This window comes from Lysinibacillus sp. EB271-A1-10B, assembly GCF_058791335.1.
In genome coordinates this window covers 1-98989 of sequence record NZ_JBYTDL010000018.1, presented here as the reverse complement: position 1 = coordinate 98989, position 98989 = coordinate 1, and the positions used below count along the sequence as shown (strand labels likewise).

At 34.4% G+C, this 98989-nt stretch carries 83 protein-coding genes, 2 tRNA genes, 5 pseudogenes and 1 riboswitch; of the genes and pseudogenes, 55 read left to right on the top strand and 35 right to left on the bottom strand.

Going from position 1 to position 98989, the window contains the following annotated elements; genetic code table 11:
* Positions 1-47: 47 nt before the first annotated feature.
* The 29 genes from AC3WSK_RS19620 to AC3WSK_RS19480 all read right to left on the bottom strand — a co-directional run bounded on the left by AC3WSK_RS19620 (position 48) and on the right by AC3WSK_RS19480 (position 29774).
* Positions 48-1226, bottom strand: coding sequence for a discoidin domain-containing protein (locus tag AC3WSK_RS19620; RefSeq protein WP_492535114.1), 1179 nt, complete (start codon positions 1224-1226; stop codon positions 48-50).
* On the bottom strand, positions 1226-2446 hold the full coding sequence (locus AC3WSK_RS19615; RefSeq protein ID WP_492535113.1) for a discoidin domain-containing protein: 1221 nt from the start codon (positions 2444-2446) through the stop codon (positions 1226-1228). The genes AC3WSK_RS19620 and AC3WSK_RS19615 overlap by 1 nt, the downstream gene beginning before the upstream one ends.
* A 467-nt stretch (positions 2447-2913) precedes the next feature.
* A complete protein-coding gene (locus AC3WSK_RS19610) occupies positions 2914-3132 on the bottom strand; it encodes a hypothetical protein (RefSeq protein WP_492535112.1) in 219 nt (72 codons plus the stop codon).
* 102 nt (positions 3133-3234) lie between these two features.
* Positions 3235-3834, bottom strand: a complete 600-nt coding sequence (locus tag AC3WSK_RS19605; protein ID WP_492535111.1) for a hypothetical protein — start codon at positions 3832-3834, stop codon at positions 3235-3237.
* Between the two features lie 124 nt (positions 3835-3958).
* Entirely contained in the window at positions 3959-4711 is a 753-nt protein-coding gene (locus AC3WSK_RS19600; RefSeq protein WP_492535109.1) for a hypothetical protein, read from the bottom strand.
* Between the two features lie 17 nt (positions 4712-4728).
* Positions 4729-5883 (bottom strand): hypothetical protein, encoded by a 1155-nt coding sequence (locus AC3WSK_RS19595; protein WP_492535108.1) that lies wholly within the window; start codon positions 5881-5883, stop codon positions 4729-4731.
* A gap of 13 nt (positions 5884-5896) precedes the next feature.
* A complete protein-coding gene (locus tag AC3WSK_RS19590) occupies positions 5897-6376 on the bottom strand; it encodes a hypothetical protein (RefSeq protein WP_492535107.1) in 480 nt (159 codons plus the stop codon).
* An 11-nt stretch (positions 6377-6387) separates the two neighbouring features.
* Positions 6388-10395 carry a phage tail protein gene (locus AC3WSK_RS19585; RefSeq protein ID WP_492535106.1) on the bottom strand — a complete coding sequence of 1336 codons (4008 nt, stop codon included), beginning with the start codon at positions 10393-10395 and terminating at the stop codon, positions 6388-6390.
* A gap of 16 nt (positions 10396-10411) precedes the next feature.
* On the bottom strand, positions 10412-11053 hold the full coding sequence (locus tag AC3WSK_RS19580; RefSeq protein ID WP_427482181.1) for a hypothetical protein: 642 nt from the start codon (positions 11051-11053) through the stop codon (positions 10412-10414).
* A gap of 4 nt (positions 11054-11057) precedes the next feature.
* The gene (locus AC3WSK_RS19575; protein ID WP_492535104.1) at positions 11058-11717 is read right to left on the bottom strand and encodes a hypothetical protein; all 660 of its coding nucleotides are present in this window, start codon (positions 11715-11717) and stop codon (positions 11058-11060) included.
* Positions 11717-12316 (bottom strand): distal tail protein Dit, encoded by a 600-nt coding sequence (locus AC3WSK_RS19570; RefSeq protein WP_427482185.1) that lies wholly within the window; start codon positions 12314-12316, stop codon positions 11717-11719. The genes AC3WSK_RS19575 and AC3WSK_RS19570 overlap by 1 nt, the downstream gene beginning before the upstream one ends.
* Positions 12317-19375 carry a phage tail tip lysozyme gene (locus AC3WSK_RS19565; protein WP_492535102.1) on the bottom strand — a complete coding sequence of 2353 codons (7059 nt, stop codon included), beginning with the start codon at positions 19373-19375 and terminating at the stop codon, positions 12317-12319.
* Between the two features lie 106 nt (positions 19376-19481).
* Positions 19482-20441 carry a tyrosine-type recombinase/integrase gene (locus tag AC3WSK_RS19560; protein ID WP_079561199.1) on the bottom strand — a complete coding sequence of 320 codons (960 nt, stop codon included), beginning with the start codon at positions 20439-20441 and terminating at the stop codon, positions 19482-19484.
* A 13-nt stretch (positions 20442-20454) separates the two neighbouring features.
* The gene (locus AC3WSK_RS19555; protein ID WP_492535101.1) at positions 20455-20913 is read right to left on the bottom strand and encodes a YomN family phage-derived protein; all 459 of its coding nucleotides are present in this window, start codon (positions 20911-20913) and stop codon (positions 20455-20457) included.
* A gap of 15 nt (positions 20914-20928) precedes the next feature.
* Positions 20929-21411: a YomO family phage-derived protein gene (locus AC3WSK_RS19550; protein ID WP_079561201.1), complete on the bottom strand. Its 483-nt coding sequence runs from the start codon at positions 21409-21411 to the stop codon at positions 20929-20931.
* A 94-nt stretch (positions 21412-21505) separates the two neighbouring features.
* Positions 21506-22273 carry a YomU family phage tail tube protein gene (locus AC3WSK_RS19545; protein WP_427482195.1) on the bottom strand — a complete coding sequence of 256 codons (768 nt, stop codon included), beginning with the start codon at positions 22271-22273 and terminating at the stop codon, positions 21506-21508.
* Positions 22274-22310: 37 nt separating this feature from the next.
* A complete protein-coding gene (locus AC3WSK_RS19540; RefSeq protein WP_492535099.1) occupies positions 22311-23066 on the bottom strand; it encodes a hypothetical protein in 756 nt (251 codons plus the stop codon).
* On the bottom strand, positions 23066-23587 hold the full coding sequence (locus AC3WSK_RS19535; RefSeq protein ID WP_492535098.1) for a hypothetical protein: 522 nt from the start codon (positions 23585-23587) through the stop codon (positions 23066-23068). Before AC3WSK_RS19535 ends, AC3WSK_RS19540 begins: the two co-directional genes overlap by 1 nt.
* Positions 23588-24225: 638 nt before the next feature.
* Positions 24226-24534 carry a hypothetical protein gene (locus AC3WSK_RS19530; protein WP_079561206.1) on the bottom strand — a complete coding sequence of 103 codons (309 nt, stop codon included), beginning with the start codon at positions 24532-24534 and terminating at the stop codon, positions 24226-24228.
* A gap of 262 nt (positions 24535-24796) precedes the next feature.
* Positions 24797-25033: a hypothetical protein gene (locus AC3WSK_RS19525; RefSeq protein ID WP_079561207.1), complete on the bottom strand. Its 237-nt coding sequence runs from the start codon at positions 25031-25033 to the stop codon at positions 24797-24799.
* A gap of 14 nt (positions 25034-25047) precedes the next feature.
* On the bottom strand, positions 25048-26232 hold the full coding sequence (locus AC3WSK_RS19520) for a metallophosphoesterase (protein ID WP_492535097.1): 1185 nt from the start codon (positions 26230-26232) through the stop codon (positions 25048-25050).
* Positions 26229-26477 carry a YonK family protein gene (locus tag AC3WSK_RS19515; protein WP_492535095.1) on the bottom strand — a complete coding sequence of 83 codons (249 nt, stop codon included), beginning with the start codon at positions 26475-26477 and terminating at the stop codon, positions 26229-26231. The genes AC3WSK_RS19520 and AC3WSK_RS19515 overlap by 4 nt, the downstream gene beginning before the upstream one ends.
* Positions 26477-26731, bottom strand: coding sequence for a hypothetical protein (locus tag AC3WSK_RS19510; RefSeq protein WP_492535094.1), 255 nt, complete (start codon positions 26729-26731; stop codon positions 26477-26479). Before AC3WSK_RS19510 ends, AC3WSK_RS19515 begins: the two co-directional genes overlap by 1 nt.
* 42 nt (positions 26732-26773) lie before the next feature.
* Positions 26774-26843: transfer RNA gene (locus tag AC3WSK_RS19505), tRNA-Arg, on the bottom strand.
* 567 nt (positions 26844-27410) lie between these two features.
* On the bottom strand, positions 27411-27665 hold the full coding sequence (locus tag AC3WSK_RS19500; protein ID WP_079561211.1) for a hypothetical protein: 255 nt from the start codon (positions 27663-27665) through the stop codon (positions 27411-27413).
* 99 nt (positions 27666-27764) lie between these two features.
* A tRNA-Arg gene (locus AC3WSK_RS19495) sits at positions 27765-27841 on the bottom strand.
* A 516-nt stretch (positions 27842-28357) separates the two neighbouring features.
* Positions 28358-28741 (bottom strand): HU family DNA-binding protein, encoded by a 384-nt coding sequence (locus AC3WSK_RS19490; protein ID WP_079561212.1) that lies wholly within the window; start codon positions 28739-28741, stop codon positions 28358-28360.
* 102 nt (positions 28742-28843) lie between these two features.
* A complete protein-coding gene (locus tag AC3WSK_RS19485; protein ID WP_492535093.1) occupies positions 28844-29188 on the bottom strand; it encodes a hypothetical protein in 345 nt (114 codons plus the stop codon).
* A gap of 73 nt (positions 29189-29261) precedes the next feature.
* Positions 29262-29774 (bottom strand): hypothetical protein, encoded by a 513-nt coding sequence (locus AC3WSK_RS19480; protein ID WP_427482201.1) that lies wholly within the window; start codon positions 29772-29774, stop codon positions 29262-29264.
* A gap of 235 nt (positions 29775-30009) precedes the next feature.
* On the opposite strand from AC3WSK_RS19480, the gene AC3WSK_RS19475 reads away from it, so the two are divergent.
* The 37 genes and pseudogenes from AC3WSK_RS19475 to AC3WSK_RS19295 all read left to right on the top strand — a co-directional run bounded on the left by AC3WSK_RS19475 (position 30010) and on the right by AC3WSK_RS19295 (position 70520).
* On the top strand, positions 30010-32454 hold the full coding sequence (locus AC3WSK_RS19475; protein WP_139376962.1) for an AAA family ATPase: 2445 nt from the start codon (positions 30010-30012) through the stop codon (positions 32452-32454).
* A 132-nt stretch (positions 32455-32586) separates the two neighbouring features.
* The gene (locus AC3WSK_RS19470) at positions 32587-32826 is read left to right on the top strand and encodes a hypothetical protein (protein ID WP_079561216.1); all 240 of its coding nucleotides are present in this window, start codon (positions 32587-32589) and stop codon (positions 32824-32826) included.
* Between the two features lie 900 nt (positions 32827-33726).
* Positions 33727-35040 (top strand): ParB N-terminal domain-containing protein, encoded by a 1314-nt coding sequence (locus AC3WSK_RS19465; protein WP_079561217.1) that lies wholly within the window; start codon positions 33727-33729, stop codon positions 35038-35040.
* Between the two features lie 3 nt (positions 35041-35043).
* Positions 35044-36066 (top strand): phage lytic cycle repressor MrpR family protein, encoded by a 1023-nt coding sequence (locus AC3WSK_RS19460; protein WP_079561218.1) that lies wholly within the window; start codon positions 35044-35046, stop codon positions 36064-36066.
* Positions 36067-36418: 352 nt separating this feature from the next.
* On the top strand, positions 36419-36796 hold the full coding sequence (locus AC3WSK_RS19455) for a hypothetical protein (RefSeq protein WP_492535092.1): 378 nt from the start codon (positions 36419-36421) through the stop codon (positions 36794-36796).
* A gap of 1046 nt (positions 36797-37842) precedes the next feature.
* Complete coding sequence (locus AC3WSK_RS19450; protein WP_492535090.1) at positions 37843-38193, top strand: hypothetical protein; 351 nt, start codon at positions 37843-37845, stop codon at positions 38191-38193.
* A 1102-nt stretch (positions 38194-39295) separates the two neighbouring features.
* On the top strand, positions 39296-39628 hold the full coding sequence (locus tag AC3WSK_RS19445) for a hypothetical protein (RefSeq protein ID WP_079561221.1): 333 nt from the start codon (positions 39296-39298) through the stop codon (positions 39626-39628).
* Between the two features lie 454 nt (positions 39629-40082).
* A pseudogene (locus AC3WSK_RS19440) lies at positions 40083-40196 on the top strand (DUF2179 domain-containing protein); the annotation flags it as partial.
* Between the two features lie 111 nt (positions 40197-40307).
* Entirely contained in the window at positions 40308-41093 is a 786-nt protein-coding gene (locus AC3WSK_RS19435) for a helix-turn-helix domain-containing protein (RefSeq protein WP_079561223.1), read from the top strand.
* A 517-nt stretch (positions 41094-41610) separates the two neighbouring features.
* Positions 41611-42126, top strand: coding sequence for a crossover junction endodeoxyribonuclease RuvC (locus AC3WSK_RS19430; protein WP_240518255.1), 516 nt, complete (start codon positions 41611-41613; stop codon positions 42124-42126).
* Between the two features lie 150 nt (positions 42127-42276).
* Complete coding sequence (locus AC3WSK_RS19425; RefSeq protein WP_079561224.1) at positions 42277-43257, top strand: hypothetical protein; 981 nt, start codon at positions 42277-42279, stop codon at positions 43255-43257.
* A gap of 138 nt (positions 43258-43395) precedes the next feature.
* A complete protein-coding gene (locus AC3WSK_RS19420; protein ID WP_079561225.1) occupies positions 43396-44376 on the top strand; it encodes an ATP-binding protein in 981 nt (326 codons plus the stop codon).
* A gap of 76 nt (positions 44377-44452) precedes the next feature.
* A complete protein-coding gene (locus AC3WSK_RS19415) occupies positions 44453-45184 on the top strand; it encodes an RING finger protein (RefSeq protein WP_079561226.1) in 732 nt (243 codons plus the stop codon).
* A 12-nt stretch (positions 45185-45196) separates the two neighbouring features.
* A complete protein-coding gene (locus tag AC3WSK_RS19410; protein WP_427482217.1) occupies positions 45197-46861 on the top strand; it encodes a DnaB-like helicase C-terminal domain-containing protein in 1665 nt (554 codons plus the stop codon).
* Positions 46862-47983 carry a hypothetical protein gene (locus tag AC3WSK_RS19405; protein WP_079561228.1) on the top strand — a complete coding sequence of 374 codons (1122 nt, stop codon included), beginning with the start codon at positions 46862-46864 and terminating at the stop codon, positions 47981-47983.
* Positions 47984-48232: 249 nt separating this feature from the next.
* Positions 48233-50011, top strand: a complete 1779-nt coding sequence (locus AC3WSK_RS19400; protein WP_492414651.1) for a DHH family phosphoesterase — start codon at positions 48233-48235, stop codon at positions 50009-50011.
* Positions 50012-50726: 715 nt separating this feature from the next.
* On the top strand, positions 50727-50882 hold the full coding sequence (locus AC3WSK_RS19395) for a hypothetical protein (protein WP_427482223.1): 156 nt from the start codon (positions 50727-50729) through the stop codon (positions 50880-50882).
* A 33-nt stretch (positions 50883-50915) separates the two neighbouring features.
* Positions 50916-51191, top strand: coding sequence for a hypothetical protein (locus tag AC3WSK_RS19390; RefSeq protein ID WP_427482225.1), 276 nt, complete (start codon positions 50916-50918; stop codon positions 51189-51191).
* Between the two features lie 191 nt (positions 51192-51382).
* Positions 51383-55420 carry a PHP domain-containing protein gene (locus AC3WSK_RS19385; protein WP_492414650.1) on the top strand — a complete coding sequence of 1346 codons (4038 nt, stop codon included), beginning with the start codon at positions 51383-51385 and terminating at the stop codon, positions 55418-55420.
* 117 nt (positions 55421-55537) lie between these two features.
* The gene (locus AC3WSK_RS19380) at positions 55538-56317 is read left to right on the top strand and encodes a 3D domain-containing protein (protein WP_492414649.1); all 780 of its coding nucleotides are present in this window, start codon (positions 55538-55540) and stop codon (positions 56315-56317) included.
* Between the two features lie 506 nt (positions 56318-56823).
* A complete protein-coding gene (locus tag AC3WSK_RS19375; RefSeq protein ID WP_427482231.1) occupies positions 56824-57009 on the top strand; it encodes a hypothetical protein in 186 nt (61 codons plus the stop codon).
* A 925-nt stretch (positions 57010-57934) separates the two neighbouring features.
* Positions 57935-58264 carry a hypothetical protein gene (locus AC3WSK_RS19370; RefSeq protein WP_079561235.1) on the top strand — a complete coding sequence of 110 codons (330 nt, stop codon included), beginning with the start codon at positions 57935-57937 and terminating at the stop codon, positions 58262-58264.
* 153 nt (positions 58265-58417) lie between these two features.
* Positions 58418-58483, top strand: a pseudogene (locus tag AC3WSK_RS19365) (hypothetical protein); the annotation flags it as partial.
* A gap of 182 nt (positions 58484-58665) precedes the next feature.
* Complete coding sequence (locus tag AC3WSK_RS19360; RefSeq protein WP_492535089.1) at positions 58666-58845, top strand: hypothetical protein; 180 nt, start codon at positions 58666-58668, stop codon at positions 58843-58845.
* Positions 58838-58984: a hypothetical protein gene (locus AC3WSK_RS19355; protein ID WP_170938950.1), complete on the top strand. Its 147-nt coding sequence runs from the start codon at positions 58838-58840 to the stop codon at positions 58982-58984. The genes AC3WSK_RS19360 and AC3WSK_RS19355 overlap by 8 nt, the downstream gene beginning before the upstream one ends.
* Positions 58985-59050: 66 nt before the next feature.
* On the top strand, positions 59051-59461 hold the full coding sequence (locus AC3WSK_RS19350; RefSeq protein WP_079561236.1) for a nucleotide modification associated domain-containing protein: 411 nt from the start codon (positions 59051-59053) through the stop codon (positions 59459-59461).
* 41 nt (positions 59462-59502) lie between these two features.
* Complete coding sequence (locus tag AC3WSK_RS19345; protein WP_079561237.1) at positions 59503-59727, top strand: glutaredoxin family protein; 225 nt, start codon at positions 59503-59505, stop codon at positions 59725-59727.
* Positions 59724-60107 carry a class Ib ribonucleoside-diphosphate reductase assembly flavoprotein NrdI gene (gene nrdI / locus AC3WSK_RS19340; protein WP_079561238.1) on the top strand — a complete coding sequence of 128 codons (384 nt, stop codon included), beginning with the start codon at positions 59724-59726 and terminating at the stop codon, positions 60105-60107. The genes AC3WSK_RS19345 and nrdI overlap by 4 nt, the downstream gene beginning before the upstream one ends.
* Positions 60104-62197, top strand: a complete 2094-nt coding sequence (gene nrdE / locus AC3WSK_RS19335) for a class 1b ribonucleoside-diphosphate reductase subunit alpha (RefSeq protein WP_492414648.1) — start codon at positions 60104-60106, stop codon at positions 62195-62197. Before nrdI ends, nrdE begins: the two co-directional genes overlap by 4 nt.
* 19 nt (positions 62198-62216) lie before the next feature.
* Positions 62217-63227, top strand: coding sequence for a class 1b ribonucleoside-diphosphate reductase subunit beta (gene nrdF / locus AC3WSK_RS19330; RefSeq protein WP_079561240.1), 1011 nt, complete (start codon positions 62217-62219; stop codon positions 63225-63227).
* A gap of 152 nt (positions 63228-63379) precedes the next feature.
* Positions 63380-64108: a pyrophosphohydrolase domain-containing protein gene (locus AC3WSK_RS19325; protein WP_079561241.1), complete on the top strand. Its 729-nt coding sequence runs from the start codon at positions 63380-63382 to the stop codon at positions 64106-64108.
* Positions 64109-64155: 47 nt separating this feature from the next.
* Positions 64156-64803 (top strand): sigma-70 family RNA polymerase sigma factor, encoded by a 648-nt coding sequence (locus tag AC3WSK_RS19320; RefSeq protein ID WP_079561242.1) that lies wholly within the window; start codon positions 64156-64158, stop codon positions 64801-64803.
* Positions 64803-65762, top strand: coding sequence for a thymidylate synthase (gene thyA, locus AC3WSK_RS19315; RefSeq protein WP_492414647.1), 960 nt, complete (start codon positions 64803-64805; stop codon positions 65760-65762). The genes AC3WSK_RS19320 and thyA overlap by 1 nt, the downstream gene beginning before the upstream one ends.
* A gap of 476 nt (positions 65763-66238) precedes the next feature.
* Complete coding sequence (locus tag AC3WSK_RS19310) at positions 66239-66940, top strand: YjjG family noncanonical pyrimidine nucleotidase (protein WP_492414646.1); 702 nt, start codon at positions 66239-66241, stop codon at positions 66938-66940.
* Between the two features lie 596 nt (positions 66941-67536).
* On the top strand, positions 67537-68328 hold the full coding sequence (locus AC3WSK_RS19305; RefSeq protein ID WP_240518257.1) for a nicotianamine synthase family protein: 792 nt from the start codon (positions 67537-67539) through the stop codon (positions 68326-68328).
* 24 nt (positions 68329-68352) lie between these two features.
* Complete coding sequence (locus AC3WSK_RS19300) at positions 68353-69645, top strand: opine metallophore biosynthesis dehydrogenase (RefSeq protein ID WP_492414645.1); 1293 nt, start codon at positions 68353-68355, stop codon at positions 69643-69645.
* Between the two features lie 239 nt (positions 69646-69884).
* Entirely contained in the window at positions 69885-70520 is a 636-nt protein-coding gene (locus tag AC3WSK_RS19295; protein WP_492414644.1) for a 50S ribosomal protein L25/general stress protein Ctc, read from the top strand.
* Positions 70521-70674: 154 nt separating this feature from the next.
* Here the strand turns inward: AC3WSK_RS19295 and AC3WSK_RS19290 are convergent, their stop codons facing one another.
* The gene (locus AC3WSK_RS19290; RefSeq protein ID WP_079561367.1) at positions 70675-71301 is read right to left on the bottom strand and encodes a YczE/YyaS/YitT family protein; all 627 of its coding nucleotides are present in this window, start codon (positions 71299-71301) and stop codon (positions 70675-70677) included.
* Between the two features lie 160 nt (positions 71302-71461).
* On the opposite strand from AC3WSK_RS19290, the gene AC3WSK_RS19285 reads away from it, so the two are divergent.
* Positions 71462-71884 carry a pyridoxamine 5'-phosphate oxidase family protein gene (locus AC3WSK_RS19285; protein WP_079561247.1) on the top strand — a complete coding sequence of 141 codons (423 nt, stop codon included), beginning with the start codon at positions 71462-71464 and terminating at the stop codon, positions 71882-71884.
* A gap of 251 nt (positions 71885-72135) precedes the next feature.
* Here the strand turns inward: AC3WSK_RS19285 and AC3WSK_RS19280 are convergent, their stop codons facing one another.
* Complete coding sequence (locus AC3WSK_RS19280) at positions 72136-72693, bottom strand: flavodoxin family protein (protein ID WP_492414643.1); 558 nt, start codon at positions 72691-72693, stop codon at positions 72136-72138.
* Between the two features lie 113 nt (positions 72694-72806).
* Between AC3WSK_RS19280 and AC3WSK_RS19275 the strand changes: the two genes are divergently transcribed.
* The gene (locus AC3WSK_RS19275; RefSeq protein ID WP_492414642.1) at positions 72807-73697 is read left to right on the top strand and encodes a LysR family transcriptional regulator; all 891 of its coding nucleotides are present in this window, start codon (positions 72807-72809) and stop codon (positions 73695-73697) included.
* A 200-nt stretch (positions 73698-73897) separates the two neighbouring features.
* Here the strand turns inward: AC3WSK_RS19275 and AC3WSK_RS19270 are convergent, their stop codons facing one another.
* Positions 73898-74923, bottom strand: coding sequence for an S-layer homology domain-containing protein (locus AC3WSK_RS19270; protein ID WP_492414641.1), 1026 nt, complete (start codon positions 74921-74923; stop codon positions 73898-73900).
* A gap of 147 nt (positions 74924-75070) precedes the next feature.
* Here AC3WSK_RS19270 and AC3WSK_RS19265 point away from each other — a divergent pair, with 147 nt between their 5' ends.
* The 4 genes and pseudogenes from AC3WSK_RS19265 to AC3WSK_RS19250 all read left to right on the top strand — a co-directional run.
* Positions 75071-76018, top strand: coding sequence for a bile acid:sodium symporter family protein (locus tag AC3WSK_RS19265; RefSeq protein ID WP_492414640.1), 948 nt, complete (start codon positions 75071-75073; stop codon positions 76016-76018).
* A 678-nt stretch (positions 76019-76696) separates the two neighbouring features.
* Positions 76697-77884 (top strand): MFS transporter, encoded by a 1188-nt coding sequence (locus tag AC3WSK_RS19260; RefSeq protein WP_492414639.1) that lies wholly within the window; start codon positions 76697-76699, stop codon positions 77882-77884.
* A gap of 325 nt (positions 77885-78209) precedes the next feature.
* Complete coding sequence (locus AC3WSK_RS19255) at positions 78210-79478, top strand: MFS transporter (RefSeq protein ID WP_492414638.1); 1269 nt, start codon at positions 78210-78212, stop codon at positions 79476-79478.
* A gap of 524 nt (positions 79479-80002) precedes the next feature.
* Positions 80003-80952 (top strand): annotated as a pseudogene (locus AC3WSK_RS19250) (M60 family metallopeptidase); the annotation flags it as partial.
* A 310-nt stretch (positions 80953-81262) separates the two neighbouring features.
* On the opposite strand, the gene AC3WSK_RS19245 reads toward AC3WSK_RS19250, so the two are convergent.
* Genes AC3WSK_RS19245 through AC3WSK_RS19235 form a run of 3 tightly spaced genes read right to left on the bottom strand, consistent with a single transcriptional unit; the run spans position 81263 to position 84573 of the window.
* On the bottom strand, positions 81263-82483 hold the full coding sequence (locus tag AC3WSK_RS19245; RefSeq protein WP_492414637.1) for an MFS transporter: 1221 nt from the start codon (positions 82481-82483) through the stop codon (positions 81263-81265).
* Between the two features lie 24 nt (positions 82484-82507).
* Positions 82508-83806, bottom strand: coding sequence for an SUMF1/EgtB/PvdO family nonheme iron enzyme (locus tag AC3WSK_RS19240; RefSeq protein ID WP_492414636.1), 1299 nt, complete (start codon positions 83804-83806; stop codon positions 82508-82510).
* 11 nt (positions 83807-83817) lie between these two features.
* A complete protein-coding gene (locus AC3WSK_RS19235; RefSeq protein ID WP_492414635.1) occupies positions 83818-84573 on the bottom strand; it encodes a phytanoyl-CoA dioxygenase family protein in 756 nt (251 codons plus the stop codon).
* 405 nt (positions 84574-84978) lie between these two features.
* On the opposite strand from AC3WSK_RS19235, the gene AC3WSK_RS19230 reads away from it, so the two are divergent.
* The 12 genes and pseudogenes from AC3WSK_RS19230 (at position 84979) to AC3WSK_RS19175 (ending at position 98326) form a co-directional block, all read left to right on the top strand.
* Complete coding sequence (locus tag AC3WSK_RS19230) at positions 84979-86457, top strand: formylglycine-generating enzyme family protein (protein ID WP_492414634.1); 1479 nt, start codon at positions 84979-84981, stop codon at positions 86455-86457.
* A 226-nt stretch (positions 86458-86683) separates the two neighbouring features.
* Positions 86684-87380 (top strand): annotated as a pseudogene (locus tag AC3WSK_RS19225) (MFS transporter); the annotation flags it as partial.
* Between the two features lie 647 nt (positions 87381-88027).
* Entirely contained in the window at positions 88028-88342 is a 315-nt protein-coding gene (locus AC3WSK_RS19220) for a hypothetical protein (protein WP_492414633.1), read from the top strand.
* A 111-nt stretch (positions 88343-88453) separates the two neighbouring features.
* On the top strand, positions 88454-88825 hold the full coding sequence (locus AC3WSK_RS19215) for a hypothetical protein (RefSeq protein ID WP_492414632.1): 372 nt from the start codon (positions 88454-88456) through the stop codon (positions 88823-88825).
* The gene (locus tag AC3WSK_RS19210) at positions 88747-89895 is read left to right on the top strand and encodes a spore germination protein (RefSeq protein WP_492414631.1); all 1149 of its coding nucleotides are present in this window, start codon (positions 88747-88749) and stop codon (positions 89893-89895) included. Before AC3WSK_RS19215 ends, AC3WSK_RS19210 begins: the two co-directional genes overlap by 79 nt.
* Before the next feature lie 374 nt (positions 89896-90269).
* A complete protein-coding gene (locus AC3WSK_RS19205) occupies positions 90270-91955 on the top strand; it encodes a hypothetical protein (RefSeq protein ID WP_492414630.1) in 1686 nt (561 codons plus the stop codon).
* Between the two features lie 125 nt (positions 91956-92080).
* Positions 92081-92544: pseudogene (locus tag AC3WSK_RS19200) on the top strand (hypothetical protein); the annotation flags it as partial.
* Positions 92545-92682: 138 nt separating this feature from the next.
* Positions 92683-93093, top strand: a complete 411-nt coding sequence (locus AC3WSK_RS19195; RefSeq protein WP_427482251.1) for a hypothetical protein — start codon at positions 92683-92685, stop codon at positions 93091-93093.
* 295 nt (positions 93094-93388) lie between these two features.
* A riboswitch (purine riboswitch) is annotated at positions 93389-93487 on the top strand.
* Positions 93488-93551: 64 nt separating this feature from the next.
* Positions 93552-94544 carry an adenosine deaminase gene (add, locus tag AC3WSK_RS19190; protein WP_492414629.1) on the top strand — a complete coding sequence of 331 codons (993 nt, stop codon included), beginning with the start codon at positions 93552-93554 and terminating at the stop codon, positions 94542-94544.
* A 399-nt stretch (positions 94545-94943) separates the two neighbouring features.
* On the top strand, positions 94944-95333 hold the full coding sequence (locus AC3WSK_RS19185; RefSeq protein ID WP_079561258.1) for a spore coat protein: 390 nt from the start codon (positions 94944-94946) through the stop codon (positions 95331-95333).
* 516 nt (positions 95334-95849) lie between these two features.
* Positions 95850-96533, top strand: a complete 684-nt coding sequence (locus AC3WSK_RS19180; protein ID WP_492414628.1) for a response regulator transcription factor — start codon at positions 95850-95852, stop codon at positions 96531-96533.
* A complete protein-coding gene (locus tag AC3WSK_RS19175) occupies positions 96530-98326 on the top strand; it encodes a sensor histidine kinase (RefSeq protein ID WP_492414627.1) in 1797 nt (598 codons plus the stop codon). Before AC3WSK_RS19180 ends, AC3WSK_RS19175 begins: the two co-directional genes overlap by 4 nt.
* The last annotated feature ends 663 nt before the right edge of the window (positions 98327-98989 follow it).

The window sequence follows — 98989 nt, the reverse complement described above, 5'->3', positions numbered from 1 at the left end:
TTTATTTTTGTTTTAGGCATTATAATTCCACCTGCTCTTTCTCTTTATTAATTAAATCCTATGCTCAAAGGCTTTCTGTCTAATGTGGTTGTCCATAATCCGTCAGAATTTTTTGATAGCTCATCTTGTAAAAGGTAGTTTTTATTAGTAATAATTTTATTAATGTTAGATAGTGAATTTTCACCATATTTAATGAAGTTTTCTTTTGAAATAAATGGAATAGTTTGTAGTATCATAGTTTCATAACCAAAAACAATTTCATCTACCATATTAGTAGCATTATTGAAGTTAGAAGTAATTCTAAGTCTATAGATTGAATACCCTTTATTGTTGTTAAAATGATATTCTCTAGATTCACCTTTGCTCCAAGATTTTTCATCTGTTATTGACGATATGGTAACAAAAGAAACACCATCATTTGAACATTGAATTTCAAATGTTTTTGGTGTTCTTTCAGGATATGTTCCATCTGCTCTTAGTGTCATTTTATTTACCTTGATTACTTTACCAAAATTAATTTGAATCCAAGCTTCTCCATTACCTTTAGACTCCCATCTAGAGATTTTGCCATCAAAAGCTCTCCAAGCTTGTATGACTGTACTATACTCACTACTAGCGCTCGCCACTAAAGGGGAAGGAGCATTGTTAGCGGTCATATTAGTTTGATACCAAGTATTGATTGATTCTAATGAGTATGTTTTACTGTTAGAGATTAATAACATATTTTTGTGATAAGATAAACTTGGTGTCAATGCTGAATAGACCTGATTCTCTACATAGGATGAAGTGTTGTATATTTCTTGTAACAATGTGTTTTTATATTCATCTGTTACTATTATTTCAACTGCGTTGTTTTTTCTGTCAGCACCATTACCGGAATATGGAACAAAGTCAATCTTTTCTATACTAATGCCTTTATCAAAGGATATTTTAATGGTGTCTGCCGAGCTACTTAACCAATAATTATAATTTGGATAACTAGTAACAATTGATTTATCAGTATCAAAAGGAGAGTCAACAAAATAGTAACCGCCATAACTATTTGTGACACTTACAGTTCCTGTTATATCTGTTCCCTGAATGTAGAATGTATTAGTTGTAAGACTATTCTTTGAAGAAAATTTTATGGGATATATATTACCATTGCTATCATAGATTCTGACACCTCCAATAGTGTAGTATGTGCTTGCTTTAGTACACTTAAAAGTTATTTCTCTTACTGCCATTATTTCACCTCGGTTCTAACACTTCTAATATCAAAATACTTCTTTAAATCTATTGTTTTACTAAATACTTTTCCTATCTCACCAACACCTAAAATCTCATTATTTGTCATTGTCAGAGGTTCTAGTTCGGTTACTGTGCGGTCAATGACAGATAGACTGTCCATTCCTTGTTCAAAGAATTTAGTTGAAGTAGGTAGGGTAGAAGATACTGTAGACCATCCTCGATTTGTTATTAAATCTTTAGTTTCTATTTTTATCTCAGCAGTAGAAATATTTGTATGTCTATTGTTACTAATAATAAACAATCTATAAAACCTATAGAACATATTGTTATTAATAGGGAATATCTTGTAGTTTTTTGAAGTCCAAACTGCGCCACTTTTACTATCAAGAATATCCCAATTGCTACCATCATTACTACCTTCAAAACGCCATGTATTAGGCATTTGAGTTAGATTTATTGTAGAGTCGCTAAATGGAAGAAGACTGTATGAAGAAACAACATTTTCTGTAGGAAACTCATATTGAATCCACTGATTAGCATTAACTCCATTTAGCGTAGTCCAACCATCTGATTCGTTTCTGTTGAAAACTCTCCATCCTTCATAGTTTTTGTCATAGGCTGTGCTAGTAGTAACCTTGCCACTAGGAGTATTATTACTAGTCATTGTAGGTACAGCGTTTGTAGAAGCAACTGATACCTCTCCTAGATTCCATTTTTTATACTCACCATCATGTAAAATAAGTGTTTTATTTTCTACAGTGGATTCAAAGTAAAATTCGTTGAATTGAACATAATTTCCTTTAGCTTGAATTTTATATGTTCCTTTAGTTAGTAAATCACAAACAACATACCAATCTTCTGTAGCAGTTGTTGATACAGTTTTGAATAGTTGGTATGTTTGAAGTTCGTTGTTGTATTTGAAGATGTTTAATTCGTTTCCTGACGCTCCACCACTATCACTGTACATTCCACTAGTAGCCCAAAATCTACAATCTTCTTCTACTTTAAACTCTAAATATGCTGTTGTACCACCAACTAGCAGTACAGCTCCATATGTTCCTTGTTTAGATGTTATTTCATCATGTAAAACTTCCATTAATTTGTTAAGTGGTGTCTGCGTATTAGCATGTGTGTTTACTGAACTTACATAGTTTGAAGATATAAAATTAAATTTAGCCATTCGTTTTGCATTTTTTGGTATGTTCGTGGTTGCCATTATTTCACCTCAGTCCGTTTGCTCCATCTGTTGTGTCAACACTATCTTCTAAGACCCAATTTTTAGGCATATTACTTAGATTTGTAGTGGTAAAACTTCGCATTTTATATTTGGAGCAGACAATAGGATTTTTAAAACTAAAACCTATGTGACCACCTGTTATATCATTATTTGTAGATTGATAGTTGCCTGTATCTGACTTATCAAAAGCTTTCCAAGGAGCATAGGAAGTTGTAAACTATGTAGATGCAAATGGAAATCCTAATTGAGAAGAAGTGTTAGATGTTAAGGTAGGGCGCTCTATATCCACTTTCTACTGTAATATTCTGTACAATATAATCATTTTCTTTAAAATCTGAATTTGAAATCAAGAATGTATCAGTGACAAATCCTGCAAATAAATCAATTCGCACTTGGATATATTGCTTAGTTTCAGATTGAATTGCTCCATCTTCTGCAATAGCAACCTAATCAGACCAAAATATACCATTGTCAGAAACTCTTGTTAGTACAGCGTATGAACTTGCGCCATTTAATTTATTATCTGTAAAAACTTTTTCAAACTCTTGGAAAATATCTCCTGAATCAATTGCGTCAGAAGTCCAAGTACCTTGTTCTATATAAACAGGATTTCCTTGACCATCAACGTCAACTAACCGTAGATAGCCTGTTGTTTTGTCAATCATGGTTTTATCATGTGTTCCTTAAACACCGATGGATAGTCCTATTTCTTTCTTCTCTGTATTACCGCCTACAGTAGCCATATGAGCATTTTCCTTTCTTCGTGACTATTTAATAACCCAATTCAATTGACCTGCTGTATGAGACTCTAAAGGGGCATAAAAACGTTCTATTTCAATCCCACTTGACTTGAATACCAAATGACCACTCATTGATTTGTTGGAAGTGATTTTAACTTCAATAAAAGCACTTTCATCAAAAGGAATTGAAACAACAGGTTGAAAGTATAGTTGAGTATCATCTTTCGTGTAAGTTGTCTTGTAGCCAAAGTTAATTGACTTAATATTTGATTGCTGAATACCTTGAACGTTGCTGTAATCAGAGTATGCTTCTTTATATGTGATGAGGTCTTTGTTTTCAAAGTTTGTTGTTAAATGATATGTTTTTCCATCTTCATCATCTATGTACTCAATTTCAATTCTTCTACCATTTATGCTAAAAGAACCATCGGACATTTCGAAGAATAGCTTCATCCCTTGACCGAATAAACCAAAACGTATGACCTGATTTTTCTGAATTAAATAGAAATCATTTTTCTTATGCGTGAGTAGGTCATACTCAGCATAGTTTTTACCATTTGCGTAATCAGCGTTCCAGTTAAATGGAATACTGATTGCTTGAAAATTTTCTGAATTTGTGAATAACATTTTTATCAATCTCCTTCATTACATTGAAGTTTTCTTTAAAAAATACATAAAAAGTAGGGTAGGGGAGAAAGCCCCTTACCCAGTAAAATCAATGTTTTATTTCTTGGATATAATTATATTACTTTTACACGTAACGATAAGAAACACGTTGTACTAACAGGTTTTTACCTGCTGACGCTTTGATAGGCACATCTGCGTGGACAGAAATCTTAACAAAGTTACCGCCTGCTGAGTCAGCGTTAGTACCGTTGATGTCAGTGTTGTTTGCAAAACCTAAAATCTCTTTTGCATTAGGTGTTTTGTCAATTTTGATAGCCACATACTCTATTTCACCATCAATTACAGGGCTTCCTTCTTGTGTCATCCATTGTGGTTCTGTGGGTTCTGTAGTTCCTGCTTTAGTTACTTTATAAATGAAGCCATTTGCAATTTTTGGTTGAACATAAGTGTCTAGTGTTAATTTTTTATCACTTGTCCACACTTGAGCAGTTTTAGCATTTACATTTGTTGTAGTACCTGTAGTTCCTAAATCTTTTGTACCACTAGGGTTACGTGTTCCTACACCACCTTTACCAACAGGTGTCCAACCTTGTTCATTTAAACTGTCAACTTTCACATTAAACCAGTTGTCACGAACAGCTTCAACGACATTCCCTTGTGCGCTTCCATCACCACCGTCTCGGGTTCTAGTCGTGAAAACTACCTCTTCCATTTTAGAGCAATCTACTGTTCCTCCACGATTGTTCCAAATATAGAAAACCTTAATATCTGATTTACTACCTGCATCAACTGTTTTATAGTTTACTGTGTAGTCTACTTTCTTAGAAAATTCATTTGTTCCTTCATACCAAGATACGATAGGTTCGTTTGTTGCCATAATAAAATTCCTTCTTTCTAGTTAATTTTAATCTTTATATTTACTGTCAGGTTGTATGTGTCATTATCAAAATTAGTCACATTCAACCTGAAAACATCATTTTTGCTAACTTTTGCTTTTGTTAACTTATGTTGTCTATTATCTTTGTGATTTCCTGCTTTGATGATAACAGGACTGTTGATAATAGTAGCCCAATTGACGAAATCCTTTGAAAATTCAACGTTTATTGATGTATCAACAGTTCCTTTTTTTGAGACAAATGCTTCAACATCTAAGATTTCTCCATCGTGAGGGAATACTACATGAGGGTCTTGGATACCTTGTAGAACTTCTTGAGGACAAATGAAAACAATAGTTCTGTAATCTGTTTCAGCACTAATGTCTTCCATTTTGATATAATGCTCTTTTGACATAAGACCAGCATATTTATCTGTAGCATTAGGAACGTTACCACCTAAAGAATCTATAGGAATCCAATTTTTACCATTCCAACGATAGCGAATACCTGTGTCATATACTTGAACAGTCCAACCAACATGTGGGTTAGGGTACTTCTTCGCTATATCAGCTTGTGTTTGCACATAAGGTTGATAGATTAATACAGTAGTTTCATAGGCATCTTTGATAAGCTCAATGTGTTGTAGAGCTTTATTATTTGTTTCAAGAACAATATCGGTAGCTTCTTTTGTTAAGTTTGTAGCGACAATCATGTTGTCTAAAACTTCTTCAAAGTTAGCAGTTTGACCGATTAATTCTTGAACCTGAGTTTTTGCTTCCTCAATGATTTTAAATAGTGTTTCTGTGCTATCAGTGCCATCGTAGTGAATAATCCTATTAGAAGGGTACAGAATGACACCTCGGCCTTTATACACAATAGAAATTGTTTCTGCCTCTCTATCTGCATTAAAGAAGATAAAACCATTTGTGTAATCACAATAAAACTCATTTTTTCCTAAACTGCTCTTAATAAACTTTTCATAGTTTACTTCGAACATGTTTGCAATCCTTACTCGATATAGTTCATCAGGAATTTCTAATAGAGCCACACGTTGATTAACTACACGAGTAATGTCTAATCTATCAACGAAAGGGTCATTTGGTGTTCCTTTACGCCAAACTATATGAATAGGGTTGTTAAACTCTAAATAGTTTATTGGTTGTTTTGTTCTCAAATTCTCACCTTCTTTATGAACCTATTGTTACAGTAGAACTAGCTCCACCATTAATTTTTGAGCTAGTTCCTGCATGTGTAGTAACAGTAGAGTTGTCAGTAGCAACAGACTTACCATTAATAAATACATTGTTACTATTGCCAACTGTTACTGAGCCTTGAGCATTAGTGTGAGAACCACTAACATATATGCCACCACTAGGTAGCGAATATGAGTCATTCTCTGTTGTTTTATCTCCTTGGACAATTGGTACTTTTCCTTCAATTGTTACATTTGTTACTGTAGAAACTGCTTTACCTTTAACTGTTGCAGATGTTTGATGGTTTACCCATTCATAAATGTCGTCAGAATCCCAATCATTACAATAGCCTTCGTCATCCCAAGATACACAGTATGATGGGGTTTTTCCCATATAATCATAAGTTTTATATGTGATATGGTTAGATGCAGTAGTATCAGATATTGTAGAGTCTTTTAGAGCTATCTTTGCCATATAGAATCCTCCTAGTTTAAGCTAATCTTATTACCCTTGACTTCAACACCACTTGCTGAAATTTTGATGTAGTTATTAGTATCAAAACGAATCATGAGATTATCCTTTTCAATAGTAATCCATGAATATTGACCAAATTGCATTTTAGCATCTTGCCCTTTAACAACTCTGAAAAATTCATACAGGTCAGTCTTAGCAACGAATTTTTTATCAGAGTGGAATCGAACTCCACCTTTAGACTCGAAGTAAACTGCTTGTCCTGCATCATCTGTATCTGACTCATTGAAGTAGAACTTAGTCATAACTCCATTAGGTGCGTCATACTCAATAGCAAACTTTTTATTGTCCTTATAGACTTTTGCTTGCTCAGAACCACTACCATATCCTCTGCCATTTCCTGAACCGAAAATCATAACAGGGAAGGAGGTATCGCCTGTACCTTCGTAAGTGAACTCTAACTTTGTTTTTTCACTACCTGAGAAGAAAGTATTAAATCTCATGAAGTTTTTAGCAATATGGATAATATCTTGTTTTGTATTTCCTTTTCCAAGTGTTTTCAGACTATTAACTGTTAAGTCAGAGATGTATGAGCCATCAATATCCTCAATCATTTTATCATCATCACCCATGATATATAGCTTTTTAGCAAATAGTGAGCCATCAGTATCAACCCAAAATCTATCTTCGCCACTCTTTGTTTTAATTCTTATAGCGTCATTGGCATTTAAGAAGATGTCAGCGTTATCGCCATAGATTGTAATACCTTCTTGGTGGTCAAAAACAATTTTCTCACCTAAATTACCGTCAACAATTTTAAGGTTGTGAGTAGTAATGTCTTTCGCATAAAGTCTACCATCCAAACCAACCCAAAACTTTCTATCTCCATTAACTGTGATTTTAATACCATCATTAGCATTAAGGTAGATTATAGCACCGTTGTTGTCACCTTTAATTGTGATTCCTTTATACCAATCAAAAGTGATTTTCTCGTTCATATGAGCGTCTACAATGCGTAGATTTTTAGTTACAAGACCTTCTGCAATCAATGTGCCATCATCCCATAAAGGGTCATTTAACGAAGCGTAGAGCTTCTTAACCCATTTCCCATGCTCCCATTTCTCTAGAGCAAGACCGTTGGTAGCATTAAGGTAAGCACGATATCTACCATCATTTCTGACAGCTACGAAACCTTGTTTACCCATCATAAGGTTGTTATAGTAACTTCCCATATTAATACCTGAATAGAAAATCGAATCCTCAATAGCTTGCTTAAGCTTTGTTGATGCTTCATGATAGTCTCTAAATACTTGAATAAAGAAACCTCTATCAGCAATCTCACTCGTTGTTTCCATCAGTGGGTGCTTTTGGTCAATCTCAAGAAATTCATCTCTAATGATACCTTTTTTAGTAATAGGGAGGAATTGAGATAGGTAGGTTACAAGAGCTGTATATTTTTCAATGAGGTCTTTTGTGCTGTATCTCTCAATATCAGATATTGTAGTAGGGAATCTACCTTCATCTTGATTCCATGCTTCATCAAAGTCTGTTTCATTGTCTCTTTCACTCTTATTATATTTGTCAGCGTGTTTGAGAAGGGCTTTGTAGTCGGCGTGTATGCGGTGCAATTCTGTAGTAATCTGTAGTTTTTCAAGAGTTGTTAGTTTTCCGTCAGCAACAATTTTATCGAAAATACTTACATCAAAGAAATTGTTCTCTGCGTCTAGAATAAGGTCGCCAACATTATTAACAATCTTAATTCCTTCCGCAACCATATCTTTCGTATAAAGTGTTCCGTCAGGGTTAGCCCACATAACTTTTTGCCAATCATCATTTTTCCATCTTGAGATAGCGAAGCCAACACAGTCAGTTACTTCGACTTTTGTTACAGTGTTCCATGATTTTAGACCGAAACATTCTCCTTTTTCTTGGCGAATAATATTATCAAATTGATCTCGGAGATTATCTGAAACAAGACCAAGCCACATAACTTCTTTACCATCTGCGTTATAAATAGTAGTACGTGAGCCTTGAGTTTTCCATGCTCCTGATTCATCTTCGATATATAAATTAACACCTGAGATAAGTTTACCGAAGATATATTCGCCCCAAATACCGTCTTTGGAGATTGCATGTTTCCATGTGTTACCACGGTCATTTGTGATAGCCAAGAAGCCGTTTTGAATAACTAACCAACTATCGGGGTCGTCAAGCGATTTAACGATGATACCACGCTCTGAGATAGTTATTTGTTGGTCATAGCCTGCTAGGACAGCATTTTTTAATGAGTCCCACTTATTGTTGATAATTTCATTGATTTTACCGTTGTTTTCTTTCGATAGATTCCAACCATCTTTGTCCATCGACACAATAGTAGAAGTGAGGTCTGCTTTATTTAGCAAGTCCATCAACAATGCGCTACCATCTTTGAGGTCTTTCTCGTTAGCGATAGTTAAAGAGATTTCAAAATTCTCTAAGTCATAATTGATTTCAATGATTTTTGCTAGAATATTAACTTTGAGCCTATCGTATCGTATTCTGATACTGTCACCTAGACCTAACTTATCCCAATCATTTTGACACTCTATAACTGAGAGGAAATCAATAATGCTTACAGTTAATTGAATCTTTGGTTCTTGACTTTGTTTGAAGATTGTTTTAGCTTCTTTCATCAAATCTTCTGGGTGAGTGATAGAGTCATTTGTATACTCTTGGACAATGATAAAGTTTTGTAACTCTGCGTATTCATCATTAGTAAAGTTAGTAGAAGGTTTAAGTTTATCTAAGTGGACTTGCTTTTCACGTTCTGCATCTTGTACATCGAATCTAGCATTGTCAACGACTGCTTTTTGGTTAGATTCCTCAATCTCTTTTGCTCTAAGTAGTTCAATTACCTCAGCATGTCTTTCAGTTCCATCTTTAGTGCCTCTGTCGTTATATCCATCTTTACCCCAAAGACTCTTATCAGTTTGGAAATCAGCTAAAAGAACATCCCTTTCATCTTCTAATAGCATTCTTTCTACTGTTATTTTAGAAAGTCTATCAGATTCAATTGTAAGGATTGCTTGTAGAGCTTCGATTTTCTTAGAAATAGTTTCAAAGTCACTTTCTAAGCTTTTTACTAAGTTTTCATACTTTGTTAGCGCAATACATAAGTTATCACTCATGTAATCTGAGCTTTTAATAACTCTTTTGTTTTCTTTATCATATTCAAATGGATACATATAAAAAGAGAAGTCCTGTATATAGTCTTCTCCAAGTTGGTTTATTTTTCTGAATGTTAATCCATCTGAGCCAAATGCTCTTAGGCGAGTAACTGTTGTGCTACTATCAACTGATAGGTCAAAGCTTTCTAAGTATTTTCCATCACGAATATAAAATCCTTTATTTAATCCTACATTCTCAGCTTTATGAAACTCGATTACTAAATCCTCAGTGTTCCACTTGATTACAGCGTTCCATTTAGTCGCAATGTCATACATAACTTCTAATAGGGACATAGAGCTTACATTGTATTTTCTTTCTGCTGTTTCGGAAGTAGTGAAGTAGCTGTCAACATAACCGACAGTCCAACGTTTAATAGGAACTTCTAACAAGCTACCGTAAACATCTTCAAGAACACCATTTGCAACCTCTTTTAAGTTACCAACTTTTTCGTATTCACGAACATTTTTATCGCCTAATTGAACACCTAACGAGTAAGCTCTATACTCAATATAATCTTCATCACCATAACCTTTATTAGACTCATTGAAAAGAAAATATTCAGTCATATTACCAACAACATATTTAAAAATATATCGGTGCTTAATACGCTCGATATTTGGATTATCCATTGGGACTTCATCTTTAATAATGATTGTTGGAATTTTGAATGAAAGCTCATTAACTGTACTTAACTTTGTGTAGTATTGTACATCATAGGCTTCATTGATTTTAGCGATAGTGCTTTTATTTGGTTTACATAGAAAAAGACTTTTTTTAGGTAGTTTTAGGTTATAATCAATTTCACCTATCTTCACTATTCATTCCTCCTGTTTATTCTTGTAGAAGTATTGCTTTATGTCTAATGTCGAGGTCAAAGTCACCCTCAGATGTGATGTAGTTGCTTCCTCTAATTAGCTCTAGGTATTCATCGTTATGTGAATCATACCTGTAAACACCGTTAACTTGATTGCTTGAAACAATTTCTTCGTTCTCACAATCAATATATACTTCTTCGTTGTTATTAAGGTCTTTAAACTCAACTCTTTGACCTGTTGTAAAGTTAATAATTGCAATATTTCCTTTACCGTTTTTCTTTCTAATCCATAACTTAGGTTTGATAGGGAAGTCACCTGTATTCTCTAAGAAACCATATGGTTTTAAATTCATTTCAAAGGCTTGTAGATAAGGCTTGACAGACTCATTATCAGCAACCATGACTATTTGAAATTGGATATACAAACCTGTCAAAACATATTCATCTAAGAGGTCATAAGAAGTTATGTACATTCTTTTCCAATCAGTCCATTCGTTTTGATTGTAGGAAACTCTATAATAGTATTCTATCGTTTGGTTGTGAATGTTGATTGCTGACTCTTTGATATTTGCGATATATTTGTCTAAGTCATTTGAAATGAAGAAAGGAGGGGAGGTATAAATACCTCTAGGAACACTCAATCTTGACCAATTAGTCATAATATCACTCAACCTTACCGAATGGTCTAAATTCTGAGGAAATACCTACTTGTTTCCATTTAACTGTTGCTTCTTTTCTCCACACAACAGACTTGTCAATTACTGTAGTCTCTGTTACAACACTTGACCATACAGGTTCATTTTCACCTGTTAAGCCTTCTGTTTCACAAATGTAGTAATATAATTTACTACCGTTTGTAGGGAAGATTACATCATTAACTTTATAGTTGTAGTTAGGAAACCACTTATTGCCTATGGCATCATAAAACTCAACACCTTCTGATTGAAGGAAAGTAGGGGAGTTAACCATACTTTTCCCTGCTGTTACACAACGATAAATGTTTCCATTATCAGGTGTTGCTTTAATTTCTTGACCTACAGTGTAATTAACATTTGGTTTCCAACTAGGCGCATGTTTACCTTCACGAATATTTACCCAACCAACATAACTACCGATCACAGGGTTTTCATTCCAAATAATCTTTCCTTTTTCAATCATTTGACCAACAGCAAGGTTATTTGGTGAGCTTGTTGATTCTCTTAAATACTTTTCGATAGCGGAAAAATTTTTACCATAGTTAACAATTGTTTCTTTTATATCATCATTATCAAATGTGGTATTAGTAGTAATATCTAGTTCTAATCCACCATTAGTTTTTTCCATTAAGTTATTCCTCCCCAATTACTAGTAGTTGCATAGACATTTCCCCATGTTGATAGAGTAGTGTCTATTGTTAAACCATTAGATGTATTTTGCATATTGCTCATATCTCCCAAAGAGAAATTTGAATCATCTAATACAACATTAGAACCAACGTTAATATCACGAAGCTCAATGTTTTCCTTTGTTTGTTCAAAAGAGTAGCTGTATGGGGAATCACATCTAATATTTAATTCGATATATCCCTCATTTAATCCATTGTGAAATAGTTGACTATCACCCTCGAACATTGCATAAAACACTCTATTTGGGTTTGAATCAAACACTAGTGGCTTATAATGTGGTTGGAAGAACCAACGAGCTAATTTCCTCAGCGTGTCTTTGTTCTCCCAATCTGCAATAGCAAAAGACAAACTAAAAGAGAGTGGCTCATGTTCCACTCTCTGAAAGTAAGGTTTTTCACGATTTGCTATTTTTTTCTCGATGATTTGTCTGTTAGGGAGGAAGTTTTCTTCGAATAGACCATCGTCACTCCAAGCAATAAAAACTCCCATATCCTCAGAAGAAACACCATCATACATAAATTGTATTGCTTGTTTCATTTATCGTTTTCCTTTCTCTCTTAATAGTCTGTTTTTAATTTGGTCGCCCAATTTATCAATATCGTTCTTAGTTCCATTAAACTTGTCAATATTGACATGAACAACAGTTGAGTTATCTGTTGATGTTGGTGTACTAACTGTGCTTACTTTTGGTTGAGTAGGGAGGGCGATTGCACCGTTGATAGTTCGCATTACATTGTCCATGATAGAAGAAATGCGTAACATGCGTTCTGTGTCAAGGGGATTGCTCACAATCTCATTTTGGTGAAGTAGAGCTAATCTACCACCTTTACCATCTGTACCACCTGTAGAGCCAAAGCCTTTAGTCATACCACCTACATCCATACTAGCAGGAGAGCCAATAAAATCATTAGATTGATTTAATCTTAGATTACTAGCATATCTAATTAAAATATCTTTAAGCTCAGTGAAGCTAATAACACCTGAGTTATCCAACATGTACTGACCAAGTTCTGCCTGTTGTTTACCTGATAACTTGCTAAGTGATTGTTCATAGGAAACGTTAGGGGAGATAAGAGAAGTATTTTTCCTTCCTGAATCAGCAATTTTTGTAGCTGTCCCATTAATGGCATCTTTTTTGGATTTAGTGTCAGCTTGAGGCATTAGAGTTTCTTTCATGTATTTTGCAAGCATTACCTGCTTATCACCATGAGTCATAACTTTTCCTTTTTCTGCTGTTTGACCAAACTCTTTGATGTAATCTAAGTACTCTTGTGTAGAGAAACCACTATTACTAGCATTTTTATCGAAGTATCCACCAACTTGAGATAGTTGTTCTTTTGACATTGAGTCAAAGAGAGAGCCTAATGATTGGTTGGCGTCTATTTGAGAGCCTTCTTTTCTACCTTCGCTTGCAAGTTTATCAGCTTTATCTTTGATGTTTTTAATTCTAACTGCATCTGTTTGAGGATTTAGTTTGCCTGCAATTTCCTCATTCATAAACTTAGCTAAAAGAACTTTCAAGTCAGCATCACTTAGAGGGTCTTTCTTGCCTGCGTCTTCAACTGTGTGATTAACGTTAGGTATGTCACCAATGCTCCCATGTTCACCTGTTACCTTGTCCTTCATTTCATTTAGTTTCAAGATTTCATTTTGTACATCTATGATTTTATTTTTAAGGCTTTCCATTTCATCTATTACATTCTCACGAATTTTCTTGCCAACAGCTTCCATAGTACCATCGAACGTATCTTCAAGGTCAGGTAGACTAGCCTTTAGCATGTTAATATATTTATTGTATTCTGCTGTAATCTCTTCGTAGTGACCTTCCATCATAAGCTTTTTAAGTCTATTGAACTCTTTTTCATCATTTAGCAAGTCAGTGTAGTATTTTTCCCAATACTCTTTTTGCCTGTTAAGATTTTTCAGAACCTCTTTAGAGTATTCATCCTCTTTGTCTTTTAGTTCTTCAATGTTTTCAGTTTTTTCTTCAAGAATATCGTCAAGCTGTTGCTCACGAAGTTCTTTCTCATACTGATATTTTTCTTCTTCAATTTGTTTTTCAATCTCTGTAATTTGCTTTTTAAGTTCTTCTTTCTCTTTGATACCTTCGTAGGTATTTACATTTGATAGAAGATTTAATTTATTTTGCAGTTCTTGTTTTTGAGTCGTAAGTTCATCTAACTTGTTGCCATATGTTCTATCTCTGTCAGCGTCACTAATTTCTCTGCGTTTAGCGTCAATGATTTTTGTAAAAGCTTTGAGTTCATCATCATACTGTTTCATCACTTTTTCATGACGCTCTTGTTCAGCGTCAATAAGCTTGTCAATAGCTTTCAGTTGAATATCCTTAGCTTCATTAATAGCGTCTTTTAAGGCTTTTATCATTTCTTCTGCGAAGTTTTTGCGCTTTTCCTCAATCTTTTCATCAATTGTTTTTGTGAACTCTTTAATAGCGTCCTCAGTATCCTGAATAGCGTTCTTAACTTCCATAAATGCCAAGACATTATCCTCAAGCTGTTCTTCAAGGTCTTGAAGTTCTTTTACACCTAAGTCTTTGCCTTTCATGGCTTTTTGAATGTCTAAGCCTTTTTGCTCAATTAAGTTATATTTTTCTTTGAGTTTATCCAACTTGAACTCAAGACCTGCTTTATAGTCTCCTGAGTCTGATTCATAAAGACCCATTAGTGAATCATTGTAAGCAATCTCAAAGTCAATATCATCAATTTTAAGGTCAGCACCAATAGCAACTGCTTGAACCATTTCATAGTTTACTTGGTGTAATGCGTCATTAAGTTCAACAAGACCTTTTTTAAGTTCATCTGCTCGTTGTGTAAGTTCCTCATACATTTCAATTGTAAGATTCCCTTTACTTAGCATTTTGTTAATATAGTCAAGTTCTTCTTTAGCTGTTTTTATTTGACCTTGACGAGTGTTACCCATAATTTCAAGAGTTTTTCTGTAGCGCTCACTAGTTTTATCAAGTGCTTGAATCTTAACTTCTTCCCACTCAAGAGTTTTAGCAAACTTATCATTCTTATAATCGTAGCCTGCTAATTTACCACTGATAATTTCGTTATAGTACGCTTTGATTTGATTTTGAGACTCCAACATTTGTTGTTGTAATTCGTATCTTCTATCAATCAACTCGTCTTGTTGAGCTATAGTCCATCCACCTGCGTCATATATCTTTTGAATATATGCGTACTCTTGTTGATAGCTTTTAAGCTTACGTTGTTCCGCAGTATATTGTTTGTTAACGCTGTTTTCATACTCTTTGTTGTACTCAAGCATGTTTTTTTGAAGCTCTGCTTGTTTAGCAATACCTAAGTCTTCAATATCTCTATTGCGCTTATATTCTGCAAGTTGAGATTTTATTATCTCAAATTCATATTCTTGTTTCTTGTCTTTTAGGTCAATGGCAGATTGTAGCGCATTTTGTCTTTCAGATTGCACTCTTGCGTAATCATCATTACCTGGGCCACCACCTGCTGTAGCTCCTGAACCTGCATAAGTGTTGTAAATGTTGTTTGCGTAACCTTGACGTTTAGCCATAGCTGAGTTTCCACTACGTTCAAATGCGTTTTCGAATTGCTTAGTCATGTCTGCAACAGAAAGACCTTGCTTTTGAAGTACAGCTAATGATTTCTTCTCAGCACCATTAAGCTCTTGCCACATAAACTCAAGCTGAGTTTGTACATCTGTCCAATTAGTGCCTTTAGACTTAGCGTAACTCTGTAGGTTTGCTTTTCGCCCATCTGTCCACTGAGCCAATCCTGACGCTCCAGTTGTTTTATTAACTTCTGAACTATTGAAGCTTGATTCCTGTTGCATATTACCCATAATAGCTGAGACTGCAACATCAGAAAGCCCTTTAGATTTAAAGAAGTTCCAAACTGTGGCTTGAGTTGAGTTTCCACTTACTTTAGTGCTTGAGTACGTTTGAACGCCACTACGAGCGCTTTGAGCGTAGCTAGATGGGTCAATCCAAGTGTTACCTTGTTTAATCCCATAGTGAAGGTGAGAACCATCACCGCCTTTACCCTTAGAGGTACTGCCTGTGTTACCGATAGTACCAAGTTTAGTACCAACATCAACAACATCACCAATTGCAACAGCAATACTATCTAAGTGAGCGTAGAAGTGTTTAAGACCATTAGAATCCATAACATAAACATAGTTGCCTGAAACATTGTCTTTACCTTTTGCTACAACTTTACCTGAAACGTTAGATTGTAATAAATCACCGATTGCTCCATCAATGTCGATACCTTTGTGGTTGTCTGCTCGTGTACCAAAATTAGAAGTAACTTTGCCTGACCAACCCTTAGGTTGTACAGACCCAAGTGTAGAATAGATTGAGCCACTAGAAGTACCTTGAACACCTGATAGGTCATTTGCTTTTTGTGTTTGTAAGTCAATTTGCTGTTGAATTAATTTGATTTCATCAGCAAGAGCTTGTCTATACTGCTTAGAGTAAGTAGGGTATTTCTTTTTCCTACTTTCTACTTCTTTCATAGCGGTATTAATCTTGTCAAGTGTTAGAGTATATTTGTTTGAGATTTTCTCTAGTTCAGATGTCTCTTTAGCATTTTTGCTTGTAGACTTGCTTGATTTATCAGTTTCTTTAGCAAGATTGTCATTAGAAGAACTTAGCTTATTGATACTAGAGTTAAGGTCATTAGTATATTCATCAAGCTTTTTGAGTTTATCTGCATACTCGCCATAGCCAACATAGTTACCACGAGATTGAGAAGCACTCATAAGGTATCTTTGCTCTGACTCTGTGATACCATTTTTGTTAGTTTCACTATAAGCCCCAAACTTCTCATACTTAGCTTGAATTTCTTCATACTTGTCAAAAGTAGCTTTGCTTACTGCTAGAATGGCTTCTAGTTCTAACTTTAGATTATCAATACGAGCTTTCGTACCAATAGCTGAATAGTAAGTTGCTTCTTCTTCTGCATTGTATCTTTCGTCTGCCATATTTTCTGCAGATTTAGCAAGAATCTTGTTCATTTCGTTTTCAGCTTTAACATTCTCAATACGAAGCTCACCGTTTTTGATTAGGTGAGGGTATAGAGCCTTGAGTTTTTTCATGGCTTCTTCTAGCATATTAGTTTCATCTGTTGTTTTATCAGTAACACTTGCAAGATAGCTATGAACACCAACAAGGTCATCTGTTTCACTAATAAGTTTATCAGTGACACCTAGCATTTGCTCTCCTAGAGTGCTATAGCTCCTAATCGACTCAGCATATTCTTTAATAGTTTTATTAGCGTCCTCAATTGCTTCTTTTCCCTCTGAATGTGTGTCATACCACTCAATAGCTTCTTCTTTGCTCTTGCCTTGCGTTACCATAATTTCGTTAATAGATTTTTGATATTCAAGGTTAGTATTTATTGAATCATTAAGAATTTTCTCGAAATCCTTGTATGTTTTAGAACCTTCTTTAATACCTGAATCAACTAGGGCTTTAAGAATACTATCTCTAATACCTCTCATAGAATCGCCAAACTTAGATTCTAGTTCTTTAGCGTCAGTAACACCACTGTTTTTCATATCTGTGATAGCTTGTGCTAAATTATCAAACTCGTTTTCAATATTAGCATTTTTCTTACCTAGTGCTTTTGTTACAGCGTCATTAAAACTATCTAATTGCTCTTCAGAGTTAGCTAAGTTAACAACACTTTTAGCAACGTCTTCAAACATTTGCTGACCTTCATTAGAGAAGTCGCCTGATACTTTGATGATTTCTTCTATGTCTTGTTTGTAACCTACTTTAAGAACATTTAAGCCTGACATAATATCATTTTGAGCTTGTAGAAGCTCAAGATGGATTGTCTCTAATCCTGCTTGAGTCCTCTCTAAATCACGAATAGCGCCATCAGTTAAGTTTAATTCCTCTTTCTTGCTCAGGGCTTCATTTACTCTGTCGATAGCGAGTGCTACATCATCTATGCTATTTACAGATTTAGTGCTATACCATGCGTCACCATTGATCTCTATTCCCTCAGTAAGTTTACCTTTTAGTTCTGAATATCTATTACTAACAAGCTCCATTTGGTAAACAAGGTTATAGGCATGTTCAAGACCATTTTCTTTGTCTTTTTTAGCGTCTTTAATAGTGTCTCTAGCTGTATCGTCAGCTTTTTCTTGTTCTTCTTTAGCTTTTTCAGCATTAAGTTTTTTCTGAATCTCAAGCTCTTGCTGTAGAATTTCAATTTTAGTTTTTGCTTGTGTAGTAGAAACAAGGACTTTATTACCGTATTCATCTTCACCTTGAACTAAATCAGGCATTAATTTACCTAGTTCATTTTGAGTGTCAAGTAATTCTTTATACTTATTAGAGTCTAGTTCTTTTCCTACACTATTTAAATTTCTGCTTTCTTGTGAAAGATTGTCATATTTAACTAATAAACTATCAATGGATTTTTCATTTTCAGCGTATGATTTTATTTCTTGCTCATTTTTAGCGATAAGTTCTTCCTTAGCTTTTTGAGCTTCTTCATACCTAGCAGTAACAAATTGAATAGCAGCGCCTGCTATCGAACCAACAACACCAACAGCACCTAAGGCAGTAGATAACATATTAGCACCTTTAGAAAATTTAGATGTGCTATTCGATGCTGCATCCGATGCTTCTGCAATTGAAGAAATTGTTTGGCCAAACTCTATAGCTTTAGATGAATAGTCTGAGACTTGCTTTCCAAGACTGGTATCTTCAGACGTATTTTTTTTCAAGTCAGTCACTTTAGTATTAATATCTACAAGAATAGAGCGGAGTTCTTTAAGTGCTCCAATAGTTTCATTAAAGTCAGTAGGAGGTGAGGGTATTTCTTTTACATGAGAAGGTGCTTCTTTAACAGTAGCTTGTACTGTTTCTGAGCTAACGACAGGTGTAACATTTGCGACAACATCAATTTTGAACTTCGGTAAAGACATTTTATTAATCTGTTCTGAAATGCGTAGCTTCGTTTTTTCAACATCAAGCTCCATAACAGTTTTAAGACCTTGTAGTTCTTTCGTTTCAACAGTGTCTTTAATATGATTAAATGCGCCTTTAGCAAGTTCTAGTTTTACTTTTGCCTTAGCGAAAATAATTTTTTCTAGGCTTTTATTAATGTTTTCGACACTAGCCTTTTTTTCTAAAATAAGCTCAATTGGTTTTTGGTTTACTTTAACAGTCTCTATAAATTCGTTAATATTTGCTTTAGATTGTTGATAATTTACACCAAAAGAAATCTGTAGTGGTTGCACCTGAATTTTCTTTAAAGCACTTTTGACTGTAGTTTGTGTTGCTTGTTCATTTACATAGAAAATCAAAGATTTCTTAGCTTGTTTTTGGTTGTTTAGGAAAGTTTGAATGTTTGCTTTACTTTGTCCAACTGCAACATCAAAACTAAGGTTAATGTTTTTATTTTTATGCTTGTCTAAAAATGTTTTGATGTTTTTATTAGATGCACCAACATTTACACCAAAAGTTAGTTTTTTATCTTTCATTTCTTTAGATAAGAATGTATCAATCCTTTTTTTGGATTTATCTTTATCAATATCTAACGAAACCAAAAACTTTACTTCGTTATTTGTAATACTCAAAATGTTTAGCTCCTTCTTTATTCGTCGTTGTGCAACTATTTTGTTGCAGTCTAAAACCCTCAAGTAAACCCCTAACCGAAATAGGGTAGGGATGTAATTCAAAGTATTAGAAAATATCATCTAGTTCATCTGAATCATCTTTTATAACATAGATAGATGTTGTTTCAGTAGAGATGTGATTTAAAAGTACCTTAGCTTTATTAATGTCTTTTCCTTCTTCAACTACTAAGTGTGTCGCTCTTGAGCGTCTAAGTGCGTGGGGTGTTAGTTTATAACCTAAGATATAATTGAACTTATTAGTAAACCACGCATTGAAAGCGTCAGGACTAAGTTCTTTTGTTTCACCATTCTTAAACTTACGAACGAAAACATATGGGTTATCGTCTTCACCACGAATTTCAAGCCATTTTAAAATAGCTTGTCTAGCTTCTTCGCTATACATCAGTTTGATCGGTTTACCAACCTTACCTTTACCTTTACCACGAACATGAGGTGTTGCGTAGAAGTCTTTGTTCTTTACCTTAGGCATATCAAAGAACTCTTTTTTCATCTGAGCAATTTCTGCTCTACGTGCGCCTGTGCTGTAGCTTAATAAGAAGTAAGCAATCATTTGATACTCACCTTCTTTTTCAAGCTCTGCAATAAGCCTGTCAATATCTTCTTTCGCTACAATATTCTTTTCTCTCACAAGCTGTTTAGGAGGGGAGGGAATAGCCTTGTTGAAGATATTTCTAAATTCAGGGTAGTCTTCGCCATAGTAAAGTTCAATATAGTTACAAAGTGAACTTACTGCTGAGCGTTTGAACTTAACAGCATTAGAAGATAACTCTAATGACATCAAGTGATTCTGATAATCTAAAGCGTGTCTTGCTTTTAATTTGTGGATAGGGCTGTTGTCAAATTCATCTTTAACATATCTCACAAAGATTTTTAATGCGCTTGTATATTGTTTAAGTGTTTTATCTGATAGATGTTGTTGTTTCAAGAACTTATTAACAATCTTTCTATTCCACTCATTACATTCAAGCCATTCTTCATTAGTTACAGGAGGTATTTTAATTGCCATTTTCTCACCTCCTTCAATTGTTGATACCTTGCTCTAAAGCTTTTTTAAGGTGTTTGTTATAAGTAGTTTTATCTAGCTTTTCTGCTGTTGCTTTTGCAAATGGTCTAGGTTCAGCCCATTTTTCATCAGGGTTATACCAACCATTCTCAGAATTGCTAGAGGTGTGCTGTACATCACTACCATTTTCAATTAGCTCTGAAATAAAATAGCCATCCATTGAATCACTAGTGAGGTTTTCAAAGTCAGAAGTGAAGGTATTTCCATTAAGCTTATGTTTTGTAAATACCATATTTCTAGCGTCAGAAAGACTGCCAGCATCATAACTACGCTCATAATAGTCATAGACTTCTGTGTAAACAGAATCTACCATTGCGTGTCTAAACACGTTTAGAACTTGTGGGCTTTTAATGGTGTCCTTCACTTTACCTTGAACATATTTTTCTAAATCCTTGATATTACTGAATGTAGGCAATTACATCACCCTAACTTATTTAAAATCTCCTTTTGTTTCTAATGCTTCATTAATTGCTTCTTGAGCCAATACAGCTTTTTCAGCAACCTTGTTTACACGTTCGATTACTTCTCCAACTTGATTTTGGTCAAAAATTTCATCGAAGAATAGGTCAAATAAACCAATCTTCATTAATGCTTCCATTGCCATAATCTTTTCTTCGAACGTGTCACCGATTTCATTTTTAAAGTGAGAGAAGTATTTAATAATAAGCAATAGCTCATATTTAATTAGTTGTTCTTCACTTTCAAAGAAACTGTATTCTTTTTCGATTGCGTACTGCATATCGTTGAATAGCTCAAGAGTTAGCTTCTCAACTTGAGTGCGGTCAAAGTATTCGTTATACTTAACTGTTTTTTTAGTCTCAGGGTCAACTACGAATGTAGACATTACATCTACTTTCTTAGATTCTGCTAGAATATCTTTTAATTTAATTGGTGACTGTCTTTTTGCTGTCATGGTAAAATCTCCTTTTTATCGGTTAATAGTTTAGAAATAAAAAGGGGAGAGGTTGACCTCTCGCCCTGGTTTTTATAACATATTATTATTTTTCTTATTTACGTGGTTTAAGCAGGATTGAACCCATTTCATCTGCACCTTTAGGATTAATTACTGCAAAATTGATTTCAGGTGTGTAAACATTACCGTTCTCTAATGAAATATCAAACTCACCACTAGGGATTGTTTCAGGGAAATCAAATAGAATATCTGCTTTTACTTTTGCAGTATCTAAGTCATAAGCAATTGTTTTCATTTCTACTCTGTATTTTCCTGCGAACTTAGTAGAATCAATAGAAATTCTTTGACCTTCTACTTCCTCTTGATAGAATACATGTAACTCTTGTCCTGCTTTGAAAGTGCCATTAGCTCCTGCTAATTCAACAGCTTTCTTAGTTTTGTCTGTTAAAGAAACAACAACATTTAAAGTCTCTTGCGTACCATCAGGTAGTTCAACTTGTGCTTTAGTTCCTACGATAGCACCATCAGGTAATACGATTTCGTTTGCAGAAGTGGCGCTGTCTACAACAACAATACCTTTAGTATTTGCTGTGAATTGACCTTTACCGTTTTCTTCTACAGCTACACCTTGAGTCATTGCCCAATACTCAATATCAGCTACTGCTGAACGCATTGCTAAATCAATTGCTTTGTCAGTACGAATTTTGTAAAGTTTTTTGTTACCGATACCGCCTTTAAGGTCTTCTTCTGAGATAGAGCCTTTGATACCTGCTAACTGCGCTTCCGCGTTTAGTACCACTTTACCTGTTTCTAGGTCAGTGATTGTTACATCTGCTGTGTCTTGAATTACGATTTTACCCATTGAGTAAATTCCTCCATTTATTTATATTGTGTATGAGCTACATTTGAAGTAGCCCACCAAATTTCTTGTCAAATTCATTCTTAGATATTACATCATCTTCTAATTTGAATAAGTCAATATGCTTATTCCAAGATTCAATGTTTACCTTCTCTGCAACTGTGGCAAATAGGGTAGATGTCTGATAGTTATAGATAGCTCCAACACGAGCATAAATAGCGTAAACTTGAAAAATGTTCATTCTACATACATCATCAAAACTGTTACTTGTACTTGCGACAATAGAAGTAACAATATCAACAAATGTCTGCTCCTGTGAGGATTGTTGTTTAAATCTTCTAGAGCGTTCAATAGCTCTTTGAATTTCTTCGTTAGGAGAAACCTTGTCTTCTGTGATTACATTCATATCCATAATTAATCTTCTGACAAAGTGAAAACTCTCACTAGATTCAAAGATTATTTCGTATTGTATTTCTTCATTTCCATCAAACACTAATTGAAAAATCTTCAAATAAGCATTTAACAACTGTCGTGTACTAAGAACAATCTCTAATAGGTCTGCTTCCTTGATTTCCATTAAGGCTTTTAGACTTGATTCATCTGCCATAGCTTCTTTTAGTTGATTCCTATAGTTGTAGTAGATGTGTAGAGAGTTTTGAGCGATAAGATTTATCTCAGCAGCATGACTAAGATATTCTCGATAGGTTAAAAATCTGATAGAACCAAATTTCGTATCTACTGTTTCACCGAAAATAAATAAATTCTTATCGTAGTCTAGATTTTCAATGTGGTGCATTATTTCTTACTCACATTCATTGTGTATTGATGTAAGAAGCGTCTATAATGTGTTGGGGCTTCACGAGGGTTGCCTGATTTGTATTCGAGCTTACCAAAGCCTGCAATACGCTCTAACGCTATCAGCTCATTAATCCTGTCAGATATTCGTGATATTCTTAAATCTCTGTCAAATGATTCATGAATAAAAATGTCAATGTTAACCTCTTGTTGTGCTACTAGATAGCTTTCAATTACAGGTCTACGTCTACCTTCGTAAATGTAAATCTTGCATAGTTTATTTTCTATTAGGTCAGAGGTTTTTTCGCCTAAAACAACTCTCTCGTCAACTAGTTTCCAATAATCATCACTTTCAATGTTTACTAAGTTTGGTAACTCAGGGTCAAGTGGGTCGGGATGGTAGTTTTCTTGAGTGTCATATCCTTTAGGCTCATATTTTAATAATCTCATTAGTTCTTCATCAGTGATTAAAATTTGATATATGTTTGAGAAGAACTCTACTGTTGAACTTTGTTTAATCATGTTATTGGAATCCTTTACAGTTGGATTTCAATGTAACCAATACCGTTCCATTACATGTTCCATTGATACGGTAACTTGATACTGATTCTGATATATGGTTACAGTTGAGTTAATTTCAGGAATGTGATTTGCTAAGGTAGTTTTAAAATAACTGAACCATTAGGAAAGGGAATAGAGAGTTATCATCCTGAGAGTAAATCTTGTCAGTCATTATACAAGGCTTTTTAATATTTATTTTTTCTGTTTTATAGATTGGACTAACCAACAGTGTTAGTAACTACCTTGATTTTTCTTTCGTTTTAATAGGGAACTCAGTGTTATAAAGTTCACCGAATTAAACTGAGGATATATTTCATCATCAACCATGTTTGTAACAAGGTAAGTGAAGTCTCTGTATGTGACATAATCGCCAACGAGCAACCAAATCAGGAAAAAACAAGAATTTACGCCCATAAAAAGATCTAATGTCATTTACGATACTAGGGATTGGTAATGTTTCCTGCATATCAATAAAAACATAAGATAGGGAAGGAGAATCTAAGATATAGTTCACCATTTGTCTTTTTGTGGAATGTTACAAGTCTTTAATTGTGTTATCATTAGCTCGAACCCTTTTTCTACAAGCGCTAAACATTACATCATTCCTGTTCTAGTTTTTGTATTTGTTTTTCAATCGTGTCAATAGTTCCAAACACTTTGCTTTTAATGAATGGTTTATTGTCCTCTTTAATACACTCTTTAAGCAATCCATTAAGAATAGCATGAGTTTGAACAATCCATGCGCCATCATATTCAGGTGTGATTTCTTTTACGTTATGAACCTCAAAAATAACTGAATTAATGTGGTCAGGTAGCGTAGAAACACCTTCCTCATATAGTGGCAAAATCTTAAAGATAGAGCCTTTTAATGAGTGCATATAGTTTAAATAATCTAATTTTGCAATCATTGTGTGTTATCCTTTGATATTAAATAATTCTTTTACATAAGCAACGCTATATGAGCCCTTAAGAAGCGGGGTGAGTTGATTTCATTAAAATTAGCTCAGCTAAAGTAATGTATTGAACAACGCTAAATTTAGCCCATTCAAACTTTTCGCTAGTGCGACTGAGAAATTAAAACTAAATTTGTAGTTGCTAATCGAAAAACGATTAAATCATTACGATTAATTTCTAGTCGTTTTTTTTAGATCTAGCAGTAGTTTTTGTAACTTACGCTTCTTTTACAGCTTTCGCATATGAACCAACGATTTCAGCTATATCATTAGAAGCTTCTTTGAAGCCTACTTCATAACCTTCGTCATATGCTTCTTCAATAGCTGTTTCTAACGTGCTAGCAATTAACTGTGATACGGCAATATGAAAGGCTTGCTTAGGTTCAGTGCCGATTTCAATTAAATTTTCGAAAGCATCATATGTTGTACATACTTGACATTTTGTTTCTTCCATTGTTTTCATGCTCCTTAATACTTGATATAGAATGTAGCTTTACGACCATTTCTATCAAGCCATAGTAGTTTTTGGTGTGCCTTAGAAAGTAGGCGACTGTCTTTTGAATAGTTGTTCGTTCCCGCGAAACCACCATTTACTATTAGGTCTACGCCATGAATCTCATTCTCAAAATTCTTGTGAATATGACCTGCGAAAATAGCAGTAGGGAACTTTTGAATCATCATTGTTAGGTCTTGAATCACTTTGCTATAGTTGTCTAAGTGACCATGAACACCGAAGTAAGTTCTACCTAAGATTGTTGCTACTATGATTTCGCTGTCATACTTGTTGTCCATCATAGTAACATTCGGCAAGTTTTCTAAACGAGCTCCCATATACCATGTGACAAAATCATGGAAACTCTCAGTCTTAATTTCCTCCTCTTTGCGAGAAGAAATTCTGTCATGATTACCTTTGACACTGTAAACTTTAACTTTTTCAAAGTAGTTTGCTAGAATAGCGACAAGTCTAGCCAAAGCTTCTGCTACTGACTTAGTTTGCTCAACTGCGGTTTCTGTTTCACCAATCTTAGTAAGGCGGTGTAGATTGCCCTCAATTAAATCACCTAATTGCATGATATGAAGCTCTCTAGCTCCTGTTAACTCTTGATAAGCTATTATTTCATTAATTGTTTGTTCAATGCGTTCATAGAACACTTCTTCATTAAATGTGTTCCAATGGTTATCTGTTACCATTCCTTTGTGAAGGTCTGATAACATTAAAGTAAGAGATGTGTCACCATTATATTTAACATCTGCTTTCTTGTAGTTAAGTGGTCTAGCGTTGTTGATTTCATCTTTAATAGCGTCAATCAGCTTTTTAAGCAAGTTATCCAACCTTGCTTCGTGGCGTAAGAATTGTTTGTACTCACGCTTTTGGTCTTGAACTTGCATTTTAGCAATCTCAAGCTCTTTAATTTTGTCGTTTAATTCTTCTAGTTCTCCAGAGGTATTTGCGCTCTGCTTAATAGCGTAATCTCTACCTTGTTTGAAAGCTTTATACCATTTGCGATAATATGATTCACCGAAATTAAGTTTAAGCTCTTTGTTAAGAAGTTCACAAATACCTTCCCATGTAAGACCAAGAAGCTTTTTGTTCTCACAGATTCGATACTTGTATTCTTCAACGATTTCATTAGGAAGTTGTTTAGTGTTCATCTATTAATCTTCCTTAAATAAGTCTTCTTCTTGTTCTCCATCTGTTTCAGAAGATACATTGAACTCGCTAATAGTTGCGATTGAATCTTCTTCTTTGATAAAAAGAGTGATGTTTCTTCCAGTAATTTATTTAGGCTATACTTGAAATCGCCATCTTTAACAGATTCAGTTACGATTAACTCTCCTAAAGTCCAATCAATATCAAGTTTACCTTTTAGTTGTATTGAATTAGTGCGCTTTGCCATTATTTTTTAGCACCTGCTTTAACTGACTTTTGAACAGCTTTCGCTTGTAATAAGCCATTTGGTGTAACAGGGAAGATAGCAACGCCACCACTGTAATCTACAGCGTGATAAGTTTGTTTTTTATCGTATTCGACTTTTCCATTTTTCTTCACAGACTTGCCAAATTTATCAAGCTTTACTGCGTAGTGTGTGAATAAGTCAACTACTGCATATCTAAGACCATACAAAGTCTTAATTTTTCTAATGTGTAACATTTCACATTTCTCCTTGTCTCTAGTAAATTCTATATTTTATGATAGGGGCTAAAGGGATCGAATCACTGACTTTGAATTCGGAATCCAATGTTTATCACTAAACTAAGCCCCGCTTACAACAAAAAACACTATTAGAATAGTACGTCTTTCTAATAGTGAATTGATTGTCTTAATATTCAGTTATGTAGTAGACACATTCACCTTACAGAATAATAATGATTCTTTAGCTTGTTTTAAGGTTACTGTGTCTGAATCACACCCTATATTAAAGAAACAAAGAGAAAGGAGAGTAAATGAAAAATTTTATTCACTTTGCTTTGTTTCCTGAATATAAGATGTAATATGAGGGGAGATACGATTCGAATCTACTCCGCTTTTGCAATAGATTGACATTCTGCCCAACTCCCATAGAGCGGCCTACAGGATTTTAACCTGCTAATAATGGAATTGCTGTCAATTCTCTTAAGCAATTAGTAGCTTCATAAGATTAAGCTCAGGAACAGAATCGAACTGTTGTTTCTTGATTAAAAAGCAGATGTAATGTAACTATCTAATCGAACGCATAGTGGAGGAGAGCGTTGAACTCACAGAGGCTTGCTTATTAGACAAGGTGAAATACGGATTCACTCCTGTTGGCTGACTAGGCAGTGGTCGAACATGCAATGATACGATAAACTTTTTATAGATACTCTAATTTTATTAAACCATCTATTCTATACATTGTGTAATCATCTTTCGATATTGCTGTGTTTGAAGCAAAAATCTCAAGATTCTCTGCTTCTTCATCATAAATATCGAAATACCTATCCAACGCTATCTCAAATGCTCTTTCCTTCCAACGGTTATCTATACTATCGTCAGATTCCTTAGAATACAAGTAAGATTCATTAACTAGTTCGTTGTTAGTTTCATATGTTAAAATATAGTAATTCATAGTTATATCCTTTTTAGTAGGGCATAGGGTATTCAAAACTCTAAATACTCGAAAGAAAATCGAGTGCCGTAGTCCACGTCAAATGCCCCCAAATTTTATTGGCGCGCCATGAGAGATTCGAACTCCCAACCGACAGGGTAGAAACCTGTTGCTCTAATCCATTGAGCTAATGACGCATATTTGATTTTCAGCATTGAGCGTAGTTAAGGGAAGAACTACGCTCAAACTTTGATTCTGAGGAGGTTTAAGTTATGAAATCAAAAAGAACTTCTCACTTTATCTTGCGAAGGGTAGGTAGCACCCAAAGTTCTTTTAGTTGTTTTTGTAGTACTTGATTAGGTGTAACGCTCTCTAAGATTGCTTTGCACAAGTTTTGAGTTAACCTACTTACTAATTATGTCTCAGGTGTTTACTTAATCCTAATTTATGTATTTGTCTTGTTTGTGAGTTTAGTTATTATCTTACTCATGTGTTCGCAAGATGTTAAAGAGGTAGGAATAACACCTTGCGTTCAATAAGTTTATTAGCAGTAGCTTAAATAGGTAAGTGACTCACCTTGTATATTTCATATTATATTATTATCTTACTTTAACAAACGATTTTATCAAAATAATTTGAAAATAGTGGTTTTTTTAATAAAATCCGAATAAAAAGGTGAAATTCACACAGTATCACACCGATCATTTCCTGAATTAGTTAATAACTGTTTTTTCTAATACTTCCTTGAAAGTTTTTGAAACAGCAAACTTTGTAGCCAAGTGAGTTGGTTTAACCACTGGTGAACCATCTTGAGGGTTACGGTAAGTACGCTCAGGTTTTACTTCAACCTTGAACTGACCTAAAGTACCAAAACCAATATTAACTTGACTTTCAACGATAGCACGAACATACGCTTTTTCTACTGAATCAAGAACTGCTGTTCCGAAGTCTTTTGTTATTTGGATTTCTACGCTATCTGTGTCACCTTCTAAGATTTCTTTAGCTAACGCTTTTGATACACGCATCGTTGGTAGTGTATCTTGTAGTTCCTCAGCTAAGATTCCTGTAATAAAATCTGTACGACCTAATTTAGCCATTTTGATATAAGCTCCTTTTTCTCTGAAAAATAAAATGGATTTTATCGCCTTTGGGCAGCGAACTAATAATCCGATATATTATTATGTTATTTTTAGCGTAAGTTAATCTTCACTACTATTAATAGTGATTCCTAGTTGTTCCTTATCTTCTTCTGATAGACAAGAGAAATTACTATAGCGTTCTGAGCCTTTGCTAATTTCCTTTACTTTCTTATGAGATAAGACTTCTAGGTTCTTTTCCTCTTTAGTGAGGTAGTAAGCGAACATATCCAAAATTACTTTAGTGTTTTGCTTTTCCCAAGTAAACAATAGATATTCTTCCAATGTCATTGTCTGAGCTAGAAATTCAATTTCTTCTTTAAGAAGGTGTTCAATGACTTGCTTGCGTTGTGCAAAATTTAGCGAACTATCTAAGTTCACTGTTAGGTGTGGTAGTAAAATTTTCATTTTATTAATTAACCCTCTCATTCTTTAAGGCGGTGGGAAGTGACATTTGCAATACTTTTTTGTACAAGCTGATTTAGCGACATGTTTTACAAATGGAAAGTAAACGATCTTTTGCTGATTTATTGTCACTATAGAACTCGTTTGTTGCAGGTAGGTGTTCACCGCACTTATTACATTGTTTTGTTTTTAAACCTAGAGTGCTTGTGTAAATTACTCTACGCCATTGACGCTCATTCTCTTTCACGACTGCTTTGTAAACGGTCTTGAGCGCTTTCTTGACATTCTGATTCTCAATGCCTATAGCTTCACCGATTTCTCTATGGGTGTAGCCTTTTTCAACCATTTTAATAAGAAGTAACTGTTGATTCGTGAAGTTACATTGATTGATTAGTCTGTCCAATGAAGCATAAGTCGCTATCACTTCTTGATTAACAGCTTTAACCCCTGTAACGTCAAGTGTGCTACCGCCGCCTAAGAAAAGGTTATCATCATATTTGTATCTAAATTCTATTAAAAGCTCAACCACGCCAATGTCATTCATGACGAAGGGTTGAAACATTAAGTCCTTACTAGTAATGTGTGCCATGCTAAATCTTCCTTCCTATATAATGTAACTTTCACCAACCTTTTGTAGTTGATTTTGACTTTAGTTATTATATATTATTTCGTAATTTTTGGATGTGTTTTTTGAAAAATATTATTTTTTAATTATATATGTTTTTAATATAAATATATTTATAAAAGTAATGTAATGATATAAAATAAGAGAGTGACATGAAAAGGTTGCGTTTAAGTATATTCAGGAGAAAGCAGGGATAAAATTGCCAAACATATTACACCAAAATACTAACCGCCTAAAAGTCAAGGTTGCAAAGGTGCTGTACTATAAGGAAGAAAGTATGTGGGGCATTGTGAGCGTTGCACCAACTAAGATAGAGGGTGACTTCGAACCTGAGCTGAATCGCTATAACAACTTTGTTATTAGAGGTAACATTCCAATGGCTATGAATGTGGGGCAAGAGTATGACATTGAAGTAACGGATTTGCAGACAGACGCTAAGTATGGTGAGTTCTATGAGATTATTCGTATTCATATAGAAGCACTTGACACAGTAGAAGCACAACAGCGCTTCTTACAAGCTGTTCTATCAGAGTATCAATCAAAGCTGATTCTTGAAGCATTTCCTAACAATATGATTGTAGATGATATTAGAGATAATATAATTGATATAACTACAATAAAGGGTTTCGGGGAAGCTACAGCTCTAAAGATTAAGAGAGAAATCAAGAGAAACAAAGACCTAGGAGCTTTAATTTCGGAACTTGCTGACTTGAACCCATCAGGGAGAATGTTGAATAAGATTGTTGAGAAGTTTGGAAATTCTACAATTGCGCTATTCAAAGCAAAAGAATCTTTATATTATCTATGTATAGTTTCAGGTCTAAGCTTCAAAAGAATTGACAACATAGCTCTTATGCGTGGGGAAGATAAGTTTGGTCCAAAACGCATTAAGGCTTACTCAGAATACTACTTTGATGAAATTGCTAATCAAGGGCATTCATGGGTCAATGAGCGGGAGTTCCTAGAACAGGCTATCAAGGAACTTGATGTTAATGGCACATATATTCGCGACTATATGAATTCAGAGGATGGTAAGAAAAACTTCTATTGGCAACAGGGGGATAAGAGAATTTCTTCTATTTTTATGTACAACAATGAGCGCAACACATTACGAAATTTACTGAGACTTGCTACTAGATATGAAGCACCAATTGGCTTTAATGTTGATGAAGCAATCAAAGACGCTGAGGCGGCGCTAGATGTAAAATATACTGACGAGCAAAAAAATGCTATTCGTGAGAGTGTTCTGCACGGTGTGTTTATTATAAATGGTAAAGGTGGTACAGGTAAGACCACTGTAGTCAAAGGGATTGTCGAGGTATTAAACTCTTTAGGCCTTACTTATAAAGCATGTGCATTGAGTGGTAAAGCTTCACAGGTTCTTTTATCGAAAGATATTGACTCTGCAACAATTCACCGCACGTTTGGAATTGGTGTTAAGAAGTCAGATGATGAAGAAATCGGTGGTGGTAAATCATTCTATGATGTAATAATCATTGATGAAAGTTCAATGGTAGATGCAGGCCTGTTTAACCAAATGTTATCTAAAGTTCAAGATGGTGCTAAGGTAATTTTAGTAGGGGACAGTGGTCAGCTTTCAGGTATTGGGCATGGGGATGTGCTTCGTGATTTACTTCAAACACAATACTTCAAAACTATTGAGTTAAATCAAGTTCACCGTCAAGCCCAAGATTCTGGAATCATTGAATTAGCTACAAAGATTCGTGAAGGTGTTCAAGTTTACTCTGCTAACCAAGAGGGCATGATAAAGTTTGGAAAGAACAAAGACATGATTATGGTCAACTATCAAAACAAAGAGGATATGCCCGAAAACGTTGAGAGAGTTTTAAGAGGTCAAGCAAAGAATATCAAAACACCTCAAGACCTAATGGACTTCCAAGTCGTTGTAGCTATGAAAGAACGTGGTGCTATGTCAGCAAAAGCAATTAATAACCTAGCTCAATCAGTCTTTAATGACCTAGAGAAGCCGTTTGTGTCTTACAATGGATATGACTTCCGGGAGGGTGACAAGGTTATTGTAAAGGGCAATAGCTACGAAATCAGCTACTATGATGATTTAGAGCATTATTATAATGTGCGAGACAATGAGTTAACTGAAAATGAGATTCAGGAACACTTATTAACATTGGAAACTGACGAGGAAAGAGTTGAGTTTTGTGATAGTATTCCAACATCAAACACTGGTGATTTATTCAATGGTACCATGGGAATAGTTGTAGATGTGTTTGAGAAAATAGACTATAACACAAACAAAATAGTTCAATGCTTGATGATTAACTTCGAGGGACTAGGAATTAAAGTTTACCAACAGTCAGAACTCGATAGTTTGGAACTAGCTTATACTGTAACTTGTCACCGGATACAAGGTTCAACTATCAAAAACGTAGTAGTTATATTAGATTACTCTGCATATTCACTTTTATGTAGACAGTGGGTATATACAGCAATCACTCGAGCTTCAAAGAAATGTGTATTACTTGTACAATCATCTGCTTTAGTTAAAGCAATCGGAACAGACGCTAGTGGAAACCGTCAAACATTTTTAGGTGATATGATTAGAGAATTACACAAAGCTAAAGGAGATTTAGAAATGGTAATTAAGCAAGTCGCTAAGTTGCAATAAGGTTACGCACAGTTGCATCATCTGCTTAGGTTATTAATAGTAATATTATAAAGGTGATATAATTATATATAAAAAATAAGTATAACACAGTACCAAAACGTCACTTTTTGTGTTTTAAGGAGAGAATGATTTATGCTAATAGATAAAGTCTTGTTTAACAACTTCTTCAAGAAGGACAACAAAGACAACTTCATAAACCTAGATATTAACACTTTTGAATTGTTTGGTGAACTTCTAGCAGCAGGGAAGTTGAAAGGAAATAGGCATAAGAAATTTGCCTTTAGTTGTAAATCAAACAGAGAAGCGGATGGATTATATAAGCAAGAAAAAGGGGTTATTAGATTCTATTGGTTTAACATCTACTACTCGTGATTTTCTAATCAGCAACATGAGGGGAGCGAAGTTACAACTTTGTCATACCTTGGCTATGAAGTAGCACAAGATTTTTTAGCTAAGTTTAATAGTCGCTATGTGTGTAAGGGACCGCTTTTAAATATATTCGTGAGGGTAAGGCCCGATTAGAAATTTATATAGAAGGTGATGGAAATTGCGAATGTGGTTGAAACTCAGATTTTAAGGAACGAATCAAAAAAATTTTGAAGAAACAACATTATTAAATAACGCTCATAATCAAAAATATAGTATATTTTAAAGTTATATAATAATATTTTCGATAGTGTGTATATATGGTTGTTGCAAATATTATTAGAATGACTAATAGTAGCATTGGAATTTCAATTGAACAATTTCTTAAAGCAACAGGAGCACAGAAATGAAAATACTTATAGATACAATTTAATAGACATATCAAATTTCTTTGATACTGTTTTTGGTAGACATTATTCAATCATAACAGCTACTGTATATTACAGCGATAAAACAAGTTTCCTAAAAGGTTTGACAGAATTAGCGTTTATAACTAAACTTCCTAAAGATACGGTAAATATAGAAAAAATAGGTTTTTAGCTACTGTTATACTGAAAGGTTTATGTTGAATAAAAAAATCAAAATTGTATTAAAGTTATATATTTACATTGGTGGTAATGACGTCAGAGGAGTGCGACTGAGATGTTGTTAATCTGGATATATTTTAGTAAGTGGAATGGGGAAAGGTGATTAAAAACGGACTGGAAAAATGAGTTAAAAAGATTCGGAATAAGCGTAATCCAGCCCATTCTAATTAGAAAAAGTTATTGTGAGTAACTTAATAATATGTTATGATATAATAGTTTTTAGAAATGCATTATATAGCATGAAGGGAGACATATTGTTGTGAGTACTTACAATGACTTCATCCAATCAGTTAAAGATAACATTCATAAAATACATGAAAACAATAAAACTAGAAGGGAAGTAGAAAATCAATTAGCGATATATGGTATTAATAAAGGGGAACTTCAAAGATACTTTAATGATATTGACACACTTGATGAAATAGATATAAGAGCAATAGCACTAATAGGTGAACAAATATATATAAAATTTGGTATCGAAAGTCTTGACCTTAAAAAAACATTTAATAAAAATGAATTGAACGATATTAGAGTTTTTTATAACACAAAGCAAAATGATTATATAGATTATCCAATTGTGATACATGATGTAACAATGATTGGTCAAGGTAGTTATGTTTTTCCAATTGATTATAAATTCATAGCAAGGCTGTATAATAGTAATAAACTGAATTATAATTTTGAAGTTCAAAGGCAACCGAAATTTGTCAAAAGGAAAGACAGAGTTATCAAAGCCCCTTTTATCAATCAGAATAGTGTCAAAGAAATTACTAAGCACTTATTAAACGGTACGTTAGTTCCTACAAATATTGTGTATAATGCCAGTCTAGGTAGTTCTAATGAGAGTGAAGAATTAATCTACAATAGCAAAGAAAGAACTCTAACAATAACAGACGGAACACGTTTGGATATATTAGATGGTATGCACAGAACGATTTCCTGTTTAAGAGCTTACTCAGTGAATAAAGATTTGGATTTTAATTTTATTGGACTTCTTTTTAATTTCACAACGAAACAGGCTCAGAACTATCAGAGCCAACTAGCAAAAGCTAACCCTATTCCTAAGAGCAGAATACAGGAACTTGAAGCAAGTAGATACGCTGACTTTGTAGTTCAACAATTGCGCATAGATAGTGAATTGAAGGATAGAATAACGTCTAGAGACAGACTAGGAAAAGGCACAAATGAACTAGTGAGCTACGCTGTAATATCCAATGCAATTGACAGTACTTTTGAAATGAAAAATAAACTCGAAGCGCTTGGAAATTATAATTATTTATCAGAGTACTTTACTTACTTATTTGGTTACTTCCAAGAAGATTTAGAACAACTAGACAATGGTAACTTAATGTTTTATAACAAGATGTTCATAGGACACATAAAATTAGCAAAGCGAATGAAAGAACACAACATACCTTTAAGCAACCTCAATCATATTTTGAGTGGTATAGACTTCAATAGGGAAAATAAGATTTTTAAAGACTATGGAATAGTTGTAAACGGTAAGGTAGCTAATAAAATTGAAAAATCCATAATAAAACTATTTGATGATATTGAGCTAAAGGGGAAATAGATAATGACAATTCAAAACAATGTTTTAAAATTTGATAAATTATATAACGGTGAAGAAAAAAAGGCTTTTATTAATCAATATGAATCAGTTGATAGTCAGTTAACAATTTATTGGCAATTCCTAAAAGTAGCACCTTTTGAATTTCAAGCAAATAAAGATATGTCAGAAATGACAGGCGCAGAAATAAAAGAAATGTTATTAAGCGCTGAGTGTTCAACAATAACAAGTGCTATCAATCATATTAATACTTATAAACGATATATTGATTACATGACAACTACAAGCCCATTCTATGAGTTTGAAAGCTATTCAGAGCTTGCAAGTGAGATAGTAGCAAAGGAGAAAAACAAGCGCTACAGCAAAGAGGAATTAATGTTCATGTTAGATGAATTAAATAACTACACTGACCAAGCATTGTTACTAGCTTTATTTGAGGGAATCAAAGGTAAATCATTTAGTGAATTATTAACATTAAAAAGAGAAAATCTTCATGTGATAGAGGAAAAAGGCTTCGAAGACTACTATGTTGCAGATGTATATGACGAAGGAACTAAAGAAATTAGACGAGTAAGAATAAGCGAAGATCTTTATAAATTACTTATTTTGGCAGATAAACAAACAGCATATAGAACAAACAATCAAGATGAAATCATAGAGACCCCTTTTAATGAATATGAATATATTTTTAAGAAAGCAAAAAAAGGAAGACAGGGCGGTAATGTATTAGACAGACATTTCATCACTAGAAAGTTTGTATTCTTTAAAGAGTTCTTTGGTAACATCTATTTAACTGCGGAAGACATTGTTCAAAGTGGTATGATGTATATGGCATATACTTTGTTCAAACAAAGTGGAAAACTAGGAAAAACGGAGCTTTTAACTATTGGAGAGCATTACGATACTATTATGGCAACATCAAATGGAAAAGACTATTATAGAAATATAACCGACTTAAAAAGAAAAATATTTAATGAGCAATTAGGGAAACTATATAGTGAGCTAGAAGGTGTTGAATATTCTGATTGATACATTCTTTTTAGTGGCATTGTGCTTCCACAGTGTCACTAAAACATAGGTATTAAATTATCACTACACCTTAAAAACGACAATTAGTTGTTAATTTCAACATATTTGGTTGTCGGTTGTTAAATGTTTGTATAAGTAATATAATAATATTTAAGAATCGACAAGCGTATATGTGATAAAATGACTACTGCTAGTATAGCTTTTTGACACGGAAGCCCTTGTTTATGTTCTATCAAGATGTTATAATTGACTATGTTGTCAAAAGTAACTAATAGGGCAAGCGTTTCTAGTAATAGTTACATATACCTTCAAAAGAGAAAATAAAACATATCGTTGGGGGAAAAACTAAACAATGGCACATCCTATTAGTATTCGATTAATGATGAAAACACATGCAAGTAAGAAATTTGACGAGTTGATTGAGCAATTTGAATATGCTCAAATGCTTATTTTATTAACTAAAGAGGGAAACTTCCATAGTTATCCAATTGAGAATAGAGAACAAGACGATGACGAGTTCTATGTTGATTTGATTTTTGGAGACATGAAAGCTTTTAAAAAAGAAAAAGAAGTATTTGAAAAATTACAAAGTGTTCATTTTGAAAGTGATAATGGCGAACTATTTGAGTTTAAGTTTCTTGAGTCATTGAGTGTTATTGAAGTAGTAGAACTGTCTGACATCGACACTATCTTATACAATCCAAAAACACTTGAAGCGTTGCTCGATTAAGCTTTACAAAAAAAGTAGCAAAATGACTAATAAACCTTTATAGTAAGTCGATTATTTTATGATTTATGAAAGTGGTTAGTGTTTATAACACTAATCGTGTATCACAGAAAAATTTTATTATAGCCGATACAATCGTTTTGTATACAAGCGGTGCATGGGTACTGGAATAGTACTAAAGAATCATATGATTAAGAGCTTTAAATCAGTTATTTTTGAGTTGGTTGCCATTATGATAAACAAAATATCGATAAACATTTAGACAATCTAAAATTCAATCTAAGTGGTATGTTTCGTACTATGCTTATGTACATTGGTTGCAAATTGAAATTAAACAGCACCTCAAACTGAAGTGAATAAAATATCTTAAAGTAATCCTTATGTAATACCGAACTCATTTCATTTTAAGACGGGGCTTTTTAAAAGTTGGAGTGGAAGTACACCTACATAAGTTGAGGGTGTTGAAATCAAACAAACACACCAATGTAACATCGAGAAAGTTTTTCAGACGTTATTCATATCAATTTCATATTGGCCAAAACATAGTACAAGGTATTGTAACAGATGTGTGTTTATCTTATTTTCTAAAAATACCTTGCACTAACAGAAATGTTGTGTGAGGTATTTTTTGTTTTCACAAAACTCGGTTTAAACTACTCAGAAGTGCTGACTACATTTCTGATAAAATAGCAATTTTACTTGCGAAGGATAGGACAACAAACAAAAAACAACGTAATAAAAAGAAACTAGAAACTGCTATTATCAACGACTTATCTGTAAGCTACACAGTTGAAGTTAAAGGTAATGGCAAAAAAATTGCTTCAAATAGAACATACATTCGGTTTTGTGTATATTAGTAATGATTAGATTCTTAAAATATCCGTTTCAGATCGGAAATATTAGTTTCTATCAATCATATGACCTATAGCAACACAACACAAGCAGTGAGCTAAAAGTCATAAGCTATATAGGTGTTACTAGGGATAGACATGTGAACGCACTACCACGTCTATGCCTAGAACCCTTATATAAGAAAGAAATGAAAGGTAATGGATAAGATGATGTTTTTATATGAAAGTCTTCATAGCTATCAGAAAGACTTGATAGATGAAGAAATTGAAGAATATATTAAAAAAATGATAATAACTAATCGTGGTTTTAATTACACTGAAAGTCAATTTCAATCTTTAATAAATGAAATGGTGATATATGGAAAACAAGTCAACAGCTTTTTAGGAGAAGCAGTCAATTGCTTTAATTTAAAACAACTAGTAGTCAAGTCAAGGGCAATAAAGATAGCCTATGAACTAGAGCAGAGCAATCTAAGAAGTAAAACAAAAAGAGCTCTAGCAAATAAAAGAGAAGAGATTGTAAATCAACTTCAAGAAAGCTCGATATAAGTAATGATATAATATCTTATAAGTATTTATTTAAAGATTTTTATATGAATACTGAAAAAATTTCAGAACCACATATGGAAGATGAAACAGTGTTTGTGTTTTTTGGAGAGCATTGATAGGTATAGCTATAGATGTTCTTTTGGATTATTCAATACCAACAGAAGATGATGTATATAACTAGTTAAAAATATTAAGAAAATCATAAGTGCTATTAATCGTAAATCCACAATGACCAGTTGGGAATTAGACAAGTAGAGGAAGATTGGTTCGAATAAACTATTAAAAATTTCTTGATTTCTCGTTATATAAGAAATATAATGACATGTAATATTCTTATTTGATTTTAAAAAACAACATAATAACATTACGGTGAATTTATAATAATGCGTGACAAGGAAAAAGATGAAGTATGCATGAATAGCAGAGCAGGTTTTTTGACAATGGACCTTGTTAGCTTACGAGTGAACCTGATACAACTTAAATATTAGGCGACCAGTGAATCAAAGTGGGTTGCGGAAGATTGAATACAGTCCTTTAACTAACAAGTGTAAGGAAAGAAAATGATCTTCAGAGAGATGGTTCATTTAAATGTGAATGTAAAGGAGGCGGTAGCTCAAAAAAGTGATACAAGCTTTGTTCCTTTTCTTGAATGACTATACATATAGCTCTCATAACGCTATGACTAGCTCAACTGATTACAAGTCAAACAATACAACCAATACTAGCTTTAAAACTAACGCAAGTTCATAGAAGGGTGGTAGCTAAGTATTACGAGCGTAGAAAGTTGTTCTTTTAGAGCATTCCGTTTTCTTCATTGAGCTACCTGAACTTGAGTATGGCAGCATATATAAAGCTTTAACTATGCCAAAGGAACGTATTGAGGAAATCAAATACGTTTCAGAGAAGCTATAGGTTAAGGTGTATGTTCCAACACTAAATCAAGATGAAATAGTAAAGTAGGTTATTCTAGTTCCTTTCCTTAAATTAGATTACTTGAGCTTTGATACAGCGTTAAGTCCCTATGACGTCATTGTTACTAATATTAATCAAAGAAATTGAATTAAACAACGTTACACCACTCTTAGTATTGGAAGCATTCTCTATGAATAATGAAAGTCTTTCAAAACAAAAGCTAGTTTCAATTATCAGTCAAGACGTTTGGGGATACGCCCAAGTTGACTTCATTAAAAAGATGATTTCAATTATAGATGTATTGACTATCGAAGTGAGTGGAGGTACTTATGAACCTAGCGATTATAAGATAGATATTCTTAACATGCCTACTTATCCTTATAAGTTCTTGATATTTACGAGAATGAAAAGGGTAAAAGTAGGAGTTGAACTATTAAGACTTGTGGCACATTTGCTGTCCTATGGAAATTACATAAGTAGTGATCGAACACCTGAGGAAGTAGAAATTGTTTCTAGATTGTAACACCAACATACAACACACCAATTCCCATTCAACTTAGATAATAGCTCATACGTTAAAAAACCTTTTCTTAGTAGCGGAGGCTCAAGTGTTGGGATTATTAGAGAACATGGAACAGTGAATATGATTATGTTTATCAAAATTTATTGAGCCACCTAAAGGATAGGTAATTATTAATGGATTCCAAGAAAAGAGCTATATCATTGGCTCTTTTATCTGTAATGACAAGGATGTCGGTCTTTCATGTAGATAAGGTGGGGAGATTACCGAATGGGATTCTCAATAGCTAGCAATTGTTCATTTAGAGGAAAAATGAAAGAGGCAATATGATAATTACAGCATGGGTATTATTAATATTCTTTTGAGCATTTGGTTTTTGGACTACTGCTCAATACTACTTTGGTAAAAGGACTTTAGGTTATCGAGCTCGTTTAGGACGAACCTAACTTTATCAGAAACTTGTGGTGGCTACTCAAATGAATCAATGCAGATGTTAACTTGTGTAATCACTAGAATGGAAGAGACTAAAATTAAAACAGTAATCAAAGAGTTTGATAGTCATTCTTTATAAGAATCACAGTCGTTGCAGAAGTAAAAGGTGGTACTTTCACTAAAAGAGATATTCATTAAAGGTGGGCTTTTCCTACCCTTTTAATTAATAGATGATTAGGGGCTATTCAACATGACAATAATTACACTACAACACACACAAGATACATATGAGTCTTTACAATTATTCCGATCCATAGAAGAAATGAATAAAGCCGTAATGGCGCATAAACGCTTAAATAAGGAGCAATTAACTAAATCAACATATGCTGTCCTAGACTTCATTTCACAGTGGTCTTGCAAGTATGTAGGGGTGAGCTACCTTTGTCAGAAAAGAATCGCGGAGAGCCTAGAAATAAGCTATAAAACGGTTCAAAGATCTATTTCTAAATTAGTAGAATTGAACGTTGTGAAGAAGTTTAAAACAAAACGAGCTACAGGTGACAAGCGACAAAGCAGTAATATCATTGTAATTCAACCAGCTAAAGAAAATGTCCAACCCAAATGTCCACCCGAAGATACTCTTATCAATACTCAAAATATTAATAAAACAAATGATACAGAAAAAGAGGGTCTTTCTTTAAAAGAAGCTGATAAGGAATCTTTAATTAAAAAAGGATTAGTAAAGAAATTACCTGAAACATTACAACGTGTATTAGCCCCTTTCTTTGACGCAGATGAAATTTATAAATTAGCAGGAACTATTTATAAAGCTAAATCTAAGGTTGATAAAGCTATTCAAATTGAAGATTATTCAAATGAATACTACCAATGTATTCTAAGTGTTATAAATGCCTATAAACGAGGTAAAGCCGATTCATTACATGGTCTGTTGTTCCATGCTATTAAGGCTACAACAAAGACTATATGGCTTAAACAACGTGCTACAGGTGGTATTTGGTCTTCATTTTTAAGTTGATTTAAAAGTAATATAATAACAACAGAGATGAATATTTGACTTGGTGATGATTGTTGTTCTAACCATGAAAAAAGATATGTTTATAGTATTGTCTCCTAAAACGAGTAGACAATTTATTTGAACTTGAATAATCTAGAAATTTAAAATTTTAGACATTTCATTTGGTAAAACCATAAAATAATATATAATGACAAATGTATTTTTCGTATCTATGATATGAACTATAAAGGTATCACTTGAGAAGTAGTAAAAGAACTATTGGAGTTTTAGAACGCCACTATCAAGCAATATTGCAGGTTGGCGATAACGTTAAAGAGTGTTTTACAGTGTCAAAATTACTAGATAAGCATATTGAAACTGTCTGAACACATCTTGAGTCATATGAAATCATGTATGACATAGTAATTAGCATAAGAGAGGTTTGCTCAAAAGTTATGAAGTCAGAGGAACTTGTAACGATCGAAGGGAAATGAAGGTCTTAAATGACACATTTTGGAATTGATTGGAGAAAAGGAATTTGACTAAAGAAAGTATCAGGTTCGTGGGCATTGACCCATCAACTAAAACAGGTTTTGTTATTCTTGATTCTAACGGTGAGGTAGTTGTAGAAGAAGAAATTCGAGCAACAGCTACAAAAGACCCTGCTAGAATGATTGGAATAGCAAAACAAATTAAATCGTACTTGCAACCAAATGACAAAGTTGTTATTGAAGGTTTCGCTTACGGTGCTAAGGGTAAAGCAGTAGACTTCCAATATGGACTAGGTTGGTTAATCAGAGCTATGCTTTTTACTGAAAAGTTCGGTTATTCTGACGCTACACCAAGTCAGGTGAAGAAGTTTGCCAGCAACAAAGGGAACGCAAAGAAGGAAGATTTAGTGCTACCACTGTATAAGAAGTGGGGTTATGAACACCACTCAGATAATGTGCGTGACGCATACATTATGGCTCGTATGGCGTACAACATGTATAATCACGCTGGATTGCAGAAATACGAGCAAGAGGTACTGAGTAAAATGATAAAGCCAAAATAATAATAAATTGTAAAAAATAATAATTTATAAAAGGGTTATTAAAATCACTTTACAAAAATAACATAATAATATAATGTGAAATTATATATTGGTGGCTTGTTAGTTACTTAACAAAAAGCATAATAAGATTTGAAAGGTAGGGATTGTAAAATGGCAGAACAATTATTACGAGAAGCATTAAATAAAATTGAGATAGTTGGTTTCGCTCAAGAATCAACACTCGAAAAGAAAGAGTTCAAAGACAACATAGGTAAACCTTACACATGTATAAGCGGTGACATTACTGTTAAAATCAGTGAGGAAGAAACTCAGGTTGTGTCTTACTTCGCAAAAGAGCTTACACAAAAAGGCGAAGTAAATAAAAACTACAAAGCCTTAACTACTATCATGAATGAACTAGTTACTGTTGCTGACGTTGCTCAAGGAGTATCAGAAGGTGAGCCTTCCCGTATTGAATGTCAAGGTAAATTAACTCTAAATGAGTACAAAGGCAATGATGGAGAAGTTAAATCATTCCCTAAAATTAGTGGTCAATACGCACCTATTCGCTACAAAGGCGAAGCAAAAGATTTCAATCCAAAAGCTAAGTTTGATATTGAGGGAATCGTGAAATCACTTAAAGCAGAAACAGATAAAGATGAAAATGAAACAGGTCGATTAAAAATTCAGCTTTACGTTCCTTTGTATGGTGGGAAAACAATTCCATTAACATTTGTAACAGGTGAAACATTGCCACAAGGCGGTAAAGACTACTTAACTGACAACTTCCAATCTCGTGCTTCTGTGCGTATTTACGGTGATTTAGTTAACAAGTCTAAAAAAATCGAACGTGTAATTGAATCAGGTTTCGGTGAAAACAAAACTGACGTAACTTATGAGCGTACTCGTGAGTTTATCGCAACAGGCGGTACATTATACGAGGAAGGTGTTCACAAAGAAGTATTCGACATTTCACTTCTTAAAGAAGCATTAGCTAATCGTGAGCGTCATTTATCAGCACTAAAAGAGAAAGAAAAAACTGATGATAAACCAAAACCAACAGCAGGTTTTGGTAATGGTTCTCAACAAACAAATGCTAAAACAAATGAAAAACAAGATGATGGTTTAGATGATTTATTTGGTGAAGATTAATTCTTCTAAGTAATGAAATAATATCGTAGATTTCGATAATTAAAAAGAAGGTTGACAATCACCACTTTCTTTTCTGAATAGGCGGTTGTCAACCTTCTTCTATTGAATAAATTTTAACAGAAAATGGAGAGTTAAACAATGACAATCGACTTATTAGCTATTCAACCACATCAAATTTCTCGTGATCTTCGTGAAAAAATCGTAGTAATCTACGGTGAGCCAAAGGTTGGTAAAACAACTATAGCTTCACAATTTCCCAAAGCTTTATTACTAGCGTTTGAAAAAGGCTATAACGCTCTTGCGGGTGTTATGGCACAAAACGTTACTAAGTGGGCTGACTTCAAGAAGGTATTACGACAACTTGAAAACGCTCAAGTTAAAGAAAAATTTGAAACTATTATTGTAGATACAGCAGACTTATCTTATGCTTCATGCGAGAAGTTCATTCTTCAACGTGAAGGCGTAGATAAAATCGGTGATATTCCTTACGGTGGGGGCTATAAATTAGTTCGTGACGAGTTCGATACAGTGTTACGGTCAATCCCAATGATGGGTTATGGTCTTGTAATGATTTCACATGCTCAAGTACAAACGATTACAGCAGAAGATGGAGCAGAGTATTCAAAAACAGTACCGACATTAACAAAACAGCCTCGTGGTATCGTGCTGTCAATGGCTGACATTATCGGTTACGCTAAGTCAATCGAACGTGAAGGTGAATCTAAAACAGCATTATTCTTACGTGGTACACAACAATTTGAAGCGGGTTCACGTTTTAAACATACACCACCTGTTATCAAATTTGAATATGAAGCCCTAGTGAAAGCAATCGCTGACGCTATTGAAAAAGAAGAAGTTGAAAAAGGTCAAACAACAGTAGTTGAAAAAGGAGTTAACTTATACGCTGAGGAAGAACTACTATCGTTTGAAGATTTAAAAACTGAAATCAAAGACCTTACAGCTAAATTAGTTGAAAAACAAGGTGCTAACGTTGCGAAAAAAACAATGAACAACCTTGTGGAACTACACTTAGGAAAAAGTCGAACTCTAAAAGATGTGACAGAATCGCAAATAGAACAACTGTCTTTAATTGCTTATGATTTAAAACAAATGTTGTAAAAATAGCGTAATGATATGTGAGTGGGGAGTGTTAGAGATAGCGCTCTCTATTGTCGCTTGTAAAGGGTGGTAAGTTGTGGCAAGAGCATTACCAAAGTGCAAAATTTGTAAAGAAGAAATCAACAAGAATGATGTATCTAGTTTTATTAAAAAGAGTAGTGGTTATTTCCATGTTGACTGTGAATCAGAAAAGGGAGATAAGGAAAAGAAGACATGTAGTTTCTGTAATGGAGAGTTCGAAAGCGAAAAGGATATTGTGAAGCGTGGTAGCTTAACAGTCCATCAAAGTTGCTTAGAGCAATATCATCAATCTAGTGAGAAGGTTGAAGTGAAGGTTAGGGTGAGAACCTGTCCTAAGTGTAAAGAGAAGGTCAATCCCCTTGACGTAGACGCTCTTGATACTGACACAGCAACTTATCACAAAGCTTGCTATGAGAGCATACAAAGACAAAAGAAAAACCGAGAGGAACTACTTGATTACATTGCATTGAAATACAATGTTGAGTTTCCAACCGGCTTTATGTTAAAGCAAATAACTGATTATCACAATAAACGAGGTTACTCATACAAAGCAATGCTAGTGACCTTAAAGTATATGTTTGATGTTGAAAAAGTTCCTACTAAGGAGGGTGTAGGATTAGGTCTTATACCTTTCTATTTCGAGAAAGCCAAAAGCTATCACCAAAAACTAAGAAAAGCAGGAAACTCAGCTAACAACGTTACTATAAACAACAAGACAGTGAAAATCAAAGCTGTTGCCCCTGTTAAGGCAAATAGAGTAAGTCGCTATGATTTAAGCAGCATGTAAGGAGAATGGGAAATGAGTAATAAAACACTCTTAGCTCTACAAGATAAATTTGCTTATATTCCAATATTCGCTAGACTTCTGAATGAACCTGATGAAGTGTTGAGTTTATCTAGTGGATATAAGCTAACACCGAATGATTTCCCTGAGAGATTTCATAAGATTTTATTCACAACAATAAATGAGCTTTATCATGAAGGTGTCTCAAAGATTGGTAAGTTTGAGATTAACGCCTATTTACTAAAAGGATTTACTAACCAACACCGAATATATAAGGACAATGGCGGTGATGAATATGTTGACAGAGTGATGGAACTAAATGAGCCTGATAACTTCGATTATCACTATAACAGAGTTAAAAAGTTTTCATTGCTTAGACACTATACTGAGGTTGGTATTGATATTTCAGACATTTATGATGTTGATGTTTTTGAGCTTAAAGATGAAGAAGAACAGTCAGAACGCTTCAATAAATTGACTATAGTTGACATAGTGAAACACATTGACAGCAAAATCATTGATATTAAGTCTGAATTTTTGATTGAAAAAGAAGGTGTCGGTAGTCACTTATCTGAGAACATTCGAGATATTTTCTTCAAGAAAACACTAGCTCTAAGTTATGGCGCTAACTTAACAAGTGGCTATCTTAACACAGCTTCTCGTGGCGCACGATTGCGAAAGCTTTACTGTATTTCAGGTAACTCAGGCTCGGGTAAAACTCGTTCGCTATTAGCCCACATCTTAAATATGTGTGTAACTGATATTTATACTGATGGTAAGTGGGTTAAAACCAACAACAAAGGGCGTGGATTATTTATCTCAACGGAGTTAGAGGAAGAAGAAATTAAGATTCCTGCGGTATGTTTCATTGCTGATGTTGAAGAAGAGAAGGTTCATAACAATGACCTAACGGACGATGAAATTAAGCGTTTAAAACACGCTTTTAAAGTTTTAGAACAAACACCTGTATGGTTCGAAGAATTATTTGACTTTGATGATGATGATATTGAACATGAAATCGAGAAACATGTAAACAAAAATGGTGTACAATATATTGGTTTTGACTATATGCATTCAACATTAAAGATGTTTGATAGCCTAGCAAAACAAGGCGCACGTAACCTTCAAGAGCACCAAGTATTGCGTATCATGTCAATACGTTTAAAGAACATCTGTAATCGCTACAATGTTTGGATTGGTACATCTACTCAGCTTAATGACACATGGAAACAAGGTGCATTAGATCAATCGGCATTAGAAGGCTCTAAATCTATAGTCAACAAACTGGACTTAGGGGCAATTCAAATTCCACTTACAACTCAAGATGAGGCGTTGTTTGATGAAATTAAAAAGACCGCTAACTTAGGTTTCCATTTGCAACCTACTCACACAATCAACATCTATAAAAATCGTGGTAACAAGTGGAAGTTAATTCGCATTTGGGTACATTTCAATTTAGGTACTCTACGAATGACCGACTTATTTGTAACTAACTATAAAGGTGAAGTTATCTCTGATATTACACCAACTATGGTTGAACAGTTCCTAGAAGTTGATGAAAATGAAGAAACAGTTGTTTTCAACATCTATGCAGAAGATAAAGAAGAAATCATGGCTATCATAAAAGAAGCTAATAGCTATCAAGATGAAGGTAGCATTGGAGATTTATTTGGGGGCTAGGTGATTGAAATGTATGACAAAGATAAGTTGAAAAGTGAGCTAACAATTGAAGATATTAAGACAATTCTGACAGAGTTAGGGGTTCAACACATTGAATCACACCTAGAAAAAGGTCACATTATAACTAACACCATTTGTCATAACATTTCAGATGGAAAGATGAAGTTATACTACTACATAGATGATATGATTTTTCGTTGTTATACAGATTGCGGTAGTAATTTTGATGTATTTGACCTAGTGATTAAAAGCTATGCTTTAAAAGGCGTGGAAATTAATCTGATAGGTGCTATTAATTGGATTCTAAGAACTCTTGGAAAGACAAATGATTACACAACTAGACCAGAGGGTTTTGGGCATTCCTATGTTAGTAGACGAGAAGAATTAGATTGGCTTGATAGCTTAATAGTTAAGAAGCCTGTCAATATTGAAATGAAAGTGCATAGAGAATACACTTTGAAATTGTTTTCTAGAAAGCCTCACCCATTGTTCTTATTTGACAATATCAGTGAGGAAACAATGAAAAAATATGAGATTATGTACTATGAGAAATCAAATAGAATTGTCATTCCTCACAGAAGACATGACACAGGTGAGTTGATTGGACTTAAATCTAGGTCATTAAACTTCGAGGACATTGATAATGGATATAAATACATTCCACTAAAGATACAGAATGTACAGTATTCTTACCCAACTTTCCAAAACCTCTATGGATTGTATCAAAACAAAAACTTCATTAAAAAGATTCGAAAAGTAGTTATTTTTGAATCTGAGAAGTCAGTAATGCAGTTTGAAACCTACTTTCCTAATCAGAACTTTAGTGTAGCTCTATGTGGTAGTAATATTAGTAAACAACAGGTGGAAATGCTAATTAACTTAGGCGTACAGGAAGTTATTATTGCGCTAGATAAAGAGTTCACAGTTCTCAACACAAAAGAGGCTAACATATATGAAGAAAAACTACAGCGACTTTGCTCAATGTTTAGTAGCTACGCTAAGGTAAGTATGATATGGGACAGGTGGAATCTGCTAGATTTAAAGGATTCACCTTCTGATAAAGGTAGAGAGGTTTTTGTTGAGTTATTCAAAATGAGAAGAACTATTAACACAAAGCAATGAATAACGCAATGGAAGAGCAATTAAAATATTAGAAGAATCAGTAGAAATTGCGATGTAGATTGCTTACTTAGATGAAGATACAAAAATCAATTTTGGCTTAACACCTGAAAAAGAAAAGAAGCAAAGGAAAATACCGAAAATATTGAATTTGCAATGTTATTTCTAGGTGCATAAAACTTTAAATTTAGGAAAATAAGAAACGGCAAAGATTATTTAAAAGTAATATAATGATATTATCGGAGAGTGAATTTGTTGTACAGGTTAATTAGCACATCCAATATTGTCACGGATGATTTCCTGGAAGTGATTCTAGTGAATCGTGGCATTACAGACAAAGAGCGGTTCTTAGAACCAAAAGCAAGTGATGAAATTCACTACTCAAACTTACACAACATAAAGGAAGCTGTAGCGCTGTTCAAAGAGATTGAGAACAGAGGGCGAGTAGAAGTGAGAAAGATAAGAGTTGCATTAATTATTGATAGTGATATTGATGGAAACACAAGTTCAGCTATTCTCGCTTCATATATCGAGAATCTATTCCCTCATATTGAACTTATCTTCTTATTCCATGAAGGTAAACAACATGGTATTACAGAGGATAAAGTGAAAGAGATTGTAGAGTTGAATAAGGAAACAGCTCTTGACTTATTAATCGTAGCTGACGCAGGAACAAGCGATTATAGACAACAGTATCTCATTAGTGAAAAACATGAAATACCTATCCTAATCCTTGACCACCACGAAGCTGAGAATGGTGAATCAGAGTTTGCTCTGGTAGTCAACAACCAACTATCAGATAACTATCCTAACAAGGCCTTATCAGGTGTAGGGATCGTATACAAGTTTTTACAGGCGCTTGACGATGAATATGGCTACATGGAAGCGGAGGAGTATTTAGACCTTGTAGCGCTTGGCAATATCGCTGACAGCATGGACTTAACAAGTCCTGAGACACGCTACTTAGTGTATGAAGGACTAAAAGATATACGCAATGGGTTCTTAAAGGAAATCATCTTAAAACAGATTGGTGACTTTAAGCGTGTATATCCCCACACCTTGGCTTTCGGTGTTATCCCTAAAATGAACGGTATTATCCGAGTAGGGAAACCGGAGGAAAAGATTGACTTATTCAATGCTTTTAGAGGGTTTGAGCAAGCTACAGTGAATCCTCGCTCTAAGAAAAGTGAGACACTTCCACAAAAGGTAACTCGACAATGTGTCAACGCTCATAAGCGTCAGAAGACAATGCGTGAAAAATGGGTTGTCAAAATCAGGGAGCAGATTGTAGAAAAGAATCTTCACGAAAATGCGTTTCTTTTGATTGAGCTAGAGGAATCATTTGACCGAGACTTAAGTGGCTACCTTGCTGGAGCGTTAGCAGGAGAGTATAGAAAGCCTGTTCTAATGTTAGTGTGGGATAGCAAGATAGAGCGCTTCTCAGGCTCTCTACGTGGTTATGATGGCACTATGAAGAACACTAAGGACTTTCTAGAGGGATTGAATTTGTTTGATTATCTAGGTGGACACCAAAATGCTTGCGGATTCAAGATTTCAAGAGATTCATTATTCAGTTTGAATGGTGCCATTAATAGCGCTTTAGAGGAACAGAATCTAACAGGTCATCAGAAGATTGATGTTGATTTCTATTTAGAAGATGGTCAATTAACTACTGAGCTAGTTAATAAAGTTTTTGAATATGAGTACCTGTGGGGCAAGGGAGCAAGGAAGCCATTGTTTGCAATTGATATTGAAGTAGACACTAACAGGATTAAAAAGTCTTCAAGCTCAAACATGATTGAGTGGTATCACAACAATATCAAATTTTTACAATTCACATGCGATAGACGCTTACTTGACCTGATGGAAGACGGTCATATCGTTAACCTAACAATCGTTGGAAGCTTAAGTGTGAACTATTTCTTGGGAAAAAGCACACCACAGTTCATAATTGAAGATATAGCAATAGGTGAAAAAACAGAATTAACACCAATTGAAGAAGTCAAAGTAGATGATTTATTTAATTGGTAAAAATAACAAAATTGAATGTTTTATTATTGTGATGATGGCGATTTTATTAATATTTAGTAGAGGAAAATCTAGATGAAAAGGAGAGTAGCAATTATTAAAAAACACAATGAATTTTTTAATAATAATGAAAGCTATTGCCTTGTAGGTGAAGACAGGGCTATTTAGTTTACAATGTTGGCGACCTTGTTTCTTGATGCTTTTAGCTTAGGAATCATAGATTGAAAACGAGTCTTTCGTGATGGGTTGGTAAGCTGCTGATCTAATAGGCTTTATCAATTTTAAAGTCCCAATAGGTGAGTAATCAAATGAGATTTTGGAAGAAAAAGAAGAAAGCAAAACACGCAAAGAAGAAAGAGAAAGGTGACATACTTGATTAGTTCTCAGATAGTGTAGACTATTATTGTTGCTTGTTTGAAATCTTTAAAAAGAGTAGGAAAAACTACTCTTTTTTTATTTACAAAAATAACAATATTATATATGATTTTGATTATTGGAACTATGTTTATTTAAAGAGGAAAAATAAGAATGAAAAACAAGAGTAAATACGACTTACAAAATGTTTGGTCAAAAAAATAAATTGAATTTATTACGAAAAAAAATTTCCTGTGAGTCAGTAGTATAGAGTAAATGCAAAAGAAATGAATAGTGATGAAATGCCTGTTAGAAAACAAATTGCTTTATTAATGAGTGAATTAGCGGCAAAGGGGAGATGGAAATGACAAATAAAATACATAAAAATGAGAATAAGCATTGGACTGATTCTCATTTAAATTATATTGAAACCAATTATGGTGTAAAAGACATTGAAGAAATGTCGAAATATTTAGGTAGGAGTGTTGAGGCTATTAAATGTTCCGCAACTAAACTTTGAGCAAGTCAAGACCCTAAACTTGCTCAAAGATTAATGACAACAAAAGAGCTTGCGAACTACGGACTACCTGCTAAAAAGTTTAAGAAACATGGAACTTCATACAATGACTATAGTTTTGGTGTTGAACAAGATAAGTTTTGGGATTGGCTCGAAAAACATAGAGAAAAAGTAAGTTTAGACCCTAATAAATTTGAGCGAAATGAAATATTGCCTGAGCCTGTTTGGTTGCAAGAGGTCATGGTAAATGGTGTTGCCTATGCCAGAAGAAAATGGTCGAAAAAGTTAGAAAAAACTGTTTGGGACATGTAGTACTTCAATCAAAAAAACATCACTGAAATATCAAAAGAGGTCGGAGTGACTTTCGGGAGTGTGCGAAGAAAGCTTGAGCGTGTGCAAAAACAAAAGAAGCTAAACAGAAGAATGTAAAAAATGATATAATAATATATGGATTAGCAATAGGTTAATTCCTAAGGATATTTTTATTGATTGGAGAAGATGATATGTGCAAAACTTGTGAACTACACAAAGGAGACGTTTGGATATGCACATGCGAAGGTGAATGTACTTGTCGTATCGAGCTTCACGCACATACAGACGTTAGTAATATACGATTATTAGATAGTATCAACTCTGTTAAGGAGCTGATACAGACAGCGTGGGATATTGGTCTTAAAGGTTTAGCTATCACTGACCACGAAGCCCTTTCAGCACACGTAAAAGCCATTCAGACGGTTCGTGAGCTAAAGGAAAAGGGTAAGATAGGGAAAGACTTTAAATTGATTCTAGGCAATGAGATATACCTTGTAAATAGCTTAGAAGAAGTTAGAGATAATTATCAATCAGGTGTAACTAAATTCCCTCACTATCTCCTTTTAGCTAAGAACAAAGAAGGTCATGAAGCTCTCCGTATTTTATCCTCAAAAGCATGGGAGAACTCATTTTACACAGGTACTATGGAGCGAGTACCAACAGTCAAAAAAGACCTTGAAGCGATTGTAAAGCAGTTCCCTAATACACTGATTGCTACAACTGCTTGCTTAGGCTCTGAAAGCTCTTACTATATCCTAGAAGCTGATAAGGCTCGTTTAGAAGGGGATGTACAAAAGAAACAATATAATATAAAAAAATTAATGTATTTTATTGAGTGGAACATTGAGCTACATGGTAAAGATAACTTTTATCTTGAACTACAACCAAGTGCTGATTATGAGCAATCAACAGTAAACAAAGTGCTTATCAAGTTAGCACGAAAATATGGTTTAAAACTAATTATCACCAATGACGCTCACTATCTACGACCTGAGGACATGCCTATTCATGGAGCATACCTAAACTCAAAACAAGATGAACGTGAGACTGATTCATTCTATGCTCATACTTACTTGCACAAGGCTAGTGAGATTTATGCGAAAATGAGCTATTTAGATAAAGGTGTTGTCAAAGAAGCTTTGAAAAATACAATGGCTATAGGAAAAATGATTTGTGACTACACAATTGAGGGTGACACTATCATTCCTGTAGCTAAGTTACCTGAGTTTGAGGTGGCTCACCTATTTAAAGGTGGCTATAAGAAATATGGCTACATTGAAAAAATGGCACACTCTGATAATGAACAAGATAGATACTTGCTTCATTTAATCGAGAAGGGCTTCAAAGAGAAAATTCCTTATCGTGAAATGTCAAAAGAAGCATTTCATGAAGTAATGGCTCGAATAAACATAGAGCTAGAAGAACTTTGGGAAATGTCGATTATCCTAAATCAATCAATGGCTAGTTATTATGTTACAGTCGCTAAAATCATTGAGCTAATTTGGGGTGATGATTGCGGTGAAGCTTCACGAGAAGAAGGTTCAATTGTGGGTGCAGGGCGAGGTTCTGCTGTAGCTTTTTTAATCAACTATTTAACTGATGTTACTCAAGTAAACCCAATGCTTTATGGTATTGAAGTTCCCCATTGGCGACACTTACACAAGTCTAAGCCTGATATTTCCGCGTTGGATATTGATATTGATGTAACTTCAACTAAAAAAGGCTTCCTCTTTGACCGAATGAGAGATTTCTTTGGTAAGAAACAAGTTATCCAAGTATGTACTTTCGGTACTGAGAAAGCAAAATCTGCGGTTCAAACAGCCTGTCGTGGTTTAAGTATTGATAGAGATGTAGGTTTATATATTGCTTCACTTATTCCTGTAGAACGTGGCGATATGTGGCCACTGAAAGATTGTCTTTATGGAAATGAAGAAAAAGGTAGGAAACCTATCAAACAACTTATTGATGAAATCGACATGTATCCAAGACTACGTGAAACAGCTTTAAAGATTGAGGGATTAATCAACAAGCGCTCAATCCATGCAGGCGGTGTACTTGTTCTTAATGAAGAATACACCAAGATAAATGCAATGATGAAAGCACCGAATGGAACACCTATCACACAGTTTAACTTAAATGATAGTCAGGCATGTGGAGCTATCAAGTTCGATATTCTTACAATTGAGGGTAACGATAAGATTCAAGAGTGTATGGAACTTCTATTAAAATATGGTGAGATTGAGTGGCAAGGGACACTTCGAAAAACATTCCATAAATACTTCCATCCTGAAATCATTGACAAGAGTAACCCTGAGTTATTTAAGATGATTGGTGAAGATAAGATTGTTGACTTATTCCAGTTTTCAACACAATTAGGCCAGGCTGTTATCAAGAAAGCTCAACCTAGAAGCCTTATTGAGCTTGTATCATTGAACTCTATCATGCGACTTATGTCAGAGGGTGAAGAACAACCAATTGATACATTCATTCGATACAAGAATGATATTAACCTTTGGTATGAAGAAATGCGCCAACATGGTTTAACTAAAAAAGAAGTCGCTATTTTTGAGAAGTACCTAAAAGCTTTAAACGGTGTAGCTGATACACAAGAAGCTGTAATGCTTATGGCTATGGATGAAAACATAGCAGGATTCACCGTTAAAGAAGCTAACTACCTTCGTAAAGGTATAGCCAAGAAAAAGGCAGATGTACAGGAAGAAGTAAAACAAAAGCTATTCTTATGGGGGAGAGAACGAGGAACCCGTGATGAAGTAATAGATTATTTATGGTTACAGATTTCACGAATGTTAGGTTACGCTTTCTCGATTCCTCACACTTTAGCGTATACTCTTATAGCTATGGTTGAAGCGAATCTATCATACAATTACAATCCTCTGTATTGGCAAACAGCATGCCTAACGGTTAACTCGGGCTCTTTGGAGGTAGAAGAAGACGCGAAACAGAAGTCAACCAACTATGGCAAAGTAGCAGAAGCCATAGGAAAGATGAAAGGTCGTGGTATTAATATATCACAACCACTCATCAATCGAGCTGAGTTCGGCTTTGTACCTGATATTGCAAATGACCGTATTATCTTCTCGATTAAAGGTATTGTAGGAATTGGAGATGAAGTAGCTCATACAATTCTTGCTAATCGCCCTTTCGCTTCGTTTGAAGACTTCTATGAGCGTATGTATGTTGAGAAGCGAATACAGAAAAAGCACGTTATCCAGCTCATTAAAGCAGGTGCATTTAACGAGTTTGGTCAACCAAGATATATTATGAGAGATTTCTTATTAAAAGAAATCGGCATAAAAGAGAGCCTGAATATGCAGAACATGAAGTCTATCATTGATTTAGGATTGTTAGATAATCCTGATTTGCATATCTATAAAGAGCTATTCAACTTTAAAGAGTATATCTCAAAGAGTGTTGTTCGAGTGGAAAAAGCATCAAACAAATGCAGTAAGACAGGGTTTTCTAAAGATAAGATTCTAGGGCTAGATGAAATTGCAAAGCAATTTTATGAGAAAACGTTTGACGGTAGTTCTGTTCGCGGATATAATTATGTTACTCTTGAAATATCGGAGAAACAATTCACTAAAGAGTATAATGAAAAGATAAAGCCTTTCAAAGAGCTAATAACTACGAAAGAGTTCATCAAACTTTATAATGAAGCCATGTTTAAGAGAGAGTGGTACAAAACAGCTAAAGGCTCAGTATCTAAATGGGAAATGGATTCTATCTCATATTATCAGAATGATCATGAGTTAATCAATGTGAACATGGAGAAATACAACATTGTTAACTTCTTTGAACTTAATGAAAAACCTGTAGTAGTAGGATATTCGCATTTCAAAGATAACAACATTCCTAAGCAGAAGGTCTTTACTATTGTTGGTACTGTACTTGACAGAAACAAAACAAGACATACAATTACTGTATTAACACCTCATGGTGTAGTTACTGTGAAAACATATGCAGGAGCTTTTGCTCACTATGATAAACAGATTTCACGCAAAAAAGGCGAGAAAAAAGAAGTGATTGAGAAGTCGTGGTTCACTCGCGGTAATCTAGTGTTGCTCAATGGTTTCCGCAGAGAAGAACAATTTGTATTGAAAACTTACAAAGTCAAAGGTGAAGAAGTTCAACACACTGTAAACCTAATACTAGGTGTTGAGAAAAATGGTGACTTAATTCTTCAAGATGAAAGAGCAAGAGCTTACTAGGCTCATATTCTTACTACAGGAAGGAAGGAAGTTATATTCTATAAATGAAATTCAAGACATATGTCTATGTTTCAAATGTGACAAAGTAAGATTTCGTAGAATTTAGCGACAAGTTTAATGAAAAACACTAAGGTATCAAAAGTAATGTTATCAACTCTAGTGACAGGAGGGTTAGTTTTTATTTCATTAGTTTTTAATGTAACAGGCTATGAAGTAGAAGCACCGAATATAACAAAAGGAGAAACACAAATTGAGCTACCTTCAAGTGCTTTAGTTCCAACGTTTAAATCACCTGAACAGTCAGCAAAAGAAATCAAAGCTGAGGGCGAAAAACTCCAATATGAACGAGAAGAAAGAGTACGAATCGAGCATGAAAAAGCAAGATTAGCAGAAGAAGCTCGTTTAGCAAAGATTGAAGCAGAACGCAAAGCCAAAGAAGAAGCAGAGCGTAAAGCACGTGAGGAAGCTGAATGCAAGCGTCAAGCAATGCTACAGCGACGAAGAGAAATAGCGAGGCAAAAGCAAATAGCATACCAAAAGCAACAAACAAATGCGCAACCTCAAAAACAAGCGCTAGCAACAAATGGTGTAGCGTTCAATGGTAGCTACTACACACCATATTGTAACGGTTGCTCAGGTGTTACAGCAACAGGCTATGATGTTCGTAGTTCGATTTATGTTGATGGTATGCGAGTAATTGCTGTAGATCCCCGTGTTATCCCTTTGTACTCTATTGTTGAGGTTTCAGCACCTAACGAGAAATTTAGGGCAATTGCTTTGGACACTGGTGGAGCAATCAAAGGTCACAAGGTTGATATTCTTGTAGCTGACAAACAAACAGCTTATAACTTAGGTAGACATACTGTTTACGTTAAAGTGATAAGAAACGGCAAATAGTTTCTTCAAAACTTTAAAAAGTAATATAATAATATAAAACTGGGTATGGAGTTATGGTTGCGGTTTTCCTCTATACCCATTTTTGTTTAAGGAGAAACACTATGGTGAATAAAGAGAAACTTATTTAATAAATAATTGATGAACTGACTAGCGTGGATTATAAGGGCTATCCATTGGGTGTAAATGGATTCACTGACGAAGTACGAACCAGGCTTGAAACAACTAAAATAAATAATGTTGAAGTACAGTATTTCCGAGATTCACAATATGCTGACGGTGAACCATCTGTAATCGTTCCCTCAATTCAAAGGGGGTTCGCCATGATGAAACTGAGCTTAGCTACTACTGAACTATAAAAATATTAGGGAGAAGCATTTACTTTATAAAAGTAACATGATAATATGTTTATAACTTATAGTGGTTAATGTAAACTCATTTGTACAGATGAGAATTCTCGTTCAATCAATATAAAAGTAATATAATGATATATAAGTGAAGTGAGAGATATGGTAGATGAAACAATTGAAGAAAACGAAATGCAACAATGGGAATCACTTAATCCAATAAGTTCAATGCAAGAAATTTTAGGTTTAATGCAAACTTTAGAACAAAACTTTTTCTTAGCCAAAAAAATGGAGGAAGGCTTAAATAATCGACAAGCGATTTATTACATGCACTTGAACTTGACCTAGATAGAAAAGAAATTAATGCTGTTTACAGGGCGAAACGCGAAATACGATTTAAGCGCAGAGATATAAAAGACATACTGATTAATTTAGTAGAAGCTCAAAACTTTATCAAAGCAAATTACAAATTTATTAATGAGTGTAATGAAGCCATAAAAAAAATGCAACGCACATCTCAGAAGGTTTCTAATCGCAAGTACTCTTATGCAATTGTGAAGCATTAGCAAAGGTCATTGATTTGGAAAATCACCCTGATATTATTCCTTTTATCCCACAAGAAGAAAGACAAAGTACAGAATTAATGTCACAAGTTGAAAAGTTCAGTCAAAGATGGGGTAAACAAAAGTGATAGACATTATTTTTGGGAGGAGGTGAAACCTATGAAACGTAATAGATTCAGAGTTTCACGCTTAATAAAAAGGATGAAAAATAATGTGATGACATAAGCTGAAGGTGATGCATCTACCTCAATATGTTATGAATAAATTACACAATGGAGAACAAGAGATTGTTATTCCAATTTGTAGGCAACTGCATGATAAATGTCTAGTTGATTATCTAAAAGAGTATCATAACAAGTTTAACTATTGGTAACTGGGAATAAAGGGAAAGATAATGACAGAAATAATTGAACAAAAGAAGTATAAGGGTAAACTCAAGGAAGAATACGCATTGAAGATATGTACGAAGGTGTAGCACTTGCGCTTTATGTAGCAGGTTATCAATTGTTCTTCATGGGAGCTGTTGACATGAGTTATGTCGATAATTGAAATGTTCCAATCAGGTGCTACTAAAGTATTGGAAATATAAGGAGTTTGAGGCTTTGTTAAAATTTGTTGCAACTCATATAGCATGGGCTATCTTAATAACCATAACAGCAATATCAGTAATATTGGGAGAGTACAAATAGGGTTGGTTAGGAGCATAAGAAATGACTAGAACAACAGCTAGACAAAAAGTACTTGAAGCACTACAAAACACACCAAGCGGTTTAACAAACAATGAATTGATTAAAATATCACCTAGTTTTAGAGCAAGGTTATCAGAGCTTTATGAGGAAGGTCATATTATTGAAAAAACACCACTACAAAATGGGGTGAATCTGTACCGATACAAAGGCTTTGAGAAAAAAAAGCTAAAAGATGCTTATAGTTCTTTGGTTCATGTTCTTTACGAAAATGGTCACAAAGATGTTGTGGAAAAGCTATCTACAATTTTAGGAGAAGCTAATGTAGTCCTTCACAGAAAAACACTGAAATAAGTTATTAAATCAATAAGAATCACAGTTAAAGCTGTTGACATAGATAAGTAACTAATGGAGAGGGTTGTTTAAAATGGAATCAGTTGAAATGGTGACATTATAAAAGCAGAACATGTACATCTGCTAGAAAAAAATGTGCTTCTTAATTATTAACAAGCTTGTGGTATAGATAATTGGAGTGGCTATGGTGAAGCAATGAATGATGGAGGAGAAGAATAATGTTATTACTAAATAATTATGACTTTACTATCAATCGCTTTCCTAATGGAGAGTAGAATCTCCTTAATATCTAGGAAGCAATCGTATTTTCAAAGCATAAAAGGTACATCACTTCATATTAAAATATCGAAGTGAAAGATTAGTTAAGGTTAATCAAATATATATATAAGGTGCATAATGGTATGTTAAATTACGATCAAGAGCAAGTTATGATAAACTCAATCCTTGATAGAAGGAGCAAACACTTAGCACAATTAGAGCGTGATTCTGCTTCTTCCTCTCAAAAGAAAGTTTGGAAGAGGTTTTATGACAGGCTACTAGGTAAATACTCTGTTTCTTCCGAGGTGAAATATTATGGCTAAACTAACGGACGAAACATTGGATTGGTTAGGTGATATGTTTGTTGAGAATGAGATTCTTGATAGGCATGGTGTTACTTTCGAGACGTTTGTGAATTGGTGGAAGATAGGTTTGCTAGAAAAATATGATTTAGTATTTTAAAAAACTTATTAAAAGCAATATAATAATATCAAATGTTATTAATTTAATTTAGAGGCGGTGAGAAACATGACAAACTATAACACTCAAAGGTTCGCAATAGAAGTTGAAATTATCACTACTAAATTAGTGGAAACACTTAAAAGTAAGAATGCTGATTATGGCAACAATGTTGACAAAAACATTGACGAATGGGGATTATCTTCATTAGCTATTCGCTTAGATGATAAACTCAGTCGATTCAAAAATCTAATCAAAGAAAGTAAAACTCGCCAAGTGTCAGATGAAGCTATCGAAGATACTTTATTAGACCTAGCAGGGTACGCGATCTTAGGTTATCGCAAAATGCAAGAAATGAACCATAAAGTTGTAGATAAGATTGACAAAGAGGTTGCAACAGTAATCGAAAAAGCATTAAAAGAAGCTACAACTCAAGATAAACGAACATTAGGATCAACAACTTTTACGTTCAACTGTTAAAAGTTATATAATGATGTATTTAAAAGGGGGATGTTTTTAACGTGGTTATTCTTTATACACGCACAGTATGCCCAAAGTGTACTTTAATCAAAACACTTCTTGATTCAGCAGAGGTGGCATACGAACAAGTCAACTTAGACTTTGATGAAAAAGCAGAAGTGGAGCTAAAGGAAAAAGGATTCATGGGCCTACCTATCGCACTTGATGAAGGTCAATATTATGCTGACGTTCCTTCAATTCAGGCTTTCATTGCTCAAAAGGCATGATAGCCTACGCTAGTAGAACAGGTAACGTGAGAGATATTGTGGGAAGACTAGATAAGTCTATTCCTATAAGGGAGATTACAGCTAGTACTATTGTTCAAGACCCCTATTACTTACTAACTTATACAGATAAGCTAGGGGAAGCGCCTGAGGTAGTAAGACAATTCCTATCTTCACATGAAGAAAATAGGGAAAATCTTAGAGGTGTAATCGCAAGTGGTAACACAAATTTTGGAAAGCGGAATTTTTGTGGCTCTGCTATTGAGATCTCTCAGTGGTTAAGAGTTCCAATAATACGCATGATTGATCTGCGAGGTAATCAGGATGATATAGCAACTATTAGCAGTAGCTATAGAAAAATGATTGCAGGTGAACAAGTTTGAAAAATTATTTAATGTTAAACAACGAGGTTCTTAATACTTACAAAACATTGGGTATTATTGACCGAAAGAAGGACAGAGAAGCTACAAGTGACTTCTTCTTTGAAGAGATCAATCGTAAAACAATGTTCTTCCATACGCTTGAAGAAAAGATTAACTACATAAAGCGTGAGAATTATTATGAAAAGGAATTCTTAGACAAATATTCATTTAAGTTTGTCAAGAAAATCTTCAAACTAGCTTATGATTATAAGTTTAGATTCCCAACGTTTATGAGTGCTAGTAAGTTCTACAGCTCATATGCACTAAAAACTCGTGATGGAAACAATTTCTTAGAGCGGTATGAAGATAGAATGGCTATAGTTGCCTTATATCTAGCTCAAGGTAAGCGTAAAGACGCTGAGGATTGGATTCATTACTTAATGCGTAGTTACCAACCTGCAACACCAACTTTCATTAATGTTGGTAAGAAAGCTCGCGGTGAGTTTGTGTCATGTTTCAAGATTGCTATGGCAGACAACATGAACTCAATCGCTCACAATATCGGAAATGCTCTACAGCTGTCGAAGCTAGGTGGTGGGGTTGGTATTTCACTAACTGATTTACGTTGTGCAAAGGACCCAATCAAAGGCATTGAAAACCGAGCGTCAGGTGTTATACCTGTTGCTAAGTTGCTAGAGAACTCATTCTCATATGCAAATCAATTAGGTCAACGAGCAGGTTCAGGCGTTATTTGGCTCAATGTGTTTCATGGTGATATTGAGGACTTTATCTCAGCTAAGAAACCAAATGCAGATGAAAAGATTCGCCTTGCTACTTTAAGTACAGGTATCATTTTCCCTGATATTTTCTTCGAGTTAGCTCGTCAGGATAAGGATATTGTTCTATTCTCTCCTTATGATATTAAGAATGAGTATGGTAAAACTATGTCTGAAATCTCGATTACTGACATGTACTACGAGTTACTTGATAACCCTAACATTCGAAAACTGAAACGCATTAATGCACGTAAGTTATACACTGACATTAAGAAATCTCAAATTGAGAGTGGTTATCCATTCGAAATGTTTGATGATAATGTCAACAAAGCACACCCATTGAAAAAGATTGGGCGAGTGAAAATCACTAACCTATGTACAGAAATCATGCAATTAATGGAAACCTCTGAAATCAATGATTATGATGAAGTAGATATTATTGGTCTTGATGTAAGTTGTAACTTAGGCTCACTTGATATTCACAATGCAGTTAAAGAAGAAGACTTCGATAAGTTAGTTAACGCTTCAATGCGGATGCTTACACAAGTTTCTCTATTAACTAACATTAACAATGTGCCTTCGGTTGCTCGTGCTAACCAAGAAATGCACTCAGTAGGATTAGGTGTTATGAACCTCCATGGTCACTTTGTTTCTCAGGGTATCATGTATGGAAGCGAGGAAGCCAACGAGTTCATTGACGCTTTCTTCACTGCATTAAACTACTACTCTATTAAGGCTTCTGTAGAGATTGCAAAGGAACGTAAGAACAAATTCTATCGTTTCGAAGATTCTGAGTACGCAAGTGGTGAATACTTCGAGCATTACTACAGAAAAGAACTAGTAATTACTTCTGAAAAAGCTAAACAGGCGCTAGGCAATGTTCCAATCATCACTATAGCCATGTGGAAAAAATTAGCTCAAGAAGTTAAAAAGCATGGTATGTTCCATGCATACAGATTGGCAATTGCACCTACAGGTTCAATTAGTTACATTAGAAGCTCAAGTGCTTCAATGTCACCAATCACAGAGCGTGTAGAAGTGCGAGACTACGCTGATTCGAGAACAATTTACCCCATGCCTTACCTTGATAATAACAACAAACATCTTTATGTTGAAGCATACGATATGGATATGTTTAAGATGATTGATTCCTACGCAATCGCTCAGAAACACGTTGATCAAGCTATTTCAATGACATTGTACATTAAAGATAATTGGACAACAGAACAGTTAGCTAAAGTGTATATTTACGCATGGCTAAAAGGGATTAAATCAGTCTACTATGTGCGACAACGTATGCAAACAATTGAAGAATGTGAAAGTTGTTCAGTATAAAAGAAGGTGTTATAGATAAATGGAAGTATTATCAGAAAGAGCGTATATACAAAAAAGATTTGAAAAAGTCTTTGAAGCTGTCAATTGGAATAAACAATTAGGCTTACATGAGGTCTTTTGGAAACAACAGGTCAAGCAGTTTTGGTTGCCTGAGGAAGTAGCTGTATCTAAAGATCTTTTAGGTTGGAAGCAATTTGAGTTTCAAGTAACCTATATGCGAGTTTTAGCAGGGCTTACTTTACTAGATACAATTCAAACTAACGTAGGTATGAATGAGCTTTCACGCTTTGTTAAGAAACTACAGCAGAAAGCATTGTACTCTTTGTTTGGGGCGTTTGAAGCAATTCATGCTAAATCATACAGCTATATCTTTACAACACTTGCAACGAACTCTCAGATTGATGAAGTATTCGAATGGGTTAAGACCAATCCATATCTTCAATATAAAGCGAGTAAGATTGAAGCAATTTACTCAGCTATTAAAGAAGATGATGATGTTTCACTATGGAAAGCGCATTTTTCTTCTGTGATGTTAGAATCATTCCTGTTTTACTCAGGGTTCTTCTATCCACTTTACTTAGGGGGACATGGGATACTTAAAAATAGTGCTGAGGTTATCTCATTAATCGTCCGTGATGAATCAATTCATGGGGTTGCAGTAGGTTACGAAGCTCAGGAAATGTTTAAGACGTTTGATAAAGCAACTCAGGATGAATTAAAGATTTGGGGCTATGAGCTTTTAGCAGACCTTTATATCAATGAGTTAAAGTACACAGATGATGTGTACGCTGAAACAGGGGTAGGTGGTAAGGTTAAGGCTTATGTGCGCTACAACGCAAACAAAGCTCTAATGAACTTAGGCTTAGATACTATGTTCCCTGACGAAGAAGTAGACCCAATTGTTTTGAACGGTATTCGTACTGATTCAGTGACACATGATTTCTTCTCACAAAAGGGCAATAGTTATACAATGGCTAATGTTGCACCTATCACTGACGAAACATTCAACTTTAAAGGGTACAATATTTAATTGGCGCTATCAAAAATAATATAATGATATTAAATAGAAAAATATTATTGGCGTTCAATCAAAACGCTGATAACACTAATGCAGAGCTCGAAGCCAACAAAAAGCTTCAAGATAAAATAAAACAACTCATCAAAGGAGATACAGAATAATCTATGCAGAAGCAATTTGTAAAACCACAGGTTAAAGATATTGTCTTTGACCGTAAGCAAAAATTTGAAGGGCGAGTATCTTATATCAACTTCCAAAATAAAACAGCAAAAATTGAAGTCATTGTTGATACAAATAAAGAGCTTCAACAACGTACAACAGAGCTTGTTGAATCCAAGCTGTACGACTTAATCGTGTTGGAGAAACATCCTCGTAAAGAGTTTGACAAAAATCGCCATTTTACACTCGTAAAAGAGTTCCAAAGTGCTTTTAATCACCCTGTAGCTGAGAAGCCAACAGCAATTGGAGCAGAAAGAGGTTTAAAACGTACAATTTGGGTAGGTGAGGAATTAGTTGAGTTCCTACACGCTTGCTCAAAAGACAAAGAACAGTTCGCTAAACTTTATTATGCTTTCCTCGAAGGGCTAGGTGAAGCATACAAGAAGTCACTAGCAACTAATTTCATCCAAGATAATACTGAGCGTATTGTCGCAATGGCAGACGCTCTAATAGACTCAGACTACTTCCTTAAAGGCTCGTTTGTGGAATTAGGTGTACTACCACAACAACTATTCGAAATTGTCCATGCTTCTAACATGAGCAAGTTGTTTACTGACGAAAATGGTAAAAAGCACCCTAAATATCGCGAGGATGGGAAAGTTCTTAAATCACCTGAGTTCTTCCCACCTGAACAAAAATTGAAAGAAGAAGTTTTACGTCAAGCTCAAGCTTAATGTATTAGCAGGGGGGTACCCTGCAATTTCTCTAAGAGGTAAACGATATGCAAAATTTCTCTAATACAGAGTGGGAAGGCCTAACAGAAGAAGAGGTTTTTCTGTTAAATCGAAGACTAGTTATTACTACAGTTAGAAGAAAGTTTCCTAATAATCAATACTTTTGTAAAGCTCATATGCTTGATCTAGATGATTTAGTGCAACTTGGGAACATAGGGTTACTAAATGCAATCAGAACTTTTGAGCCTATTAGAAAGAGTTCATTTCGAACGTATGCAATCAACTGTATATCATGGTCTATTTCTACCAATGCAAAGAAAGAATCTCTACGCACAGTTAATACTCAATCATATGATTTAGCTAATGTTATGAGTGTAGATACACCACTTAATATGAATGGCAATGAGGAAGAAGCGGTAATTTTCCTCAACACCATAGAAGCAAATGAAAATACTAGCGAAACTGCAGAAGGTAACTTGTTTCAGCAGCAGGTTATTGAGTTCTTAAAAGCAGATAAAGATATAGATGATGAATTGTTATATATTCTTATTGCTAGAACAAAAGAGAAAACAATGAGGGAGATTGCCAAACATTTTGACAAGCACCCTAACGCAATCAGTCAACGATTAAAAACTCAGAAAGCTATTCGAGTTAAAAATCGCTTGAGGAAATTTTTGAAGAATAGAGATTATTAATGTACCAAACAGCAGATAAGCAATACAACACAATTATTCAACAAATTCTTGATAATGGTATTATGGATAGTCCTGAGCATGTGCGAACTGTCTATGAAGATGGAGAGAAAGCACCTACAAAAGCGATTATCAATGTACAGATGAAATTTGACAATAGTATAGATGCTATTGTGTTAACAACAAAACGAGTGCCATTGAAAGACCCAATCAAAGAACTATTTTGGATTTGGCAGAAAATGTCTAACAAAGTCTTTGACCTACAGCAAATGGGCTGTCACGTTTGGGATGAATGGGAGCTTAAAGATGGAACAGTCGGAAATGCTTACGGTTGGCAACTTCGCAACAAATACCAGCGAATTATAGCTGACAGAACATTCCTAGAGATGGTTCGAAATGGAGAGTTATCTGAGAAGCCTGATGAAGTTCTTTCGGATGAAGAATTTGAGAACGCTGTGGCTTACTGTGAGGAATACATAGAGTATGTTGACTTAAATCAAGTGGATTACTTATTGTACATACTTAAAAAGAACCCTCACTCACGTAGAATTAAGACTACTCTGTGGTGTGTAGAAGACTTACAAGAAATGGCTTTACAACCATGTGTGTATGAAACACATTGGCAACTGTTTGATGGAAAGTTGGCACTTACTGTAAATATCCGTTCTAATGATATGGCATTAGGTAACCCTTATAACATCTATCAATACTCAATTTTGCACCGATTAATCGCACAGGTGACAGGTCATGAAGTTGGTGAGTTGTGTATCAACATTGATAACGCACATATCTATGACAGACACTTAGAGACTATCGAGAAGCAGATTAAGGGAGAGTTGCATGAGCCTCCTACAATTTGGATTAACCCTGAAGTAAAAAGCTTCTATGACTTCACAGTGAATGATATTAAGGTTCAAGATTACAAACATAGTGGTACATTCTCTTACGAAATTGCTATATAAAAGGAAAAAGTAATATGAATTTGGCGAGTTAAAAGGAGAGAAACAAACAATAACCAAAGAAACTGAACCAAAATTTGAAGTGATAGGTTTTGAAAGAATAGACTTCGATTTTGAGCAAAAAGTTCTTAATGGAGATAATGAGGTCATTTGAAAAAGACATCAAGCTTTATGTAGATGAAGCTGGTACTTAAATACACGTGAAGATTCTAAAGATGTTGAATTAGGTGGCCTAACATTAAGCGTTTCGTGTGTGTAAAGCTTTTTAAACCACCAAAGAAATATGCCAAAGACCTAGATATTCTAGGTTTTTTCTTTTTGGGAAAAAGTTTAAACATTTTTCATAGCTTTACTTGTGTGATATTTTGCAAAATTCTGTAAAATTAATAGGTGGGTAAATTTACTGTTATTTTTCTAAAAAAGCGTTATGATAGTAGGAATGATATGGTAATACAGCACCAAAGAAAGTAGGAAAAGACATGACTAAGTATGAAACATTATTGTTTGACGTGGATGACACATTATTAGATTTTGACTTGGCTGAAAATGCAGCACTTGACCGTTTATTTAAACAGGAAAATATTGCAGCAACTCCAACGATGATTGCGCGTTATAAAGAGATTAATGAATCTATGTGGCGTGCTTTTGAACGTGGTGAGGTGTCTAAAAATACATTACATAACACTCGATTTTCGATTGCATTAAAGGAATTCGGCTTAGATGTAGATGGGGAGTACTTTGAAGCGGTCTTTCAAAAATATTTGAAGGAGGCACATCATTTTGTAGATGGTGCCTACGAAGTAATCGAACAGCTCGCCGATAACTATGATTTATATGTCGTTTCAAATGGTAAAACAATGACTCAAAATAAACGTCTAGAGGATTCAAATTTAGCACAATTTTTTAAAGACATTTTTATTTCAGAGCAAACAGGCTATCAAAAACCAATGCCAGCTTTTTTCGATTACGTTTTTGATCGTATCGAACTTATAAATAAGGACAAAACCTTGATTATTGGTGATTCCTTAACATCTGATGTAAAAGGCGGATTACAAGCAGGAATTGATACTTGCTGGTTTAATATACGTGATATTGAAAATACAAGCGATATTCAACCACATTTTGAAATTAAAAAACTTCATGATTTACACATATTATTAGATAATAAAGTAACAATTTGATAAGTACATGTCTGAACTACGCTTCAACTGTTCGTAAGTCTGAACAGTTGAGGTGTAGTTTTTTGATTGAACAAATCTTGAAAAGTATTATACTTTTGGGAGTTGAATCCAGTAGTAGTTCGTGCATTCAGCCAAAGACATTGATGCCAATAACAGTTATGTTGGTGTTTTACATTCTTTAGGAATTATAAACAGGAAAACGCCATCTACATTTGATTCAAATGCTATCTTTAAGGGTGCCCCAAACGACAAGACAAATTTATTACAGATAAAATGCTAGTGGTGACATTAGATGTTGCACGTAGGATTTAATAGTAGTCAGTAAAAGTCGAGGACATGATGTCTCTCGACTTTTTTTGTTGTTTTTTTCAGTGAATGAATTTGGCGCTATTAGCATGAATTTTTTTAGTATTACGTATTATACAAAAGAGGTACCACATATAATTTTTTTTATTGCTACCTAGATAAGTCATAGTACAGTGAACATGCTAGTTAGAAGCATAAGAACAAAATCTATCGGTTTATTTATCTCATATAAAAAGTGCAGTTGCGGGAGAGGAATAGTTCATAATCTACAAGCATGGGGAGTGACAATAGTGAAAGATTCAGAAACCCTATTAATGAAATTACATTACTTTGCTAGTATGCTTGAGTTTTTAATTGACAAGCATAATCAAGATCAAATGGTAGGTTATTATTCAGAGCTAGAGGAAGTGATTGATGATTATTCTTCCTTTATAACTAACAGTGAGAATGAAAATCAATGGCATAATTTAAAACAAACTTATGAAATCTCACTATTAATCGAGAAGTTAAGAAAAATGTCCGCTGATTGTGTGAAAATAATGGAAAAACATTGGGCTTTGAAATACTTACATGAAACCGAAGAGATGACGGATTATTTTCGCAATATAGAAGGCTGCATTGAAAAAGAACATAGTGGCTTTCCTATTACCAATAAATCGAAGGTGTTAGTAGTTGGGTCAGGTCCGTTTCCAATAACATTATTATCGATTGCTACACGTACAGGAGCAGATGTTTTGGGTATTGATATTGACGATGAAGCTATTCTGTTGGGGAGACAAGTGGCTACTAAACTTGGAAATCATACAATTCAGATTGAAAATAAATCAGTGGATGAACTCCAATCCATTCAACAGATTAGTCATATTATTTTTAGCTCAACAGTCAACTGTAAATATGACATATTAGAACAATTACATGATTTAACAAATAAGGACGTGATGATTGCGATGCGTTATGGGAATGGATTAAAGTCTCTTTTTAATTACCCAATGGAAACAGTGGATGCAACAAAATGGCGTATAGTCGAGAAAATTGCAGTCTCTCAAGGTGTATTTGATATCGCTTTATATCAAAAAGTATAAATACTAAATTATAAGGAGAATCATATGACATTTTTCAAAAAGGTTTTATTATTAGGGACAGGGCCAACATCTGTTCAACTAGCTGTGAATTTTAGAAATCATTTCAATAGCAAGGTGGGGATTGCTGGTCGAAAATCTTCACGTTCAAATATGTTCTTTGAAAAAACAATCAAACAACAACTTACACTTAAAGCACATATACAAAATAAACAGCATCAGTCTGCAGCTGGAGAATGTGTGATTGATTGTCTTTTTAAAGGGTATAATACAATATCAGGAGATTGGGATACCATTGTTCTCAGCGTGACTACAGATGCCTATATAGCTGTATTATCACAAATTGATATCCAAGTTTTGAAGCAAGCCAAGTGTATTATATTGATTTCTCCTACATTTTGCTCGAATCAATTAATTTCTAACTATTTAAAACAGATATCCTCCTGTGTTGAGGTGATTAGTTTTTCTACATATTATGGTGATACTAGATGGTTAAACGGTGTGCCATCGAATGAAGTGTTAACAACGGGGATAAAGAAAACGGTTTATATTGGATCGAATCAATCAAAATCGGAACATATGGATAAACTAAGCGAGTTATTTTGTCAGCTAGGAATTCATGTGAAAGTTTTAGCATCACCATTAGAAGCAGAAACAAGAAATATTTCTTTATACGTACATCCAGCACTGTTTATGAATGATTATTCATTAAAGGCAATATTTGAAGAGCAAGGGACTATAAAGTATGTTTATAAGCTTTACCCTGAGGGACCTATTACGTACACAATGATTCGCCATCTGCTGAATCATTGGAAAGAAATGATGAAAATAGTAACGCATGTGAATATTCAACCTCTAAACCTTTTGAAATTTATGGTAGATGATAATTATTCATTACAACCGTTAAGTATAGCACGACAAGATATCGAAGATTTTGAAAAACTGGAGTCTATACATCAGGAGTATCTGTTGTATATACGTTATGCATCGTTATTGATTGATCCATTTTCTAAACCAGACCAAGAGGGAAGATACTTTGATTTTTCAGCTGTGCCTATAAAAAGGATATTTTTGAATCATGAAGGTATATGGGATATCCCAAGAATGCCAAAAGAGGATTACTATCGCCTTAAAATTATTCAAGGGGTAGCTAGAGCTTTAAAAATTAAATCTCCAACGATTGATCAATTTATATTTACGTATGAACAAAAGCTCCGGCAAGTAGTAGCATCATCATCTGAGAAAATGTCCTTTTCTGAAGCGTTTCAAATAAAAACTTTTTCAAAAGATATTAATATGATTTGTAAAGAATTAATATAAAAACCGGTGATGGTGGACATTTCGGTGGCAACTTAATGTTTAGGGGATGGTATACGAATGAAGGACATATGTTACGTTTCATTTTAGTGTCATTTTACAGGGTAATGTTTTGTTTTTGAATGGAGTAGGTGTTTACCAACCCACAGATATTTATTGAACAGTAGATTCTAAAGGTATAAAAATCATTAGAACGGGCAAAACCTTTTATGAGACTAGTTTCCATGAAAGGGGAAAAGACGATGAATACTGTTTTAACTGTAAATAAACGCGATAAAGGGCGTCATTCATCATTAACTCAACTTAGACAGAACGGTGCTATTCCGGGCGTTGTTTATGGCTACCAAATGGAATCCACAGCGGTATCACTGGATGCCAGACAATTTGCAAAAATGTTAGCTCAATTTGGCAATAAAAATGTCTTCCAATTAGATGTAGACGGTAAACGGGTTAACGCAGTATTAACAGAAGTACAACGCTGTGCGTTAAGGGGCAATGTAAAGCATGTAGATTTTAAGTCCATCAATATGTCCGAAGAACTAGAGGTTGATATTCCAGTAACGGTTTCGGGTCATGCTATTGGAGTTGCAGATGGTGGATTCCTATTACAGCCTAATCGTGAAGTTCGTATAAAAGTAAATCCGTCAGAAATTCCTGAAACAATAGAGGTGGATGTGACTGATGTAGCAATCGGGACATCACTTTATGTAGGAGGTATTCGCGAAAAGTTCTCTTTTGAAATTTTACAGGAAGATGACTATACATTAGTGACGATTACACCTCCTGCCGCTGAAAATGTACAGGATGACGACATAGTGGATGGGACCCCTGAAGTAATCGAGGCTACTGGGAAAAATCCATCTGCATCAGAAGAATAGCAACAAAAAAAGGAGCCATCTTACACGTACGGTAAGTGGTTCCTTGCTGTTTATTGCATAAACTGCTGTAAAGATTTGTTCGATTATATATAGTTGAACTGTATATTGCAACCGAATAAAAAAAGACAATGCAAAATTGCATTGTCTTGTAAGCCTATACTACAGCGCTTTTCACGCCAGTCCATCTCATAAATAATTTTTCATTATACGTTAAAGCAAACTGTACAATCGGTCCGAGTCCGAAAGCCATTAGCACAGTACCAACGCCGATAGGACCACCTAGTAAAAAGCCGATTAAAGCGACACTTACTTCCATAGTTGTTCGAGAGCGTGTGACACTCCAACCAAGCTTATGAACCATAAGAAGCATTAATGAATCACGAGGACCAATCCCTAAATTTGCCACCATATACATACCGCAACCCCAGCCAAGTAATAGTAAGCCACATACATATGAAAGAAGTTGCATCCAAAAACCATCTATATCAGGAATCAAATAGTTAAAAATATCAATAAAAATTCCTGCTAAAAACATATCTATAAACGTACCCGGCAGTGGAAATTTCTTTGTAATTACTATATCAAACGCTATTATGGCTAGTCCGATGAGAATGGACCAAGTACCAATAGTTAATCCCATTGTTTTAGCAAGTCCAATATGTAATACATCCCATGAACCAACACCGAAAATCTGACCTTTAATTGTCAATGTTATACCTAAGGATAAAAGCAAAATACCCGTTAAGAAGAACAGACACCGTGTGAAAAATGCTTGCTTCATCATTATAACCCTCATTCTAAAAATTCATGTTGTACAACAAATTATTATAACAATAGATTTTAAAATGAATCGAATATTGTCAATTCGTATTTTTCAAAAAAATATGATTAGGTAAGATAAATCAGGACAAAATAGTAGGGATAAGAAAGGATGAGATGATATGACCTCTGTGCGAGAAGAAATACTAGAAGTTTTAAACCGTGAAAAAATAGGAACGATGGCGACCGTCGAGAACGGCAAACCGTACTCACGCTATATGACATTCCAACATGAAGATTTTGTATTATACACAGTTACGAATAAACATTCTGAAAAAATGGAGGAGCTTCGCAAAAACCCATATACACATATATTATATGGATACGAAAATGGAGGCTTTGGTGACACGTACGTTGAAATTGAAGGGAAGCTAACAGAGATTCTAGAGGAAGGAATAAAAAATAAGTTAGCCGAACTTTTTACAAGCATTTTCGTTGGTAATCAAGATGAAATGATTACACTAAAAATCGAGCCGATTCGTATGCGCTTGATGAATAAAAAAGGCGATCCACCTAAAGAGCTTGAATTTACAAACGACCATTAAGCAGTGGTCGTTTTTTGATTGCCGCATGATCATTGATTCTGTACACATTACTTTTTTTGTTATTATTAGTTAAAAAAAGGTGGGATGGGTGGCTGCCCCCCAGGAAAGCACTTAGTCGTAAGTGAAATCAACCACTCGTTTTGCCGAAGGGGACATTTAAAAGGATGCAATAATTCTCAAAAAATTTCCTCGATCATTTTGTTTCAACATAATGAACCGACCTAAAAGCATAGCTGCTTTCAGGCGGTTTTTTAAATGGGATATATACGTGCTTTTAACTGCTTATTTAAAATAGAAGCCTGCGTCAGTGCTTGTTCATCGTGACGTATCTCACCAGGCTTGTTTGCCTCTCCAATAATGTACGAGGAGAACGGCATCTTTAAGAAGTCAAAAATATACTGGAATTGCTGGATCATTGGTAGACCCTTTATATATGGGGCATCACCACCGACAGCAAGAACAATGGCCTCGGTAGTTTGTAGTTTGTCTTTTAGCTGTGGAAAACGCTCATCTCGAATAGCATGACTCAGTCGATCCACCATGTTCTTCATTATTCCTGACATGCTGTACCAATAGATCGGTGTGGCAAAAATAACAACATCACTTGTTAAAAACGCTTGTATAATTTGATCATAATCATCATCTACAAACTGAAAGCCGTTGTCATCGTGGCGCAAATCGTGAATAGGCTCGACCGTTAAATTTTTTAGATCTATTTTTTTATGATGTAAGCCCTCTAATACATAATTAGCTAGTTGTTCACTATTACTATCGGCTCTAGAGCTACCAATAAATGCGGTAATGTTCATGAAAATCCTCCTCTGTCCTTCAGGTTATAACTAGTGTAAACTTAACTTTATTATCGATAAAGCTGAATGTTTCGATGAAATGTATCGAAAAAAACGATTTAGGGGTGGGGAAGATGGATATTAAACAGCTGCAAACGTTTTTAACAGCTTCAGAAACGTTAAGTTTTACGCAAACAGCACAGTTACTAGACTATGCTCAATCGAGTATTACAGCACAAATTAAATCGCTTGAAGAAGAGCTTGGTGTAGTCCTTTTTGAGCGGCTTGGAAAACGCATTAGCCTTACAGAGGAGGGTGAGCGATTACAACAGTATGCCCAAAAAATGCTAGATTTAAATATGGAGATGAAAAAAGCTGTATTAAATGAACAAACACAAGCGGTATTAAAAATTGGTGCACAGGAAAGCCAATGTGTATACCGTCTGCCAAGTGTTTTACAACAATTTCAGAAATCCCATCCACAAGTCAAAATCATTTTTAAACCTGTGCATACAACCGAAATAGCCAAAGATTTATTACAGTCAGGCAATCTAGATATAGCATTTATTACGGATGCATATAAGGAAACACCTATGTTACATCGTGAGCGACTTATTCAAGAGCAATTAGTTTTTGTAAGTGCACCTACTGATAGCAACGAGGAGAGAGCAGTATTTTCTTTACAGCAACTTTCAAATGAAACGATGCTTCTGACAGAGAGCGGTTGCTCCTACCGTAATCAATTGGAATTACAGCTGCAGCAGGAAGGTTCGCTACCAATACAAATGATTGAATTTGCAAGTATTGAAGCCATTAAGCAATGTGTGATGGCAGGCTTAGGTATTACATTCTTACCTAAAATGGTGGTCGAGAAGGAGCTAAAAAACCAACGTTTACAAGAACTGATTACATCAACGAAATTAGCAGACATTTTTACAGATATCGCTTGGCATAAGGATAAGCATATATCTCCGTATCTCGCTGATTTTATAGAGATTGCTATGAAAATGTATAAGAAGTTTTAAGGGCATATATTTTTTATCCGGACCTTTTTTCAAAATGGATTCTTTTTGTTTACTGACTAAGCAATCTTTTAAAGTACACAGCTGTATCAAAAAAAGTGCGAATGAATTTTTTAATTCATTTCGCACTTTTTAGTTCTTTTCACAATTGAAGAGTATTATTGTGATTTATAAAGGTCCTTACAGTTCGACCTATGATAAATTTATTGTTTCTTCAAAGTCCCAGAAAAGTTCGTTCCTTCATCATGCTCTTTGCGACAATCTACCTCGGTAATTTTAAGCGCATTATTAAGACGTTCAAATTCTAATACACATCGATTGCCGTTTGAAGATTTATTCATCACGGCCTTCGTGTTAGAAGTAATCGTCGCTGTACCATCGACACTCCCTGCAGCTGTCCCATCATTCGCAGTAATGAAAATAGTAAAATTTTTGCTTGTTGCGTTTGAAATGTAGGCATCACGGCGATTAAAATCAGTGGAGCCTGTACCCCATTTATAGTAATACGAATAGGTACCATTCCAAGCACTATTAGAAGGTGCTGTCAGCTGCATTGTTTTATCAAGCTGATTTTGGCCATTTTTCGCTCGTGTATTTAATGAAGTATTACTTACATTTTCGTGAATTTTTTGTGCGTCTTCTGAAATCTCATAAAAATTTCTTTCATCCATACGGTGGAGCATTGTAACGACTTGAGCTCGCGTCATATTGTTTGTCACGCCAAAAAACTTCTGCAAGTTACGGTTTTCATACTGTAAGTTTTGACCAGTGGAAATGTAATAATCGAGTAAAAACTGTATGGATTGATCTAATCCACTTTTACCATTTGCTAAATGTGTAATAGCCTGTGCCACAACACCGCGCTTCACATTAGCTCCTCTAATAGTGTTATCGAAATATCCGTTTAATGGAACACCATAGCTTGCAAGTCGATTGTAAAATTCATCAGACCAGTTTGCTAGAGGGGTTTGTTTTTTTAGCTCATCATAAGGTGATTCGAGCTCGTAAAAATTAGCAAGTAGTTTTGCAAATTGTTGCTCCGTGATTGTTGCATTGGGCTTAAATGAACCGTCTGCATAGCCATTAACGATATCATATTCCTCTGCCCACAGGATGGCTTCATACGCATAGTGATCTTCTGGTACATCTTTAAAACCAGCAGCTTGCACAGTGTATCCACTTGCCACAACCAGTATGGGAAGCAATAAAGCGAACACTATTTTTTTCATTTGTCTCTGTCATCCTTTCTTTCGTACTATTAATAGTTTGAAGGATATGGATAAAAACTGCAAATTTTTCTAGTTTATTTTAAGTAGAAAGGATGAGATAGAGCAATCCTATAAGCGATTCATTTAGGAAAGAAGGAATAAACAGCGATGTTGAATAGTTTCGATAAATATCTCCAAAAATGGATGCCTATTTTAACGCCACTAAGTTTAGTGATGGGTGTATTGTTGGGGAATGTAGGGCATCAGCTTTTATTTTTAGTGCCGTGGCTTTTTGCATTTATGACGTTTGCAGGTAGTTTAAATATGAGTTTTGAAGGGATAAAAAATCTTCGGAAATATTCAAAGGTTATAGTAATAGCCCTTGTATTTTTACATCTGATGATGCCGATGTGGGCCTATTTTGTATCAACCGTTATCTTTCATGATCATTTACTAACGATTGGCTTTGTCTTAGCAGTCGCTGTGCCAACTGGAGTAACGAGTTTTATTTGGGTAAGTATTTGTGGAGGACATCTTCCATTGTGTCTTGCAATTATTTTAATCGACACACTTATATCCCCCGTAGTTATTCCTGCTTTACTACATATTGTTGTGGGGCAAACAATCGAAATTGATACTGCAGGTCTAATGTTAGATTTACTTTGGATGATTGTTGTACCTTCACTTATAGGTGTAGCGTTGAACGAGTTGACTAAAGGCAATATTGCGGTGACACTAGGAAAGAAATTATCCCCTTTTTCAAAACTAAGCTTATTTACCATTGTGATGATTAATAGTAGCGCAATCGCTCCGTATATTACACACTTTAGTTGGGGGCTTGTCGGTGTTATTTTAGTCGTATTTGTTCTAGCTATATCAGGGTATGCGCTCTGTTTAGTACTCGGTCATATTCTTTGGAAGGATATAAGTATTATTACAATGTTCGTTTTTACTGGAGGGATGCGCAATATTGCTGTAGGAGTAGTGATAGCGACGACATACTTTCCTACAAAAACGGTTATGCCAGTAGTGTTTGGCATGCTATTTCAGCAAGTTCTAGCCTCGTTCTTTAGCCGAATAGTTGAGCAGTATCAGTTGAAAGTTGCGAAAGGCTAAATATCTTAGCAATTCTTTTGTGGAAGGTAAATAAATTTTTTAAGACTTACGCTATCGATTGTTATTAAGTCGCCACATTAATTGTTCCAAAAGAAGGAGAGGCACAAAAATGTGATGTAAGATCATCAAATGAAAATAGCGAAATATGAGGTTTCCAATATGCCACCTTCAGAATATGATGAAGATAAGCAGTATCCATCGTTATGTAGGATGGGGGAGATATTCTATTTTAAAATTTTACAATAATAATAAATTGAAAGTAAATATCAGTTGTGCATGCGAAAGTATTATGAATGCTAATTATGTCTCATAAGAAAGAAGAGTGCGCTAATGAAAGAATTGGATGATTTGAAACTAACGATTCTTCCGTTAATTATTTTGCTGATTCTTATACTTTTTTGGAAACTGACCGAGTCTGTCGGAGCGGGTATGTTGATTATTATTTTCTGGATAGGCTGGCGGCGCCTTATTAGAAAATCACTATAAATTGAATATGAGTTACCGCCAGCTTTATTCAAAAAAGTTAAACATCGTTTGATACTGGAATCAAACGATGTTTTTTTGCATTTGCCTCTAATCTTCTGCATAGTTCTTACTTTTGAAAAACGACTATGTACGATTATTTGTAATTTTGTTACTATGTAGTAATTAATAAATGAAACAACAAGGAGATACGGCATGTGGCATTATCGGAATGTATGGATTATTTTATTGGGCGAATTTGTCGTTGGTCTTGGCTTATGGGCTGGGATTATAGGCAATCTAGCTTTTATGCAAGAGGTCGTTCCCTCTGACTTTCACAAATCATTAATTATTTCTTGCGGTATATTGGCGGGCTTATTAGTAGGTCCGTTGGCAGGACGTATTATTGACAATTCGCAGAAAAAAACAGTTATACAGTGGGCAAGTGTAGGACGAATTATAAGTGTTTTATTTATGTTTATGGCACTTTTTACAAATTCGGTTGTATGGATGATTCTTTTTTTAATTACGCTGCAAATAGCGGCAGCCTTTTATATGCCTGCTCTACAATCTATTATTCCAATGATTGTTAAGGATAAGGACTTAATCACACTTAATGCTTGGCAAATGAATGCCCGAACGATTTCAAGGATTATTGGTACGGCTGCAGCAGGATTCATGTTAAGTTTCTTTGACTTGAAATGGTTGTACATCATTTCATTTATTGTCTATATTCTGATGTTTGTTATTACGAGCTTCCTACAATTAGACGAGATGGCTGATCACTCATTATCAACTAAGGAAAAGGGAGGTTTTAAAGAAGTGTTACCGATGGTGAAGGAGCACCCAATTGTTTTAATGACACTTGTTTTAATGTTAATTCCAACATTATTTTTAGGTTCCTTTAATTTAGTTATTATGAAAATTTCTGAGATTCATCATTCAACGACAATATCTGGATTATTGTATACAGTTGAGGGCATTGGTTTCATGCTTGGTGCAGCTGGTTTAAAATTGATTACGGAACGGGTGAAAATTGGGACACTCCTCTTTACTTTAGCATTTATCATCGGTTCGATGGAACTCATGCTACTATTATCGGATATCAAGTTTTTTGCATTAGTAGCTTTTGGCGTTTTTGGTTTTTCAGTAGGCTGTTTTTTCCCAACAACCATGGTGATTTTTCAAAAGCAAGTGCCAAAAGATTTTCATGGCCGATTTTTCTCATTCCGTAATATGATTGATTCTGTCATCTTTCAGGTCGTCTTATTGTCAACAGGTATGATGCTAGATTTAGTTGGTTTAAGTGGATTGGGACTAGTTTTTGGTATAATCAGCTTAAGTTTAACGATCACTTTTTTACTATATTCAAAGAAAAAGAATGTTGTGATGCAGGCGCATTAATTAAAAAGGAACTGTCAAATCTGCTTCTACTTTGACAGTTCTATCTTCTTATTAAGTTTTATATACATTTTACATAGTAATATTTAGGATGCGGTCTATGGACGGTACTTCTGCTTTCTTACTTTTATGACTAACGAGGACAGGTTTATTAAATGGAAAATAATAGATGGTATTTTTATTGGAATTCTAAATAGTATTGCGATCTCTTGATAAAACATCTACTTGTCCAATCTCTGCAATGAATGATTTTGTTGAAGTTGTCGAATGGGCTGACAAAATGGTTATGTTTTAATCATTAAGATAAGTAGAAAGAAGGTATTGAAAGATGTTTGGAAAAACACAAGACCCGATAGAGACTTATATAGAATCACCCGATAAGCTAAAGAGCTTATATAGGCGAGTGTTATTCGTTGTTAGTCTCTCACAAGTTTTTGGTGGGGCAGGGCTTGCAGCAGGTATTACAGTAGGGGCTCTTTTAGCTCAACAAATGTTAGGAACGGATGCTTATGCAGGGGTACCTTCCGCTTTATTAACTTTAGGTTCGGCGGGGACAGCTTTAATTGTAGGGAAACTATCTCAACGTTATGGGCGTCGTACAGGGTTATCGACAGGTTTTATTGTCGGAGGACTCGGTGCAATTGGTGTAGTGATTGCTGCCATGATAAATAGTGTCATTTTATTATTCGCTTCTCTATTAATCTATGGCGCAGGAACTGCAACAAATTTACAAGCCCGCTATGCAGGGACAGATTTAGCCAATAATAAACAACGAGCAACTGCTATTAGCACAACAATGGTGATGACAACATTCGGAGCTGTGGCAGGGCCAAATTTAGTAAATATTATGGGTGAATTTGCAGTTTCTATTGGTGTGCCGGCTCTTGCGGGTCCATTTATCTTATCAGCAACAGCATATATCCTAGCAGGTCTGGTCCTTTTTATTATGTTGCGTCCGGATCCATTAGAAATAGCGAAACTGCTTGAAGCGCACAAACAAGAAAATGAGCATGGAAATAAGTCAGAATCCTTAAATAAAAAAGCTCACAATAAAAGAGGTCTTACAGTCGGTGCAACGGTGATGGTACTTACGCAAATTGTAATGGTTGCTATTATGACAATGACACCCGTACATATGAAACATCATGGCCATGGTTTATCGGAGGTTGGACTTGTTATAGGGTTTCATGTAGGTTCTATGTATCTTCCATCGCTCGTAACAGGTATTCTTGTTGATAAAATCGGGCGGACTGCCATGAGTATTGCTTCCGGAGTGACTCTGTTATTTGCTGGCTTATTGGCGGCGTTCGCACCAAGCGATTCTATGCTTCTATTAATCATTGCTCTATCTTTACTTGGGTTAGGGTGGAACTTTGGCTTAATAAGTGGTACTGCACAAATAGTAGATTCGACAGAGCCTTCGACACGTGCAAAAACGCAAGGGAAAATCGATGTTTTAGTTGCACTAGCAGGAGCTTCTGGTGGTGCTCTCTCAGGTATGGTAGTGGCTAATGCGAGTTATGCAACATTATCTTTAACTGGAGGTCTATTGTCTTTAATCCTTATTCCAGTTGTCATTTGGTCAAGAAAAGCTTAGGATAAATTATTGATACTAAAATTTTTAAAGGTTACTAAAATGGTTTCAAAGTAACCAATGGCTTTAAATGTTTACTTCGTGAATCCAGCCAAAGTATCCAGGTAACAAGTATAGTAGCGGAAAAATTTTAAAGCCCAGGTACTCAATTAATTTTGAGCCTAGGCTTTTTTTGCGTTTATTATAGCTTCTTTAACATTCTTGTTTGGGCTATTAAAACAAATGTAGAGACAACTGCAATTATTATAACTCCAATGGAAGATAACTCAACAGATGTAATTAATTGAGGAGATTAAAGAGGAGGGCTTTTTCAATTTAATTACTCTATAAAACTTTTTCTGAATTTATTTCAAATATAAATTTTGGATTTTTCTTACTTTTATCAGAATTATTGAGTTATAATTATTTTATAATATGTAAAATAATTCCATATTATTGTTTTTTTCGTATGATTGTAATAAATTCAGAAAGAAAGGATGATTTTATGAAACAGAAAAGAAAATTGTAGATTACAAAAACCAATAAAAGTGTTTGCGACATCCGCTATTTTGGCAACTACATTATTTACAACTATTATGACAAACAATTTAAGTGTGCAGGCTGAAACAGTTTCCACACAAACAGTAAATCAATATGAACAGAGAGTATTTGACCTTCCAGGTACAGGGAGCTACCAAGATGAAGCGAATAGGAACAGAAGTAGGCAACACCAAAACAACTTTATGCCCACAGGTCTTTATGTGAAACCAGGTGAACAAGTTACAATAAATGTATCAGGTTCACAAAAAATTAGAGCTATTATTGGTGCCTATCATTTCGATAATATTTGGAATGCAGCCGTGGAACTTTCTCCTGGGTCTAATGTCATATCCTCTTCGGTAGGTAGTTTATTAGGGCTAGATAATTTTAACGACACAGGGACAGTTAAGGTGGAAGTGCAACAAGGTGGAAGTCCTATTCCACTCTTCGAACTAGGAAAGCATACGAAAGAAGACTGGAATGCGATGCTGACTATATATCCAAATGCTCATGCCGTACAACTAAAATCAAAGAAAGCAATACTACGGTTACGCAAGATGACGCTAAGAAATACATCGTGGATCAAAACCCTATCCCTTTATTAGAAAACTATGACAAAATGATTCAAGCACAAGATGAGATATTAGGGTTGTCTGAAAAAAATCCTAACCTTTTACATCGTACAACTCGTCGTATTTGGGCTTTCACAGAAAATCCTAATACAGATAGTTGGGGTTTTACTAACACATGGGAGGGTGCTGTATTTAATAAAGGTTCAATTAGAAGTACTTTAGATATCAATGAGTTTGGATGGGGAGAGATGCATGAAGCAGGACATGCAAGACAGCAACATCCATGGACGTGGGGGGCAGTGGTCGAAGACACTGTTAATCTGTATTCTTTAGCCGCATTTCAACAAGTATATCCTGATCGCCAACCACCTTTAGAAAAAGTAGGAGGGAATGGTCTGAAAAGATTACTAGAGTTAACGTAGGAACATTCACGATCGCTACCAGGAACGATTAAACGGCCTGAGTCTTTTGAAATTCAAGGCTCAAGCCGCTTAATGCATATATTATTTCCACTGACTGCTTGATTATGAGCAGTCCATAGTACCTGGAGGTGCGGATTATTTATATGCGTTGTTTGATTACTGGCTTACAGATTAAAGCAGGTGAACTAATTAGAATGCTAATCCGCTGTTTTAATTTTACACTTAATATAAACCAAACAGACATCTATCAAAACTACTGGCATCTATTTCTACGCTATATGATAGTTTTATAAGATCTTTTTTCTTTTTGAAACGTAATCAAAGCAAAAATAGAGGATAAAAAATAGAGTAGAAATGCGAAATAATATACATAAACTACACCTAGGTAATCAGAAATAAGACCCGATAAAAACACTGAAAGAGCAAATACTAAATAATACATATTGTCTTTAGCTGCATATAATTGTGCTAAAAGCTCACCTTTTATACATTTCTGTAAATAGGTTTGTTGAGTAATATCTCTTAATTGATAGAATGGACCCATCAATATAACTAAAAGAAGTGCCACCCAAGCCGTAGTATTAATAGCATAAAGAAGTACTAGTATACTAACAAAAAATGAGCCTGTTACAATGCCTTTTATTAAATGTTTTTGAAGCTTGATAGAAAATAAAGTTATGAGAATTCCTCCAATGATACTTCCTGCAAAATAGCTCGTGTTGATAAGTCCCCACCATTGTTCTTCTTTTTTTAATACTTCTTTTACAAAAACAAGTGTTATACCACCTATCCATATGCCTGAAGCAATTCCTTCTAAAATATCCATGATTGTAATGGTTCTTATCTGATTGCTCTTACTAAAGAGAATAAACCAACCAGCTTTGATAATATCCCATTTTGGTCTTTTCGCCGATTCTTTCCTTTCTTTGTTTTTTATAGGTAATGAAGTTAAGAAAGAGATTATTAAAAATATAATGCTCGTTATTAACACCTTATTACTTCCATGTAAATTAATTGCTATTGTTCCTAATGACCATCCAAGTAAAGAAAATGTTTGATCTGTTGTACTAATTAAACTATTTGCTTTTCCTAACTTAGATTTTTCAACCATTTCAGGGATTAGGGACATTCGAGATGGAGAAACAAAGCCATCCGTAAATCCGGCAAAACCAATTAAAATATAAATTAAGCATAGCTTTAAAACAGGATGTAAGAGAGTATTATCATTTGATATTGCTAAAATAAGCAGGATTACAACTAGTTGCGCTAGTATTGAACTACTCAGAATCTTTTTTATAGAAGCTTTTTCAGTTGTCAAAGGGAATACAAAAGAACTAACTAACTTTCCTATTACATGAATTAGCATAACTAAGGAAGCAAAAGTCGCTGAATGTGTAATGGAAAAGATAGTCAAAGTAATCGTCATTGTATATAATGACAGGGCTAATTTCCCGAAAGAAATGCTACTCCAAAGATAATAAAAATATTTACTCACCTTCTGCTCCTTCTTAATTTCTTATTAATTTTCATAAACACATCTAAAACCGACATCATTATTTCTTTCAATTAGAAGTCTTTTCTCGTAATAAGCAGGATGTAGTAATTCACCTATACTTGTAAAAGATCCACCTTTTACAATTGTCCAACCTGACCAATCATCCCAAATTAGAGAACGATCCATCCCTCTAAAGGAAGGAGTTTGCTCTTTTTGATCAAGATATCTAGTTCTTGTCCATTCCCATGTATTCCCAATCATTGATGATATATTGTATGGAGATTTGTTATTTTTTTCGTCTAAAATAGAAATAGTTCTTAATAGATCTATCTGTTGTAAAACTGTTTTTTTCCATGTTATATGTGAGGGATTTTTCATTTCAAAAGCAAGATTAAAATCATTAATTAATTCATGAGAATTCTCATAGCAATAACCATTGTTCCCTCTTGCCGCTTTTTCCCATTGATTGGCAGTAGGTAACTTCTTTCCTTTCCATGCAGCAAAAGCATAGGCATCATACCAATCTATTCCTGTGACGGGGTGATCAGGTTTAGCTTTTGGGTTATTAAATGTTGAGCGTCTATGTGATTTGTTGCAATCTTCATCTGAATGGCACCATATATGTCCATTTTCTTCTATTTTTCTACAGAATTCATCATACTCTTTATTTGTTACAGGATATTCGTCAATATAATACTCTTTTACATAGACTTTCTGTGAAGGATATGCAATTTCTAACGTATTAATTATTGGTTGTTCAATAATTTTATCCACTCCTTTAGAAAATTGTCCTTCAGGTATTAAAATCATATTAGATAAATCAATTTCTTTTCTTTCCTCTAAATTTAAAACTACAGGAGTCTTAAATTTTCTAAGTTTCTCATATAGTTCAAGTGCTACCAGTTCTCTTTTATTATTAAAGATTAAATTATTTATTACTTTTTTACGTCCACCAATAATTTTTTCAACTTCAATTAAAGCTTCTTCTTCAAACCCTTGAATATCCAGCTGACGAAGAAGATTTATAGAATTAATTGACACTAATTCGTCCGGGTCGCGAATTAGTAGTAATAAAAATTGAGGAAGCCACGGTATATCTTTAGAGAGTTCAGGAAAATAATTCAAAATACATAATTTTAATTGTGGATTTTTATTATCAATAACTGCTGAAAGTACGTCATCAAGATCATCTTCTGTTAACAATGATATTAGCTTTTCAAAAAGTCTATTGAATTTATTAATTCCCTCTATATCAATGTTTGTATTAGTACATAGTAGACAAATTTGTTGTACTAAACTTTCTTTTTTTAGTGCAATTTCCATAATAACCCTCCTTAAGATTGAAATATTTTTCTGATGTCTTGTTTTTTTGATTTCGAACTAAATGGAAGTCCCTTACCAGGATATTCTCCACCACAACAATATAAATATAATGTTCTTCTAATGCCCTTTTCTACAATAGGTGTAGTTGAAGAGTGGAATATTTTACCGATATGACAGATCATATCTCCCGCATTTACTTCAACTGGTAATGAAGGTGGAACAAATTTAGTAGTAGGGTTATTGTGGCTTCCTGGAATAACCTGGAGACATCCGTTTTCAATTATTGAATCGTCTAAATAGATTCCGAGAGATACAACTGGAGATAATATGTGATTGTCAGGGAAATCTATATGCCAATCAATTTTTTTGTATTTGCTCCCGCTGTTAAAAGTTTTTGTTTGTAAAATTGAGCCATGCATAGTATCTTCTAAAAACCATGCTTCCGGGTCATTTAGCAAGGATTTTCCAAGCTCTAATAAATTTTTAGAATCTATAATTTTTTTGGTTATTGGTCCGTATTTATCAAAATATGGCAATCTGTGCAGTATTGTATTTCCATTGTCATCCATTCCCGGTTGTGTTAAATCGTCTATTTCATCTTGAGGTATTTTTCCGTCGAGTGTATCTTCTGTCAATTTTCTTGCTTCTTGAAGAATAACATCCCTCTCTTTTTTATTTAATACATCTCGAAAAATTATGAAACCCCATAACTCGAAAAAATCTCTTTGTTCGTTTGTTGTATGTCCATTAAAAATAAATTTGTGCATTAATAAATCACCCCTGATAGTGTTGAAATTTTTAAAAATGCTAAATATTCAAAAAAGACTTGCAAAACCATAAGGCTTATTATACATTTATATCATAAAAAAGGAAAGAGGTGGGAAATAATGAAAAAAATGAGAAAGAATTGGCGTAATCGATTAGCAGTTGCTAAACCTGTTTTTCAAAATGAAAAATGGTAATGAAAAATAGTATTTAAATAAACAAGTATATCTAAAAAAGGAAGGGGTGAGTTTTATGAAGAAATTAAAAAAGAACTGGCGTAATCGATTAGCAGTCGCTAAACCTGTTTTTCAAAATGAGAAATGGTAATGAAAAATAGTATTTTAAACAAGTACAGAGAATTTTTACTTCTTCTGTACTTGTTTATTTATGAAAGGAGCATGTAGTATATGAAAGTAGATACTGAGATTTCTCATATGAATTTATACAATAGAGATTTAGATAAACTCCTAAATCTTGAGGACAAATTAGAACCCGAATATTTACATTCTCTTAATATCGATACACTTAAATATCAATTTGATCATATAATCATGCCAACGGTCTATTCCATTGAACACCCAGTTGCTGCGGAGTATGTTTTTGGTATGGCTATAGGACATCCACATACGTATGTGCGATTTAGACTTGTAGATTTCGTTAAAAAATGGTTGCCCTATTTTTCTGCAGTAGAGACAATTGTTACATTAACCCATGATCCAGATGATTTAGTTTCATTTAAAGCAATAGAAATTTGCGGGAAAGAAAAGTTAGAAGAGAGCTACACATATCTATCACCTATCATAGGTGGTGCAAGTAAAAAATTTTATAAACCAAATAAGCCTGTTGGATTAGGTGCTCAGAAAGTTTTAACTTCTCTTATTGATTTACTAGGTACAGATAATCCGGAAGAGATTGAAATTATTGAAAAATACTTTGCAAGTAAAGGTCATCTTTACAATAAATATGATTTTGAAGAGAAAATTTCAAATGAATTACTAGAGGAATTTTGTAAAAGAGAAGAAGAAGGGATGATTTTAATTCCAGGTGGCTTTTTCACATATGGTCTTGATCTTCACCAAATTCCAGATAAAACATTTGGATGGGAAGATACGTGCCCTTCACAAAAAGTGTGGCTACCACCATTTTTCATTGATAAATACCCAGTTACTAATAGGGAATATGACGAATTTGTAGATAGTATTAAAAGCGAAGGACATACTTTTTGCCATCCTTTTGAGCCAGAAGATAAAGAACATCAAAGGAATACATATTGGGATGAGAGGTTTAAGCCTGATCAACCAATAACAGGTATCGATTGGTATGATGCTTTTGCTTTCGCACGTTGGAAAGGAAAAGAGTTACCTTCAGAATTCCAATGGGAAAAGGCTGCTAGAGGATCAGATGGCTTAATTTGGCCTTGGGGTGATACATTTATCGGTAAGAATGTTAACTGGTCAGGAAGTTGGCTGGAAAAAGACCCTAAAACTTTAGAAGAATGGAGACTCGGAATTACACAATTCAGTGATGATTATCCTAAAGAACCTCTAAAGGAAGCAATGAATTATGAAAAGGTTCCCAATCCTTATGGGGTTGTTGGAATGATCGGAAACCATTGGGAATGGACTAAAAGTGACCTTTCAACAAGAAGAGTTTTTCATCCTATTTTCCATGACAAACAAGATAAAGATTTAAACAGACATTCCTTTGCAGTATTAAAAGGCGGATCATTTTTCTCAGTTCCTGGATTAATGTATCCTTCATTTAGAGGAAAAGATATCCCATTTTGTCGCCATAATGAGATGGGATTCAGATGTGTTAAGAGTATTCCCATCCATCAAATTCGAAAGGATATTGGAAAACCTTTAACTAATAAGGCGGTATATTAAAATAAATGTATTACTTCTAAGTTAAAATAAATATTAGTAGGGAGAATCTATTTTTTCATCAAAATAGATTCTTTCTTTATCTCTTTAAAAAATCAAAAACTTTTTCAATATCAACTGATAGAAATGAAAGAATTTTCGGTTTATTTCCTCTTTTTAATAGAAAACAAAGGTAGTGAACATCCATATTTCACTATAATCATTTGGCATATGCAACGAGTGTTTTAATGCTGTTTCTATTGGTGTTCCAGTGCTAGCGGGTCCATTTATCTTGGCAGGTCTTGTCCTTTTTATTATGTTACGTCTCGATCCATTAGAAATAGCAAAGGAGAGGATGAATAAGGAAATTAGGCAGAATCCTTTAGCAAAAAAGCTCACAATAAAAGAGGTCTTACAGTCGGTGCAACGGTGATGGTACTTACGCAAATTGTAATGGTTGCTATTATGACAATGACACCCGTACATATGAAACATCATGGCCATGGTTTATCGGAGGTTGGACTTGTTATAGGGTTTCATGTAGGTTCTATGTATCTTCCATCGCTCGTAACAGGTATTCTTGTTGATAAAATCGGGCGGACTGCCATGAGTATTGCTTCCGGAGTGACGCTGTTATTTGCTGGCTTATTGGCGGCGTTCGCACCAAGCGATTCTATGCTTCTATTAATCATTGCTTTATCTTTACTTGGGTTAGGGTGGAACTTTGGCTTAATAAGTGGTACTGCACAAATAGTAGATTCGACAGAGCCTTCGACACGTGCAAAAACGCAAGGGAAAATCGATGTTTTAGTTGCATTAGCAGGAGCTTCTGGTGGTGCTCTCTCAGGCATGGTAGTGGCTAATGCAAGTTATGCGGTATTATCTTTAGCAGGGGGCTTTTATCGTTAGTACTTATCCCCATTGTAATCTGGTCAAGAAGAGCTTGAGATAAATTAGATGATACAAAAATTATTATAAAACTCTATTAAAAAAACAACTTAATTTAAGGTTCTTTTGTTGGCATACGGTACTCCGTAATGTAAATCAAAAGAACCTTTTCCTCTTAATAAAAATAAATAACTATGTAATTAGCTATTTGTTTTAACTGCTTCTGTTTAATTAGATGTCTTAATTACCTCATTAAAGGCTGCAATAATTACCTCGATTTTATATCCCGCTTCGAGTAATTCATTAGTTATTTGTTCATATGTTCATTCCTTGATAATTTTTAAATCTAATTAGTCGTTATAAAATTGTAAGCATTGACAATGATTAAATATTCAGTTTTGGATACAAAAGTACATTTAAAAGACCGCAGCGTGTTCAGAAGCTACAGCTTAGAAAAATTTGTAGGAATGCTAATTTGTAATAGGGATAGCGTTTTGCAATAATAACTTGAGGCGTAGATGAAGGAAATATAATTGACACATTTTGAATACATGGAGCAACTTTTTTTATGTAGGGATATGTTTTAGTACTTTGCCTCAATTGGTAAAAGTACCAAAATGATAATAACAAAAAAATGTTCAGTATAATATTAACCTAATTTCCAATACTAAATTTGTTTTAAAAATAAGGAAGGAGGTTTCTATAAGTGAGATATCTTAAATGGGGTGTAATTGGTGCTGTTATTTTGAGTGTAGCTAGAGGATTTCAAAAGGGTACTCTTCAACAGTTCACAAAAAATATTTCGAACAAATTAAATCTACAAAATACTCAACAAATGATGCAGCCAATGCAACTAATGGCACAATCATCGCAGCAAAAGTTTCAGCCTTTACAACAAATGAACCAATCTTCACAACAATCGAAGCAACCTCAACAACAAGTAAACGAATCTTTACAACAAATGAATCAATCATTACAAAATACAGCCATTAACTCTTCATCGAGTAATTCTTCGAAATAATAATGTATTCAAAAAAACAATTGCTATGAATTAGAGGAATCTGGTGGAAAAAGCTTTTTTGACATTAAAACAATTCCTCAAATTGACCTTAAGTAGGGGAAAAGATATTCAATGGAACAAATAAAGAATTTAAAATCGTTGAAAGAACTATTTAAATTTTCCGCTGATGTGATTTTTCAAACATATAACTTTTTTCAACATAAAGTACATTTTATCACATGTGATTCAATGATTGACGAACAGTTATTAAATGGTGTTGTTGTTACTAGAGTTCAATCCTTATTATCTGGTTTATCTACAGAATTATTAGAAATAAAAATAATGAACGATTTGCATATACCTAAATTGCAAAAAGTAAAAAAAAATCCGATGCTATTACGCTGGTTTATACAGGGAATGTACTGTTGTATTTCGAAGAAGAAAACATACTTTTCTCAAGTAATATTTCAAAAAAACCAAATCGAAATCCAGAAGAAACCCTAATGGAATCAGTTTTAAAAGGACCGAGAGACAATTTTATTGAAGATATTTTAATCAACATCGCTCTAATACGTAAAAGATTACCCACCAATTCATTTAGTGTAGAGAATTTTGAAATTGGAAGGCGTTCTAAAACAAAAGTATCGTTGCTTTATATGAACGATATAACAAATAAAGAAATAGTGAATGTAATTAAGAAAGAGCTAAAACAAATAGACACAGATATTGTGTTTAGTGGTGATGTATTGATGGGGGAAATGGGAAAAGGAACAAAAATTATACCTAAACATGATTATACAGGTCGTCCTGATTATGCATTGCAAGCTTTAATGAGAGGACGAGTTATTATATTGGTTGATGGAGTATCGTATGCCATAATTGTACCAATTAATATAACATTACTTTTTAAAACAAGTGAGGATTATGAGTATCCCATTATTGTAAATTCTGTAGAAAGATTAATGCGTTTAGTAGGTATTTTTATTAGTATATTTTTACCGGGATTTTGGATTGCTATATCGACATTTCATCAAGAGCAAATACCTGTATATTTATTAGCGTCGTTAGTAGAATCGAGAACAGGAAATGTATTGCCAGTAGCTCTAGAAATGTTTCTAATGCTATTAATGTTTGAATTGTTTTATGAAGCAAATCTTCGCCTTCCATCTATTATCGTGGGAACACTAAGTATTGTAGGAGGATTAATAATTGGTAATGCAGCGGTTAAAGTTGGATTAACATCTGCTCCAATGCTTATAGTTTTTGCTATTTCAAGCATTGCAGGTTTTACATTAGTTAATCAATCCTTTATAGCAGGGGCAGGTATTTTAAGGTTTTTAATTATATTTGGATCTGCTATTTTTGGCTTGTTCGGTTTTTTTATATCAATGTTCTTCATTTTTCTTTATTTAGCAAACGTACGGGTATACGGTGTTCCCTACTTAACTATTTTCGCAGATTTGGTTTGGGCTGATATAAAAACATCCTTGGTGCGTCAATCCCAAAAAGGATATAGTCAACGTCCAAAATTTTTAAAACCGCAAGATAAAACACGAACACATGAAAAGTGCTAGATGGGAAAATTAGGAGCTGGAAAAATGAGCAGTCTTTTTTTTATGATTTTCCCACTTTCGAAATAGAACGTTCGTACGGGTATATGGAACATACATTATTTTCTGTTGATAATCATTTTGTAAAAGGGGTTGGTTGTTCCAATTTGATGTATATGGAAATGAACGATTGTAAATTCTTAAAGATGTAGTAAATATAATTAAAACACGTATAGAGAAAGTTGGATTACTAAATGAATTTTCACAACACAATGCAACTGAAAGTTTTTCGAACTGTAGTTTTGGATACCGGTGGTGTGATATATCGAATTCCGGCAGAGACTATTACGCTATCGGAGAATAAATTCTTGTATCACCTGTTTAAGGTTATTAAGTAAATGAAACAATTTCTTTTCTTAATCAGTATACTATTGGTATTGTCTACTATTGCATGTCCTATCAAGGCGGAAACAAATACTGTTCCTATTATGAAAGAAAGTATTGAGAGCATGAATCAAGAAAGAGAAACAAGTTCATTAAGCCATATCAATATACCGAATAGACCTCCGAAGAATCCCTTCTTAGTAGATGGACTATCTGGGCTCTCTCATTGGGATCCTGCCCAGACGGATTCAACTGTGGTTCCAGCTCCTTCTGGAATTAAGAAAATTCCTAAAAAAAAGATTCAGCGCATTCCTGGAGGTTTAATCAATATCTGCTATGTAAGTGGTCCGGTATATCCTACAGGAGAACAGACTATTTGGTTGGCAAACAATAATCGTATTGCCAAAGTTCTGATTGATGATGAGCAATTTGAATTAATTTCCGAGTTTAAAATTCCTGGTCAGTCTTATTTATCGCCCCAAGATGCTGATGCAGTAACGGATAAGCTAGATAGTTTCGAAAGTGAGAACGAGTTATTGGCTTACATCAATAAGAACTTCCCTAAATACGCGGAAGATATTGCTGTTCGTGCTGGGGTGTATCCGATGATGGATTATGAAGGGAATTTTTATACCGTTGTGAATGATAGCATTATGGTTTTTGGAGACAAACATTCGTATGATCCATTTTCGGAAATTGAATTAAAACGGAAATTTACACTGCCAAAGGAGTTATTAAATCCAAACATGAAATTGTCAGATGCATTGTTAGGATTGAATCTTACTTATGACGGCAAAGTGGTCTTTGTAACAGGAGGCGGTGTAGTTGGGGTTATTGATCGTTATTTCAAAGAGCAAGTACAGTATATTAAGCTGAGTGGGGAAACTATTTCAAACTCCTTTTCTCTTGATGAAAAAGGCGGTATTTACGTGGTATCCAGTAAATATATGCACAAATTTGTTTGGAATGGTAAGAAGCTCAGTGATAATCCAAAGGATGGGGCCTGGAAATCAGAGTATGAAGTGGGAGAAGCAGCAGGTGGTATAAAACTTGATGTAGGGTCAGGATCTACTCCGACTCTTATGGGGTTTGGGGATGACAAAGATAAACTTGTCGTCATCACAGATGGTTCCAAAGTAATGAACATTGTTGCTTTTTGGCGTGATGAAATTCCAACAGACTTTAAGCAGCAGTCTGGAACAAAGTCTCGTCGTATTGCGGGACAGATGAAAGTGAACTTCGGCCAAAATAATTTGAAAGAAGCACAGTCAGAGCAATCGGTGGCTATATTGGGGTATGGTGCTTTTGTAGTCAATAACAGTCTTCCTGATAAACTTCCGACAAAGCTTGAAAACGTTGTTGTTTCTGGGGTGACACGACCAGGGCCAAAAGGTGTTGAAAAATTTGAGTGGGATTTTAAGACGCATGAGTGGAAAAGAGCATGGGCGAATCCAAATGTGAGTTCTCCATCGGTAGTACCTATGGTAAGTGCGGGTAGTAATCAAGCTTATTTCAATGGTTATGTTGATGGGGCTTGGGAGATTACTGGACTCGACTGGGATACGGGGAAGGTTAAAACGCGTCTAATTTTAGGAGACAGTCAAGCATATAATGGAGCTTATTCCTTGATTCAGGTTTTGCCAGATGGTGATATTGTTTACGGAGGTTTAACCGGATATCTGAGAATCGATGCCAAATAAATAGAATAAAAAATTTTTGTGGAGTCGTTTATTTAATAAGTAAATAAAAAGGTTTACTTCTTGTTAAAAAAGGGGTAAGCCTTTTTGTTACTACTGATAATGATGGATTATGTTACTCGATATAGCCAGTAGCGCTTACAACACAAATTAATCGCAATGAAGGTCTAGAGGGCTATTGGGACGGCAGATAAATTACAGGCCCAAATTCGGCTGCGCATCAGCTCCAGATCCTTGTGATGACAGGCCGTGATACGACGGAAGCCCGTTTCTATACAGAAGGCGGCGATGAATATATGGAGATGTCCGGATATTTATACGTAAGTGAATCCAACGTAAAACCGCTGGATGCAGGCCAATAATCCAAAATTAGCTGCAAGCAAACGGGCATGCGAGATGGTTTACGATCCCGCAAGCGATAGCAGGGAAAACGATGACCGTGGTGTTGTCATCAAAGAGTTCATTCGCGGTGTATGATGAGAAGGGAGTGTGCGTCAATTTTACCGTTGTGAGTGGCGATAACAAAGTAAAAATGCCGAAGGACGGAACGATTGTTTTTGTTGTATCATACAAGCACGATAAAAGCGGCTAAAATAGTTAATAGCCCTTAAAATAAAACAATCTAGAGGTATTTAAGATTGCAATAGAGATAATAGCGGATACATATCTAGATATTTTACATAAGTTAATTTAGATGAAAAAATTTAGGTAAATAAGGGAGTGTGTGTTCATGACTCAACCATTTCGGCGAAGTCCGGGTTCAACCCAACCACAGCCACGTCAAATAAGTCCAGGTTCAATACAGCCACAACCATTTATAAGTCCAGGTTCAATACAGCCGCAACCATTTATAAGTCCTGGCTCAATACAACCACAACCGTACCCACCATTTCCACCATATCCGCCTCAGTACCCACCATTTCCACCGCAGTATCCACCACAATATCCACCATACCCACCATATCCTCCACCACAACAAACTGGTGGATGTATTCAAAAATGGGCTAATATGAAGTTAAGAGATGGAAGAACTTTAAATGTATTTGTGACTTCTATTGATGAAAAAAGTTTAGGTGGGTTCCTACCTAGTGGCCAACAGGTTGCAATAGATTTAAATGAAATTACATTTATGACTTGTTAAGCTTAAAATGATTTAACAATAAAAAACAACATTAAAAGTAAATAGGTAAAGTACTACCTTTAATACACGAGTCACCAAATGTCTGCTAATGACCTAAAGCAGACATTTTTTAATGAAGGATTTTAATGTACCATAAACCGTAATTTGCCTTAGGTACTAATCGTAATGTCGATGTTCGTTGATAACTTAAAATCCTAAATAAGGTTCCTTGCTGGGAATTCGTTATTGTAAGATATGATGTTACATTAAACAAAAGGTTAAGAACCATATTGACAATCTAATATTTTTTTATTATCATTTAAAAAAAATAAAATTCCGTATAACCCCAATAATATGGTTTGGGGGTCTCTACCAGGAACCGAAATTCCTGATTACGAAGAAAGTACAAAACTTGTATTTTCTTTGTAGTCAGGAATTTTTTGTATTTTAATCTAAAAATTTATTTCAGGAGGTCAAAAATGAACTTTTTAGCATTACCCAAAATTGAACTTCACTGTCATTTGGATGGAAGCCTAAGGGGTGAAACTATTATCGATATTGCACAGAAGGAAGGTATTCAGTTACCCTCTTTTGATAAGGATGAACTGCAAAAGGAGCTGATTGCTCCGTTAGAATGTGAATCCCTTGATGAGTATTTAAAAAGATTTTCTCTTCCTAATTTGGTCATGCAGTCCAAGGAGAACCTAAGAAGAATTACTTTTGAGCTATTTGAGGATGCAACAAGAGAAAATGTGAAATATTTAGAAGTTAGATTTGCCCCGTTACTTCATATATTACAAGGTCTTGATGTTGAAGAAGTTATTCAATCTGTTATAGAGGGAATGAGGGACGCCGAAAGCTGCTACGAAATAAAAGGAAATATAATCTTGTCTTGCATGAGGACAATGTCTGTAGAAAGCGCATTTGAAGTAGTTGAAAAGGGGAGAAAGTTCCTAGGAAACGGTGTGGTGGCAATCGACCTATGTGCATCCGAAGAAGAAGGCTTTTGTGAAAAATTCGTAGATCCAATTGCATTAGCTAAAAAATATGGCTACAGAGTTACTATTCATGCCGGTGAAACAGGAATTGGTAAAAACGTTCTAGATGCTGTTGAACTGCTAGGTGCTGAAAGAATAGGACACGGAGTATTTATTAAAGATTGTGCCGAGGCTTATAAGATTGTGAAAGAAAGACAGGTAGTGCTTGAAATGTGTCCAACAAGTAATGTCCAGACGAAAGCTGTTCATAATTATTCAGAACATCCGATTTATAAGTTTCATAAAGATGGAATAAAAGTGACATTTAATACGGATAACAGAACAGTATCTGATACTACAATGGAAAAAGAAATTTATTTAGTTGACAATGAATTTAATCTAACTGAAGAAGATTATCGACTAATTTATTTAAATAGTGTAGAAGCATCCTTTGCCGATCAAGAAACTAAAGAATGGTGTTTGGCACAATATTAAAGAAAATTAAAATTAGCAACACAAACTATCCCAAAACTCGAACATTTTTTTAGGGATAATGTAAATGAAACAACATAAAGAGCTTTGCTACTTATAATTTGTAGCAAGGCTCTTATCTTTTTGAGTAAAATTAAATAACTTTATTAATTCTTTTCAAAAGAGATACTAGTACATACACGGTTTATCAGAGATTGGAATTGTTATAGGATTTCATATAGGTTCTATGTATCTTCCATCGCTCGTAACAATAATTCCTGAGATAAAATCGGACGAACAACCATGAGTATTATAAATATTGAAAATATAATAATTTCTATTCTTCACTCCACCTTCCTTTTTGTCTAAGCAACTTTATTCGATATGAATAAACTTAATATATGAAGAGGAGGTGAATATAAAATGGCATCATTTGAAATTGGAGCGAGAAGTCTTTTCAATTTTCGAAACGAACGCTTTTTCCTATTAGTTGAAGATGAAATTACAATTCCAGAACAAGGTGTGGAGATTGATCCGGTTAATATCTATGAGATTGACCAACAAACTTTCAATTTTATTAGAGATGAAGGAGATACACCTGTGATTCGACCAGTTATTAATCTTCCAACTGTACCACCTGGATTTAAATTAGAACGAAAATGTATTTTTACAGTTGATAATGCATATTACGTAATTTATGATTTAGAAAATGGTACTGATAACAATGTTTTATTAAGAATCGGTGCAGCTTTATTTAACTCCTTGAGAAATTCTGGTGTTCGTGAATGTATTCCTCAAGATTTCATTAACTAAATGTTATTGCCATTTTAAATGTAGGGGTACAAAAAACAAGCGATCAATTTTATTGGGTGCTTGTTTTTTTATACGCCTGGCATGCAAATCCAATATCGAGTAAATGAGGCGGAGAGATGGTGAAAGTGCATACGCTTTTCTGGGGAGGTCTGATGGAAAAGTGAAGTATCTTCATAACCATTAGACGTAATTCCCAAGCCTTTGTTCAATGAGTAAAACGTTACAGGCAAGAGACCACTAAAAGTGTCATAGCAGATTGTTATATGGACATTTTTTACATAACGATATACCTCTAATTGTTTAATTGTTTAAGGAAAACATTCTTATTCTTATTGCGAATTTCAAAAGAATTTTAAAAATAATATGGAAAAGAGTATTTTTCTAAAAATTAAATTCATTTTATCTATATCTCATTTTGATACAATGAAATTAAAAGAAAAACATAGTGAAATTTATGAATTGAAAAGTATAGGAATGGAAAACAATGTAATTATAAGAGAAAGATTGGAGCAAATAATGCAAAAAACAATTTTAATTGTAGAAGACGAAGATATTTTACGTGAAATCGTTAAAGATTATTTATTAAATGAAGGTTACGATGTGTTAGAAGCAGCAGATGGAAAAGAAGCTTTAACGATATTTGAAGAACACGAAGTACATTTAATTATTTTAGATATTATGCTGCCAGAGTTAGATGGATGGTCTGTTTGTAGAAGGATTCGTAAAACATCTAATGTACCCATCATTATGTTGACAGCGCGTGTAGATGAAGATGATACATTACTTGGTTTTGAGCTAGGGGCAGATGATTATGTTACGAAGCCTTATAGTCCACCAATTTTATTAGCAAGAGCGAAACGATTAATTGAAAGTCGAAATTCTTCAGCAAATGAATCAAATGAAGATACATTATCCAGTAGTGGCATCTATGTACATTTTCCCTCACGTGCAGTAACTGTAGATGGAGAAACTATAACTCTAACACATACCGAATTTGAAATATTAACGTATTTAATGCAGAATCAAGGGATTATTATTACGAGAGAACAATTAATAATTAAAATTTGGGGTTATGAATTTGCTGGGGATGATCGTACAGTCAACAGTCATATTCGTAATCTGCGTCATAAATTAGGACATAAAGCAACTTGTATTGTAACTGTTGTCAGGGCTGGATATAAATTTGAGGGGAATGTATGAAAAAAGGGATTGTATTCAAATTATTTTTGCTAACAACAGCATTATGTACACTTATTTTAGTTACTATTTTTATTGGACAAACCCTTTTTTTTAAGCAATATTATGCTAACAGAAAGGTCAATGAAATTAAAACAAGTATTGAGTCATTTGAAAAAGAATATGTAAAGGCCGAGAATGATTTAAAAACAATTCAAGAGCTGGAACAAAATTTCTACCAAGAAAATACATCATGGATTACAACGTTAGATAGTGTAGGAAATATTAAAACTGCAAATGATTTTTCATTAGAAATACAATTAGATCTTTCTAAAAACAAGAATTTTTCTAATCGTGTCATTCATATCCCACTGTATAGTTTTATCGATGTAGAAGATATACATCGAACGCCTTTTCTTTTAGAGCAGGGCAATCGAATTACTATTGATGGCATACAAAAAGGTGAAACAATAGTTCCTGCAATTTTAACAGTTGAAAATGGTAATGTTGCTTTAGAGAATAAGCAACTATCAGAAATGTTATATGGAAAACAAACTGCAGAACCTATACCAAAAACAAACTCACAAATATATGTAGTAGGTAGTATTAAGAAAGTACAACTCCCACAGGGAATTGTAGGGACAAATTTTATTTATGCCAATCGTGTGTTGATCAACAGGATAAAACAATTTCAAGTGAATTTAATTATGAATGAAAATCATACTAATACTAATTTTGATTCTACAGAAATAATGGATTATGAAGAGAATGGTGTTAAATATAAACTAATAATTAAATCTATAAAAGATTCAAATGGTAAAACAAATTATATTTTTGCTATGACATCATTACAACCAGTAGATGAAGCCGTTCAGATGATACAAGATTATTATGTATATTTAATTATATTTGTATTGCTTCTTATAGTTTTAGTATCATTCTACTACTCCAAAAAAATTGCTAAACCATTGTTGCAAATAAATAATACGACCAAAAAAATCGCGGATTTAGATTTTTCGGAAATGATACCTATTACTACGAAAGACGAAATTGGCAGTTTATCGCACAATATTAATACGCTTTCAAAAACTTTGAATTCGTATATTATTCAGCTACAGGAAGATATAGAGAAAGAGAAACAATTAGAAAATACACGTAAAGAGTTTATTTCCGGCGTTTCACATGAATTAAAAACGCCTTTAAGTATTATGAAAAGCTGTATTTCAATTTTGGAAGACGGGGTCGCTAGTAATAAAAAAGATTATTACTTTAAGGCAATGTCAAAAGAAGTAGATAAAATGGATACGCTTATCATTGATATGCTGGAGCTAGCAAAATTTGAGTCCGGTACGTATAAGATGGAAATGGATATTTTCTTTATTGATGAGATTATAGAATATATATACGAGCAAGTAGCTTTAGACATAACTAATAAGCAATTACATGTCCATAAATATCTTTCTAAAATTGAAGTAGTTGCAAATCAAAATAGAATTGAACAAGTAATTACGAACTTTATTACCAATGCTATTCGTTATACGCCAGAAAACGAAAATATTATTATTTCAACTATTGAAGAAGAAGAACGCGTAAAGGTATGTGTAGAAAATAAAGGGGCACATATCGCTCCAGAACATTTAGAGAAAATATGGGATCGTTTTTATAGGGGGGATACCTCCCGTAAACGTTCCAAAGGTGGGACAGGATTAGGGCTTGCTATTTCTAAAAATATTTTAGAATTACATGGCGTACAATATGGTGTATCAAATACTGAAGATGGCGTATTATTTTATTTCTATTTAAATAAAAACGTGTAGATTTAAGTTCTACACGTTTTTAATTTTGGCTATTTTCTCAAAGATTGTTGTTTTTATTCTCTTGTGATAAAAAAGCAGCGATGATTCTACAAAAAATTGTGGGATCATCGCTGTTTTGACAAGCAATTTATGGATTATTGAAACGTCATAATATTGAGATTCGTAAACAGACAGATTCCCAGCGGAAGTACACATTGAACACCCATTTGTTCAATCAATAATTTTTTTAGCCTAAGGTAAATGGAAATGTTTATCCATATGGATGGGATTTGAGGTATTATTAAATTAACAGTGCTAGTTTAGGAGAGGGGATAGTGTTCTCAATTATATTCGGTAGTTTAGCCATTTTAATTGTAGTGTTTCTATTGTCTTTTGCGTCTTTTGGCAAAGAAATACTAGACGCGTTATTTAATAATGGGGATTTCTAGTCTATATATGTAATCTTCCATTCTTTTTTGACCACTATTCAAGAGGAATTTCCTTAAGCTTAACACTTGAATGATTTACAACTCGGTTATCGGTTGTTTAGTATTCTCCGCTTAATACAATAAAAAAATAGAGAGTGGGGAACACTCTCTATTTTAGTTATGTGCGCCCGGCATGCGTATGAACTATAGGGTGCAAGTCCCGAACCCCGAAGACAGAAGTAGAGGTTAGCCAAGA

What these genes read in the sequence shown, in the direction of transcription:
- AC3WSK_RS19620 (WP_492535114.1), bottom strand. Translation starts at nt 1,226, where the DNA reads ATGGCAGTAAGAGAAATAACTTTTAAGTGTACTAAAGCAAGCACATAC.
- AC3WSK_RS19615 (WP_492535113.1), bottom strand. Translation starts at nt 2,446, where the DNA reads ATGGCAACCACGAACATACCAAAAAATGCAAAACGAATGGCTAAATTT.
- AC3WSK_RS19610 (WP_492535112.1), bottom strand. Translation starts at nt 3,132, where the DNA reads ATGATTGACAAAACAACAGGCTATCTACGGTTAGTTGACGTTGATGGT.
- AC3WSK_RS19605 (WP_492535111.1), bottom strand. Translation starts at nt 3,834, where the DNA reads ATGTTATTCACAAATTCAGAAAATTTTCAAGCAATCAGTATTCCATTT.
- AC3WSK_RS19600 (WP_492535109.1), bottom strand. Translation starts at nt 4,711, where the DNA reads ATGGCAACAAACGAACCTATCGTATCTTGGTATGAAGGAACAAATGAA.
- AC3WSK_RS19590 (WP_492535107.1), bottom strand. Translation starts at nt 6,376, where the DNA reads ATGGCAAAGATAGCTCTAAAAGACTCTACAATATCTGATACTACTGCA.
- AC3WSK_RS19580 (WP_427482181.1), bottom strand. Translation starts at nt 11,053, where the DNA reads ATGACTAATTGGTCAAGATTGAGTGTTCCTAGAGGTATTTATACCTCC.
- AC3WSK_RS19575 (WP_492535104.1), bottom strand. Translation starts at nt 11,717, where the DNA reads ATGGAAAAAACTAATGGTGGATTAGAACTAGATATTACTACTAATACC.
- AC3WSK_RS19570 (WP_427482185.1), bottom strand. Translation starts at nt 12,316, where the DNA reads ATGAAACAAGCAATACAATTTATGTATGATGGTGTTTCTTCTGAGGAT.
- AC3WSK_RS19560 (WP_079561199.1), bottom strand. Translation starts at nt 20,441, where the DNA reads ATGGCAATTAAAATACCTCCTGTAACTAATGAAGAATGGCTTGAATGT.
- AC3WSK_RS19550 (WP_079561201.1), bottom strand. Translation starts at nt 21,411, where the DNA reads ATGACAGCAAAAAGACAGTCACCAATTAAATTAAAAGATATTCTAGCA.
- AC3WSK_RS19545 (WP_427482195.1), bottom strand. Translation starts at nt 22,273, where the DNA reads ATGGGTAAAATCGTAATTCAAGACACAGCAGATGTAACAATCACTGAC.
- AC3WSK_RS19540 (WP_492535099.1), bottom strand. Translation starts at nt 23,066, where the DNA reads ATGCACCACATTGAAAATCTAGACTACGATAAGAATTTATTTATTTTC.
- AC3WSK_RS19535 (WP_492535098.1), bottom strand. Translation starts at nt 23,587, where the DNA reads ATGATTAAACAAAGTTCAACAGTAGAGTTCTTCTCAAACATATATCAA.
- AC3WSK_RS19530 (WP_079561206.1), bottom strand. Translation starts at nt 24,534, where the DNA reads ATGATTGCAAAATTAGATTATTTAAACTATATGCACTCATTAAAAGGC.
- AC3WSK_RS19525 (WP_079561207.1), bottom strand. Translation starts at nt 25,033, where the DNA reads ATGGAAGAAACAAAATGTCAAGTATGTACAACATATGATGCTTTCGAA.
- AC3WSK_RS19520 (WP_492535097.1), bottom strand. Translation starts at nt 26,232, where the DNA reads ATGAACACTAAACAACTTCCTAATGAAATCGTTGAAGAATACAAGTAT.
- AC3WSK_RS19515 (WP_492535095.1), bottom strand. Translation starts at nt 26,477, where the DNA reads ATGGCAAAGCGCACTAATTCAATACAACTAAAAGGTAAACTTGATATT.
- AC3WSK_RS19510 (WP_492535094.1), bottom strand. Translation starts at nt 26,731, where the DNA reads ATGTTACACATTAGAAAAATTAAGACTTTGTATGGTCTTAGATATGCA.
- AC3WSK_RS19500 (WP_079561211.1), bottom strand. Translation starts at nt 27,665, where the DNA reads ATGAATTACTATATTTTAACATATGAAACTAACAACGAACTAGTTAAT.
- AC3WSK_RS19490 (WP_079561212.1), bottom strand. Translation starts at nt 28,741, where the DNA reads ATGGCTAAATTAGGTCGTACAGATTTTATTACAGGAATCTTAGCTGAG.
- AC3WSK_RS19485 (WP_492535093.1), bottom strand. Translation starts at nt 29,188, where the DNA reads ATGAAAATTTTACTACCACACCTAACAGTGAACTTAGATAGTTCGCTA.
- AC3WSK_RS19480 (WP_427482201.1), bottom strand. Translation starts at nt 29,774, where the DNA reads ATGGCACACATTACTAGTAAGGACTTAATGTTTCAACCCTTCGTCATG.
- AC3WSK_RS19470 (WP_079561216.1), top strand. Translation starts at nt 32,587, where the DNA reads ATGCTAATAGATAAAGTCTTGTTTAACAACTTCTTCAAGAAGGACAAC.
- AC3WSK_RS19460 (WP_079561218.1), top strand. Translation starts at nt 35,044, where the DNA reads ATGACAATTCAAAACAATGTTTTAAAATTTGATAAATTATATAACGGT.
- AC3WSK_RS19455 (WP_492535092.1), top strand. Translation starts at nt 36,419, where the DNA reads ATGGCACATCCTATTAGTATTCGATTAATGATGAAAACACATGCAAGT.
- AC3WSK_RS19450 (WP_492535090.1), top strand. Translation starts at nt 37,843, where the DNA reads ATGGATAAGATGATGTTTTTATATGAAAGTCTTCATAGCTATCAGAAA.
- AC3WSK_RS19445 (WP_079561221.1), top strand. Translation starts at nt 39,296, where the DNA reads ATGAATAATGAAAGTCTTTCAAAACAAAAGCTAGTTTCAATTATCAGT.
- AC3WSK_RS19435 (WP_079561223.1), top strand. Translation starts at nt 40,308, where the DNA reads ATGACAATAATTACACTACAACACACACAAGATACATATGAGTCTTTA.
- AC3WSK_RS19425 (WP_079561224.1), top strand. Translation starts at nt 42,277, where the DNA reads ATGGCAGAACAATTATTACGAGAAGCATTAAATAAAATTGAGATAGTT.
- AC3WSK_RS19420 (WP_079561225.1), top strand. Translation starts at nt 43,396, where the DNA reads ATGACAATCGACTTATTAGCTATTCAACCACATCAAATTTCTCGTGAT.
- AC3WSK_RS19410 (WP_427482217.1), top strand. Translation starts at nt 45,197, where the DNA reads ATGAGTAATAAAACACTCTTAGCTCTACAAGATAAATTTGCTTATATT.
- AC3WSK_RS19395 (WP_427482223.1), top strand. Translation starts at nt 50,727, where the DNA reads ATGACAAATAAAATACATAAAAATGAGAATAAGCATTGGACTGATTCT.
- AC3WSK_RS19390 (WP_427482225.1), top strand. Translation starts at nt 50,916, where the DNA reads ATGACAACAAAAGAGCTTGCGAACTACGGACTACCTGCTAAAAAGTTT.
- AC3WSK_RS19385 (WP_492414650.1), top strand. Translation starts at nt 51,383, where the DNA reads ATGTGCAAAACTTGTGAACTACACAAAGGAGACGTTTGGATATGCACA.
- AC3WSK_RS19380 (WP_492414649.1), top strand. Translation starts at nt 55,538, where the DNA reads ATGAAAAACACTAAGGTATCAAAAGTAATGTTATCAACTCTAGTGACA.
- AC3WSK_RS19375 (WP_427482231.1), top strand. Translation starts at nt 56,824, where the DNA reads ATGGTAGATGAAACAATTGAAGAAAACGAAATGCAACAATGGGAATCA.
- AC3WSK_RS19370 (WP_079561235.1), top strand. Translation starts at nt 57,935, where the DNA reads ATGACTAGAACAACAGCTAGACAAAAAGTACTTGAAGCACTACAAAAC.
- AC3WSK_RS19360 (WP_492535089.1), top strand. Translation starts at nt 58,666, where the DNA reads ATGTTAAATTACGATCAAGAGCAAGTTATGATAAACTCAATCCTTGAT.
- AC3WSK_RS19355 (WP_170938950.1), top strand. Translation starts at nt 58,838, where the DNA reads ATGGCTAAACTAACGGACGAAACATTGGATTGGTTAGGTGATATGTTT.
- AC3WSK_RS19350 (WP_079561236.1), top strand. Translation starts at nt 59,051, where the DNA reads ATGACAAACTATAACACTCAAAGGTTCGCAATAGAAGTTGAAATTATC.
- nrdI (WP_079561238.1), top strand. Translation starts at nt 59,724, where the DNA reads ATGATAGCCTACGCTAGTAGAACAGGTAACGTGAGAGATATTGTGGGA.
- nrdF (WP_079561240.1), top strand. Translation starts at nt 62,217, where the DNA reads ATGGAAGTATTATCAGAAAGAGCGTATATACAAAAAAGATTTGAAAAA.
- AC3WSK_RS19325 (WP_079561241.1), top strand. Translation starts at nt 63,380, where the DNA reads ATGCAGAAGCAATTTGTAAAACCACAGGTTAAAGATATTGTCTTTGAC.
- AC3WSK_RS19320 (WP_079561242.1), top strand. Translation starts at nt 64,156, where the DNA reads ATGCAAAATTTCTCTAATACAGAGTGGGAAGGCCTAACAGAAGAAGAG.
- thyA (WP_492414647.1), top strand. Translation starts at nt 64,803, where the DNA reads ATGTACCAAACAGCAGATAAGCAATACAACACAATTATTCAACAAATT.
- AC3WSK_RS19310 (WP_492414646.1), top strand. Translation starts at nt 66,239, where the DNA reads ATGACTAAGTATGAAACATTATTGTTTGACGTGGATGACACATTATTA.
- AC3WSK_RS19300 (WP_492414645.1), top strand. Translation starts at nt 68,353, where the DNA reads ATGACATTTTTCAAAAAGGTTTTATTATTAGGGACAGGGCCAACATCT.
- AC3WSK_RS19295 (WP_492414644.1), top strand. Translation starts at nt 69,885, where the DNA reads ATGAATACTGTTTTAACTGTAAATAAACGCGATAAAGGGCGTCATTCA.
- AC3WSK_RS19290 (WP_079561367.1), bottom strand. Translation starts at nt 71,301, where the DNA reads ATGAAGCAAGCATTTTTCACACGGTGTCTGTTCTTCTTAACGGGTATT.
- AC3WSK_RS19285 (WP_079561247.1), top strand. Translation starts at nt 71,462, where the DNA reads ATGACCTCTGTGCGAGAAGAAATACTAGAAGTTTTAAACCGTGAAAAA.
- AC3WSK_RS19280 (WP_492414643.1), bottom strand. Translation starts at nt 72,693, where the DNA reads ATGAACATTACCGCATTTATTGGTAGCTCTAGAGCCGATAGTAATAGT.
- AC3WSK_RS19275 (WP_492414642.1), top strand. Translation starts at nt 72,807, where the DNA reads ATGGATATTAAACAGCTGCAAACGTTTTTAACAGCTTCAGAAACGTTA.
- AC3WSK_RS19270 (WP_492414641.1), bottom strand. Translation starts at nt 74,923, where the DNA reads ATGAAAAAAATAGTGTTCGCTTTATTGCTTCCCATACTGGTTGTGGCA.
- AC3WSK_RS19265 (WP_492414640.1), top strand. Translation starts at nt 75,071, where the DNA reads ATGTTGAATAGTTTCGATAAATATCTCCAAAAATGGATGCCTATTTTA.
- AC3WSK_RS19260 (WP_492414639.1), top strand. Translation starts at nt 76,697, where the DNA reads ATGTGGCATTATCGGAATGTATGGATTATTTTATTGGGCGAATTTGTC.
- AC3WSK_RS19255 (WP_492414638.1), top strand. Translation starts at nt 78,210, where the DNA reads ATGTTTGGAAAAACACAAGACCCGATAGAGACTTATATAGAATCACCC.
- AC3WSK_RS19240 (WP_492414636.1), bottom strand. Translation starts at nt 83,806, where the DNA reads ATGGAAATTGCACTAAAAAAAGAAAGTTTAGTACAACAAATTTGTCTA.
- AC3WSK_RS19235 (WP_492414635.1), bottom strand. Translation starts at nt 84,573, where the DNA reads ATGCACAAATTTATTTTTAATGGACATACAACAAACGAACAAAGAGAT.
- AC3WSK_RS19230 (WP_492414634.1), top strand. Translation starts at nt 84,979, where the DNA reads ATGAAAGTAGATACTGAGATTTCTCATATGAATTTATACAATAGAGAT.
- AC3WSK_RS19215 (WP_492414632.1), top strand. Translation starts at nt 88,454, where the DNA reads ATGGAACAAATAAAGAATTTAAAATCGTTGAAAGAACTATTTAAATTT.
- AC3WSK_RS19205 (WP_492414630.1), top strand. Translation starts at nt 90,270, where the DNA reads ATGAAACAATTTCTTTTCTTAATCAGTATACTATTGGTATTGTCTACT.
- AC3WSK_RS19195 (WP_427482251.1), top strand. Translation starts at nt 92,683, where the DNA reads ATGACTCAACCATTTCGGCGAAGTCCGGGTTCAACCCAACCACAGCCA.
- add (WP_492414629.1), top strand. Translation starts at nt 93,552, where the DNA reads ATGAACTTTTTAGCATTACCCAAAATTGAACTTCACTGTCATTTGGAT.
- AC3WSK_RS19185 (WP_079561258.1), top strand. Translation starts at nt 94,944, where the DNA reads ATGGCATCATTTGAAATTGGAGCGAGAAGTCTTTTCAATTTTCGAAAC.
- AC3WSK_RS19180 (WP_492414628.1), top strand. Translation starts at nt 95,850, where the DNA reads ATGCAAAAAACAATTTTAATTGTAGAAGACGAAGATATTTTACGTGAA.
- AC3WSK_RS19175 (WP_492414627.1), top strand. Translation starts at nt 96,530, where the DNA reads ATGAAAAAAGGGATTGTATTCAAATTATTTTTGCTAACAACAGCATTA.